The organism is Solidesulfovibrio alcoholivorans DSM 5433 (assembly GCF_000702665.1).
In the GTDB taxonomy this organism is placed as follows: Bacteria; Desulfobacterota; Desulfovibrionia; order Desulfovibrionales; family Desulfovibrionaceae; genus Solidesulfovibrio; species Solidesulfovibrio alcoholivorans.
Window position 1 is genome coordinate 1 of record NZ_JNJA01000017.1, and the last position, 86,050, is coordinate 86,050.

The window sequence follows — 86,050 nt, forward strand, 5'->3', positions numbered from 1 at the left end:
CGTTGCGGTCGCGCTTCCGGTTTCCCGAAGCGGAGGTGCGTTTCTACGCGTCCCCGTCCGGCCCGTCAACACTTTTTTTCAACTTGGTGCGCTTCGCTTTCGCATCGCGCCCCGTGCTTCGGTTTCACGAAGCGGAGGGGCTATCTACCCGACCGCGCTCGGCCCGTCAACACTTTTTTTCAAGCTCCCGGGGAATCGTTCTCCCCCGGACCGCGCTTCCGGCTTTCCGTCGTGCGGAGGAGCGCTTCTACGCTTCCCCACCGACACCGTCAACACGTTTTTTCAACTTTCGCGTGCCGCGCTTTCGCGCCGCCCGCCGTGCCCCGGTTTCCCGAAGCGGAGGGGCTATCTACCCAACCGCGCCCGGCCCGTCAACACCTTTTTTCAAACTCCCGGGGAATCGTTCTCCCCCGGACCGCGCTTCCGGTTTCCCGTCGTGCGGAGGTGAGCTTCTACGCCTCCCCCACGACTCCGTCAACACGTTTTTTCAATCTTTCCAAGAGGCTACGCCTTCTCGCAAAGCCCCGTCGCGGTTTTCCGCAGCGGGGAGAGGCTATCTACGTGGGACGGGCCGGCCCGTCAAGTCAAATATTGCCCTCGTTTTTCGTGTTCTCAAGAACATCATTGATTCCAAATGTTTGAGAATCACATCTCCCAGGGGCCAAGGCATAGCGCGTGATGGTCCAGGCGTCGTTGTCGATGACGTCGGCATGCCCCCCGCCTCCGGGCGGCAGGGCCTCGCACAGGGCCTCCAGAAATGAGCCGGCATCCAGGAAGCGCCCTTCGTACTCGAAGGCGAGCGTCCCGTCCGCGTATTCGACGTCCTCGAAAGGACAGTCCGGAGCCAGCGCGGCCCAGGCCTCCGGTGGCAGGCCCCGCACTTCGCCGTAGACGCGCAGATCCGGCTTCACGCGCCCGCACCGCCTTCGTCGGCGAGAAGCCGCTCGGCCACGTGGATGTCGTACATCTCCAGGGGATCGACCCCGGTCTTGCGCTTCTTGTATTCCTCAGCCGCGGCAACGATGGCGTCATAGGGCACCCAGTCGTGGCCGTCCCAGATTTGTGGGTGCTCGCCGTTCCAGAGCCGGAATTCCACTTGGCCGTAGCGGTGGCGCACATACATGCGCACCCGCTTGTCCGCCGGATTCGGATAATAATACAACCCTAACTGATCTTTCACGTTCTATACTCCTCTTCCCCGTCGAGGGGGCCCGGGGGCATCATGCCCCCCGGCGGGGCGCGGGGCAGAGCCCCGCTCTTATTTCATACTCTTCTCAAATTCCTCGAACGTGCGCCGGGCCGTTTCGTCCCAGGAGAAAAGCGGCGCACGGACCAGGCCCAGGCGCGATTTCTCCGCGCGAAGGGTCGCGTCGTCCGCCACGCGCGCGAGCAGCCTGCCCATGCCCGCCGCATCGGCCGGGTCGTCGAGATAGATGCCGGCCTCGCCCGCCACCTCGGGCAGGCTGGAAAGCTTCGTGGTCACCACCGGGCAGCCGCAGGCCATGGCCTCCAGCACCGGCAGGCCGAAGCCTTCGTAGATGCTCGGGTACACCAGGGCCAGGGCCTTGGTGTAGAGCGCCGCCAGCGTGGCATCGTCGGCGTAGCCGAGCTCGATGGGAGGGTCGCCCTCCATGCGCGCCCGCGACCAGCCCGTCCAGCCGGCGGTGACCAGCGGCACGCCGCAGCCGGACGCGGCCAGGGCCCTCGGGATCACGTGCATGTTCTTGCGCGGGTCGTAGGTGCCGACGAACAGGAAATACCGCTCGGGCACCTGGGGCGGCAGCGGCGCGTCGAGCGGGTGAAACACCTCGGGCTCATGGGCGTTCCAGGTCACGCGGATGCGGCCGGGGGCGAGCCCGAGCATGCGCACCATCTCGTCCTTGGTAAAGCGCGACACGGCCAGAAAGCGCGACACCCGCGCGAGCCGCCGGAAAAAGAACATGCGGAAATAGCGCACCCGCTCGGCCGGATGGTGCTGCGGGAAGGTCAGAAGCGACAGGTCGTGGACGGTGAAGACGGTTTTCACCCCGGACGGCACGCGGAACGGAAAGAAGGCGGCCTCGTGGTAGACGTCGTAACCCCGGGCCGCCCGCCAAAACGCCAGTTCCCGCTGGTAATGACGGGCCAGGCGCACGCCGAGCGCCGCAACCGGGGGCAGCTTCCAGAGCAGGTCCGTCAGCCGCGACCGGGCGGCCAGATTCGCCGGCGGCTGCGGCGGCCTTGGCCCCACCCGCTTGCCGTCGAAATAACCGATCTCCAACCGGTCGCCGAAGCCGCGTTCCAGCGCCGCGTACAAACAGCGCAAGTACCGCCCGATCCCGGTATTCACCGTGGCCAACGGCACGGCATTGACGATGACGCGTAGTTTTCTCATGCGCTACGAGGAGGAATCGGGGGAGGGGACCCTTTTTTGAAAAAAAGGGTCCCCTCCCCCGCCCCCCACCCTCCCAAAAAACTTTTAAGGGGTAGGCCGCTTCAACCTGCCCAAAATCACATCTTCCCATGCGGCGCTTCGCCGCTGGCGCCCGTGGTCGCGGAAAGGGGGGCAACGTGGCTTACCGGCTTTGCGGCCTGCGGGTTGCCCCCCTTTCCGCGACCACATGCCCCGACGCTCCGCGCACCGACCGTCCCCCCGCCCGCTTGCCCTCCCCCCGTCGAGGAGGTCCAGGAGGGGATGATCCCCTCCTGGCCGCCGGAGGCATCTTCACTCTTCTCTCCACCCCTACTCCCGCTTCTCCATCACCGCGTCCACCACTCCCCGCATCTTCTCCACAAATACGCGCGTGTCGAAAAGCGCCGCGCGCGCCCGGCAGGCGGGGGCCATGTCGCGGGCCGTGGCCGCGTCGAGGGCGGCGACGCCACGGGCCACGTCGTCCGGGCCGGGGTCGGGCGGCAGCAGGATGCCTGTTTCGCCGTGCACGACGGTTTCGGTGAGCCCGCCTTCGCGCACGCCAAGGACGGGCTTGCCGGCGGCCATGGATTCCACGGGCGAGATGCCGAAGTCCTCGTCGCGCGGGATGTAGACGGTGGCGAGGCAGGTGCCGATGAGGCGCCTGAGGTCCGCGTCGGCGGTCCAGCCCCGGATGTCGATGTTGGGGCAGCCGGCGGCCAGCGCGCGCACGCGGGCGAGCTCCGAGCCGCCGGACACCACGACGAGGCGTTTGTCCGGCATGTCGCGGAAGGCACGCACGACGACGTCCACGCGTTTGAGCACGTCCACGCGGGCCGTGGAAAGATAGAACGGCTCTTGGCCGAGGTCGGCGAAGGCAGCCGTGTCCACGGGCGGATGCACGACTGTGGCGGGAAGGCCCAGGAAGTGTTCGATGCGCCGGCGCACGGTCTCGGAATTGGCGACGACGGCGTCCATGGCCCGGACCGCGTGCGCGTAGGCCCGGCGGTAGCCGGCCAGGAGCAGGGCGTAGAGCGGCCGGCGCGGCAGGGACTGGCGGCGCATGTAGAACTCGTGGTGGTCGTAGAGGATGCGCGGCGGCGTGTGGCAGTAGAGCACCTGTGGCGCGGCGATGCGGGCGTGGGCGAGCAGGCACAGGGAGCCGCTGTGGATGGCCAGCGGCGCGGCCACGGGCGGCATGCGCGCAAACGCCAGGCGCATGGCCAAAGTTTTGGAGAGCCGCGCGGCGAGCGGGCGGTTTACCGCCGCGGCGAGGTTTCGCGGCGGCGCGTCGAAATAGTCCGGGGGAAACGCGGCGGGGTCGTATTCGCCGGCAAGCAGTAGCGCGCCAAACGCCCGGGCCAGGGTCACGGCCACCTTCTCGCCGCCGCCGGGAAAGGCGAAGGCGTCGTGGAGGACCAGGGGACTTGCGGGAGTGCGATGCGGCATGGCGTATCCTTGGCGGCGACGGCCGGCCGGTCGGGGATAGCGTGGCCGGCGGCGTCTGGCAATGGGGGCCACGGAAATTCCCCCCGCGCCCCTTGTCCTTGCGCCGGGCGGTGTTACAAGAAAACAGACGCGCAAAGCAACGCGACAAGGAGGCGGCCATGGCCTTTAACGAGACGCTCATCCTCGGTGGCGTGGAATGCGACTACGACCCCGAGACCCACATTGCGCTGATCTATTGTTCCAACTGCTCGGAGCGCAACGAGGTGGAAGTCTGGATCGGCGACGACGGGGAGCCGGAATACGCGGGTTTCGTGTGCGAGAAGTGCGGGGCGTTCAACAGCCCCGACGCGGGCTGAGTTGCCGCCCGGCCCGACCTCGGCTACATGGAAACGAACCCTGCGGGGGAAGCGGAGGAGCGTTCCATGGAGGACAACAAAGGGCTCGCCTATTATTTGGAATTGATCCAACAGGCGCCGAGCTACCAGGATCTCGTGTTCATCCGAAACCGCATCTTCGACGCCATCGAGGCGACGCTCGCGGCCGAAGACGTGGATGCGATCAAACGCGCCTGGACCGATCGGGCCAAGGACGAGAGCGTCCCCGTGGTGCCGGCGAGTCAAAAGAAAACCGCCGACGCCTGAGCGCCGCGCGCGGGACGGGTTACGGCCCCGCGCGTCGCTTGAGGTGCAGGGTGAGCGACGGCCCGGTTTTCGGGGAAAAGACGGCCTCGGCCGTGTCCGGGCCGGTGAGCGTGCCCTTGAGAAGATGGCCGCTGCCGTGCTGCGCGGCGAAATCGGCCCCGAGAATGACGCCGGCCACATGGTAGATGTTCTTGCCGCCGCCGATGTCGGGGATTGCCACCACGCCGTTTATCATGTCGCCCTGGCGGGTGAAGTCGGCCGTGATCTCCTGGCCCAGCACCACGGCGGACCAGTTGCCCGCGATGTCCGCAGCCCGCTGCGCCAGGGCCGGCAGCGCGATCATGACCGCCAGCAGGACGCACAGGGCGGCTGCGCGGAAATACCGCCTCACAGCAAACCCTCGCGCCGCATGAGGGTCATGAACTTGGTCCGGATGGCCTTGAGTTCCATGACGACAGTTTCCACCTGGCTGTAGTGGCTGGAGAATTTGACGGCACCGTCAAGTTCCCGCTGCCGCTTGGCCAGCCGCTGGTTGACGAATTCCAAAAAGGCCTGAGGGCCCGAATCCTTGTTTTCCAAACTCTGCTCCGATGCGAAAGAAGCGGAAAGGCCGTGCGCTCCGGCCCTGCGGCCGGCGACGGCGCTGCGACGCGCGTTGCGCCATGGCGTGTTCTTTCAGGCTATATCCAGGAATCGGGTCGGGTTCAAGCGTTTCCGGCGCTCCGCCGCCCCGAAAAGCGGAAGCCGCCCGGACCCAGGGAGTGGTCCAAGCGGCTTCCTAAAAAGGCCGTGGTGGCGTGTTGGGGGAGGAGGCTAGGGGGTGGCCGCCACGGCCAGGTGATTTTGTGCGGTGTGGTTTCGGCTTACGCCCACCGCGCTCACGTCTCTTTATGAGCAAAAGGCGGGCCAACTTCAGCGGGATTGGCAAAATTTAATTTTACGCAGTAAATCAACATAATACAAAAAATAGCGTCGTTTAGGCGGCGGAAACCTCCTGCATGGGGCTTTCTACGCCCTTTCCTTTCGATTAGCTTTATTACAATCTTAATCCGGCGTCGCGGGCCATGGTGGCGGTGACGAGGCAGCCCGGAGGCGGCAGAGCGTGGTCAAGGTCCACATCGACGACGTGGAGCACGGCATGGTGGCCGACAAGGACGTAACCGGCCAGCAGGGCGTGGTTTTGTTGCGGCAAGGCGCCGTCATCTCGCAGGAGAACCTTCGCGCCATGCGCGCCTTCGGCGTGCGCGACGTGGAGGTCGTATCCGAGGCGGAACAGCCCGGAGAATCGGCTCCGGAACTGGAGGCGGTCGACCGGCGTTGCCGGGAACTGCTCGCGCCGCGCTTTGGCGCCCTGGACACCGCCGCGCCTTTCGGCCGGGCGGTGTTCGATCTGGCCGCCGCGCGCGCCGCCGCGCGCGTCCTGGCCGAAGGCCTGGATCTCGCGGCCACGGCCGACGCGCCGTCGCTGCTCGGGTTCGCGCCGGAAGCGCAGCTCTTTGGCCGCCAGCGTATCGACCCGGCGAGCCTCGTCAGTGGCGAAGTGGAACTGGCCACGCTGCCCGAAGTCCACGTACGCCTGCTTTCGGCCCTGCAATCGGAAAAGACCTCGGCCAGGGAACTTGCCGCGCTCATCGGGCGCGACCCGGGATTCGCCGCAAAACTCCTGCGCCTGGTCAACAGCCCCCATTACGCCGCGCGCAGCCCGGTGGACTCCATCACCCGGGCCGTGGACATGGTCGGGCGCAAGGAGCTGACCACGCTGGTCATGAGCCTGGCGGCGCTCAACGCCTTCGACGACATCGAGCCGGGCCTGTGGGACATGCGCGCCTTCTGGCGGCATGCCGCGGCCTGCGCCGTCTACGCTTCGCTGCTCGCGGCCTCCTGCCCGGGGACCTCCCCGGAACGGGTGTTCGTGGGCGGGCTGCTCCACGACCTCGGCCAGCTCGTGATCCTGCGCAAGCTGCCGGCCGCGGCCGGGCGGGCGCTTTTGCTGTCCCGCGTGGAGGGCCTGCCCGACGCGGAAGCGGAAACCGCGGTGCTCGGCATCGACCACGCCGCCGTGGGCCGGGCGCTCTTGGCCGGCTGGCATTTCCCCGAGAGCCTCGCGGCCATCGCCGGCGACCACCACCGCCCCTCCGGCGACGCCAAGGACCGGGAAACGGCGCTGGTCCACGTGGCGGACATTCTGGCCACGGCCTGGGCCTGGCCGCCCTTTGCCGGCTCACCCGTGCCGGCCCTGTCCGAAGCGGCCTGGCATTCCCTGGGCCTGACGGAAAGCATCCTGGCGGAAGTGGCCGAGGCCGGCGACGATCGCATCCGCGACATCGAATCCATCTTCTTCAACCCGGCGGGCAGACCGCCCCAATAACACCATGGCCCACGACGAACGCCCCACCGTTTCCCGCCGCAACCTCGTGCGCGCGCTGCTCGGCCGCGACATTCCCAAGCCCCGGGCCGACGCGTCCGCACCGGACCGGCACGCCGCCGGCGACGCGGCCTACGCCGCCGGGGACTACCCCGCCGCCGTGGCGGCCTACAGGGCTTCGGTGCGCGAAGACCTGTCCAACACGGCCGTGCGCTTCCGCCTGGGCCATGCGCTCTACGCCACGGGCCAGGCCCTCCAGGCGCGGGTGGAATTCGAGCACGTGCTGCGCCTGTCCGGGGGAACGGACGCCGCCGCACGCTTTTTCCTGGCGCTTTCGCTGCTTGCCCTGCACAAGCCGGCAAAGGCCGCCCTGGCCCTGGCGGCCTTTGCCGACCCGGACCGACCGGAACTCGAACGCGCCGCCCACGAGGCCGCCCAAAAACTGGAAAACGATCCCACCGTCGACGCCGCAGGCATGGCGCGGGAGCTGCACGTCCTTGCCGCGGCAACGGCCCTCGTGCCGGAATCGCCGACAAGCGCATAGTTTCCATCGGCAATATTGCCGTGATGCGCCGTGCACGTTATGGTGCACACATGCAGCAGGACCCGCATCCATTCGGCCGCCGCATCCGGGAAAAACGACTGGCCCTCCGGGCCGACGACCCCGCGTTTTCCCTGCGCCGCCTCGCCGCGCGCCTGGGCATCCAGCCGTCCTATCTGAGCCGCCTGGAACGCGGCGCGTCCCCGAGCCTGTCCGAGGCCCACATCCTGACCCTGGCCGAGGCCCTGGACGAATCGCCCGACGTCCTGCTCGCCCTGGCCGGCAAGCTTCCCTCCGACGTGCGCGACGCCCTGCTCGCCCGGCCGGAATCCCTGTGCGGGTTGATCCGGGACATCACCGCCCTGCCCGACCAGGGCGCATCCCCCTGGCACGACCTGCGCACCCTGGCCGCCTCGTTTCGCGAAACCCAGCGTCTGGCCAGGGTCGGCAGCTTCAACCGGGACATGCTCACGGGCCAGGACTTCTGGTCCGAGGAATTCCTACGCATTTTCGGATTGCCTGCGGACAGTCCGATCCCGACCTTCCCGGAATTTCTCGACCTGGTGCATCCCGATGACCGGCCGGCCGTGGAGGCGGTGCGGCACCGTCTCCTCGCCAAGGGCGGTTCCCTGCGTTACGAATACCGCTTCCGCCGCAGCGACGGCCTGTGGCGGTACGCCAGGGCCGTGGCCCGGGCCGAGCGCGACGCCTCGGGCCGCGTGACGCGCATCTACGGCACGGTCCAGGACGTAACCAGCGAGCGGCAGGCCCGCGACAACCTGCGTTCCATGGCCCGCTTCCCCGAGGACAATCCCAATCCCGTGCTGCGCATCGGCCGCGACGGCGCCCTGGCCTACGCAAATCCAAGCTGCGCGGCCCTGCTCGACGCCTGGGGCATGGCCGTCGGCGCGCCCATGCCCGCCCCCTTTGCCGCAGCCGCAAACCGCGCCCTCGAAACCGGTGCGCCGGCGACCATCCACATCCCCGTGGGCGAGACGCTTCTGGAAATAACCGCCTGTCCCCTGCCCGCAAGCCGGGAAGTCAACTGCTACGGCCGCGATGTCACCCTGGAACGGCGGACCGGGGACAACGGGAACGTTTTCGATCCCCGTCTTCGCCAGCTTTTCGACGACGCCGGCCTGGGCCTTTTCCAATCCACGCCGGACGGGCGCATCCTGGCTGTCAGCGATTCCATGGCGCGCCTGTTCGGCTACGGCACGCCCGCGGCCATGCTTGCGGCCATCGGCCACGACGCCGCCCAGGTCTTCCTGGACCCGGGGCAGCGCGCGCGCATCGTGGAGCGGCTGCGCCGCGACGGGGAATTGACGCGGCTGGACGTCGTCAACAAGCGGCGGGACGGTTCGAGCTTCATCGGCCGGCTGCACGTCCGCCTCGTCAACCGCGAGGGAAAGCAGGTCGTGGAAGGCTTCGTGGAGGACGTCAGCGAACGCCGGCGCATGGAGACGGAGTTGCGCGCCCGGGAAGAGCGCCTCAAGGCGCACCTGCGCAATTTTCCCCTGCCGACCCTCACCTTCGTGCTCAAGGACCGCGAACTCGTGCTGGCCGACGCCAACCGCGCGGCCGAAGCGCTTTTCCGGGGGCGCATCGGCACCTGCACGGACGCGCCGGCCGGGGCCATCTTCCACGAGTCCCCGGACGTCTACCTGGCGCTGTGGAGCGCCCTGGAGGCCCGGCGCACCAGCCGCAAGCGCCTCTCCTTCCGGCCACCCGGCGCGCCCGCGCCCGGCATCTTCGACATGACGTTCGTGTGCGCCGCGCCGGATACGGTCATGCTCCACGCCGAGGAGGTCACGGCGCTGGAAAAGGCGCGCGACGACGTGCGGCGCACGCTTACGCAACTGCGCGCCATCCTCGACCACGTGCCCTACGCCGCGAGCCTCGTCGACACGGACGGGCGCACGCTGTTCCTCAACAAGGCGTTTCGGGATCTTGTGGGCTATACGCTGGAAGACATTCCGGACGCGGACGCCTGGATGGCCAAGGCCTATCCGGACCCGAAGATGCGGCAAAAGGTCGTGGCGGATTGGCAGGCGACCCTGGGGAAGCAGGGACGGCGCGTCTACCCGGTCCGCTGCGGCGACGGGGTGACGCGGCTGCTCGATTTCACGGCCGCGCCCCTGCCGGACGGCAAGATGCTGCTCACCATGCGCCCGCCGGACGGCCCGGAAGCCCCGGCAGGCTTTGGCAAACCCGACGCGCCGTAAGGGAATTTCCGCTTCAGGAAAGCGTCGCCAGCACCGCTTCGGTCGCGGCGAAATCGGCCCCGGCCGCGGCCATGGCCGCCAGCGCCCGGGCGCCGTCGCCCGGGGTAAGATCCACGGCGGCGATGGCATCGGTGATGACCGTCACGGCGAATCCCGCGTCGAGGGCGTGCTGCGTCGCCTCCTTGACGCAGTATTCCGTGGCCACGCCGGCGACGTAGAGCCGGCCGGCCCCGAGCGCGCGCAGCACGGACGCGGCCCAGGGCACGTCGAAAAGCGACAGGGCGTCCTTGTGGATGACCACGTCGCCCGGTCCGGCGGCCAGGGCGTCGACGATGCGCGCGCCCGGCGTGCCCATGACGCAATGTACGGGCCAGTGGGCGAATTCCGCGGCATCCTCGGGATGGGCGTCGTTGTCGTAGACCACGGGCGCGCCCGCGGCCCGGAACGCGGCGCGCAGCCGGACGATGGGCGCGACCACGCCCTCGCCGGCCGGAAAATGCAGCCGGCCGCCGGGCACGATGAAGTCGTTGAGCATATCGACGACAAGCAGCAGCTTTCCCATGACGTCGCCTCCCGGAAAATCGTCGCGCGGCCGGTCTCGCGTCGCGACCGTCAGAAACACATCGGCATTTTCAAGAAAAAAGGCACCGTTTTTTTCGAGGACGCGACACTAGGGCATCGCCCGCTGCGGCGCGGCTCCGGCCTGGGGCGCGAGGATGGCCTTTTTGAGCAGGGCGGCCATTTCGGCGTTGAGCGCGACGTTGGCGTGGCTGTCCACGCCGTTGACCACCATGGAGCCGGGGGCGCGGCCGGCGAGCAGCGGCGTCAGGTCCACGGTCTCCACGCCATGCTCCCGGAAATAGGCCGCGACGCGCTGCGTCATGGGCGCGGTGCCGGTCACGTCGGCAAGACTCGGGATGACGAGCGCGACCAGCCGCGCCTTGTGCTCCCTGCACCAGTCCACGATGGAATCGAGCTCGGCGGCGTGCTCGGCCCACACGGCCGGGTCGGCGTAGGCGGCGCGCAGCCTGTCCCAGAAGCCCTTGGCCGCCTCCTCCACGTTGCCCGTGCGCGCCAGCCGCCAGTAGGCGAAGTTGGCCAGGGCGAAGTGGTCCACGAGGTAGCGCGTGAAGGCGGTCTGGGGAAAGCGGATGGTAAACGGCAGCGCGAAATGCGCCTTTTCCGCCGCGCGGTAGATGTCGTTGACGAAGTAGGCCAGGACCACGACGTCCGGGGCGAGGGGATAGGCGCGAAGCGCCTGGTCCTCGTCCACGGTGTCCCAGCCGATCTTGGAGGCGTTGGCCACGCGCCAGCCCTTGCCGAGGTCGCGGGCCAGCACGTCGCCGAAGCGGTCCTCGGCCCGGTCGATGCCGTGTCCGGCGGCAAACGAGTCGCCGACCACGAGCACCAGCTTTTCGCCGGCGGCCTTAGGCAGCGGCTCGACATCGCGATAGCCCAGGCTGTTGACCGGATGCCAGTGCCGGGCGAACCAGTTGCGGCTGGACATGGTGAGGTTGAAGCCGTCGGACTGGGCGAAGAAGAGCGCCATGCCGATTTCCAGGACGAGCAGCACGGCCATGGCGGCGTCCAGGGCCACGAGCGCCCCCATGCCCGCCGTGCGCGCCCGGCCGCGGCGCAGCCGGGAAAGCCCCCACATGGCAATGAGATTGAACGCGACCAGGGCCGCGAAAACGTACAAAATGTGGATCATGGGAATGCGGCCCGGGCCTTATCCCTTCTTGCGCCAGGGCTTTTCCTGGCCGGCACGCAGGCGGGCGATGTTTTCGCGGTGCTTGGCGATCACGAGCGCGGCCACGACCAGGGCGGCCGGCGTCAGCGCGCAGGGCCCCAGAAAATAGACCAGCACCGGCAGCGCCACGGCCAGGGTCAGGGAGCCGGCGGAGACGAAACCCGTGAGCGCGATGACGCATACGCATGCGGCCACGGCGAGCAGGGCCGGCACCGGCGCGACGCCGAGGAACACGCCGATGGTCGTGGCCACGCCCTTGCCGCCCTTGCCGTAGAGGAAGGCGGAAAACATGTGTCCGGCCACGGCGAGGACGACCACGAGCGACACGAAGACGGCGGAATCCGAAAGGGCCCTTGCGACAAGCACGGGAACGAGCCCCTTGGCCACGTCCAGGAGCAAGGTGGCCACGCCGTAGCGCGTGCCGCACAGCCGGGCGACGTTGGTCGCCCCGGTGTTGCGGCTGCCGCCCTGGCGCGGGTCGATGCCGCAACCGGCCATGGCCACGGCCAGGCCGAAGGGAAACGCGGCGACGAGGTACGTCAACACGAGGTACAGCATGCAGGCGAACACGAAACCCAAACCCATAACAACTCCACTTCCCTTTTTCAGGCCGTCCCGGGAATGCTCCCCCTGAGGGGAGATCCAGGAGGAGCTCGCTCCTTCCGGTCGCCGGAGTCGTCCCCCCGGCTACTTCGTCCCGCCGGCAGTCATGAAAAAGGCCTCGGCCCCTTCGGGCAGCCGGGCCGGAATCTCCTCCGCGCCGAAAACCCGCAATTCGTTGGTGAGCGGGTCGATCTTGCCCAGACGTAGCGCATACCTCTGACCGATGTAAACCGCGTCGCCCAGGGTGTCCCGCGTAGCGCGCACGTAGATCTGCATGTCCGGCAGGGACAGCGACACGAAGCCGCCGCCGCCGAGGTCCACCACGATGCCCTCGAAGGTGCGCTCGCGACAGGTGCGCTGGAGATAAAGCAGCTTCCAGTAGCGCGGGCGGAAACGCTGCACCCGGCCCACTGCCTCGATGCGCGAGGACAGTTCCGGCAGCCGCGCCTCGAGCTCGCCCCGGCTCCAGCGCGGCGCGCCCGTGCGCAGCAGGGCCTCGAGCTGGGCCAGGTTCACGAGGTCGGCGTAACGCCGCAGCGGCGAGGTCACGGGCGCGTAGGCCGTCGCTGCGAGCGTGGCGTGCGGCCTCGGATCGGGCTCGGTCAACGTCGGCGGCAGCTCGCGCACCACGCGCTGGATGGAAGGCGGATCGTCGTGCACGCCCCGGATCTCGGGGGGCAGCGTGGCATCCTGGGTACGAAAGAGCATGGCCGCGCCGTGGGATACGGCGTACTGCGCCGCGGCCGTGTTGCCGAGGATCATGAACTCGCTGACCATGAGCTGGGAACGCGGATAGGACGGGCAAAGCCCCATCTCCACGGTCGTGTTCTCGGGATAGCCGGAAAGGATGATGTCGGGCTCGGGCCGCTCGATGATGACAGCCCCGCGCTCCAGGCGCTTTTGCCGCAGCGCCGCGGCCAGCTTGTAGCCCAGGGCGAGGTTCTCCGGGACATCCGGCGCGTCGAGGGCCGCCTCCACCGCGGCGTAGGTGGTGTTTTCCGCCACGCGCACAAAGGACTTGCGCATGGAGAACCCGACCGTCTCGCCGGCCGCGTCGAACTCCCACTCCATGACGAGGGACGGGCGCACCTCGCCGGCGAGCAGGCTATATAGCCCGGTGCCGAGCGCCTCGGGCAGCATGTGGTACGTGCCCTCCGGCAGGTAGAGGCTCGAGGCGCGCGCGGCCACGGCCGCATCGAGGGGGCCGCCGAAATCCCAGTCCAGGGCCGGATCGGCCAGGGCCAGCACGAGCCGGATGCCGCCGTCCTCCCGCGCCTCGGCGAAAAAGGCGTCATCGATGTCGCGTGTGGTCGGGGAATCGACGCTGACGAAGGCGAGGGGCTCGGGGTCGCGCGCCAGGGAGGCCAGGCCCGCCTTGCGCGCCTCGATCTCGGCGGCGAACGGCCGCCACCAGTCGTCGCCCGGGGCGTAGTCGGCCTGGTCGAGCAGATAGTTGTAATGCGGGGGCACGATGCCCCACTGCGTGGCCAGGATGTAGGCCTGGAGGGGATGCTCGGGCAGGCCCTTTCGCAGCATGGCCCACAGCGTGGCCGCCTCGGCGTCCTCGGCGTCGGCCATCAGGCGCCTGAGCAGTTCGGCAAGCCGCCTGCCCGCCTCGGGATCGAGCCTCGCCGCCAGCGCCTGCGCCTTCTTGCGGTCGCCGGAGAGCCAGCCCTGCCACAGCTCCTTGAAAAAGGCCTGGCCGGCCACGACCACCTTTTCGCGCTCCTCGGCCTGGGCCGCCTCGACCATGCGCCGCTCCACGAGCTCGGCCGGAAAGACTTCGAATTTGGGCGGATGGAACTTGAAATGGGTCTTGCACCCGAGCAGCGCCCGGCCCATGGCCGCCACGGCGTCCACGTCGGGATGCTCGCCCACGAGCCCCGCGAACCACTCCGCGCTCTCCTCGCGCACCTCGCCCTGGGAGAGCTCCCACAACTCCAGCGGGTCGATGGCCTTGGCCGCGGCTTCGCGCCTGGCCTGGCAGGCGGTGAGGATTTCCAGGATCTCGCTGCGGTCCCTGGCCCCGTCGTAGCGCGGCCCCATCCAGGGCAACACGCGCGAAAGCGCCATCTTCTCCTCGCGCTTGGTCAACGTGTACAACCGCAGCCGCCCCGAGGCCTCCTCAAGCACCCAGGCCACCTGCGCCTGATTGCCCTGCATGTACTCCACCAGACACCCCGGCCCGGCATACCGCTCCAACGCCATGCGATGTATATCCTTTAGGGAAGGGAAAAGAGGAATCGGGGGGAGGGGACCCTTTTTTAGGAAAAAAGGGTCCCCTCCCCCCGGCCCCCCTCCCTCCCCAAAAACTTTTAAAGGGGGGTTCTATAAATAATGATGATAAAGGGGACCGGGCCTACCGTGTTACGAAATCCCTGTCCAGTCCCCCCCGTCGAGGGGTCCGGGGGGCATCATGCCCCCGGCCGCCGGAGGTGTCTTCTCTTCTCAATCAATGCCGAAACGAACGCTGGCCCGTGAACACCATGGCCACTTGCGGCGAGGCTTCGTTGCAGGCAACGATGACTTCGGGATCGCGGATGGAGCCGCCGGGCTGGGCGATGGCCGTCACGCCCGCGGCGATGCACAGGTCCACGCCGTCGCGGAAGGGGAAGAAGCCGTCGGAGACCAGCACCGAGCCGATGAGCCCGCCGCCGGCCGCTTCGGTCCTGGCCCGGATGTCGGCCAGGAGCTTCGCCGCTTCGGCGTCGGTCTTGGCCTTGAGCGTCAGTTCATAAAGCGAGAGGTTGCACGCGGCGAACGCGAGGCCGTCGGCGTACTTGGTCTTGGCCTTGTGGATGGTCAGTTCCACCACGCCCACGCGGTCCTGCTCGCCCGTGCCGATGCCCACCGTGGCCCCGTTTTTGACGAAGATGACCGAGTTGGACGTGACGCCGGCTTCCACGGCCCAGGCGAAAAGCAGATCCTCGGCTTCCTTGTCCGACGGGGCGCGGGCCGTCACCGTCGTGCCGGCCTTGTCCGTGGCCGTGGCCGGCAGGAAGTCCACGGCGGCAAGAATGCGGTTGCGGAAGGAGAACTGGAGCACGAGCCCGCCGTCGGCCAGGGACTTGAAGTCAAGGAACGGCTGGCCCACCAGCTTGTCGAGGGCCGCAAGGCCCGGCAGGCGGAAGATGCGCAGGTTCTTTTTGGACTTGAGGATCTCGAGCGCCTTGGGCTCGTAGTCCGGCGCGGCCACGACCTCGAAATAGACCGCGTTGATCTTCTCCGCCGTGGCCACGTCCAGGGTGCGGTTGACCACGATGGCCCCGCCGAAGGCGGCGATGCGGTCCGAGGCGAACGCGGCCTCGAACGCGGCGCACAGCCCCGCGTCGGACCAGGCCGCGCCGCAGGGATTGTTGTGCTTGAGGATGACGGCGGCGGGTTTGGCGGTCAGGTACTGCAAAATATTGACGCCGTTATCCACGTCGGTCAGGTTGGTCTTGCCGGGGTGCTTGCCGGACTGGAGCAGATGCTCTTCCGTGGCCGCGCAGACAAGGCCGTCGCCCGGGCCGCGGAACTCCACGCCGCCAAGCGTCAGCCGCCCCGCCTTCGGGGCGTAGAGCGCGGCGGGCTGGTCCGGGTTCTCGCCGTAGCGCAGGCCCTTTTCCTGGCCGTCGATGGTCCACGTCCGCTTGGCGAACGTCAGTTCGGCTTCGCCGAGCCGGATCACGAGTTCGGCCGGAAACGGGTCCTCGACCATGGTGGTGTACATTTTCTTGAGATCGCTCATGGCGTGACGGCTCCTTGCAGTAACGTGCGAGGGATGCCTAGCACAGCCGGCGGCACGGGGCAAATTGCATTTGGAAGCCCGGGGCGTTTCTGCTAACAAGGCCTGTCCGCCGGTGCTCTGGCGGCATCTCGCGTGGTGTAGGGAGTGATCGTGGAACAGGTACTGTTGAAGATGGCCAGGCAGCTTCGCGCCTTCGACGAAGCGTCGCTCATGGCCCTTTGGGACAAATACGCCGAGGCGGTGGGCCGGTTCGAGCCGTCCCAACGCTGGGAGGAATCTGTCCTGGTCCTGGCCATGATCCAGGGGATGCGCTTCAAAAATCAATTGTTCAACCATCATTGGGCCGAAAGCCGCCAGCCGGGACAACCCGCACCGCCCGAGGCGCCCGCCGACGCGAGCGCCCAGGCGACGCCGGAACCAGATGCCGCGCGGCAGCCCGAAACGCAACCGGCGGCGCCCAAGCCGCACCGGGGCAAGGTCCTCGCGTTTCGACCCAAGGATACAGGGGAGTCATAGGCCATGGCCGAATATCGCAACCCGCAGGCCGCCGGCTCGGGCCGGGGCATCGTCATACACGGGGCCCAATGGGGCGACGAAGGCAAGGGCAAGATCGTCGATCTGCTCACCGAATCCGCCAAGGCCGTGGTCCGCTTCCAGGGCGGCAACAACGCCGGACACACCCTGGTCGTCGGCGGCGAGAAAACCATCGTCCACCTCATGCCCTCCGGCATCCTCCACGACGGCAAGACCTGCCTCATCGGCAACGGCGTCGTCCTCGACCCGGAAGTGCTGTGCCGCGAAATGGACACCCTGGCCACGAAAGGCGTGCACGTCACCCCGGAGCGGCTCACCATCTCGCGCAAGACCCACGTCATCATGCCCTACCACCGCCTGCTCGACGGCGCGCGCGAAACCCTGCGCGCCGGCGGCAAGATCGGCACCACCGGCCGCGGCATCGGCCCGTGCTACGAGGACAAGATGGCCCGCATCGGCATCCGGGCCGGCGACTTCGCCGACCCGGAACTGCTGGCCAAAAAGATCGCCCAGGCGCTGATCGAAAAAAATACGCTCTTCACCAAGCTCTACGACATGCCCGCCCTGGACCCCGGGGACGTGGCCGAAACCATCGCTCCCGTGGCAAAGCGCCTGCTGCCCTACCTCGGCGACGTCTCCTCGGTCATCCAGAAAACCCTGGCCGCCGGCGGCGACGTGCTCTTCGAAGGCGCGCAGGGCACCCACCTCGACATCGACCACGGCACCTACCCCTTCGTCACCTCGTCCAATACCGTGGCCGGACAGGCCGCCGCCGGCAGCGGCTGCTCGCCCGACATCCTGAAACGCGTCGTGGCCGTGGTCAAAGCCTACACCACCCGCGTCGGCTCGGGCCCCTTCCCCACCGAACTCTTCGGCACCATCGGCGATTACCTCCAGGAAAAAGGCGGCGAATACGGCGCCACCACCGGACGCAAACGCCGCTGCGGCTGGCTCGACCTCGTGCTGCTGCGCGAATCCGCCCGCCTCTCCGGCCCCACCGATATCGCCCTGACCAAACTCGATGTCCTCAGCGGCCTCTACGAAGTCAAAATCTGCATCGGCTACCGCTACAAAGGCAAAATCCACGAATACCCGCCCCAGGAAGAAGGCGCGCTCGAACACGTCGAGCCGGTCTACGAAACCATGCCCGGCTGGGAAGAAGACCTCTCCGGCATCACCGCCTGGGAAGACCTGCCGCTCGCCGCGCGCGAATACGTGTCGCGCATCGAACAGTCGCTCAAAACCACCTGCTCCATCCTCTCCGTCGGCCCCGACCGAAAACAGACGATTATTAGAGGATAGGGAAGAAAGAAAAAGCTGGAAGTGGAAGATGCCTCCGGCGGCCGGGGGGGATAATCCCCCCCGGCCCCCCCTTGGCGGGGGATTGGCAAGCGGGTGGAGGCGTGGTTGGCGTGCGGCGCTTCGCCGCATTTGAAGAAAAGTTCCTTTAAGGTCTTTGTCTTTACGAGGCTTCCAAAGCAAAATTCCTTCAAACTCGCCCCGAAGGGGCGACGGGCCTGCGATGCCGGAATTTGGCCGGCGAGCCTGGAGCGCAGCGACGGCATCGCCGAAGGACTCCCGCCCACGGCCGAGCTCCCACCCGGCTGCACCGGACAGGGGGTTCGGAGGGGATGATCCCCCCGGGGGGGTTGCAGGGCAGCGCCCTGCTCTTTCACACCCACCCGACCAACCGACTAACCGACTTACCAACCGACCCACGAACCAACGACCCAGCGAAACCCCATGTCTGCCATCTCCCCTTCCCTCTCCCCCGCAGCCGCCATATTCGGCGTATCGCCCAGGCAGGCGCATGTGCTGGCCGGGCTGGACGCGCTGGCCAGGGCCGTGCCGCAGGCGGTGATTCTGGAGGGCGGCTCGGCCGAGGAGCGCGCGGCGGTGGGGTTGTATTTCACGGCGCGGCTCAATTGCAAAAGCGCGGTGCCGCCGTGCGGGACCTGCACGGCGTGTTTGCAGATTCTGGAAAACGTCTTCTTGGATTTTCAGTATTTCGACGGCGGTTCCGAATCGATCAAAGTGGACGCCATGCGCGAGGTGCGCGTGCTGGTGGGCGAACCGCCGCGCGGGTCGGGCAAGCGGGTGATTCTGCTCGCCGAGGCGCAGGGGCTGACCGAGGAGGCGGCCAACGCGCTCTTGAAAGCCATGGAGGAACCCAGGCCCGGCAACGTGTTCGTGCTGCTTGCGCCGCAGCGGGAACGGCTTTTCCCGACGCTGGTTTCGCGTTCGTTCGTGATGACGCTGGCCTGGCCGGACACGGCGGAGCCGGCTGCCGGCGGCGGCGAAGACGATCCCTGGCCGCTTCTGGACGGTTTGCATGCGTTCTGGCGCACGGGCCGGGGCTGGTTCACGGCGGCCAAGGGGCGGCCGACGCGCACGTGTGCGGAGCGGGTGTTGACGGAATTGTCGCGGGAGCTGGCCGGATTCCTGGCCGGCCGCGAGAACACGGAACTCGGGGCGCTGCTCGGGGCGTGTTACGATCCGGACGTGGCGCGACGGCTGGACTTGCTTTTGGCGGAGAGCCAGGAGGCGCTCATTTTGGCGGTCAATCCGGCAGTGGTGCTGGACCGGCTGGCCACGCGCGCCTATCTGTGGCTGCGGCGCTGAGCGCCAGCGCGGATTTTTCCCCAGAAAACGAACGCCCGCCGCCGGCGAACCGGCGACGGGCGTTTTTTTGCGCGGAAGCGGCCGAACTATTCGGCTGCGGCTTCTTCCTTTTTCTTTTTCTTGGGCACGCCCTGGAGGAAGATCGTCTGGTGCTCGGTGGCCACCGGACGGTGCTCCTTGGTCATGGACAGGCAGCTCGTGGGGCAGACGTCCACGCACACGCCGCAGTACACGCAGGCCATGGCGTCGCAGGCCCAGGTGCCGGCCTTGTTGTCCACGGTGATGCACTGGGACGGGCATTTGATCATGCAGGAGCGGCAGAAGATGCACTCGTCCACATTGCAGACGAGCGTCCCCCGAAACCCTTCGAAATGGCCCCGCACGGCAATGGGATAAAGCCGGGTGGAACTTTTCGTCAGCAGGTTCGTGACGACGTTTTTGGTCATGTTGAACATGGAAGGAAGCTCCTTTTTTACCGTTCAGTGCAGCTGATGCAGGGGTCGATGGACAGCACAATGACCGGCACGTCGGCCAGCTCGCACCCCGGCAACATGGCCAGAAGCGGCGGGATATTGGCGAAGGTGGGAGTGCGGATGCGCACGCGCTCCATGTTCTTCGACCCGTTGCCCTTGATGTAGTAAAGGAGTTCGCCGCGGGGCTGTTCCACGCGGGTGACGGCCTCGCCGTCGGGCTTGCCCTTGACCTTGGCGGCCACGTGGCCGGCGGGCAGGTCGAGGTTGGGCGGCGGCGCGGACACGAAGCGGTGGCGCTTGTCGCGGTTGTAGGCCTGCATGATGTCGCGGCGCTCGCCGGCGGAGACGGGCGTGGGGGTGTCGTCCTCCATGGCTCCGGCGACGTTGGCCGCGGTTTCGCCGGCGGGCATGCGGGCGATGGCGAGGCGCACGAGGTCGATGGACTGGAGGGTCTCGCGGAAACGCACGGCGCTGCGGGCGTAGGAGTCGCAGCCGTATTCCACGATGGGCTCGAAACCGATTTCGCCAAAGGCGGCGTAACCGGTCTGGCGCACGTCTTGCGCCCAGCCCGAGCCGCGAAGGGTAGGACCGGCCGCGCCCAGCTGGTAGGCCTGCTCCTTGGTGAGCACGCCGACGCCCACGGTGCGTTTCTTGACGGTGTAGTCGCTGAGGATGGTGTCGGAGAGCTGCTTGAGCTCCTTTTCGGAGATGGCCAGTTGCTGTTCAATCCACTGGCACTGTTCCGGGGACAAGTCACGGCGCACGCCGCCGATCACGTTGACCGAAACCACGACGCGGTTGCCGCAGGTGGCTTCCATGATGTCCATGATGCGCTCACGGATGCGCCAGAACTGCATGAACAGGCTCTCGAAGCCGAAGGCATCGGCGAAAAGCCCGAGCCACAGCAGGTGGGAGTGCATGCGGTGCAGCTCGCCCCAGATGGTGCGCAGGTACTTGGCGCGGCGCGGCACTTCGACGCCCATGATCTGTTCGACGCCCTCGCAGTAACACAGGGCGTGCAGGCAGGAGCAGATGCCGCAGACGCGTTCGACAATCTGGATCATCTGGTTGAAGTCGCGGATCTCACACAGTTTTTCCAGGCCGCGGTGGACATAGCCCAAGGTGGGCAGCGCCTCGATGACGGTCTCGTTTTCGATGGTGAGCTTCAAGTGCAGCGGTTCCGGCAAGACGGGATGCTGCGGTCCGAACGGCAATATGGTACGGGCCATAAGGTTCCCTCGTTAGCTCTGTTTTTGAGCCACGCTGACCTTGCAGAAAGGCATGGCGCGGACTTCTTCTTCAAGGTACAGGGCTCCACCGAAATCGAGCACGATGTCGGAGAAGCAGATGCCGAACTGGTCGCGGATCTCGTTTTCCACGAGCAGCGCGGCGAAGTAGACCGGCGAGATGCTCGGGACCACGGTCTCCTTGGGCACGGTCAGCCGGTAGTGCTTCATGGTCAGGTCTTTGTCGTAGTGGTAGATGACGTCGAAGTTGGCGTCGTCGATCTGGTTGGCGGACATGGTGACCAGCCGCCAACCGTCGTCGAAGCACTCCTTGGCGACGTCGCGCACGGCGTCAAGCGACAGCGGAATGGTTTCGAGCACGTTGGTATCCTTGTGCGGGGCGGCGCCCCGGTTGGGTCGTTTACGCGGCCGGCCGCCTAGGCGGTCATGCCGAGCAGGGTCTTGACCTTTTCCAGGGCGGCCACGACGCCGTCGATGATGGCTTCGGGGCGGGCCGGGCAGCCCGGGACGTAGACGTCCACGGGGATGACCTTGTCCACGCCGCCGACCACGTTGTAGGCCTCGCGGAACACGCCGCCCGTGCAGCCGCACGCGCCGATGGCGATGACGGCCTTGGGTCCGGGCATCTGGTCGTAGATGTTTTTGAGCACGTGTTTGTTGCGCTGGTTGACGGTGCCCGTGACCAGCAGCACGTCGGCGTGCTTGGGGTTGCCGACGTTGATGATGCCGAAGCGTTCGATGTCGTAGATGGGCGTGAGGCAGGCCAGGACCTCGATGTCGCAGCCGTTGCAGCTGCCGCAGTCGAAGTGGACCACCCACGGGGACTTGATGCGTCCTTTATTGATCATGTTGCCGAACATGGTTTCTCCTTGGGCGGACGGCCGTTATTGCGCGTAGAGCCACAGCATGTTGACGATGGTGAGGATGACGCCCACGCCTACGGCGGAACGCAGCATCCAGCGCCAGGTCAGGCGGGCCGTGACGTTGTCCACGATGATTTCGGCCAGGTAGGTCAGGGCCACCAGGACGACCATGCCGACGACGCTCGTGGACCAGAACAGCGCGCACAGCCCGAGGACGAGGATGACCTCGTACCAGTGGGCGATCTCGATCATCGCCAGGTAGGGGCCGGAGTACTCGGTGTACACACCGCGCACGAGTTCCTGGTGCGCGTGGTGGCAGGCCGAGATGTCGAAGGGCGATTTGCGCAGCTTGATCGTCAGGGCGTAGCCCAGGACGATGAACATGAGCGGGATGTCGTAGAGCATCGGGTGCTTGAGCTCGAAGACGGCGCTCACCTTGAAGCTGCCCGTCACCATGGCGATAGCGGCGAAGACAAGGATCAAAAGCGGCTCGTAGGCCAGCATCTGAAGCAGTTCGCGCTGGCCGCCCACCTGGCTGTAGGGCGAAGGCGAGGCGAGCGCGCCCATGACCAGGAACACCGCGCCCACGGTCAGGACGAAGAAGATGAGCAGCAGATCGGAGCCGGTAAACAGCAACACCACGGAAAGCGCCGCGCCGACGACGTAGACGTAGGCGCAAAGGGCCTGCCAGGTGTTGGTGACCATGGGCTCCTTGCCCAGGAGTTTGAACACGTCGTAAAGGGGCTGCAGGATGGGGGGCCCATAGCGGGACTGCAACCAGGCGGTGACCCGGCGATCCACGCCGGAAATCAGCGCCCCCGCGATGGGGGCCAGGACCAGGGCCAGTATGGCGATAATGATTTTGGCGATCACAGGGCGCCTCCGAAAAGCATGATCACGAGTACGGCCATGGCGACGACGTTGATCCACTTCGTCAGCACGGCCTCGCCGAAGAACTGCTCGAGGTAGTAGCTGCCGGAGGCGGCGGCCACATGCTGGCCCAGGGGCCCGAGGAAGCCGGGCTTGCCGTCGACGGTTTCCTGTTCGCCGCACATGTAGGGCGCGGACACCTGGGCGGCGGTGACCTTCCGCGACTGCTTCACGGCATAGTAGAAGCCGAGGCCGAGCAGGATGAACAGCGGGTAGACGATGAACACGCCGCTTGCGGATTCAAGGTTGCCGTAGCTCACGGCGTAGGCCGTGGCCTTGTAGTACATGGCCACCACCGGGGCGACCAGGCCGTTGTAGACGAAGGGCGAAACCAGGCTGACGAGGACGGCCATGGCCGCCAGGATGACGAGCGGCAAACGCACGGAGCAGTCCTGGGTCTCGGGCTGGGGCTTGCCGAACGGGGAGATCAGCAGGATGCCGGCCCAGCGGCACCAGAAGAGCACGGTGAGGCCGGAGCCGAGCGCCAGCATGATCATGACCAGGAACTGTCCCTGGGCGGACTCGATGGCCATCCACTTGGCCATGAGCATGCCGAAGGGGGGCAGCATCATGGTGAGCACGCCGATGATGGTGATGATCGTCGTGCGGGGCATGCGGGCGTAGAGACCGCGCATGTCCTCGATGTCGCGCGAGCCGATCTTCTGCTCGATGGCTCCCACGCACAGGAAGAGCAGGGCCTTGGAGATGGCGTGGAAGATGATGAGCAGGATGGCCGCGGTGATGGCGGCCGGGGTGTTGATGCCGGCGCAGGCGATAATCAGCGCCAGGTTGGAGATGGTGGAGTAGGCGAGCACTTTCTTGCCGTTGGACTGGCCGGCGGCCAGGGCGGCGGTGGCCAGGAACACGAAGGCGCCGAACAGCGCGATGAAGTTGCTCAGGTACGTGCCGGCATAGATCGGAGCCAGGCGCACGATGAGGTACACGCCGGCCTTGACCATGGTGGAGGAGTGCAGCAAGGCCGAGACCGGGGTGGGCGCGACCATGGCGCCCGTGAGCCAGCTCTGGAACGGGGCCTGGGCGGCCTTGGTCATGCCGGCGAAGACCAGCAGGAACATGGGGATGAGGATGGCGCCGCCGGCCACGGCGAATTCCGGCCCGCGGGCCAGGATGTCGGCCAGGGACAGGGTGCCGGCCACCTTCTGCAGGACGATCAGCGCGAACAGGAAGGCCGCGCCGCCGAGCACGTTCATCCACAGGGCGCGTTCGGCGTTCTTGCGGGCGATCTCCGTGTCGTCATGGCCGATGAGCATGAACGAACACAGCGTGGTGCATTCCCAGAAGAAGTACATCCACAGGAGGTTGTTGGCCAAAACCAGGCCGTTCATGGCACCCAGGAACAACACGATGAAGAAGAAGAAACGGGGTTGCTTCGACTTGGCCAGGTGCAGGTGCTCTTCGTGCTCCTTCATGTAGCCGATGCCGTAGACGGCGATCAGCGAACCCACGATGGAGACGATGCAGACCATGATCAGGCTCAGGTCGTCGGCGAAAAAGGCCGGGGTGGTCCCGTGCCCTTCGACCATGAAGAAATCGAGCCAGATGAGACCGAGAATCTGCGCCGCCGTAAGCCAGATGATGATCTGGTTTTTGCGTTTCAAGCCGACGCACAGCACCACGAGCAGTATGACGAAGTCGCCAAGGGTGACGAGCGAGTCATACAGCGGGGCCGGCGACAGGATGAACGCCCCGCCGCGCAGCATTGCCAGCGACGCGAGGATGAGCACTCCCGCCGTGGCCACCAGGATGACCTTGCGCACGTTTTGCTGTCGCAAAACGAGCAACACGGCTGCGACCAGGAATGGCAGCAGCACCGTCGCAAAGACCAACGTGTCGAGCATAGGCACCTCGGAAAAAAGTTAAGGGGACCGCCATGGACACACGCCCTCCCCCCGCCGCGAGGCAGAGCAATCCAAGAGCAATGCGATCGCCTGCTTTGGAAATCTCTAGGCCCCATGGAGGAGAGCGTCAAGTTTAGGCGTCTTATAAGAAAATGCCAGTGCGTGCAATAGCGTGATTCGTTTCACAAGGGCTTCTTTCCAGGGAAAAAGCGCCTCCCCGCCGCACCTCCGTTGGCAAAAACAAGCACTACCACAGTCGGAATTATGAAAAATCACGTGTTTTCAAAAGATTATCCGGCCCGTATTTTTTTGCGCCCAATCCAATTTTTTTTGCGCTTCGCCTCTTGCCTTTCACTGCGATGTGGTTAGATACATTCCCGCCTGCCGCTAGCACTCCCTCATGGCGAGTGCCAGAGCGGGTCAAATTTCGCCAAACACCATTGGAGGTTCCCGTATGAAGCTGAAACCCTTGGGCGATCGCGTGCTTGTCAAACGGCTGGAGCAGGAAGAAGTGACCAAAGGCGGCATCATCATCCCCGATTCCGCCAAGGAAAAGCCCATGAAGGGCGAAGTCATCGCCGTCGGCCCCGGCAAGCTCGCCGAGGACGGCAAGCACATGAAGATGCACGTCGAGAAGGGCGATCTGGTCCTTTTCAACAAGTACGCCGGCACCGAGATCAAGCTCGACGACGAGGACTTCCTCGTCATGCGCGAAGACGACATCCTGGCCGTCATCGAAGCCTAAGGCCCGCGGCATACCTCGTTCCGATCACCTCGATTTTCATCTTAAGGAGAAGCATACATGGCTGCCAAAGAGATCCTGTTCGATTCCAAAGCCCGTGAGAAACTGAAAAGAGGCGTCGACAAGCTGGCCAACGCCGTGAAGGTCACCCTTGGACCCAAGGGCCGCAACGTGGTCATCGAGAAGTCCTTCGGCTCCCCGATCATCACCAAGGACGGCGTGACCGTGGCCAAGGAGATCGAACTCGAGGACAAGTTCGAGAACATGGGCGCCCAGATGGTCAAGGAAGTCGCCTCCAAGACTTCCGACATCGCCGGCGACGGCACCACCACCGCCACCATCCTGGCCCAGGCGATCTTCACCGAGGGCGTCAAGCTCGTGGCCGCCGGCCGCAACCCCATGGCCATCAAGCGCGGCATCGACAAGGCCGTCGAGTCCATCGTGGCCGAGCTCGAAGCCCTGGCCAAGCCCACCCGCGACCAGAAGGAAATCGCCCAGGTCGGCACCATTTCCGCCAACTCCGACGCCACCATCGGCAACATCATCGCCGAGGCCATGAACAAGGTCGGCAAGGAAGGCGTCATCACCGTCGAGGAAGCCAAGGGCATGGAAACCACCCTTGACGTCGTCGAGGGCATGCAGTTCGACCGCGGCTACCTCTCCCCCTACTTCGTCACCGATCCCGAGCGCATGGTCTGCGAGCTCGACGAGCCCCTGATCCTCATCAACGAGAAGAAAGTCTCGGCCATGAAGGATCTGCTGCCCATTCTCGAGCAGGTCGCCAAGATGTCCCGTCCGCTTTTGATCGTGGCCGAGGACATCGAGGGCGAGGCCCTGGCCACGCTCGTCGTCAACAAGCTGCGCGGCACCCTGCAGGTTTGCGCCGTCAAGGCCCCGGGCTTCGGCGACCGCCGCAAGGCCATGCTGGAAGACATCGCCATCCTCACCGGCGGCCAGTCCGTGTCCGAAGACCTGGGCATCAAGCTCGAGAACATCACCCTGGTCGATCTCGGCAAGGCCAAGCGCGTCATCGTCGACAAGGAGAACACCACCATCGTCGACGGCGCCGGCGACGCCGAGAAGATCAAGGCCCGGGTCAAGCAGATCCGCGCCCAGATCGATGAGACCACTTCCAGCTACGACAAGGAAAAGCTCCAGGAGCGCCTGGCCAAGATCGTCGGCGGCGTCGCCGTCATCAATGTCGGCGCGGCCACCGAGACCGAGATGAAGGAGAAGAAGGCCCGCGTCGAGGACGCGCTCAACGCCACCCGCGCGGCCGTGGAGGAAGGCATCGTTCCCGGCGGCGGCGTCGCGCTCGTGCGCTGCGTGAAGAGCCTGCCCACCATCAAGGCCGTGGACGACGACGAACAGGCCGGCATCGAGATCGTGCGCCGCGCCATCGAAGAGCCGCTGCGCCAGATCTCCGGCAACGCCGGCTTCGAAGGCTCCATCGTCGTGGCCAAGGTGCGCGACGGCAAGGACGGCTTCGGCTTCAACGCCGCCACCGGCGACTACGAGGACCTGATCAAGGCCGGCGTCATCGATCCGAAAAAGGTCACGCGCATCGCCCTGCAGAACTCCTCCTCCGTGGCCGGCCTGCTCCTGACCACCGAGGCGGCCATCGCCGAAAAGCCCGAGCCGAAAAAAGACATGCCCCCGATGCCCGGCGGCGGCATGGGCGGCATGGGCGGCATGTACTAGGCCGCACCGCTTCCTGCGAAAGTTACCGCAAGGGGGCCGGACGTTCGCGTCCGGCCCCCTTTTTGCGTCAGGACGCGGGTTGCGCCGCGGCCCCGCGACGGCGCATGCGCACGAGGGTCAGAAGCGCGGCCGCGGCCATGGGGGCCGCGCCTGCGGCGATGAAGACCACGTCCCCGGGCATCCGGGCCCATTCGAGGAGCCGGGGCAGGCCGCCGCCCAGGTATTCGGGGCTCCGGGCGTGCCAGTAGCCGTGTTGCAGCACGTCGTAGACCTGGAGTACGCCGCCGGGGAAAAGACTGCCGGCGGCAATCATGGCCAGGCCGCTATTGAGCCCCCAAAACGAGATCCGTATGAGCTTCTCCGGCCCGGCCCACTGGGCGTCGGGAAGCACCTGGCGAAACGTCAGCACCATAAGCGCCAGCGCTTCCATGCCGAAGACGCCCATGAGCGCCAGATGCCCGTGGTTCGGCGTCAGCACGGTACCCACCTCGAAATAGCTCACGATGGGCAGGTTGATGAGAAATCCGAAGACGCCCGCGCCGACGAAATTCCAGAACCCCACGGCCATCAGAAAATAAAACGCCCACTTGTGGGGGATGTTCACGGCTTGCCCGCACACGTCGCAACGCGAGCGGGTGAGCTTGACGAAATCCCAGGCGTCCAGGGTCAGAAGCGTGAGCGGCACCACTTCCATGGCCGAGAAAAGCGCCGAAAGCGACATGTTGAGGGTGCCTTGCCCGCTGAAATACCAGTGGTGCCCCGTGCCGACGATGCCGCTGCCCAAAAAGAGAATGGCGTCGAGATAGACGACCCGCACGGCGGTCTGGTGCGTGACGAGGCCGAGCCTGAAAAAGGTCACGGCCACCATCACGGTCACGAACAACTCGAAAAACCCTTCCACCCACAGGTGGATGATCCAGAAGCGCCAGTTGTCCACCACCGTGAAATGCGTCGCGGAGCCGAAGAAAAAGGCCGGCAGGTAAAAGACCGGGATGGCCAGCGCGGCCAGCAGGAACAACGCCGTGATCTCCCGGCGCTCGGGGTCGAGCAGGGCCGGCAGCACGCTTCGCAGCAACAGGACCACCCAGCCCGTAAGCCCCACGGCCAGCAGCACCTGCCAGGCCCGCCCCAGGTCGAGGTATTCCCAGCCCTGGTGCCCGAACCAGAACCAGGCGTCGCCCAGCCATTGCCTGATGCCCGCCAGTTCGCCGAGCAGGCTGCCGACCACGACCAGGACCAGCGCCCAGAAAAGGGCGTGGATGGCCGGGACTTGCCCACGCGGCTCTTTTTCGCCCAACGCCTGGGCCAGCAACAACCCACCGGCCACGAACGCGGTTGCGATCCACAAGATGGCCGACTGCAAGTGCCAGGTCCGCAGGATATTGCTCGGCAGGATCGAGCTCAGGTCGAAGCCGTAAAAACTGCCCGGATCGGCGCGGTAATGGGCGGTCGCGCCGCCGAGCAGCACTTGGACCAGAAACAGCAGGGCCGCGGCCACGAAATACTTGACCAGGGCCCGCTGCCCCGGTGTGGCCGTCGCGGGCAGCAATTGCGGATGGACGTGTTCGCCCGTGCCCTTCCACCCGAGATAGTCGAACTTGCCGAAGGCGAACAGCACCAGCGCGGTTCCGGTCAGGAGGGTGATGAGACTGAGGGCGCTCCAAAGCACCGTTTCGCTGGTCGGCGTGTTGCCAAGCTCCGGGGCGTAGGGGAAATTGTTCGTGTAGGATGCGTCCGTGCCCGGACGGTTGGCGATGGAAGCCCAGGCCGTCCAGACGAAAAAGGCCGTCAGTCGGCGCAGTTCCCCGGCGTCCCGGATGTAGCGGCCGGATCGGCGAAATAGTCGGTCCAGAAGGCGATCTGGCTTTTGAAGGACCGGGCCTCGGCCGCCGTGAAGGTCAGGACGCCGCGCGCGGGATCGTAGCGGTTTTCCTTGAGTATCCGTGCGGCCTGGGCGGCCGCCGCCCGGGCCTCGGCCGGCGAAAGGTTTTCCAGGTCGCGGCCGAAGAGACTCCGGGCCGCTTCGCCTTGCACGGCCAGACCCAATTCATGAAGGGCCAAGGCAGAAAAATCCGGGCCGAGATACGCGCCGTGGCCCCAGATCGACCCGTTCTCCATGAGTCCGTATTTCAAAAAAACCTGCTGCCCGGATGTGACTTCCGCGCCCGTGAACACGACCCGCCCTTCCGGATCGAGCACTGTCTCCGGGATGGGGGCAGCGCCCCTGTACGCCTGGAAAGTAATCAGGATTTCCAACGTGAAACCGACCGCCAACGCCAAGACCACGCCTCGTCGCCACCAAGGCGACAAGGCTGTTTCAAAAACGTCGTCCGCATGCATGACTGCCTCCTTGCGGAATTCCTAGAAGGGCCAATCCATTCCCCACTACCGCATCGTGAAGGAAATGCAACCGAGGAGGCGGCGATTGTACGAAAGCCCGTTTCCTGGTCTCGCGGTTTTCCCGGGCCATGGCGCCGATACCGCGCGCGTTGACCCGGGACGCCCCGCCGCGCTATCTGAGGCCAGCCTCAGCCAAAGGAGCCCCCATGCCCGAGACGAAGCCCCAGGACAGCCACTCCTCGCCCTACGACCTGAGCAACCCCCAGGTGCTTTTAGCCTGGCAGCGCAACCACCTCGCCAACGAACGCACGTTTCTCGCCTGGTGCCGTACGGGACTCGCCCTTTTCGGCTTCAGCTTCGTCATCGAGCGCTTCGACTTCTTCATCCGCCAGATCCAGCACGTGCCCATGTTCGAGGGCATGGCGCAAAAACACCTGCACACCGATGCCATCACGCTGTCCACCTTCGCCGTGGGCGTGCTCGTCATGGTTGTGGCCACCTGGCGCTTCTGGTACGTCCGCCGCTGCATCAACACCGGCGCGAAAACCTTTTCCGTGACCCCGGACATCATCTTCACCGTTGCCGTGGTCGGCATCATCCTCGGGCTTTTCACCGTGTTCTGGCATCTGATCGTGCAGTAAACGACCCTCACACGCGGAGCGTCCGCCATGCGTCACACCGCCTTGCCCGCCACCCTCGCGATCCTCGCCTGCCTCGCCCTGGCCGTCCCGTCCCGCGCGGCCGAGCCGGGGCCGCTCGCCCGTTCCGTCATCACCGAGGCCGCTGGCCGCTTCAACGACCAGCTCGCCGCCGTGGCCCAAAGCACAAAGGCCCTGGGTGCGGCCTACGCGGCGCTCTACCGGGAAGCCCAGGCCCTGGCCCCGGGCGAACGCGCCCGGTTCCTGGAGAGCTACGCCGTCAAGGACGGCACGGTGGCCTTTCGTGACCCCGCAAGCGCCTGCGGAGCCGAACCGCAGGGACAGGCCCCCTGCCAGGCGCTCTACTTCTACAACGGCGAAAACTTCACCGACGAGACCTTCCGCGCGCTCTCGGCCATGAAACGGCTGGCCCCGGCCATGGCCGCCGCCCACGACGCCCTGCCCTCTTCCTGGGTCTACCTGACCACGCCGGGGCAGAACTTCTGCATCTACCCCTATCTGCCCCTGTCCGAGGCAGTGAACAATTACCAGCCCACGGACAAGGGCTTCTACACGGCCGCAGACTTCGAAAAGAGGGCCTGCGGCTGGGAATCGCCCTACCTGGACCTCGCCGGCGCGGGCATGATGGTGACGGTCGCCTGCCCGGTCTACGACGGCGACACGCTTCTCGGCGTGGCCTCGCGCGACGTGACCCTGGCCCAACTGTCGCAAGGCGTCCTGGCCGATCTGGCCGCCATCCCCGACGCGAAAGCCGTGCTCATGAACCGGCGCGGCAAGGCCATCGCGGCCAGCGACCCGAAAATCGCGGACTTCATCGTCAAGGAAAATACCAAGACCGGCGACGCCGTGGTCTATTTCCGCGCCGACCGGGGCTTGGCCGCGCTCGGCCAGGAGAAAAACGTCGCTTCCCCGGACGACGCCCTCAACGACGCCGCCGAGATGGTTCTGGAGCGCGCCGAAGCCGAACGCAAATGGCCCATCGCGTTCACACGCGGCAAGGAAACGGTGCTCGCCGCGCGCCTCGGCGAAACGGGCTGGTACCTGATGCTCGTGCTGCCGCAAAAGGCGGCGCGATGAAGCAGTCCTTTCCCCACGGCGGCAACGTCCGCGTTCTGGCCGCGACGGCCGGGCGCGACGCCCGGGACGTGCTCGACGCCTCGGCCAGTATCAACCCGCTCGGCCCGCCGCCCTGGCTGCGCCAGGTCGCAAGCGCCGCCGTCGCGGACCTCGTCCACTACCCGGACCCGGACTGCGCCGCGCTCATCGAGGCGGCATCCGCACGCTACGGCGCGCCGCCCTCCCACTTCACGGCCGGCAACGGCACGAGCCAGCTGCTCTTCGCCCTGCCCCGGGCGACAGGACTGGCCCGGGCCGTCATCCCCACGCCGAGCTACGCCGACTACCCCACGGCCTGCCACAAGGCCGGCATGGACTTGCGCCGCATCGCGGCCGTGGAGTTCGACGACTTCGCCGTGCGCCTGGACCACGTGGACGCCGCCCTGCGCACGCCCTCCCTGGTGATCTTCGCCAGCCCGGGCAACCCCACGGGCAGGGTCGTCCCGGCCGCGGCCATCGCCGCTCTCGCCGCGCGCCATCCGCAAAGCCTGTTCGTGGTTGACGAGGCCTTTGCCGATTTCGTGCCCGGCTTCGCCTCCCTGGCCGGGGCGGACCGGCCGCACAACGTGGCCGTGCTGCTCTCGCTCACCAAAGCCTTCGCCGTGCCGGGCCTGCGCCTGGGGCTCCTCGCCGCCAGCCCCGACCTCACCGGCTGGGTGCGCGCCAACCTGCCGCCCTGGTCCGTCAACGCCCTGGCGCAGGCCGTGGGCGTGCGCGCCCTGGAGGACACGGCATTTCTCGAGCGCACCCGCGCCGTCCTGCCGCCCCTGCGCGAGGCCTTGGCCGCAGGGCTTACCCGCCTGGGATTTGCCGTCATCCCGGACGCGGCCGCCAATTTCCTGCTCGCGCGCCTGCCGGCCGGCGCGCCCCCTTCCGCCGAAGTCTGCCGGCTGGTGCTCGCCGGACACGGCATCGCCCTTCGCGACTGCGCCAATTTCCACGCCCTCTCCGACCGCTACGTCCGCGTGGCCGTGCGGCCCGAGGCCGAAACCGCGCGCATCCTGCACGCGCTCGCCGCCGTGCTCGACCCGCCCGCCGCCCCGGCATACCTCCCCCGGCGCAAAACCCCGGCGCTCATGGTGCAGGCCACCTGCTCCAACGCCGGAAAGTCGGTGCTGTGCGCCGGCCTGTGCCGCGCGCTCGCCCGTGCCGGGCTTCGCGTCGCGCCGTTTAAATCCCAGAACATGTCGCTCAATTCCGGCGTCACCCCGGACGGCCTGGAGATGGGCCGGGCGCAGATCGTCCAGGCGAAAGCCTGCGGTCTGGCCCCGGACGCGCGCATGAACCCGGTGCTCTTGAAACCCACCTCGGACAAGGGCTCCCAGGTCATCGTCATGGGCCAGCCCGTCGGCGTCATGCGCGTCGGCGAATACATCGCCTACAAGCCGCAGGCCTTCGCGGCGGCCAAGGCGGCCTACGATTCCCTGGCGAGCGCATCCGACGCCGTCATCCTCGAAGGGGCCGGCAGCCCGGCCGAGGTCAATCTGCAAGCCCACGACATGGTCAACATGGCCATGGCCGACCACGCCGACGCCCGCGTGCTCCTCGCCGCGGACATCGACCGGGGCGGGGCCTACGCCGCGCTCTGGGGCACCATGGAATGCCTGCCCGAAAACCACCGCGCGCGCGTGGCCGGCTACATCCTCAACCGCTTCCGCGGCGACGCCTCCCTGCTCGCCCCGGCCAACGCCTACCTGCGCGCGGCCACGGGGCGCGACGTGCTGGCCGTCATTCCATATATATGTGCCCTCGGGCTGCCCGACGAGGATTCCGTCAGCTTCAAGGACGGCGACGTGCTCGCGGAAAGGCCCGTGCCCGACCCCAAACGCCTCGACATCGCCGTCATCGACCTGCCGCGCGCCTCCAACCTCACGGACATCGACGCGCTCGCCGCCGAGCCCGACGTCCTGGCCCGGCGCGTGCGAAACGCCGGCGACCTCGGCCGGCCCGACGCCGTCATCCTGCCCGGCAGCAAAAACACCCTGGCCGACTTGCACTGGCTCAAGGAAACCGGCCTCGCCCAGGCCATCGCCGCCCTGGCGCGGGAAAAGACCACGGAAGTCGTCGGCATCTGCGCCGGCTTGCAGATGCTCGGCGAACACGTGGCCGACCCCCTGGGCCTGGAATCGGGCCGCGAACGCGAGGAAGGCCTCGCGCTCCTGCCGCTTTCCACCGCACTCTGTGCCCAAAAAACGCTCACGAGCACCAAAGCCGTGCACGCGCCCACAAACGAGGCGCTCATCGGCTACGAAATCCACCATGGCCGCACCACCACCGCCCCGGGCCTCGCCGTGGCCGTCACCCGCGAAGACGGCGCCGCCATCGGCTTCTCCCGCGCCGACCTGCCCGTCTGGGGAGCCTACCTGCACGGCCTCTTCGACGCCGACGCCTTCCGCCGCCGCTTCCTGAATGATCTGCGCGCACGACGCGGCCTGCCGCCCGTGGCGCGGCCGACGCCCTACGACCTGGACCCCGCCCTCGACCGTCTCGCCGACGTCATCGAAGCGCATCTGCCCCTGGCGACGCTGCGTGGGTTACTCGGCGTGTAGAGAGGGAAGAGGGGAAGAGGAGAATGCCTCCGGCGGCCAGAAGGGGGTGACCCCCTCCTGGACCTCCCCAGCGGGGGGCGGAAAGCGGGTGGAGGCGTAGTTGGCGGGCGGTACGTCGGGGTCTGTGGTCGCGGAAATGGGGCGGCCCCGCAGGCCGCCAAGCCGGCCAGCACGGCCGCCCCATTTCCGAGACCACGGGCGCCAGCGGCGAAGCGCCGCATCTGCTGCCCTTTCCCGGGGGGAACCCGGGCCAGGGAGCACATGCGGCGCCGACGCTTCGTAAAATAGCGGAAACGGCTAGGAAGCGGCGCTGGCGCTGCTCGAGGCGGCGGGAGCGCTGGAGCAGGAGGCGCAGCCGGAGGAGGCCTTGTCGCAGGAAGCGGCGGGCTTGGCGCTGGCCGGGGCATCGGCGGCGGCGTCGGAGGGTTTGTGCGCTTCGGACTTGCCGTTGCAGTTGCCGCCGGAGGCGCTGCAACCGCCGTTGGCCTTATAGTCGGTCACGTACCAGCCCGTGCCTTTGAGCACGAACGAGGTATTGGACATGATGCGGTGTGCCGGCGCGCCGCAGGCTTCGCACGGGGCTTCGTCCACGTCGAATTTTCTCTGCAGGATTTCGGAAACCTTGCCGCACTTGTCGCACTTGTACTCATAGATGGGCATTGTCACTCTCCCCCGCCGATCCGTCTGGCCGGCGATTTCGGCCGCAACAAGTCGGCCTTCGGCCCCGCTTTGTCAAGGGCCGTTTTTTCGGGCCGCCCCAGCGGCAGCACTCGCGCGAGGCGAGCGCCAAAAAAATAAGCGGATTGTCCGTCCAGTCAAGGGGCGGCCGGGGAGAAATGCCCGGCAGGTCGTACCCGACGCGTGGCCTGCTCCCGGAGACATCCTGTGCGGTGCGGGGAAGCGGCATGGCCGAGCATCGCGCCGAGCGCGGCCATGCTCGCTTTGGCGATGCCCGTCAGGCGGCGGGGCGACGCTCCCAGAGCTTCATTTCGCGCATCTTTTTGCGGCGTTCCCGTTGCAGGGCCTTGCACACCAGCGGCATGCCCTTGGGATAGCCCCATTTCATCCGGTATTCTTCCGGCGTCAGCCCGAATTTGGCCAGGTGACGTTTGGTGAGTATCTTGTAGGGCTTGCCCGACTCCATACAGGTAATGGTGCGTTCCTTCACGGCTTTTTTGGGGTCCTTCGCACCGTTGCCGGACACACCGCACGCCCCGCCGCATCCGGCGAGGTCCATGTCGCGGATGCTGCCGGCGAGCCTGCCGACCAAGGCCGTGATTTCCGTTTCGGTCATGTTGCGTACCTTGGCCTGCGCTTTGACGATTTCCAGAGCCAGGGATAAATACGAATCCATGCGCATATTCCTCCAGGCGATTGTGCGTGACGCGGACAAAGACGATGTCGCGTCATGGTGCACAGTCGCCCGGACAGGAAAAAAGGTTGCAGCGGAGCAGGAGAAAAAATATCCCTTGCGGACAACACCCGCAAAGGAAGGCCCATGCATCGCACACTTGCCCGTTTCGTCCTGCCGTGCCTCGCCATGGCGGCCGCGTTCGCCCTTGGCGGCTGCGGCCCGACCTACGTCAATCCGAGCATCGCGGACAAGGCCGACGCCAAGCAGCGCCTCGAGGCGGACACCGCCATCTGCAAACAGGAAGCCGACATGGCCGTGGCCCCGACCTACGGTCTGGAGCGCTTCGAATCCGACCCCACCATCGAGGCGCAGGCCACCCGCTGGGTGGCCAACGTGGCCGAGGACGACGCCAACCTCGACGTCTTCGCCACCTGCATGCGCGATCGCGGCTGGCGCTTCAAGAAATAGCGAAGGCCGCCCCGGACAACCTCCGAAGCGGCCTTCAAAAAACGCCTGACGCCAATGCAGTAACGCATCGCGTCATCTCCATCTTCCAGGCATGCCCCTTTCGGGGTGGTCCAGGCGGGGCTCTCGGCCCCTCCTGGCCGCAGGAGGCATTCTTCCCCTTCCGACCTCTTCCCTTCCCCTTAATGAATCGTTTCGCCGGATGGCGGGGCGGGGTTGCCGCTTCCTTTCAGGGAATCGTTGAAGCGCTGCACGGCAGGGTCCGCGCGCCAGGCGGTGAAGAGGCTTTCCCAGAGGGCGAACGGCATGACCTCGGCGTCGAACTCGGCCTCGTGGCCGGAGAGCCAGACGGAAAACAGCCGCACCAGCCGGGCGAATTCCTTGCTGTCGAAGGTCTTGGCCACGGTGCCGGCGGGAAACGTGCCGCCCTCGAAGGTACGGAACACGAATTCGCCCACGGCCCGTTGCGAGGATTCCATGTCGATGGGCTGACCGTTGAGGCCGGTCACGAAATCCGCCAGCAGGGGGTGGGTTTCGCGCATGGTCGCGAGGACGTCGTCGGGCACGTTCACGTAGACCACGCCGTCCTGTTCCACGGCGTAATAGAATCTGGCCCAGTGCTCGGCCATGAGCACGCGCAGGATTTCCTCGGCGGCTTTTTCGATGGGGTCCATTCGTTCTCCTTCCTTTATGGCAGGCGCATGCAGCGCACGAAATGTCCGGGCGCGGCCTCCGTGAGCGGCGGAACGGATGCGGCGCATTCCGGGGTTGCCACGGGGCAGCGCGTGTGAAAGGCGCAGCCCGGTGGCGGCGCGGCCGGGTCCGGCGTCTCGCCGACAGGGCTTTCCGCAAGGCGCGCACCGGGGTCCACGGTCGGGGCCGCAGCCAGAAGCGCCTTTGTATACGGGTGCAGCGGCCCGTCGTAAAGCGCCCGCGCCGGAGCCGTTTCCACGATGCGCCCCAGGTACATGACCGCGACGCGGTCGCTGACGTGCCCGACCACGGCGAGGTCGTGGGAAATGAAGAGATAGGCCAGTCCCAGGCGATCCCGGAGGTCGGCCAGGAGGTTGATGACCTGCGCCTGGACCGAGACGTCGAGCGCCGAGACCGGCTCGTCGCACACGATCAGGCGCGGCGAAAGCGCCAGCGCCCGGGCGACGGCCACGCGCTGGCGCTGGCCGCCGGAAAACTGGTGGGGAAAGCGCTTGGCGTGCTCGGGCGCAAGACCGACCTGGGCGAGCAGTTCCAGCACCCGCTCCCGGCGTTGCCTCGCCGGGCCCTCGCCCATGGCGCGCAGGCCCTCGGCCACGGTCCAGCCCACGGGCAACCGGGGATTGAGCGAGGCGTACGGGTCCTGGAAGATCATCTGCACCAGGCGCGGCAATTTCCGGCGCGCCGCGGCGTCCCCCGCCCAGGGGTCGAGGCCGTCCACGCGCACCGTGCCGGCGCTCGGCGGTTCGAGCCCCACGGCCATGCGCGCGAGGGTCGATTTGCCGCAGCCCGACTCGCCCACGAGCCCGACCGTCTCGCCGGGCATGACGCGCAGGTCCACGCCGGCCACGGCCGCGACCTCGCGCCGGCTGGTCGTGAAAAACCCCGTGCGCGTGACGTAGCGCCGGCTCACGCCGGAAAGTTCGAGCAGGGGCGCGCCGTCAGCCATAGAGCCAGCACCTCGTGCGCCGCCCGTCCGGCAGGGTGAAAAACGGGGGAGCCTGCCCGGCGCACGGCCCGAACACCCGGGGGCAGCGGGGATGGAAATGGCAGCCGGGCGGCAGGGCGGAAAGGGACGGCACCATGCCGGGGATGGAGGAGAGCCGCCCGCCCCGGCCGGCCAGGCGCGGCAGGGAGGCGAGCAGCCCCTGGCTGTAGGGATGGGCCGGGCCGGCGAAAAAAGTCCCCACCCGCGCGTATTCCACGAGCCGGCCCGCGTACATCACGGCCACGGCGTCGGCGGTCTGCGCCACCACGCCCAGGTTGTGCGTGACGAGGACCACGGCGGTGCCCGTGTCGCGGGCGAGGTGGGTCATGAGGTCGAGGATCTGGCGCTGCACGGTCACGTCCAGGGCCGTGGTCGGCTCGTCGGCGATGAGCAGTTCCGGGGACAGGATCAGGGCCATGGCGATCATGACCCGCTGGCGCTGGCCGCCGGAAAGCTCGTGGGGATAGCCGCGCATGCGCCGGGCGGGATCGGGCAGGCCGACCTTGGCGAGCATCGCCCCGGCCGCTTCCAGGGCCTGGGCGCGCGAAACGCGGCGATGCGTGCGCACGGGTTCGGCCACCTGGTCGCCGATGGTGAGCACGGGATTGAGCGAGGTCATGGGCTCCTGGAAGATCATGGAAGCCCTGGCTCCGCGCACGGCGCGCAATTCCCGCTCGGGCAGGGCGAGCAGGTCGCGGCCGGCGAAAAACACCCTGCCCGCGGCCACGCGCCCCGGCGGCGGCACGAGCCCGAGCACGGACAGGGACAGCACCGTCTTGCCGCAGCCCGATTCGCCGACCACGGCCACGATCTCGCCGCGCCCCACGGAAAGGTCCACGCCGTCCACGGCCGGAAGCGGCCCGGCAGGCGTGTCGAAGACCGTGGTCAGATTCTCCACCGAAAGCAGGGATTCGTGCGTCATCCTGGCGTCCTGCTCCTCCCTACCGGCTTTGCCGCACTGCGGCAAGGCCGGGACGAGCCATGCGGCGCGGCGTGGGCACCCCTTGCCACCCGGCATTGGCCGCGTTATACATCCAAAAAGGACTGTCTGTCTTTTTAAGGAGGACATCTCATGAGCTATCCGTATCGCTCGATGCCGTCGACGCAAGCCCGCGTCGAAGTCGTCAACGCCTTCATGCGCGGCGTGTACGGCTGGATGTGCCTGGGGCTTCTGCTCACGGCCGCGGCATCCGCTTTCACGGTTTCGAGCCCGGCCATGATGCAGGCCATCTTCGGCAATCAGATACTGTTTTTCGGCCTCATCATCGTCGAATTCGGCCTGGTGCTCGGCATTTCCGCCGCCATTAACCGCCTTTCCGCCGGCACGGCCAGCGGCCTGTTCCTGCTTTACAGCGCGCTCAACGGCGTGACGCTAGCCGCGATCTTCGCGGTCTACGCCAAGGCGGTGATCATCAACGCCTTCCTCGTCACGGGCGGCATGTTCGGGGCCATGAGCCTCTACGGCCTGCTCACGCGGCGCGACCTGACCTCGCTCGGCAGCTTCCTGTTCATGGGCCTGATCGGCATCATCATCGCCTCCGTCGTCAACATCTTCACCAAGAGCGCGATGATGGACTTCATCATCTCCTGCGTGGGCGTGCTGGTGTTCCTGGGACTGACCGCCTACGACACCCAGAAGCTCAAGGTCATGGGCGAGACGGCACCGGCAGACGACGCCACCGCCGTGCGCCGGGGGACGATCCTCGGGGCGCTGACGCTCTACCTCGACTTCATCAACCTGTTCCTCATGATGCTGCGCCTTTTCAACGGCTCCAGCCGGGACTAGCGTCGCTTTCGTAAGGAATACGGCTGCGTAAGGCAGTCCGACTGGATACCTATGTTGCCTTCGATCGGTGCGGGCAAGCGCTTTGCGGGCGCGATGCGACGCGACGCCCGGAACGCATTCCCGGAGACCGGGGCATGACTCCGCAACGCCATTCCCCGGAAGCGGACCGCTGACCGTGGCCGGCGCAAGAAGACGACCGGAGGGGCGAAACAAACGCCCCTCCGCTTTTTTTTCACCCCGCGACCGCATCGTCGCCCTGTTGCGGCGGCTGCTGCTCGCGCTCATGGTCCCGGTTTCGCGCCTCTACGCGCTCTGGCTGCGCATCAGGGTCCGGCTGCACACCATGGGCCTTTGCCGCACCTGCCGCCCGGACGCCGTGGTGGTGGGCGTGGGTGGCATGTCGGCCGAAAGCCGGGGCCGGGTGCTGCTGACCTCCTGGCTGCTCGGCTGGGCCGGGGCCCAGGACGTGGGCGCGGCCGTGGTCGCGCCCCTGGCGGAGGCCAAGCCGCCGGTCCTGCCCTACCAGGTCACGCCCGGCGGCGACCCCGACGATTCCGGCATCGAGGCGGCGCTGCTTGCGAGCTACGTGCCCGAGGCGCGCTGCCTCGTGGACAGCGACCCCATCCGCGCCGCGACCGCGGCCATGCAGGCTTTTTCCCCCCACATGCTCATCCTCCAGGACGCCCTCGGCGATCCCCGGCTGCACCGGGACACCGAACTCGCCATCCTCACCGCCGACGACCTCGGCGCGGGCTGGAACCGCGTGTTTCCCGCCGGCAGCTGGCGGTGCGACGCCTCGGCCCTGCAAAACGCCTCGGCCTACTGCGTCTTCGCCGGCCCGAACGGCCTCGACGCCGCCCTGGCCGCCGCCAAAGGCCGCCTTGGGGCCACGGGCAAGCCCATTTTCAGCCTCACCTTCGACATCTGGCGCTGGCGCGGCCAGGGCGGCGTCATCGCGTCGGGCGAACTGGCCGAGTCGCCCTACATCGCCATCCTCGGCGAATCCGACCGCGAACTCCTGCCCGACATGCTGCGCCGCCACATCGGCGCGGCCCCCCGGATGATCTTCTTCGTCCACGACCGCCACCGCTTCACCCGGCAGGATTTCGAGTTCCTGCGCGCCGACGCCGAAAGGCTCAAGGCCCGCAACATCCTGACCTCGCCGCGCTTCGAACTGAAGCTGCGCCAGGGAGGCACGGGCCTTTACGGCCATGCCGTGTGGACCTATGATCCTGAAGTGGTGTTCGGCCCGAGCCTCAACACCGACCAGTCCTTCCTCGCCTGGTGGGAGTCGGCGTTCCTGTCCGCCGCCAAGGGCCGCATCCGGCCGCGGTGACAGGGGAGAGGAAGAGAAGCCTCAGGCGGCCAGGCGGGGCGGCGGCCCCTCCTGGACCTCCCGAAAAGGGATGTCGGCGGCGTTTAGAAACGCCAAATTCCGCAAGGCGATGCGCCGCGTCTTCGAGGAGAAATCTCCCGGCCGTGTCGGAGGAATCCGCTTTTCGGAAACCGTGAAGGAGGTTCCATGCCGCGCCATTCGCGCCTTGCCGTCGTCCTTGCCCTGCTCCTGACGCTGTCCTGGAGCTGCGAGCCGGCGGCCGCGCGGCAGGATACGCCGGAAGTGCGCCTGGGCCTTGTCGCCACGTTCAGCGGCGAGGGCTTCCGCGCCGGTCGCGACGCCCTGGAGGCCGCACGGTTCGCCGTGGACGCCGCCACCGCCGCCGGCATCCCGGCCATCGACGGCACGCCCTGCCGGGTGACGCTCATCCCCTTCGACGACAAGGATTCGCCTCAGCAGGCCGCCAAGGGCGTGCGTGAGCTTGCGGCCCACAAGCACGTGACCGCGATCATCGGCCCCTACCCGAGCGGCCTGGCCAATGCCGCCGCCCTGGCCGCCGACGCCGTCGGCGTGCCGCTGATCGCCCCGGCGGCCACCGTGGCCGTGGTCACGACCGGCCGGCCCCACATCTTCCGCATCCCCTTCACCGACGCTTTCCAGGGGCTGGTGCTCGGCAGGCTTGCCCGGCAACAACTCGATCTTGCCCGCGTGGCCGTCATCGCCAACCGCGACAGCCTCTCGAGCGCCTCCCTGGCCGATGCCTTCGTCAAGGCGTTCATCCGCTGCGGCGGCAAGGCCGCGCTTTTCACCTACGCCGACCGGGACCGCGATTTCGCCAAGCTCATGGACAAGGCCCTGGCGGACGCGCCGCAGGCGCTTTTCCTGCCCAACGCCACCAAGGAAACGATCCTGCTCGCCCTGGCCGCGCGCAAGGCCGGCTTCACGGGCACGCTTATCGGCGGCGACGCCTGGGACGGCCGGGAAGTGTCCGGGCTCGACGCGTTCAAGGGAGCCTATTTCGTGGACCACTGGCGCGAAAGCGCTCCCGGCGCGCGCTCGCAAGCCTATGTCGCGGCGTTTAAAAAGGCGCGCAAGCGCAGCCCCACGGAGATCGGCGCGCTCACCCAGGACGCCGTGGACGTGGTGCTCGCCGCCGTGGCCCGGGCCGGGTCCACGGACCGCGAAGCCGTGACCAGGGCGCTCATGGACCTGCCGCCCCACGACGGCGTCACCGGCACCTTCGACTTCGTCGATGACGGCAACCCGGTCAAATCCCTGTACATCACCAAGGTCACCGACGGCGGCACGCGCCTGGAAAGCACCGTCCTCCCGCCGCCGGAACCTTGCGGGAAGTAAGAGGAAAGACGGGGAGGATGCCTCCGGAGTCCAGAAGGGGCCGTGGGCCCCTCCTGGACCACCCCAAAAGGGGAAAGATCAGGCGTCGACGGGGATGCGGCCGTCCTCGAGCAGGGCGCGCAGCAGGGCCATGCCGCCGCATTGCCTGCTCACGAGCGCATCCGACCATTTGCCGTCACTGGCGTACTTGCCGGAAACGTAGGCCGTGGTGAAGCTCCACAGGTAGGGACTCGGCGTGCCCGGATGGTAGAGCCGGTAGCCGAAGCCGTTGTAGCGCTCCAGCACGTAGGCGACGCCGGGTACGGACCAGTCCGTCCAGCGATCAAGTTTTTTGAGGCGCAACGCGTCCGCGGCGCTTTGCTCCCAGGAAAACGGCGGCTCGCCGTCCCTGGGCCGGCCGGCCGGCACGCGCACGGTGCGCGCGCCGAGGGGATCGCCGTTGTGCAGGTGCTTGCGGAAATCGAGCGCGCATTCCAGGCAATGCACGAGGCCGACCACATGGGCCGGCACGCCCGTGGCCTCGGCGACGGCCACATAGCGGGCCATGGCCGCAGCGGCGCAGATCCTTTGCGCCGTGCGCCGGACCTCGGCCAGCCGCTCGGGGCGGATGACGGCGCTGGTGAAAGTCTCGTGATATTCCCGTGACAGCTCCTCGGTAAACGGCACGACAGGCATTGCTCGCGGCTCCTGTTGCAGGTTCGGGACACCTGCAAGCCTACGAGTACATGCCGCGCCCCTTCCGTCAAGGACCGCCAAGAAGCCCCTCCCACCAGCGGAGCGGACAACACATCAGAAATTTTTACGTAAATCCCCTTTCGAGGAGGTCCAGGAGGGGGTCACCCCCTCCTGGCCGCCGGAGGCATCTTCATCTTCTCTCCCCCCTTCCCTCACACCGCCCAGGCGGCGCTGGCGCGGCGGGGGCCGGCGGAAAAGCGCATGGCCATTTCGTAGGCCACGTTGACGTCCTTCATGGCTTCCTCGTCGCCGCCGAGGTCGGGGTGGTAGAGACGGGCCATGTGGCGGTAGGCGATTTTGATCTCGTCCACGGAGCAGGGGTAGTCCAGGCAGAGGATTTCGTAGGCGCATTTGAGATTCATGCCGCCCCGGCGGGCCGCGACCCGGGCGCGGGACTGGCGGTCCTCGTCCATGCGGAACCCCGCGCCGGAAGGTCTGGCTCCGGCGCGCGACGCGCCCGTTGCGCCCGCCTGGCCCGAGGCAGTCGAGGCTCCGGCGGAAAAACGCCGGGAGGAATCGCTTTGCGAGCCTGTCGCGCCGGCTCCGGTCGTGCCGCGAAACGTGCTTTCGGTCCTCGGGCGTTCGCGATGCGTCTGGCCCGTGGCGCGCTCGCGCTGCGCCTGGCCTGTCGCGCCGCCGGCATACGAAGCCCCGGCGCGCGAGGACCGGCTGTCGTTCGTGTGCGTCTTTTCACCGGCTGTCGCGCCCTGGCGCGCGCGGAAATCCTCGGTCGTGCGTTCGGCCCCGGCGGAGGCGCGGAAGGAGGCTCCTGCGCCGGCGCGGGCGCTTTCGCCGGACCGGTTCCAGAAGCGCGTGCGCTCCGCACCGGTCGCGCCGGCCGTGTGGGCCTTGCCGTTGCCGCCCGCGGCCGCGCCGTGGGAAAAAGTCCGGCCCGCACCCGAGCCCTGGCTCCCGGCCTGGGACGCGCCTGCGCCCTGGTGGCTGCGGGACGCGAAGGGCCGCGGGCCGGAGGCGGTGCGACGCCAGGCATCATGCCCGCCGTTTCGCCCGGCCTCGGCCCCGGCGGCGGTGCGCCCGCCGGTTCTGGCCATTTTGAGATTGTGCAGGACTTCCTGGAGATGGACGAGGATTTCCTGGAGAATGGAGCGGGTGCGGTTGAGCTGGACTTCCAGGGCCTGCCAGTCCGTCGCGCCGTATGCGGATCCGGCCCCGAAGCCGCTTTGTCCTTGCGTTTGCCTGTGCATGGTCTGTCGCCCGCGCTCCCTCAGGTCTTTGCCCACGCGCCCCGACCATCCGCATCAGGAACACGCAACGACGTGATATTTCGCACTTAATCCAAGAAAACCAACCGGACTCTATCATTTTTACTGGATAGCACCGGCCAAGGCAAGGCGTAATTCCCGCCGCCCCGCACCCCCGGCGACGCTAGTGACAGGGGGAGTCTTTCTGATGTAAGGCTGTTGGCGATAGGACATAAGACGCCTCGCCGGCCAAAGCGCCCCGCGAGCGATCCGAGGGAGCCCATGAAACCGACCGACGCCGAAGTCGCCAAGCCATTCGTCGACGCCACCAAACACGTGCTCACCATGATGGCGCAGCTCGATCCCAAGCCGGGCAAGCCCTATGTGAAAAAAGCCGATGCCGCCGCCGGCGACGTTTCGGCCGTGGTCGGGCTCACCGGAGACCGCAACGGCAGCATATCCATCAGCTTCTCGAAAAAATGCGCCATCGCCGTGGTGAAGAACATGCTCGGCGACGACATCGCGGACATCATCCAGGATGCCAAGGACGCCGTGGGCGAGATCACCAACATGATCTCCGGCCAGGCCAGGGCGGGGCTGAGCCAGCTCGGGCTCAACCTGTCCTCCTCCACCCCCACCGTCATCTTCGGCGACAACCACACCATCAGCCACATCACGTCCGGGCCGGTGGTGGCCATCCCCTTCACCACGGAACACGGCGACTTCACGTTGGAGTTCTGCTTCGAGTAACACCAAGCGCCCTCCGGGACATCCCGCGGGGAGGTCGCCGTCCGACGGGGCCGCACGCAAGCGACGCCATGTCCAACGAGCCATCAGACCTTCCTCCCCGGCGCGGGCCACGACGACGCCGGGCTTTTTTTGCCGCACCCATGGTATCTAGCAATAATCGAGCCCTCCGGGGTTTTTTTGTCCTGGCCTTCTGCCTGCTGCTGTCGCTTCCGGCGGCAAAGGGCGTGTTCGCGGCCGCGGACGCCGCACCGCAGGCCGCTCCCGGGGCCGCCGCGGACGCCGAGGAGGTCCTGCCGGCCAAGCTCGAAACCGCGCTCTACAGGTTGCCCATGGGCGACCCTTCGGGGCGCGTGCTGGCGGTATTGACCCTGGTCTCCGCGCCCGGCTGGCATGCCTATGCCGTGGGTCCGGCCGAATCCGGGCAGTCCGCCCAGGCCGCCCTTGCCGCCGGCAACGCCCAGGCCCTGGTCTTTTTCCCGCCCGGCGTGCCCACGCCCGACGCGTTGGAGCCGGACAAAACCGTGCTCGTCTACGAAGGCCGCACCCCGATCTTCGTGCCTCTGACCGACGCCATGCTCGCCGCCCCGGCGCTGACCGGCCGGGTCAAGGTGTTTTCCTGTTCCGCCACGAGTTGCTGGCCGTCGACCCTCGAAGTCAACGTACCCCTGGACAAGGCCGCGGATACGGCCGCCCTGCCGCCGGCCGAGTCCGCGCCCTGGTGGCCGGTGTTTTCCGCCCTGCGCAGCGCCGCCCTGGCCATGCCCGCCGCGGTCTGCCCCGAGCCGGCCCATCCCGGCCTGCCCCGGGCCGCGTCCCAGGCCGGCGCGCCAAGCCCCGAGGCCGCCGCGCCGGCCGTGTCCGGACAGGGCTTTCCGGACAATCTCACGCCCCGCTCCTTCACCCCGGCCCTCGAAGTCTCGAGTCTGCTCAAGGCGGCCTCCCTGGCCTTCCTTGCCGGGTTCATCCTCAACTTCATGCCCTGCGTGCTGCCCGTGGTCAGCCTCAAGCTGTCCGGGCTGCTGGCGATTTGCGGCGAGGAAGGCAGGGCCGAGCGCCGGCGCATCCTGCGCGAGCACAACTTCTTCTTCGCCCTGGGCATCCTGATCTATTTCGTGGGGCTAAGCCTCCTGCTCGGCGGGCTCGGCATGGCCTGGGGCGAGATGTTCCAGTCGCCGCAGCTGGCCATCGTGGTGACAGCGGTGCTTTTTGCCCTGTCTCTCAGCCTCTTCGGCGTATTCCACCTGCCCGTGGTGGACCTCAAAATTTCCTCGGGGGGACGGGGGCACACGCGGCGCGGCGCGTTTTTGACGGGCATGCTGACCACGCTTCTGGCCACGCCCTGCAGCGGCCCGTTCCTCGGCGGCGTGCTGGCCTGGACGCTGCTGCAACCCCTGCATGTGGTGACGACGGTCTTTTGCGCCATAGGCCTCGGCATGGCCGCGCCCTACGGCGCGCTGGCCATCTGGCCGCGCCTGGTGCGCTTTCTGCCGCGTCCCGGGGCCTGGATGCACGGCCTGGAAAAGGCCATGGCCTTCATCCTGGCCGCCACCTGCCTCTATTTCCTGGCGCTTTTGCCGCCGCAGCGCCTGCTCCCGGCCCTGGCCGCCCTGTGGGCCACGGCGCTCGGGGCCTACGTGTTCGGCCACGGCGCGAACCTCTCCCACGGCCCCCTGCGCCGCGCCGGCGCGGCCGTGGCCGCCCTGGTCGTGGCCGGCGGCGGTCTGGCCTTCGCCCTGACCTACGCCCCGCCGTCCGAAACCGGCTGGGTGGCCTACACGCCCGAGGCCCTGGAGCGGCACATGGGCAAGGAAAACGTGGTGCTCGACTTCACGGCGGACTGGTGCCCGACGTGCAAGCTCCTGGAGCGCACGGTGCTGACGCCGCCCCGGGTGGCGCAGTGGGCGTTGCGGCACAAGACCGTGTTCATGCGCGTGGACCTCACCCGCCAGACGCCGCCGGCCATGGCCTTGCTGCGCGCCCTGGGCAGCCAGTCCATTCCCGTGGTCGCCTTTTTTCCTGCCGGAGAGAAGGCCGGCTCGCCGCTGGTGCTGCGCGACCTGTTCACGGCCGGCCAGTTCGAGCAGGCCATGGATCAGGCCTTCGCCGTGCCGGCGGATGCGGCGAAGAAGACGCCCTGACGCCGGCCTCAAAGCTTTTTCTTGAACCCCCAGGATTCGAAATAGCCGAGCGCGGTATAGAACGCGCGGGCTTCCTCGCGCCCGGGACCGGCGACGAGCATCGCATACAGGCAATCGCGCGCCCGGGCCCGCTCTTCCAAGGCGGCGAAAAGACGCCGGCCCACGCCCAGGCGACGGTAGGGGGCGGCGACCACCACGTTTTCCACGACCATGAACGGACGGCACGGGCCGACCACGTCCAGGCACACGATCCCGAGCGCCGTGCCGGCAAGCGCGCCGTCCGCGTCCGCGCCGAGAAGATGATAGTCGGGAAGCGCGGCCATGGCGCGAAAGGCGGCCTCAAGCCGCGTCATGTCCGTATCCAGGCCGGAGAGGGAGCGCATGAGGGCCGCCAATTGCGGCAGTTGCGCCTCGGTGATGTCCGCCACGTCCATGGGCAAGCCTCCGAATGTTTCTCCGAGGCTTGCACAGGACGCGCGCAAAGGGAATGGCCGGGGCGATTGCGCCCGGAATCGTAACCGGATGGCTTATTGTTGCGTCTGTACGGCAGGCTGGGTCGCGCCGGCAAGGACCGGCGGCTTGCCGCCGGCTTTCTCGGCGGCCACGATCTTGAAGCCCTTGTCCAGGAGCTTGGCCGTCTCGCGTTCGCGCACACGCGGATTGCGCGACCCGAGCACCACCGCGATCAGGCGCGTGTCGCCGCGCTTGGCCGTAGCCACGATGTTGTAGCCCGAGGAGCAGACGAAACCGGTCTTGAGGCCGTCCACGCCCTCGTAGCGGCCGAGCAGGGAGTTGGCGTTGTGGCGCTGACGGTTGTTGTGGGTGAAATATTGCATGGAATGGATGGTCAGCGCCTTGGGGAACTGCTCCAGGTAGGCGGCGGCCAGACGCAGCATATCGCGGGCCGTGACCAGCTGGCCGTCGGCGGGCAGGCCGTTGGGGTTCATGAAATGCGAATTGGACATGCCCAGGCGCTTGGCCGTGTCGTTCATGAGGGAAATGAAGGCGTCGACGTTGCCGTTTTCCAGATGGTCGGCCATGGTCCAGCAGGCGTCGTTGGCCGAGGCCACGGCGATGCCCTTGATGAGCTCCGTGACCTTGATCTGCTCGCCCCGGCGCAGGCGCATGTTGGAGCCGCCCTGGGTCGCGGCGCGCTCCGGGACCTCGACCACGTCCCAGGGCCGCAGCTTGCCCTGGCGAATGGCGTCGAAGATGATGTAGAGCGTAAGGATCTTGGTCAGCGAGGCCGGCGCGATCTGGACGTCGGGGTTCTGCTCGTAGAGCAGCTCGCCCGTGGTCATGTTCCAGAGCATGGCCGATTTGACGGTCAGGGTCGGCACCGTGCAGACGCCGATGTCGCCCTCTTCGTTCTCCTCGACAGGAGCGGGCGCAACGGCCTTTTTCCTGCCCTTGCGGGCCTTCTTGGCCGGCGCGGGCGCGGCGGCCTTTTTCGCGGCGACCTTCTTGGCGGCGGGCTTGGCCTTGGCCGAGTCCTTGGCGGTGTGCTCGGCCTTCTTGGCCAAGGCCGCACCGTCGCCGGCCAGGGGCGCGAGCACCAGGGCGATAACGGCCACGATGGCCGCGAACAGGGCGCGGGAGGTCTTTTGCATGCGGCAGGGTTCCCCTTGCAAGGCGAAAACGCCCGGCCGGCCGCGAAGCGTCGGCCGGGACGCCTGCGCTTGTACAAAGGCCGGTCGGGAATGTCAAAAGCCCGAACGACCGGCCGCCGTGGGCGTTGCGCCCGGGGCGCGCTTGCCGTAGGATGGGGAAATGGCGAGGGCGAGGTTCTTGCCGCGTTTCGCGCCACCCCCTGGAGCCGGACCATGCGTCGTATCTGTTTCCTTGTTTTTCTGGCAGCCCTGCCGCTCCTGGCCGGATGCGCGACCCCGCGGGAAACCGCCAACATCGAAGTCCGCACCACCGGCGACGCCATGGCCTACGGCGTGTATTACAGGAATCCCGCGGCCTCGGGACGGCGCTAGTGTCCTTGGCCAAACGCCCCCCCGCGACCCGAAGGACCAAGCGCGTGGATATTTCCTTTTTCTTGAAAGATACGGCCGTATTTTTTGAGCGAAGCAGCACCCGCGACCGCACATGACCGACAATTTCGATTTTCCGGATATCCAGGAACGCCTGGTCAAGCTCGAAGAGGCGTTCGCCGACCACAACGCCTACCAGTTCAAGAAGACCATGGCCGAACTGCGCCGCGCGGCCAAGATGCGCGCCAATGCCGCCGCGCTGTCGCGGGCGGAGCTGCTCGACTGCCGCAAGGAGTCCGAGCGCACCCGCAAACAGTGCATGGACCTGCAAGCCAAGCTCAAGACCGTGGTGGACCGCTTCGAAGGGAGTTTCACGGCCTTCGAGAAGTTCCGCAAGGCCATCCGCGTGGTGGAAATGATGCGCGGCCACGAGGACCTGCCGGTCATCCTCGAACGCATCCAGGATCTCTTCGGCCTCCACGCCGTGAGCCTCCTGCTCGATGCCGCGGAGTTCGGCCCGTTCGATCCGCCCGGGGCCAGGCTCGTGCCGCTTAACGCCATGCGCGACGCCCTGGCCGCGCTCTCGCCCGAAGCGGCCAAGGGCCGGCCCTGCATGTGCCCCGTAAGCGCCGTGCCCGATCCCGCTTTTTTCTTCGGCCCGGATTTCTGCGCCGGGCGCAAGGTGCTGCTGCTCGGCTCGTGCTTCATCTCGCCCCTGCGCGACAAGTTCGGCGCGCAGCGCCTCATCGGCATCCTGAGCTTTTTCGATTCCAACCCCGACCGCTACACCAGCGAAAAAGGGTCGGAGTTCGCCTCCCATTTCGCCGACATCCTGGGCTACACCATCGTCGACATCACGGACCGCAAAAAGGCCGAACGCCTGCGCGAGGACGTGGAGCGCATGACCCGCCACGACCTCAAGTCGCCGCTGACGGCCGTGCTCACCCTGCCGCAACTGCTGCGCCGCGACGGCAACCTGACCGAGCGCCAGACGGACATGCTGGGGCTCATGCAGCACGCCGGCTACCGCATGCTCAACATGATCAACCAGTCCCTGGACCTCTACCGCATGGAGCGCGGGGTCTACGAGCTTTCGCCCGACAAGGTGGACATGCTGTCCATCGTGGACAACATCGCGGGCGAGCTGCACGGCATGCTGGAGGCCAGCCGGCTGTCGCTTTCCGTCCTCGTGCGCGGCGCGCCGCGGGCTCCCGGCGATGCCTTCGTCGTGCGCGGCGAGGAAATGCTGCTCTACACCATGCTCTCGAACCTGGTGAAAAACGCCATGGAAGCCTCTCCCGAGGGCGCGCGCGTGACCGTGGACATGCGCGAGGGCGCGACCCTCGACGTGGCCATTTCCAATGAAGGCGCGGTCCCGGCCCGCATCCGCGACTGTTTTTTCGAAAAATACGCCACCGCCGGCAAAAAAGACGGCACGGGCCTTGGCACCTACGGCGCGCGGCTCATTGCCGAGACCCACGGCGCGAAGATCGCCATGGCCACCTCCGAGGAAGCCGGCACCACGGTGACGGTGTCCTTTCCCCGGCCCCGGCAGCCCCGAAAAGCGGCCGCCCCCGACGCCCTTTCCGCATAAGGCCCGGGACGCGTCCCGGGCAACAGCGACAGGGCATCCCCGCAACGGCAGCGTCCCGCCGGCCCCGCAAACGTGCGCCAGGCGGCATCCGACCGAATGGGAACCTTGGGGAAGAAAGGAATCACGCCTGGGCGGAGAGCATGGCGCCGCTTCGCGCGGCGCTCGTCGTACCGGCGCGGCCGTAGGCCCGAAGCGCCCGGCCCGAAGTCGCCTGGGGGGCGTCGCCCGAAGCACCCGTCGTCGATGCGCCGCCCGTTTGCGCAGCACCCGCCCGTGCCGTGCCGGCAAGGCCCGCGGCCACGGCCGCCTGGCGCGCGCCGGCTTCGCCTTCGCCGCCGTAGCTGCGTCCCTGGGACTGCGAACCGCCCTCGCCGGCCCCGGCCTCCCGCACGGGTCCGCTGCCCACATCGGCCGCCTCGGATACGGCCGGGATGGCGGCGGCCGGCGCATCGGCCGGAGCCGTGGCCCGGGGGGCGGTCGGCGGATCGGCCGCGACCGGAGCCTGGGCCCCGTAGAGCCCGAGCCATCCGTAGCCGCCGCTGTCCACCGCATCGATCATGACCATGTCCTCGTTACAACGGTTTTCACCTTGTCCACGATGCTTATCGGCAGCAACGACAAGACTCTTTAGGCCCGAGGCGAAAAAGTCTATGCTGCCCTCCCATGCCGCAGCATCCTCCGGCCGTGTACGCCGTCACCGCCAAAGGCCTCGCCCTGGGCCGCCGCCTGGCCGATCACCTCGGCGCGACGCTTTTCGCCCCGGCGCGGTTGGCCGGCGCGCACGGCGCTACGCCCTTCGATTCTCTGGCGGGCCTCGTGGCCGCGACCTTCGACGCCCGGCCGGCACACGTGTTCGTGTGCGCCTGCGGCATCGCCGTGCGCGCCATCGCCCCGCACCTGCGCGACAAGGCGCACGATCCGGCCGTGGTCTGCCTGGACGACGCCGGCCGTTTCGCCGTAAGCCTCCTTTCCGGCCATCTCGGCGGGGCCAACGACCTGGCCCGCGAACTGGCCGCGCTGACGGGCGCGGTCCCGGTGGTGACCACGGCCACGGACGCGGCCGGCGCGCCGGCCATCGAGATGCTCGCCCGCGACAACGGCCTGACGCTCGGCAATGCGCCGGCCGTGCGCCGGGTCAACGCCGCCCTGGCCGCCGGAAAGCGCGTCGCCGTGTTCGACCCGCTGGGGCTTTTTTCCGTGGCCGACGCGCAGGCGGCGGCGTTTTTCGAATGGGTGGCCGCGCCGGTCGCGCCGGACGCGGACACGCCGCTCGTCGTCGTGGACTGGCGGCTCGGGCCCGAGGCCCCGGACCGGCTGTACCTGCGGCCCAAAGTCCTCGTCGCCGGCGTGGGCTGCCGGCGCGGCGCGCCCGCCGCGGACATCCTGGGACTGCTCGAACGCGTCTGCCGGGAGCGGGGGCTCAGCCGCGACAGCATCGGCGTCGTGGCCAGCATCGCAGCCAAGCGCGACGAACCGGGGCTGCTCGAGGCGGCCGCGCAGCTCGGGGCGGCCCTGGCTTTTTTTTCACCCGAACAACTTGCCGCCGTGCCCGCGCCCCATCCGTCGGACACGGTCAAACGCCACATGGGAGTGGGCAGCGTATGCGAAGCCGCGGCGATGCTGGCCTCGGGGGGCGGGAAGCTCCTTGCGCCGAAAACCGTGACCAAATGCTCCACGGCGGCACTGTGCCTGGCCGTCTGACCGTCGTCGGGCTCGGCCCCGGCGACCCGGCGCTGCTTGCGCCCATGGCCGCCGACGCCCTGGCCGGGGCGCAGGTCGTCGTGGGCTACACCGCCTACGTGGACCTCGTGCCGCCGGACCTGCTCGCCGGCAAGACGGTCCTGGCCACGGGCATGACCGGGGAGGTGGAACGCTGCCGGGGCGCGCTCGAGGCCGCTGCCGCCGGAGAGCGCGTGGCGCTCGTCTCGAGCGGCGACGCCGGCGTCTACGGCATGGCCGGGCTGGCCCTGGAGATGCTCGAGGCCATGGGGCTTGCCGGGACCCTGGAATTCCAGGTCGCGCCGGGCATCCCGGCCGTGTGCGCCGCCGCCGCCCTGCTCGGCGCGCCGCTCACCCACGATTTCGCCGTGGTCAGCCTGTCCGACCTGCTCACGCCGCTGGACGTCATCCGCCGCCGCGTGGACGCGGCCCTTGGCGCGGATTTCGTGCTGGCGCTGTACAATCCCCGCTCCCGGCGCAGAAGCGGCCATCTTGCCGAGACCCTGGCCACGGCGGCGCGCCACCGCGCCCCGGACACCCCGGTCGGCATGGTCAAGAACGCTTTCCGCCCGGGCCAGGACATCCGCGTCACGCCCCTTGCCGCCGCCGATCCGGAGTTCGCGGACATGCTTACCCTGGTCGTTGTCGGCAACAGCGCCACGCGCATGGCCGCCGGACGCATGCTGACCCCGCGCGGCTATGCCGGCAAATACGCCTTGGGGCAGTGATTTCCGATCGTTTTGGGCTGCAATCCTTCCCCTTTTTCGGCTACGCCTCCTTGACAGCCTGTCCGGGCTGGCCGTACAAACCGTATGCGATAAATTATTCTTGGAAGGAGGTGTGAGGGATGAAAAAGGCGTTGTTTACGGTACTTGCATGTGCGGCGTTGGTGGGCTTCGTGGGTCTGCCCGTGCTGCAGGCCGTGGAAGCTCCGGCTGACCTGACCATCAAGGCTCCGGAGGGCATGGCCACCACCCAGTCTCCTGTGGCGTTCTCCCACAAGGGACATGCCAAGATCGACTGCAAGGTCTGCCACCACAAGGGTGAGGCCAACCAGAAATGCGCTTCGGCCGGCTGCCATGACAGCACCGACCCCAAGGACAAGACCAGCGAAAAGTCGTTCTACAAGGCCTACCACGACATGAAGAGCGAAAAGAGCTGCATCGGCTGCCACAAGAAGGAAGCCAAGGGCCCGACCAAGTGCCCCGAGTGCCATCCCAAGAAGAGCTAAAGCAACTGTGCGAGGCCGGGAGCCTATCCCCCGGCCTCGCCCTCCTTTTTTCCTGACGCCGCGAGCGGCCGAGGTATCCCATGGCGACCGACAAGCCCCTTCCCGACGCTGACGACGACATCATCGACCTGACCGACCTCGTGGAAGAGGGGCCGGGCGAGGGCAAGGCCGCGGCCGACGACGGTCCCGTGGACATGAGCTTCGAACAGGAGCTCGAAGACCTCTTCGGCGACGCCGACCCCGGCATGCCCAAGGATGCCGCGCCCAAGCCGGCCGCCGCTGCCGCCGCTTCCGCCGCTTCCACAGACGCCGCCGATGCCGACGACGGCGTCATCGATCTGGCCGGGCTGGGCCTGGATGACGAAGCGCCCGCCCAATCCGCCGCCGCATCCGCCACGTCTCATGACGACGACATCATGGACCTTTCCGGGCTCGGCCTCGATGAGGACGTCCCGGCGACGCCTCCCCTCAAAGCCAAGGGCGAGGTGGACGAAGCCGACGACGATCTCGATTTCGCGGGCCTCGGCTTTGACGAGGATACGGACAAGAAAGCTGCGCCCCTTTCCGAGGACGCCGCCATGGCCGACCTGTTCGCCGACGCCGACAAGGACATTGCGACGCCCGAAGCCGAACCCGAAGCGGAAGTCGCGCTCGAACCCGGGAGCGCAACCGCGCCCGAGTCCGTGCTGGCGGAAGACGCCATGGACCTCGGCGACATGGACCTCGAGGCCCTGGCCCCGGAGCCCAAGGAGGCGACGGAGGCCGACGACGCGGCCATGGCCGACCTGCTCGGCGAACTGCCTGACGCCGCGCTCCCCGAAGACATCGACGTGGCCGATCTTTCTTCCCTGTCCGCCCTGGAAGAGCCTGCCCCCGCACCCGGGCCCGCAGCCGCGGCTCCTGCCGCCGCAGCGGCCGTTGGCGCGGCGACGCTCGGCGCGGTGGCCGTGGCCGCAACCGCCGCCGCGACGCCGGCCGCCCAGGCGGGCGTCATCGACCTCGGCGCCCTGGACAACCTCATCGATGCGGCCAAGGGCCCCGCGCCCGAACCCGAGCCCGGGGCGCCCGAGGACCGGGAGCGCCTGGAGGCCCAGGGCAAGCGCCTGGAAGCCGTGGAAACGGCCATCGCCTCCCTGCTCGACCGCATCGAATCGCTTTCCGCCACGGACGGCGACGCCCTGGCCGACGCCTTGTCGGCCAGGCTCGAGGACGCCTTGTCCGAACGCCTGGAGGCGGTCCTGGCCGGGCTGCCCCAGCCGGATACGGAAGGGCTGCACGCCCGGATCATGGCCGAACTGGACACGCGCGCCGTCAAGGACCGCACCAAGATGCTGGCCGATCTGGCCAGCACCCTGGACCAGCGTTTCGAAACCCTCGTGGCGGGCCTGCCCAAGCCCGAGGCGCCGGAGGACCTGAGCGGCGCACTGGAGACGCTCGGGCAGTCCCTGGAGCGCCTGGAAGCGCAGGCCGGGGAACGCGAGACAGCATTCAAGGATTTCGCCAGCAGCGTGGAGACGCATCTGGCCGAGCTGCGCCGCGAACTGCCCGAGCCCGGGGAATTCGTCACCCAGGCGGGCCTGCACGAAAGCCTGGAGACCCTGCGCGAAACCCTGGCGCGGGATATCGCCGGCAACCTCGACGAGCGCCTCGGCGAACTGCGCCGCGAGTTGCGCGAGTCCCTGGCCGGCGACATCGCCGCCGGGCTCGACGAGCGCCTGGGAGCCGTGCGCGGCGAATTGCGCGAAGCCCTGGCCGAAGAGATCGCCGCCGCCCTCGACGAACGCCTCGGCGGCGTTGCCGAGGGCGCGCAAAAGGCCGCCCGCGAAGAGGCGCAGGCCCTGGGCGAGGTGCTCTCCGGCCGCATCGAGGCCCTGGAAACCGACCGCATCGATCCCGACGCCCTGACGCAGAAAATCCGCGACGCCCTGCTCGCCGACCTGCCCGACGCCGCCGCCATGGAGCGGCTTGCGGCCAAGCCCGACCGCAAGGACCTCGACGACGCCGTGGAGGCCCTGCGCAAGGAACTGGCCGCATCCCTGGAAAAAAGCGTGCCCCAGGTCGCGGCCACGGTCATCCGCGAGGAAATCGCCGCCCTGCTCAAGGACTTTTCCTAGGCAAAAACGCACGCCCCACGGGGCGTTGCGGCAAGAAAAGGGATTTTTCGCTGCGCGCGCGGTGACGGCTCAAGGCCCGTCCGTGGGCGCGCAGGGGAAAATCCCTTTCCGCATTACGGGGGTGGGCTCGCCCGTGCCGCTGCAGACATCCGCTCGCGGCTGCCCCTGTGGCCGCAGGGCGTGGCGGGGATCAATCCGGAAGGATGATGACGTGCACGCCCGGGTGGGCGCACAACCGTTCCAGGTCGAGGCCGTGGCTCAGGGAAGCCGGGATGAAGATCGTGCCGACGAAACCGCCCTCCACGGCCTGCCACAGCTCGGACTCGTGGCGCAGGGCCGCGGTTTCCTCGGGGCACATGTAGAAGCGTCGCGCGGGCGAACGGATCCCGTCGCGCGAATACAGCAGGCAGGGCCGCACCGGGGCGGCCTGATGCCCCTCGAGAAGGCCGCGCACCGTCCCGAGCAGCGCTTCCTGCTCCACGGGCTTGACCACGGCGGCGTCCGCCCCGGACGCCTCACCCTCGCTTTGGGACGCCACGGACACCACGAGCACCGGGATGTGCCGGGTGGCCGGGTCGGCGCGCAGCCTGCGGATGGCCTCGCAGCCGTCCATGCCCGGCATGCGCAGGTCCATGGTGATGCAGTCGGGCCGCCAGGTCGCGGCCAGGGACAGGGCCTCGACCCCGTTTCTGGCCGTGGCCGCGACATAACCGGCGTCGGTCAGGAGCGTTTCCAGGAGCCGCCGCACGCCGGCGTCGTCATCGACCACGAGAACCCGCCATTTCCTGTCGGTTCCGCTGCCGGCGTCCGCTTCGGGCATGTCCACGGGCGCGGGCAGCGGACAGGCGGGCGCGTCCTGCGCGACGGCGACGCATGGCAGGGTGAACGTGAACACGCTGCCCTCGCCCGGAACGCTCTCGACCCGGATGCGCCCGCCGTGGCGCTCGACGATCTGGCGGCAGATCGGGAGGCCAAGCCCGGTGCCCTTGGGCTTTTCGGTCAGCGTGTCCCCGGCCTGCTTGAACTTCTCGAAGATGCACCCCAGGTCTTCGGCGGCGATGCCGCAGCCCGTATCGCGCACCGCGACGAGAATTTCGTCTCCCGCAACACGGGCCTCGACGCGGATCGTACCCGAATCCGTGAACTTCACGGCATTGCCGAGAAGGTTGACGAATACTTGTACCAGCCGGTCGCGGTCGCCGAGGACCATGGGCAGGGTCGCCGGCACGGCGCACAGGATCTCGAGGCCCTTGGCCCGCGCCAGGGGCAGCACCGCCCTGACCGCATGCTCCGCGGCATCGGCCAGGGACAACGGGGCCATCTTCCATTCGTAGCGCCCGGATTCCATCTTGGCGATGTCGAGGACATCGTCCACGAGTTCGGTCAGGCGCTGGCCCTCGGCCACGATGATGTCGAGGTTTTCGCGAATCTGCTGCGCGGCGCGCCAGGTCCTGGGCTCGGCCTCGGCAAGGGCCGGGGCCACGACCTCGCCGAACTTGCGTCGGATGATCTTGGCGAACCCGAGCACCGACGTCAGGGGCGTGCGCAACTCGTGGGACACGGTGGAGATGAACTCCGTTTTCATCCGGTCCACTTCCTTTTCCACGGTGACGTCGCGCACGAGGATGATGGTGACGTCGCGTGCCTCCCCGGCCAGACGTACGGCCGTGGCCACGGCCTTGCCCGTGCCGCCTCCGGCCAGGCGTACCTCGATTGCGGCCAGGGGACCGTCCTTGCGGGCCTTCTCGGCCAGCGCGGCCAGATCCTCCGGAAAATTTTCCGTGGCGGGCCGTCCGTCCACGTCGCCGCCGCAGCGGTCGAACATGGCAAGCAGGGCCGGGTTGTGCAGCGTGACCACGTCGTCGGCGTCGAGCACCAGCAGCCCGTCGGCGAGGTTGTCGATGATGGCCCGGGTGTGGGCCAGGGAGTTTTGCAGTTCACGCGTGGTGTCGGCCACGGCCTTGGTCAGATCCGAGACGAGCAGGGAGAGTTGGGAGGCCATGGACTGCATGGCCCGGGCCAGCACGCCCACCTCGTCGTCGCCGGTCCTCGGCGGCCTGGCGGAAAAGTCGTGGTCGCGGATCTTCACGGCGTAGCCGGCCAGTTCCACCAGGGGGCGGGTGATGCCGCCGACCAGTGCGTAGAAGACCACCACGGCCACGAGCAGCATGCCGAGCATGAGCGCCTCCTGGCCCATGACCGCGCCGCGCATCACCTGCCAGATACCGGCCCTGTCCATGCCGACCGTGACGAACCCGGCTTCTCCGGCCAGGATCGGGGCCGTCACCTGGATGAAGTCGCCGCGCCCCGGCAGCGAGAGCCGGACCACACCCCGCTCGGGCCGCACCCCGGACAAAGAGACGGGCATGGCCGGCACGAAGGTATGGGCCACCACGCGGCCCTGGGCATTCGTCACGAAGACGTAACCCACGCCATCGATGTGCAGGAATTCGTCAAGCATCGCCTGGACCGTGGCCGCGTCCCGGGCGGCCAGCGCATCGGGACTGCCGGCGGCGATGGCCATGGCGATGGCCCGGCCGGTGGTGACGTATTCGCTCGTGAGATGCCGGTGCAGCAGCCACGCCGAAAGCAGGGCCGTACCGTTGGCCGCCACGCCGAAGACGAGGATCACGGCGACAAGGGTCTTGCGGAAAATCCTGGACACGGGGTCAGTCTCCGGCCGCCGCGGCGACGGCTTCCAGGGGGACGAGGGCGCCGTTGGCCGCCGTGAACAGGTAGATCGTGTGCAGCGCCTGATGGTGCCGGCCGTCGAGGGACAGGGGCTGGTCAAGGCCGATGTCGGCCGGCCCGGCGGCGCGCGACGCCGCGTCGAGCTGCCGGCGGTCGGTGGGATCTGGCATGGCCGCAAGCACCGCAAGCAGCAGACGGGCGTTCAAGTAGCCCTCGAATCCCGTGGCGCTGCCTTCGGGCATCGCCTTGGGCCAGCCGTTCGGCGGCGGCGCGGCTTCCGTGGCTCCCAGGGCGGCCAGGTCGCGCCGATAGTCCCGCGCCGCCGGCAGGTCGGCATCGCGCCAGGACGGCGTGACCTGGGAAAAGATCAGCCCGTCGTCCAGGGTCAGTCCCAAGGGCGCGCCCTGGGCGGCCAGCACACGCAGCAGGATTTCGCCGCCGGCAAAGGAAACGAGGCCGATGGGCATGTGCAGGCCCTGGCGGCGCATGTCGCGGATCACCGCCGCGCAGGCCGGGGATGCGCCGATGACCAGCACGGCATCGGGGCGGCACGCGGCCAGGATGCGCGCCTGCGGCGTCATGTCGTCCCCTGCCGCTGCGGAGCGGGAGAAGGTGGCCTCGCCGCACAAGTCGCGCCCGCGCCTGGCCAGGGCGCGACCGGCGCCGTCCCAGCCGCTGCGGCCGAAGGCGTCGGCCTGGTGGCAGATGGCGATGCGATTGAGCCCCCGGCGGAAGAAGGCCTCGACGAGGGCCTCGATCTCCTGGAAATACGACGCGCGCAGGTTGTAGACGTAGCCGACGTAGGGCGGCTGCCGCGCGGCCTCGAGCCCGGTGACCGGGAAGAAAAGGCGCGCGTGTTCCCCGGCCCGGACGCGCAGCACCGGCAGTTCGCGGCTGACGGTGGGCGAACCCAGGGCGGAGAAAAGCGCCAGCACGCCCTGGTCGAGGAAGCGCACGGAGTTCCGGATGGCGGGATCGGGTTCGTAATGGTCGTCGGCAACGAGCAGTTCGATCCTGCGCCCGTCGATGCCGCCGTCACGGTTGCGGCGGGCGAAGGCGGCCTGGGCGCCGCGGTAGAGCTCCACGGCCATGGCCTGGGTCGGACCGGTGAAGCCGGCCGTGAGCCCCAGGCGGATCGGTTCGGGCTCCGCGGCCCGGCATGGCGGCGCGGTCGCGCAAAGGGCCAAACCCCACAGCGCGAAGCATACGAACACGCGTAACCTGCCCGCCATCGTCTCCGGCCTCCCGGGTCTACTTTTAAACGCTTGCCATTTTCCTAGGCCCTTTGACACGACGCGTCAAACGCCCCACTCCTGTTACGGCGCGCCCTTGCTGGATCGCACAAAGAGTGTCACACAATCGTCACGAGCCATTCACCCCCGCGTCAAGCCGCCGTGTTCTTTCGAGCGACGAAACATCCGAGGTGGTCGCATGTCCAAGGATTCCATCCTGATAGTCGAAGACGACGACGACATCGTCGAACTGCTCGCCTTCAACCTGCAAAGCGCCGGTTTCGCCACCGAAACGGCAAAAGACGGTTACGACGCCCTGACCAAGGCCCGCCGCTCGCCGCCGGCCGGCATCATCCTGGATCTCATGCTCCCGGGTCTCGACGGCTTCGAGGTCTGCAAGGAGCTCAAGCGCGATCCCAAGACCGCCGCCGCCCCCATCATCATGCTCACCGCGCGGGGCGAGGAAGTGGACCGCATCGTGGGCCTGGAACTCGGGGCGGACGACTACGTGGTCAAGCCGTTCTCCCCCCGGGAGCTCATCCTGCGCCTGCGCGCCGTGCTCAAGCGCCACGCCCCGGAACAGGAAAAACGCCAGGTGCTCACCCGCGACGGCCTGTCCGTGGACCTCGGCGCGCACCGCGTCACCCTTGACGGCGAGGAAGTGGCGCTGACCGCCACGGAATTCAGGCTGCTCGCGGAACTGTTCCAGAGCACCGGGCGCGTGCTCACCCGCGACCGGCTGCTCAATTCCGTCTGGGGCTACGAGTTCGAAGGCTACGCCCGCACCGTGGACACCCACATCCGCCGCCTGCGCCAGAAACTCGGCGCCTGCGCCCGCATGATCGAAACCGTCCGGGGCGTGGGCTACCGGTTCAAGGAGTGAGCCCTTGCGTGCCGCCGCCACCCTGGGGCTGCGGGCCACGGCCGTATGCCTGGCCGTGACGGCCGCAAGCCTCGCCATCCCGGAGCTCATGCCTTCCCCGGCCACCCGGCCCGAGCGCCTGGCCGTCCTCGCCCTGGCGCTGGTCGTCGCCGGCGCGGCCTTCTGGCTCATCGGGCGCAGCCTGTCCCGCTCCCTGGCCGAGGTCATCGCCGTGGCCCGGGCCATCGGCGACGGCGACTACCGCCGCAGGCTGCATCTGTCCCCGGGCGGGGAGTTCAGCGCCCTGGCCGAGGCCATCAACCACATGGCCCGGCGCATCGAGTCCCACATCGCCACCATCACCGACCAGAAGACACAACTCGAAGCCATCCTCGACGGCATGCGCGAGGGCGTCATGGTCCTCGACGCGGCAGGCAAGATCCGCGTGGCCAATCCGGCGCTCAAGCGCATCGTCCCGGTCAGCGGCGACATTACCGGCCGCCGGCCCATCGAGGCGGCCCCGAGCCCGGAGTTGCAGATGGCCTGCGACCGCCTGCTCGGCGACCGCGCCGAGGACGCTCCGGCCGCCGCCAGCCTGGAGATGGAGCTCGGCCCTGGGCGGTTCTACGAAGTTTCCCTGGTGCGCCTGGGGCCCGACCCGGCCGACGCCCGCCGCGACCACGGCGCGGTGCTCGTCTTTCACGACGTCTCCGAAACCCGCCGCCTCTCCCGGGTGCGGCGCGATTTCGCGGCCAACGTCACCCACGAAATGCGCACCCCGCTCACGTCCATCAAGGGCTACGCCGAGACCCTGCTTGCCGCCGCGCCGGAACTGGCCCCGGAAAAGCGCCGCTTTCTCGACGTGATCCTGAAAAACGCCAATCACATGTCCAAGATGGTGGACGACATCCTCACTCTGGCCCGGCTCGAAGAGCAGCCCCGCACGCAGGACGGGGCGGACGGGGCAGGGCGTCCCGCGCCGGACGCCGACCCGGCCTCGGCCCTGGCCGACGCCGTGCGCGAGTGCGAGCCCCTGGCCCAGGCCAAACGGCTCGCCCTGGATAACCAGTTGCCCGCCGACCTGCCGCGCGTGCGCTGCGACGGTGGCCAGCTCACACAGGTCTGGCGCAACCTGCTCGAAAACGCCGCGCGCTTCGCCCCCGAGGGCACGCGCATCGTCATGCAGGCCGTGCCCGACGCCGACGGCGCGACCGTCACCTGCGGCGTCCTGGACCAGGGCCCGGGCATCCCGCCCGAGGAACGCCAGAGGGTGTTCGAACGTTTCTACCGCGTGGAGCGCCACCGCTCCAAGACGCCGGGCAGCACCGGGCTCGGCCTGGCCATCGTCAAGCACATCGTGGAACGCCACAGCGGCCGCGTCTGGGCCGACCGCGCCCGGGGCGAGATGACCGGCGCGGCGGTCTTTTTCACCCTGGCCGTCGCGCCGCGCACCCAGGCGGACGCAGAGTACGCCGATGCGGGCCGTTGTCTTGGACCATCGACCCAATCGTCATGAAACTTCCACACCCGGTCGGCAAGATGCCCCCGAAACACTTCCCGCCCGACCGGCTGCGAACGAAAAGGAACCGCCCATGCCAGACATCATCAAGATGGTCGCCAAAAACCTCAATTTCTACTACGGCCGCTTCAAAGCCTTGCAGGACATCAACCTGACCATCAACGAGCGGCAGGTCACGGCGCTGATCGGCCCCTCCGGCTGCGGCAAATCCACGTTCCTGCGCTGCTTAAACCGCATGAACGACCTTATCCCGGGCACCCGGGTCGAGGGCGAGCTGACGCTCGACGGCGAGAACGTCTACGCCCAGAGCCTGGACGTGGTCGAACTGCGCCGCCGGGTGGGCATGGTCTTCCAGAAGCCCAACCCCTTTCCCAAGACCATTTTCGAAAACGTGGCCTACGGGCTTCGCGTCGGCGGCATGCGCGATAACACCTACATCTCGCAGCAGGTGGAAAAAAGCCTCAAGGGCGCGGCGCTTTTCGACGAGGTCAAGGACCGCATCCACGACTCGGCCCTGGGCCTGTCCGGCGGCCAGCAGCAGCGCCTGTGCATCGCCCGGGCCCTGGCCATCGAGCCCGAGGTGCTGCTCATGGACGAGCCCGCCTCGGCGCTCGACCCCATCGCCACCCAGAAGATCGAGGAACTCATCCACGAGCTCAAACGCAATTTCACGATCATCATCGTCACCCACAGCATGCAGCAGGCCGCCCGCGTCTCGGACCGCACGGCCTTTTTCTACATGGGCAAGCTGATCGAAGTGGACGCCACGGAGACCATCTTCACCCGGCCGTCCCAGAAGCAGACCGAGGACTACATCACCGGCCGTTTCGGCTGATGCCGCGCCAGGAGCCGGCCGCGACCACCGCACCGGCTCCGCGCTCCCCCGCCGCTTCCCGGCGATTCCCGGGCCGGGCGCGCCCGTCGCGGGACACAAAGGGGCCCGCCGACCCCCTTTGATTTCCCGGCGATACCCGCTATGCATGGAACCTCTTGCCCGGGAGCCCGGTTAGCCGTATCCCGTCGCCCCCGTGCCGCATTCCAACCAAAGGACGCATCGGCATGAGGTTTCCGCTTTTTCCCGCAAAAATCGCCGCCGCCGTGATCCTGCCCGCCGTGGCCGCGCTGCTGCTCGGCACCTTCGCCGTTTCCCGCCTGGACGCCCTGGCCGACCGCTCGCGCGCCCTGGAGACCGCCCGCCTGCCCCGCGCCGACCTGGCCGTTGCCGTGGAGCGCCAGCTCCTGCTCGCGGCCCAGGCCATCCGCGGCTACGCCCTGACCGCCGACCGCGACGCCTTGGAACGGGCCAAGAAAGACCTGGCCAAGGCCGCCGACGCCCTGCACGACGCCAGCGAGGCCGCCACGCGGCCGGGCATGGAATCCCTGGCCGCCGAGGCCGAGAAGATCAGCTATTTCCTGGATGCCTACAAAAAGGCCGCCGAGGCGTCGGTCGCCGGCAACGAGCGCCTGGACGCCGCGCGCGCGGCCCTGGACCGGGCCGCGACCGGCTACGCAGGGGCCGTTTCCGGCTACATCGAGCAGAAGACCGCCCAGTGGGACAAGGAACTCGCCGCCAAATACCCGCAGCCCGATCCCCTGCGCCAGCACGCGAAGCGTCTCAAGGTCGCCCAGGCGGCCCTGGCCGCGGGCGGCGACGTGCGCGAAGCCGCCGCCACCGCCCGCGCCCTGCGCGACCCCGCGCGGCTGTCCGAGGCGACCGAACGCCTGGACGCCGCCGAAGCCGCCCTGCGAGACGCCCGCGCCGGCTCCGACGACGACGCCAGGCGGCTCGCCCCGGCCTTCGCCGCCCTGGCCGAGTACCGCCAGGCCGTGGCCGGCGTGCTGGCCGACTGGGAAGCCCTGCGCGCCACGGGCCGCCAGATCCTCGAAGCCGAGCGCGCCGCCCTGTCCGCGGCCACGGCCCTTGGCGGCGCGTCCCTGGCCGAGGCCGCCGGTGACGCCGGGGCCGTGGCCTCCGCCCTTCGCGGCTCGCGCCTGACGCTGCGCGTCGCCGCCTGGGGCATCCTGTTCCTCGGCGCGGTCTTCGCCGTGGCTGTGGCCCTGCTCCTCGGCGTTCCGGTGCGGCGCTGCGCCTTTTTCGCCAAAGACCTCGCCGACGGCCGCGTGACCGGAACGCTCGCCGTCTCCTGCCGCGACGAAGTGGGGCAACTCGCCGAGAGCCTGCGGGAAATGGCCCGGCGGCTCGGCAAGCGCCTGGCCCGCTAGGGCGCGCACCACCATGGCGCACGGCACCGCTTTTCCCCCGCGCCGCCTGCTGGCGGCAATCCTGCGCGGCCTCGTCCTCCCCGTCGCCTGCCTGCTCCTTGCGCCCTGCGTCCCCGCTTTTGCCGCCGCGCCCCAGGCACAACCGGAATTTCGCGGCATCCCCTTCGGCGCGCCGCCCGCCGCCGTCTCCGGGCTCACGCGCATCGCCACTTTCGGCGAAACCGACTTCTACCGCCGCGAAGGCGACAAACCCCTGGCCGAGGACTGCCCCACGGATATCCGCTACGGCTTCTCGCGCGGCATGCTCTTCTTCGTGCGCATGACCCTGACCGACTGCCAGGGGCTTGGCCCCCTGATCGCCGCGTTCACGTCCAAATACGGCCGCCCCGCGCGCGAGGGCGCGCCGGGCTGGCTGCGCCTGGTCTGGAACCTGCCTGCGCTGCGCGTCTCCCTGTCCCACGGCGCGCGGGACGGCGTCACGGTCATCGACTACGTCTATCTCCCGGACTTAAGCCCCGACGAACGCGAGGTCTGGCAGTCGGCCGAGGACATCCGCAAGCGTGGCCCCATCGGCTTTCGCGGCCTGCGCTTCGGCCGCGAGCGCACCTCCGTGCCCGGACTCGAACCGGCCTACCGTGAAGGTGCGGCGACCTACTACCGCCGCAAGGGCGACCGCCTGGAGCTGGGCGAGATGCGCCTGACCGACATCCTCTACGGTTTTTTCGAGGACCACTTCTTCACCGTGGTCATGCGCGTGGAAAACGCCGACGATTTCGAGGCCCTGCGCCGCGCCTACCAGACCAAGTACGGCCCGCCGCGCGCCATCCCCGCGACGCTCGAGGAGGAGCTCGTCTGGAGCTGGCCCGAGGCGCAGATCGCGCTCACCCGCGATGTCGAGGCCGGCGGCGTGGCCGTGCGCTACGCCGACGCCAAGCTCCTGGCCGAGGCGAAAGCCGCCGAAAACGCGCACGGTGCGCCGCCGTCGCTCTCCGGGGGCCTGCGCATCTTCTCCCAGGGCGACCCGCCCCGCTCCTTTCGCGGCGCGGCCTTCGGCTCGCCCCCTGGAAACCTGCCCACGGGCGAATACCTCTACACGCATCGCGGCCGGCGCTATTTCCGCCGCGCCGACGAACGCCTGCGCCTTGGCGACATTCCTCTCACAAGCGTGCTCTACGCCTACGACGACGACCGCCTCGCCGGCGTCACCCTGGTCATCGCGCCTTCGGGCGAAACGCCGCAGCAGGACTGCGACCGGGTGCTCGCGGCCTACGCCGCCAAGTACGGCCCGCCCACGCAGCGGCCAAGCGAGGACGGCGGCAGCATCCGCCTATGGACCTGGCCGGGGCTTTCCATCGCCCTGGTTACGCCCAAGGTCGGGCCCATGGAGGTGCATTACGTGGATTCCTCGCTGCTGCGCCGCCGCGAGGCCCGCATCGCGGACAAAGCCCTCGACGCCCTGGACAACAAACTTTTCGCACCGCCCGAAGCCGCAGGCTCCCGCATCGAACGCCCAAACGGACAGGAGTAGCCCCGCATGGACCGCGCCCTTTGCATCCACGGCCATTTCTACCAACCCCCCCGCGAAGACCCCTGGCTGGGGCACATCCTGCCCGAGGGCAGCGCCGCGCCCAGCCGCCACTGGAACGAGCGGATCAGCCGCGAATCCTACACGCCCATGGCCCGGGCCAGGCGCATGGACGGCGCGGGCCGCATCAGCGAACTGCTCAACTGCTACGAATGGATGAGCTTCAACGTCGGGCCGACGCTTTTGTCCTGGATGGCCCGCTCCGCCCCGGAAACCTACGCCCGCATCCTCGAGGCCGACGCGGCCAGCCGCAAGCGCCTGGGCCACGGCAACGCCCTGGCCCAGGTCTACCACCACGTCATCATGCCGTTGGCCTCGCCGCTCGACAAGGAACTGGAAGTCGCCTGGGCCGTGGCCGACTTCACGGCCCGCTTCGGCCGCGCGCCGGAAGGCATGTGGCTGGCCGAGACCGCCGTGGACACGCAAACGCTCGAAACGCTCGCTGCGGCCGGCATCCGCTTCACCATCCTGGCCCCATCCCAGGCCGAGGCGGTCAGCGACGACGGCGGGCGCTGGCAGGGGGTGGACGCCGGGAGCATCGACATCCGCCGGCCCTACAAGGTGGCGCTGCCGTCCGGGAAGCCCATGGCCGTTTTTTTCTACCACGGCCCCCTGTCCCAGGCCGTGGCCTTCGAGCGCCTGCTCGCCGATGGCGAACAGTTCTTCCGCCGCCTCTCCGGCGCGGCGGGCGAAGGCCTGCTGTCGCTGGCCACGGACGGCGAGACCTACGGCCACCACTTCAAGTTCGGTGAAATGGCCCTGGCCTACGTGCTGGACCAGGCGCGCAGCGGCCGCGACGGACTTACGCTCACCAACTACGCCGCCTTTCTCGAGGCCGATCCGCCCAAGCGCTTCGTGCGCATCCGCGAGGCCTCGGCCTGGAGTTGCGCCCACGGCGTGGAGCGCTGGCGCTCGGACTGCGGCTGCACCACGGGCGGGCATCCGGGCTACAACCAGAAATGGCGCGCACCGCTGCGAAACGCCCTGAACCTGCTCAAATCCCGCCTGGATGCCCACTTCTTCGCCACAGGCGAACCGCTTTTCGCCAACCCCCGCCAGGCGCTGGTCGCCTACGGCGAGGTCATGGCCGGCAGCCTCACGCCCGAGGCCTACGCCGTGGCCCATTTCGCGCCGGGAATCACCGCCGCCGGCAAGGGCACGGCCTGGAAGCTGCTGTCCATGCAGGCCTGGGGACTTTCCTCCTTTGCCAGCTGTGCCTGGTTCTTCGACGAGATTTCGCGCCTGGAGCCGGTCAACGGCCTGACCTTCGCCTGCCGCGCCATGGAGCTCGCCCGGGCCACGGGCATGGCCGATCCCGAACCCGAGGTCACGGCCGTGTTGGCCGAGGCGCGCTCCAACGATCCCGAGATGGGCACCGGCCGCGACATCTGGGACAACCTCGTGCGCCCGCGCCGCGAAACCCCGAAATCCCTCGTCTCCCAGGCCCTGCTCCAACTGACGCTCGAGCGGCGCTTGCCCGCCGCAGGCGAAGCCGCGTCCGCCGTCTGGCCCGGGGTGACGGTTTCCGTGCGCCTGGACGATCCCGAGGACGACGCCCGCCCCGGCACGGCGCGCATCCGCTACAGCCTGGAAACCGCCGTGGAGGAGCTGGCCATCCGCTACCGCCCGTCGCCGAGCGCCGATCCCTTCGACGGCTGCGTGTCCCTGACCCCGGCAAGCGGCGCGGAGGAAGGGTTCTGCCTGCGCGACGTGGGCCTGCCCGTCAACAAGCGCCAGTCCCTGGCCGACGCCTTCGCCCGCCACGCCGAGGAGACGGCGTTCGCCGCCATGCTCGCCCAGGCGGCCACGGCGCGAAAGCTGGTCACGGAGTTGCAGGAGGCGCAACACACGATCAATCTCGCGCCCCTGTGGCTGCCCCTGTGGGCGGGGCTTGTCTGGCACGACGTGTTCGACCTGCCGCTTGCTCCCAAGCGTGCGGCGTTGCTGCGACTTTTCCTGCTCGAAGCCGGCAAGGACTCGCCGGTCAAGGCGGCGCTGGAGGCGCGCCTTGCCGCCGAGGCCGCGCGCCGCGTGGCCGAGCCGGACCCGGACTGGCAGCAGCTTGCGCGCCTTGTACAGCGTGCCGTGGACCTGGAGCTGCACCCCGACTGGTGGGCGGCGCAAAACGCCCTGTGGGAGCGCCGCCCCTTCGCCGGCGGCACGGCCACCCTGGCCAAGGCGCTCGGGTTTGCGGTGTAGGGAGAAAAGAAGGAAAGACGCCTCCGGCGGCCGGGGGGCATGATGCCCCCCGGACCCCCTCGCTGGTGGGGCCGATTCGGGGCGGTGAAGACGCCGCCCCGAAACGGCCCCACGGCCAATTTTGGAGTGATGATTTGGAGTGATGATGCGCAAGGTTGACGGATGGATCGAGTTGACGGGGCTCAATTCCTATGGCGTGGAAGCCTATGCGGCCTGTTGCCTGTTCCCGCGCAATGTGCAGGAATTGCGGGAGGCGCTGCGGCCGCAGCCGGGGCAGGCCGTGCACCTGCTCGGGCACGGCTGCAACGTGATCCTGGCGCGCAAGTTCTACGACGCGTCGCACCGGTTCGTGTGCACGCGGGAGCTGGAGACGGGCATCGCGGTCGAGGGGAACGTTGTGCGCGCCGGTGCCGGGGCGCGGCTGCGCGACCTCTGCCGCGTCGCGGCCAGGGCCGGGCTTTCGGGGCTCGAACGGCTGTGGGACATCCCGGGCAGTGTCGGCGGCGCGGCGTACATGAACGCCGGAGCCTACGGCGCGTCGTTTTACGACACGGTCGCGGACGTGACGGTCTACGAACCCGGCACGGACACGGTGCGCACGCTCTCGCGCGAAGCCTGCCAGCCGGCCTACCGCCTCACGGCGTTCCAGGGCGGGGACGCGGTGATCGTCGCCGTGCGGCTGCGCCTGAGTCCTGCCGCTCCGATGGAGATACTTGCGGAGATGGGCCGCATCGGCAAGCTGCGCCGCTCGAAACTCCCATACGACAAGCCGAGCGCCGGCAGCGTCTTCCGCCGCCCCGCGGGCGCGCCCCCGGTCGGCGTCATCATGGAAGAGGCGGGCCTCAAGGGATTGCGCATCGGCGGCGCGCAAATCTCCCCCCGCCACGCCGGCATCATCGTCAACGCCGGCGGCGCGACAGGCGAGGATATCCTGGCGGTCGTCGCGGTCATGCAGAAGGCGGCGCGGGAGCGGTATGGGGTGGATTTGCGGCTTGAGCAGGTCGCCATTTGATTTAGTTTCCGATACATGTCATGCTAAAAAACCACTTTAAAAGATCATTTATCGCCTCTTTACTAGGGCAGACCTGGAGAACCTATGCACAACAATGAAATAATTGGAAAACTTCAAACTCTTAACAAGTATTTATCGCCTGAACGGCCAATTCGAAATTTCGAATACCTTCGGGGGAGAGGCAAAGAATACTCCACTCTCTCCGATGAGATTTCATATTTCAGTTCTATCCCTTTTATATATGGCAATAGAGGAGTAGGAAAAACAAGCCTTGCTAGAACAGTTGCACAAATGACTTCTAGTGCAGACCGAGAACATATCTATGCCGCGTGCTCACCGAATTCACCGATGTTGACAATATTTCATGGCATAGCACAAGACTTACTCAACCAAGCAATACAACTGCACCTAATCAAAACAACAGAGACAAAAGCAGAATATACGATATCACTCAAACCAAGCATTCGCTTCTCCATAGAACAAAAACACCCTCAAATTAAACCTTTCTCGGACATTAACGAGGCCGTCAGAACACTAAGAGACATAGACTCTTACTACAATGATTCAAAAACTACAATTGTTATTATCGACGAACTTGAAGAAATGAAAAATGACGACAAAACATTATTGGCACACCTAATAAAACAAATTGGAGACCAAGAATTCAATATCAGATTCATACTTGTCGGGATAGCGGACAGCGTCCATGAGCTAATAGGAACTCACGCATCTGTTCCACGATATATCTGCGAAATAAGCCTAGACCCCTTAAGTGCACAGGATCTCATCAATATAGTTAACGAAGCAGCTTCTGCTGTAGAGATTACAATTGACAAAAACATTCTTTACAGAATAGCTATCATTGGAAATGGATATCCGCATTTTGCACACCTAATTGGAAAATCCCTACTTTACGAAGCCGTCATTAATTATGCAAAAGATATAACAGACGATATATACAAAAGGGCAATCACCAGGGCGGTTGAAGGTAGCATTGAAGAATTAGCAAATGTTTACAACACAGCAACACAACGCAGAGATGATATCTATCGTTATTTAATTTGGTCACTAGCAGACTGCGACTGTATCGACATACGGACGGACGATTTATTCGACCATTGCAAAGAACTGGGGAAAAGACACAACTGGGATATCCCACAGCAAGACATCCTCCCCAAAATACTTCAGAGACTTGGCACAGATAGCTATGGGAAAATCATTAAAAACACTCCTAAACAAGGAGGCTCCAACGAAAGCAGATATCGGTACAAAAGATTTGGAAACAATCTTATGAGAGGACATGTCCGGTTAATGGCTGAATTGGGTGGCTACCAGTTAGGCAATGCCACCACTTTATAGATAATTCATCACATCACACCACTCCCCCCACGCCTTCCGCGCCCGCTCCGGATAGGCCATCTTCCGGTTCGCCTTCTTCATGCGCTCCTCAAGGGGAGGCGTCAGGCCGAAGTTGACGTTGCTCGGCTGGAATTTCTTGGCCGGCGTGCGCAAGTGATTGAGTAGCGCGCCGAGCGCCGTCACCTGCGGCGGCGGCGCAAGCTCCATGCCCTTGGCGATGCGCGCGCCGAGCTGCGTGCCCAGCCACAGGCCGCAGGCCGCGGACTCCACATAGCCCTCCACGCCCGTGATCTGGCCGGCAAGGTACGTCCCCGGCCGGGCCACGAGCTCCAGGCGCTCATTCAACACCTTGGGCGCGTTGACGAACGTGTTGCGGTGGATGCTGCCCAGGCGCGTAAATTCCGCCGCGTGCAGCGCCGGGATCAGGCGGAACACCCGCTCCTGCTCGCCATACGCCAGCTTGGTCTGGAACCCGACGAGGTTCATGGTCGAGCGCGCCGCGTTTTCCGGCCGCAACTGCACGACCGCATACGGCCGCCGACCCGTTTTCGGATCGGTCAGACCCACGGGCTTCATGGGGCCGAAGGTCAGCGTGCGCTCGCCGCGCTCGGCCATGGCCTCGATGGGCAGGCAGCCCTCGAAATGCAACTCCTTTTCGAACTCGCGGCTCGGGACCTTGCGCGCCGCGAGCAGCGCCGCCAGAAACGCCTTGTACTCCGCCTCGTCCAGGGGGCAGTTGAGGTAATCCCCTTCCCCCTCCTGCCAGCGCGAAGCCCAGAAGGCGCGCGCCATGTCCACGGACTCCGTGGTCACGATGGGCGCGATGGCGTCGTAGAAATACAGGCTCTCGTCGCCGATGGCCTCGCGCAGGCTCGCCGCCAGCCGGTCGCTCGCCAGGGGGCCGGCGGCAACGACCACGGCCTCGAACCCGGCCAGCGCCGGATCGGACAGGCTCATGATTTCGCGGCGCACGAGCGCAACCAGCGGCTCGGCCTCGATGCGCGCCGTCATGGCCGCGGAAAAAAGCTCGCGGTCCACGGCCAGCGCCTTGCCCGCGGGCACGGCCGTCTCCCGCGCAGCGGCGATGACCGCGCTGCCGAGCGCCGCCATTTCGACCTTGAGCAGGCCCACGGCCGTGACCGGCTCGTCGGAGCGCAGCGAATTGGAGCAGACCAGCTCGGCCAGCCCCGGGCTCACATGGGCCGGAGAATAGAGCGCCGGCTTGCACTCGAAAACGGTGGACGCAACGCCCGCCCGGGCCAACGCCAGCGCGCACTCGCACCCGGCCAATCCGCCGCCGATGATCGCTATGGACATGATGGAGACTCCGAAGATGCGGGGAGGGACCCTCTTTGAAAAGAGGGTCCCTCCCCGCACCCCTCCCCCCAGAAACTTTCAAAGGGGGGTCAGGTTAATTTATGCGTTGTCGCCGGCGCGTGCAGGACGTGCCGGTTCTGGCTGTTCCAGAGGTCGCGGTAGACCGCGCAGCGCGCAAGCAGCTCGCCGTGGGTTCCATAATCGGCCACGCGGCCCGCGTCGAGCACAAGGATGGCGTCCGCGCCGGCCAGCATGGACAGGCGGTGGCTGATGACGATGGTCGTGCGCTCCCGGCCGATGCGCGCCATGTTGTCCTGCACGATGGCTTCCGACTCCGCGTCCAGGGCGCTGGTGGCCTCGTCCAGGATCAGGACGCGCGGGTTGGTTAAAAGCGCCCGGGCGATGGCCAGCCGCTGGCGCTGGCCGCCGGAGAGATTGGAGCCGTTTTCCTCGAGTTCGGTGTCGTAGCCGCGCGGCAGGCGGCGGATGAACTCCTCGGCCCCGGACAGCCGCGCCGCCCAGACCACCTCGTCCATGGACGCGCCCGGCCGGGCCATGGCGATGTTGTCGCGCACCGTGCCGGTGAAAAGGAAGCTGTCCTGGAGCACCACCCCGATCTGCCGGCGCACGTGGGCCATGTCGCACTCGCGCATGTCGTGGCCGTCCAGACGCAGGCTGCCCTCGGTCGGGACGTAGAGCCCCTGGATGAGCCGGGCGAGCGTGGATTTGCCTGAGCCGCTGCGCCCGGCCACGCCGACCATCCTCCCGGCCGGAAAGCGCACCGTCACCCCGGACAGCGCGGCCGGGGCGTCGCCGCCCGGCGCGTAGCGGAAGGTGACGGCGTCGAAAACGATTTCTCCGGCCAGTTTCGGCCGCACGCCCTCGCCCGATCCGGCGCGCTCGGGCGGCTCGTTCATGATCGCGGCCAGCATTTTCACGGCCAGCCCCTTTTCCTGGTACTCCTGCACCAGGGAGACGATCTGCACGAGCGGCTGGGTGACGCGCCCGGCCAGCATCTGGAAGGCGATGAGCGCGCCGACCGTCAGCCCGCCGTCGAAGACGAGGTAGACGCCGATCCAGGGGATGCACAGCGTCATGACCTTTTCCAAAAATCCCACCGCCGCCGTGGCCGCGTTGCCGATGCGCCCGACGGTAAAGCGCAGGGACACGGCCCGGGCCGCCGTGTCCTCGAAGCCGCGCCGGCGCGAAGGTTCGAGCGAGAGCGCCTTGACCGTCTCCATGCCCCGGATGGTTTCGACGAGGAAGGACTGGCGCTCGCCCTCGGCCTTGTACAGGCTGAGGAGCTTGCCACGAAGCAGCGGCACGATGACGGCGAGAAACACGCCGAGCGCGAGGCTCAGGCCCAGGACCAGACAGGTCAGCGGCACGCTGTAGAAAAAAAGGACCGGGATGAAGACGATAAGCGCCATGCCGTCGAGCAACGTGAAAAAGAGCTTGCCGCTTAAAAATTCCCGGATCTTGTCCGCCTGCTGCATGTGCTGGATGAGCACGCCCACGCGGCTTTGGCCGAAAAACCTGAGCGGCAGGGAAGTGAGCTTGGCGAACGTGCGCCCGGCCACGCGCATGTCGATGCGCGCCGCGGCGTGCAGCACCAAAATGCCGCGCAGGTACGTGAACCCGGCCTCGAAGGCCAGGGCCACGAGCATGCCGCAGCTTAAGACCTGCAAGGTGGAAAACCCCTTGTGGGTGAGCACCTTGTCGATGACGATCTGGAAATAGACCGGCATGGCCAGCGCCAGCACGTAGAGCATGACCGCGGCCACGGCCGCGTCGGTGAATTCCTTGCGGTGGCGCAGGATTTCCGGGACGAACCAGCGCATGCCGAAGGGCTGGTTGGCGTCGGTCAGCTTGTAGGCGCGGCGCAGCAGGATGGCCCGGCCGTCCCAGTCACGGGAAAACGCGGCCAGGGGCATGGTCTCCCGCACCGGCGGCAGGCGCACGGGATCGACCACGTCCATCATGAGCCCGGCTGCGTCCCGGCGGCAGCCGGCCAGGATCACGACCTCGCCGTCAGCGCGCACGGCAAGCACCGGATACGCGCCGCCAAGGGCGGGCAGGTCGTCCGGGGAGAGGACGCGCGCCTCGGCCGTGAGCCCTTCCTTGGCGGCCATGGCCACGAGTTCGTCCGGCGTCGGCTCGGCGGCGTCGAAGCCGTGCGCATGGGCCAGGGATTCGTGGGAAAGGGGCAGGCCGTGGTGGCGGCCGACCATGGCCAGGGCGCGCAGGCCCGAGCGGGAAAGGCGCGGCACGGCGAGCAGCACCTCGCCGGCATGGCTGCGGGCGAAGCCCTCCTCGTCCACCTCGAAGGAGCCGGGCGTCGCGGCCAGGGGATCGGCCACGCGCACGCGAAAGCCGTCCGCGTCCTCGCGCACGCCGAGCACCACCACGCTGTTGCCGTTGGCCAGGCGGGCGATGAGCGGGAAGCGGCCGCGTGCGGCCATCTGCCGCACGTCCAGTACGGCGGGCTCGGCGCGCAGGCCGATGGAGGCGGCCATGGCCAGGAGGGTGTCGGCATCGGGCTCGCCGCCGGAGGACAGGCCGAAACGGTCGGCGAGCGAAGCCGGGTCGCAGGGCAGGCCGTAGGCGTCGGCCACGGCCTTTATGCAGGTTACGGCCGTGGACATGGCGCGCGCCCTGGTGCGAACCGGCCCCGGCAGTCGGGGGAAATGTTCCGCGATCCCTTTGTGTTGTCCCGCAAGGCACGCTCCTCCCACAGGTTGGCTTAGGGCAAATCCCCCGACCGGGCAAGGCGGATGCCCTTGCCCTTTGCCCACGGTGCGCGTAGAAAATGAAGTGTCGCCAACTTCTACCGGAGCACGGGCTTATGAATGTGCTGATCGTCTATTATTCGCTCTACGGACACGTGGCCGCCATGGCCCAGGCCGTTGCCGAAGGCGTGCATCAGGTGCCGGGCGTGACCGCGACGCTGCGCCGCGTCCCGGAAACGCTCACGGACGATATCCTTGAAAAAATGCAAGCGACCGAAGCGCAAAAGACCCTGTCCACGGTGCCGGTATGCACTCTGGAGGAGCTCGAGCACGCCGACGCGATCATCTTCGGCACACCGACCCGTTTCGGCAACATGTGCGGGCAGATGCGCCAGTTCCTGGACGCCACCGGCCAGATCTGGATGCGCGGGGGCCTCGTCGGCAAGCCCGGCGGCGTGTTCTGTTCCACGGCCACCCAGCACGGCGGCCAGGAAACCACGCTCATGTCCTTCATCCAGACCCTGCTGCACCAGGGCATGATCGTGATCGGCCTGCCGTATGCCTACGCCCCGCAGATGCGCATCGACGAGATCGTGGGCGGCAGCCCCTACGGCGCAACCACCATCGCCGGCGGCGACGGGTCGCGCATGCCGACCGAGTCCGAGCTGGACGGCGCGCGCTATCAAGGCCGCCACATCGCCGAGATCACCAAAAAACTGGGCGGCTAGCGCCCCCTTTCGCGACACCCGGCGCATCCCCCCACGGGGAGGGCCAGGAGGGGATCATCCCCTCCTGGCCGCCGGAGGCGTTTCCCTTCCAATGTTCACTGCACGCCAGACGCCGTGATGCGCTCGTCGAGTTCGATTTTCAGCGGCGAATGGGCCCTGATCCAGGCGGCGGCGAGGTCCGCCGTGGGATCGCCGTCTCCTTCCACGTCCCTGGCCTTTTTCCCGAACATCGCATAGCCGTCCCCGCCCCGGAACATGAAGTCCGTGAGTGCCAGGCGGTAGTCGGCCTTGGGGTCGAGCAGCGCGAACCGGCCGTCAGCGTCGGCCACTTCCACGGCCGTGACGCGCTTGCCCACGGGCCGCGTCAGATCGTAGGCGAAGCGGATGCCCGCCACCTGCGGGAAACGGCCGCTGCCCTCGTGGAGCCCCACGGCCGAGACGCCGTGCTCGAGCACGGCGAGCAGGTCCTCGCCGGAAAGCGTCGCCACCACCAGCGTATTGGGGAAGGGAAAGGCCGTGAGCACGTCGCCGAGCGTGATCTCGCCCGGGGCGATGCCCGCGCGCACGCCGCCGCCGTTGTAGATCCCGGCCACGGCCCCGCGCGTGCGGCCGCCGGCGAGCAGGGCCTCGGCCATGAGATCGCCGCCGGCGCATTCCTCCTGGCGGCACATGGACGCGCCCACCGGCGTTTCGGCGCGTCCGATCGCCGTCTTGCGATACGCCGCCAGCGGCGCGGCAAACCGCTCCACCTCGGCCAGGGTGGCCCGGTCCTCGGGCACGGCCGCGTCCAGGGGCACGGGATTGCCAAAGGCCCTGGCCACACGGCCGGCCGCGTCGAAATCCACATGCAGCACGCCGAGGTAGCGGCCCCAGTAGCCGGCGGTGACGATGTACGCCTTGCCGCCGTCCGGGCCGTTTACCGCCAGCGGGCACGGCCCCACGGCCTCGGAGAAGCCGTTGCCGAGGAGCACGTGGCTGTGGCCGCCGACGATGACGTCGATGCCGGGCACGGACGCGGCCAGCTTCTTGTCGCCGGAAAGGCCTGCGTGACTGAGCGCGATGATGACGTCCACGCCCTGGGCCGTAAGCGCCTCCACGGCCTTTTGCATGGACGGCAGAAACGCCGGGAAGGAGACGTTGGGTCCGGGGCTCGAGATGCGGTCGGCCTTGGGCTGGGTCGCGCCGATGATCCCGACCTTGTGCCCGGCCACTTCCCGAACGACGTACGGCGCGACAAGTCCTTTGAGTTCCGGGGAATGTTCCACATCGACATTGGCGGCGAGCAAAGGGAACTTGAGGGACCGAATAAAATTCGCCAAAGTGCCCGGGCCGTCGTCGAACTCGTGGTTGCCGAGCGCCATGGCGTCGTAGCCCAGGCGGTTCATGAAAAAGGCGCAGACCTGGCCCTTGTATTTGGTGAAAAAGAGCGTGCCCTGGAACTGGTCCCCGGCGTCGAGCAGCAGGAAGTTGCCGCCCTTGGCGCGCTCCCGGGCCACGGCCGTGGCCAGCCGGGCCGCGCCGCCCAGGCATTTGCCGGCCGCGTCTTTTTCCTTGGAGCAAAACGCCCCGTACGCGTCGAAGGAGGCCAGATGTGCGTGGATGTCGTTGGTGTGCAGGATGGTGAGGGAAAACTCCCCGCCTGCCAGGGCCGTCCCCGCCGCGAACAACAGCAACAGGAACGCCGCCGCAACCTGTCGGAACCGGGCCATGTTTCCGCCTTTCATGTTTTTGCGCCCGCAACCGGGCAAAACCGAAGAAACCCCTTGACAACCACAGCCAAATCGAATTTTTAACTCGACATTAGGAGATTTCAAGAATGATCGACGAAATCGACCGTCGGATTCTGATGATCCTTCAGGCAAACGCCCGCACCTCCAACGCCGACATCGCACGGGCCGTATCCATGGCGCCCTCGGCCGTGCTCGAGCGCGTGCGCAAACTCGAGCGCAAGGGTGTCATCACGGGCTACGAGGCCCGCATCGACCCCTCGGCCGTGGAACTTGACCTCACGGCCTTCACCTTCGTCAAGACCGAGGAACCCGTGGGCGCCATCGACACCGGGGAGCAGCTGGCTTCGGTGCCGGGCGTCCAGGAAGTGCACTACGTGGCCGGCTCGGCCGCCTACCTGATCAAGGTGCGCGTGCCCGACACCCGGTCCCTGGCCGAACTGCTCAAGGTCATCGGCCGCCTTTCCACCGTGCGCGACACCAATACCACGGTGGTGCTGCAAACCGTCAAGGAAACAGGGGCCCTGCCCCTCGGCGTCACCCCAGAACCCGGAGAGGAACAATGAATTCCCAGCTCGACGAGGCCATTCGCCAGCGCGGCAAGGCCTTTTTCGCCAGCATCCGCGGCGAATCCCCTTCCATTTTCAACAAGGGCTTCTGGACCGGCAAGGTCATGGACTGGGCCATGCAAAACGAGGCCTTCAAGGTCCAGCTGTTCCGGTTCGTGGACGTTTTGCCCTACCTGACCACCTCGGACAACCTCTCGCGCCACATCGAGGAATACTTCACGGGCGGCGACGCCGGCGACATTCCGGCCGTGCTCAAGTGGGGCGCGGAGAAGTCCGGCATGTTCGGGGGCGTGGCCGCCAAGCTCATGGGCAAGGCCATCCGCTCCAACATCGAGGGCATGGCGCGGCAGTTCATCGTGGGCGAGCAGACCAAGGAAGCTGTCAAAAATTTAAGCAAGATCCGCAAGGACGGCTTCGCCTTCACCGTGGACCTGCTCGGCGAGGCCACGGTGTCCGAGATCGAGTCCGACGCCTACCGCGACGGCTACCTGGAGGTCCTCGACGCCATCGCAGCCGAACAGAAGTCATGGAAGCCCTTCGGCACGGGCGAGGGCGGCCTTGACTGGGGCAGCGCGCCCAAGGTCAACGCCTCCATCAAGCCCTCGGCCCTTTTCTCCCAGGCCAGACCCATGGATTTCGAGGGGTCCGTGGAGGGCATCCTCGCGCGCATGCGCCCGGTCTACCGCAAGATCATGGCCATGGGCGGCGCGCTTTGCATCGACATGGAGCAGCTCAAATACAAGGACATCACCATCGAGCTGTTCAAGCGCCTGCGCAGCGAAGCGGAATTCCGCGACTACCCCTATCTTTCCATCGTGCTCCAGGCCTACATGCGCGAGACCGAACACGACGTGGCCGAGCTCATCAAGTGGGGCCGCGCCGAGGGTCTGCCGTTCGGCATGCGCCTGGTCAAGGGCGCGTACTGGGACTACGAAACGGTCATCGCCAAGCAGATGGGTTGGGCCGTGCCGGTCTGGACGCGCAAGCCCGAATCGGACATCGCCCACGAAAAGATCGCCCGGCTGATCCTCGAAAACAGCGACCTCGTCTACTTCCAGTGCGCCAGCCACAACATCCGCACCATCTCCAACGTGATGGAGACCGCGGCGGAACTGGGCGTTCCCGAGAACCGCTACGAATTCCAGGCGCTTTACGGCATGGCCGAGCCCGTGCGCAAGGGCTTGCTCAAGGTCGCCGGCCGCGTGCGCCTCTACTGCCCCTACGGCGAACTGCTCCCCGGCATGGCCTACCTCGTGCGCCGGCTGCTGGAAAATACGGCCAACGAATCATTTCTGCGCTTGAGCTTCGCCGACGGCGAGGCCGAGGACATCCTGCTCGAAAATCCCGAGAAGACCCTGGCCCGGGAGATCGGGAAGAATCCGCCCAAGGCCCCGGCCGCGCCGGCCGTGATCGACGGCCTGACCGCGTTTCGCGACGAGCCCCTGGCCGATTTCACCGTGGCCGAACTGCGCAGGGCCTTCCCCGAGGCCATCGCCGCCGTGCGCGCCAAGGCCGGGCGCGTGCTGCCGCTTGTCATCGGCGGCAAGGCGGTCGAGACCGCGGACCGCATCCCCACGCGCAACCCGGCCGATCCGTCCGAGACCCTGGCCGTGGTCTGCCAGGCGGGCGTCGCCGAGGTGGACGCGGCCATCGACGCGGCCGAGGCGGCCTTCGCCGCCTGGCGCGACAAGACGCCCCGCGAGCGCGCCGACGTGCTGCTTAGGGCCGCGGCCATCGCCCGGCGCGACATCGTGGCCCTTGCCGCGACGCAGGTGCTCGAGGTCGGCAAGCAGTGGGACCAGGCCTACAACGACGTGGGCGAGGCCATCGACTTTCTGGAGTTCTACGCCCGCGAGGCCGTGCGCCTGGGCGCGCCGCGCCGCATGGGCCGCGAACCCGGCGAGAAGAACCACCTCTTCTACGAGCCCAAGGGCGTGTGCGCGGTCATCGCGCCCTGGAACTTCCCGCTGGCCATTTCCGTGGGCATGACGTCCGCGGCCATCGTCACGGGCAACACGGTCGTGTACAAGCCCTCGGGCCTGTCCTCGCTTACCGGCTACGGCATGGCGGACATCTTCAAGGAAGCGGGCCTGCCGGACGGCGTGTTCAACTACTGCCCGGGCCGCGGCTCGGTCATGGGCGACCATCTCGTCGCACACCCGAAAGTGAGCACCATCGCCTTCACCGGCTCCATGGAGACGGGCCTGCGCATCCAGGAAAAGGCGGCCAAGGTGCATCCCGGCCAGGCCTACTGCAAGAAGGTCATCGCCGAGATGGGCGGCAAGAACGCCATTATCGTGGACGACGACGCGGACCTCGACGAGGCGATCCTCGGCGTCGTGTACTCGGCCTTCGGCTTCCAGGGCCAGAAGTGCTCGGCCTGCTCGCGCGTCATCGTGGTCGATTCCATCTACGACAAGTTCATCGCGCGCCTCACCGAAGCCTGCCAGTCCCTCAAGATCGGTCCGGCCGAGGAACCGGAAAACGCCATGGGCCCGGTGGTCGACCCCTCGCAGCAGGCCAAGGTGAAGGATTACCTCGAGATAGCCCGCCAGGAAGGCCAGGTGCTCGTGGAGCGCCAGGCCACGGGCCAGGGCTGCTACGCGCCGCTCGTGGTCGTTGCCGGCATCCGGCCCGAACACCGGCTCGCCCAGGAAGAGGTCTTCGGCCCGATCCTTGCCGTCATGAAGGCCGCGAACTTCGACGAGGCCCTCGCCTGGGCCATGAGCACGCGCTTCGCGCTGACGGGCGGCGTCTACTCGCGCAGCCCGCGCCACCTGGAAAAGGCGCGCAGGGAATTCCGCGTGGGCAACCTCTACCTCAACCGCAACTGCGTCGGGGCCATGGTCGGCCGCCAGCCCTTCGGCGGCTCCAAGATGTCGGGCGTGGGCTCGAAATCCGGCGGCCCGGACTACCTGCTCCAGTTCCTCGACCCGCGCGTGGTCACGGAAAACACGATCCGCAGGGGATTTACGCCGATAGACGAGGACGACGAATGGTTTGACTAGGGGAGGCGAAGAAAAGACGCCTCCGGCGGCCAGGAGGGGCGACGGCCCCTCCTGGACCTCCCGAAAGGGGAGGCCGCCGTTTTGCGGTTCCGCCGCCTGTCCCGCCCACCCTCGGCGCATGCCGCGCCCGACCTCCCTTTCCGGTTTGTCATTGACTTTTCCGCGCCGCCTGCCCCAATAGTCGAAAAGCGGGGCCTCTCGCCAGATGGAGCGGATCATGAAAAAATTCGGCGCATTGTTGTTGTTCGCATGCATGTTGGCCGTGGCCGGCTGTTCCCGGGGACCGAGCGAGGCGCAGGTGGAGACGGCGTACCGCGAGGCCCTGGCCCGCAACGACGTCATGGGACTGCTGCGCAACGCGGTGCAGATCGAGAAGTTCCAGCTGGACAAGATCGAGAAGCGCGAAAACGGCGTCTACGAGGCCACGGTGACCATCGTCTCCGCCGCCCACGTCGGCCCGCTCTCGGTCGGCGGGGCCAAACAGACCACGCTGCGCCTCAAGAAGGTCGGGGAGCAGTGGGTGGTGTTGCAGTAGGCTCATTTGCCCATCCGCTGCACGCCAAGCCCCGCCAAGATGAACACCAGCCCGACCACGGTCGCGGGCAGGATCGCCTCGCCCACCAGGAAGTGGATCAGCACCAGCGAGAGAAACGGCGAAAGAAAGATGAGGTTCGCCACGCGGGCGGCGTTGGCCGCGCATTTGAGCGCCGTCAGCCACGTGACGAAGGCGAGCCCCATCTCGAAGACGCCGACGTAGGCCGCGCCGGCAAGGCCCGCCAGCGAACCCGGCCAGGGGTCGGAAAAGCACAGCACGGCGAGAAGCGTCAGCGGCAGGCTGCACAGGAAATTTGCCAAGAGCCCGACGACGGGGTCGCGGTCGTCCCTGGCGCCGCAAATCCAGTACAGCGCCCAGACCACCGTGGAGACGAGCGCCAGCGCGACGCCGGACGGGCTCGCGAATCGCATGCCAAGCACGTTGCCGTGCGTGGCGATGACCACCACGCCGCAGTAGCTCACCACCAGCGCGGCAAGGTCGCGCGCCCGCAGCTTCTGGCCGAGCAGCGGCACGGCCAAAAGCGACAGCGTGATCGCCCAGGTATAGTTGAGGGGCTGCGCCTCCTGGGCCGGCAGCAGGTCGTAGGCCGCGAACAGGATCGTGTAATAGAGGAAGGGGTTGAGCGCGCCGAGCAAAATCGAGCGCTTCCACTGCGCGCGGGAAAGCGCCGCCACCTCGCCGAGCCGCCCCTTGACGGCGAGCACGAGCCCCAGCACGACGCACGACATGAGGCTGGCGTAGAAAAGCAGCTGCAACGGCGTCAGGTGCGCCAGCGACAGCTTGAAGGCCGAGGCCACCGTGGACCACATGGCCACGGTGGCCAGCCCGTAGCGCGTGGCCCTTTTCTGGTCGGTCATGGAAAATCCTCTGGTTTGCGCCTCCTACCGTGCCCGGTCGGAAAAACCAAGGGTGTTTCCGACCAGCCCTGTTGACAATATCCGGAAAGCCCGTATTCTTTCTTTTTGGCACTACCCGGCCCAGTGGTGATGTCTTTGGCGATGCGAACACGCTGCAACCCCATCGCCCTCCTCACGGACGCTCCTCCCGGCCGCCTGCCGTTGGCCCCGATCTTCCGATCCTGACGCGGCCCGCAGCCCCCGTTTCTCGATTCCATGATCGCCGCCGCGCGACATATTTGGCGCGGCTACACGCTATTGCCAAAGGATATCCTTTTGAGCTTCGATTCTTTTTGCCTGCATCCGACGATTTGCGCCAACATCGCGCGCATCGGCTACGAAACCCCCACGCCCATCCAGGCCGAAGCCATCCCCCACGTGGCCGAAGGGCACGACATCATGGGCCTGGCCCAGACCGGCACCGGCAAGACCGCCGCGTTCCTTTTGCCCATCATCCATCGCCTGATGACCACCAAGCCCGAAAAACGCGGCGTGCGCGCGCTCATCCTCGCCCCCACCCGCGAACTGGCCGAACAGATCTACCAGGCCGGCGTGGACCTCGGCCGGGGCACGCGCCTGCGCGCCACGGTCATCTACGGCGGCGTCGGCATGTTCCCGCAGGTGCGCGCCCTGCGCCAGGGCGTGGACATCGTCGTGGCCTGCCCCGGACGCCTGCTTGACCACATGAACCAGGGCAACGTCCGCTTCGACGCCCTGGAGACGCTGGTTCTCGACGAGGCCGACCACATGTTCGACATGGGCTTCCTGCCCGACCTCAAGCGCATCCTCTCGGCCCTGCCCGAGAAGCGCCAGACGCTCCTTTTCTCGGCCACCATGCCCCCGGCCATCGCCGGGCTCGCCCGCGAGACCCTGACCGACCCGATCACGGTGCGCATCGGCCACCTGGCTCCGCCCTCCACGGTCGAACACGCCATCTACCCCGTGTCCGCCCACCAGAAAGCCCCGCTGCTGCTGCACCTGCTCGGCGAGGCCGGCAAGGACTCGGTCATCGTCTTCACCCGTACCAAGCACCGGGCGAAAAACCTCGCCCAGCAGCTCTGCCGCGCCGGGCACAAGGCCACCTGCCTGCAGGGCAACCTGTCCCAGCGCCAGCGCCAGATCGCCATGGACGGATTCCGGCGCGGGGCCTTCCAGGTGCTCGTGGCCACGGACATCGCCGCGCGCGGCATCGACGTGTCCCAGGTGGCCCACGTGATCAACTTCGACATCCCGGACACGGCCGAGGCCTACACCCACCGCATCGGCCGCACCGGCCGCGCCGAGCGCGACGGTCAGGCCCACACCTTCGTCACCGGCGAGGACATGAGCATGGTGCGCGCCATCGAGGCGCACATGAAAAAGCCCCTGCCGCGCCGCGAGCTGGAAGGCTTCGAGCCCGATCCCGACGAGTTCCGCCGTACGTACGCCCCGGCCCGCCGGCCCATGCGCGGCCGCCCCGGCGGCTACAGCGACCGGCCCCGCCAGGGTGGCTTCCGCGCCCGTGACGCCCAGCCGCGCGGCGACAGGCCCCAGGGCGACCGCGCCCCCGCCCCGCGCGCCGACCGGCCGCGCGACGAGCGCCCCCGCACCGAGCGGCCGCGCAGCGACCGGCCCATGGCCGCCCGCCCCCGCGACGGCGAACGCCGCTCCACCTTCGGCCTGTCCCACGACGCTGCCGAACGCCAGGGCGACCGCCGCCCCCGCCGCACCTTCCAGGAAGGGGTCAGCGCCGCGTAGGCGCGGATGCGGAAGGAAAGGGGAAGGGGAAAATGCCTCCGGCGGCCAGGAGGGGATAATCCCCTCCTGGACCACCCCGAAAGGGGAAACCACCCCCTTCGCAAGTCAAGAAGCAAGACAGACGAGACGTGAAAAGCCGCTCCGGAGACGCTCCGGAGCGGCTTTTTTGATATGGTCTTCCCGTGGACAACGCCGCGAAAGTCCGGCACATCCGCGTAACCGGTCCGCGCCGCCGGGATCGGCGCATCAGGAAAGGAACCCGGCATGAAGGCCCGCAAGCTCTACCGCCTCGAACTCGACCGCATCGAAGCGTCGCTGCGCGATGTGCAGGAGCATTTCGAGGAAATAAACGCCAAGCTGCTCATGCGCCGCGAGCCGCTCACCGACCAGATCATCGGCAACCTGCTCGAAGGCTACGCCTACGTGGACGACCTGCTCGAGGCCGGGATAGAACTCTTCTCGCCGCAAGGGCTCGACAACATCCTCGAACTCAACCACATTGTACTGTGCGGCAGCGACGAAAGCGTGCGCATGGAATACGGGCCGCACCTGCTCGAAACCCGCCGCCGCTTCGCCGAAGGCATCGACGAGATCTCGGAATGGTACGAGCGCAAGCGCCACAAGTCCGCCTATCGCAGGGCGGCCGGCGTCTACGTGCTCTCCGTGAGCCAGCCCCAGCTGTTCCTGGAAGGAAACCACCGCACCGGCGCGCTCGTGGCCAGCTACATCCTGGTCCAGGAGGGGTTGCCGCCCTTCGTGCTCACGCGCAAAAACGCCAGCGAATACTTCAACCCCTCGACGCTCATCAAATACCGCCACAAGGAAAAATTCCTGGACCGGCAGTATTATCTCAAGAAATACCGCCGGGGCCTGCAGGAATTCTTCGAGGAGACGCTCGACAAGCGCTTCCGCCGCTCCATCCGTCTGGACAAAGAGGAATCGGAGGAAAACACGTAGCCGGCGGTCACGCCGCCGGGCCGGTCTTCTCGGCCGCAATCCCGGCGGCGGGCGTCGTCTGGACGGGCGCGGGCTTTTCCGCCGCGACTTCGGGCGTCACGTCCCGGGCTTCCATGGCCGCCTTGAACTCCCGGATGGATTTGCCGAGGTCGTGCCCCACGTTGGCCAGCTTGCCCGGCCCGAAAACGATCAGCACCACGCCCAGGATCAACAGCAGATGCATGGGTTGCAGCAAACCTGAAAACATGTTCGCACTCCTTGTTTGCCGGGCAGTGTAGCATAAAACGCTCATCGCGACCTTTCCCCGGCATGACAAAGCGGCAAGGCCTCGGCGTTCCCGACGGGTTCTTTTGACACGCTCCCGCCCTGCCGTCTCCCGTCAATGCGACCCGACATGCCGCGCAACGGACATCCCCGGCGTAGGCCTCCCGCCTCTGGCCGCGTCCCCCATGTTGCGTTATCATCGGGTATGGACACCGTTTCCGACATCCCGATCCTCGACGTCGCCGCGGCGCGCAAGGACTACGGCGCGTTTACGGCCGTCGCCGATGTGAGCTTCGCCGTGCGCCAGGGCGAATGCTTCGGCCTGCTCGGCCCCAACGGCGCGGGCAAGACCACCACCATCCGCATGATCTACGGCTTCTCGCCCCGCACCGCCGGGACCATCCGCGTCTTCGGCCTGGACATCGCCACCGCCCCCCGCCGCATCCGCGCGCGCCTCGGCGTGTGCCAACAGGGCAACACCCTCGACCCGGACCTGTCCGTGCTCGAAAACCTCCTCGTCTTCGCCAGCTACTTCCGCATCCCGCATGACAAAGCCCGGGCCCGAGCCGAGGAGCTGCTCGCATTCTTCGCCCTGGAAGCCAAGAAACGCCTGAGCTACGAGGAACTCTCCGGCGGCATGGCCCGCCGCCTCATGCTCGCCCGGGCGCTGGTCAACGAACCCGACCTGCTCATTCTCGACGAACCCACCACCGGCCTCGACCCCCAGTCGCGAAACACCCTCTGGGACCGGCTGCTCGACCTCAAACGCCAGGGACTGACCATCCTGCTCACCACCCACGCCATGGAAGAAGCCGAACGCTTCTGCGACCGCCTGTGCGTCGTGGACCACGGCCGGGTCACCGCTGCGGGCACGCCGCGCGGCCTCATCGAATCCCATGTCGGCCGCCACGTGCTGGAAGTGGAAACGCCCGAACCGGAGTTCCTGGAGGCCGTACGCCTGGGCGGCTGGCAAAACGAACGCTCGGGCCGGCGCTTCATCGTCTACGGCAGGGAACGCGAGGCACTCGTCGCCCTGCGGGAACGCTTCTGCCCGGAATACGGCCTGCTGCGCCCCGCCACCCTGGAAGACGTCTTTTTACGCTTAACCGGCAGGGAGCTTCGCGAATGACCGCCGACCCGCGCTTCACCACACTCTTCTGGACGGTCTGGCGTCGCAACCTGCGCGTCTACCGCCGCATCTGGGCCATCAACTTCCTGCCGCCCATCCTGGAACCGCTGTTCTACATCGTGGCCTTCGGCCTCGGTTTCTCCGGACTCGTCGGCGACGTCTCCTGGCGCGGCCAGGCCATGACGTTCATCCAGTTCTTCGCCCCGGCCATGATCGCGGTTTCCATCATGTGGCAGGCGTTCATGGAGACCACCTACAGCTCCTTCGTGCGCATGTTCTACCAGAAAACCTACGACGCCCTGCTCGCCACGCCCCTGTCGATCGAGGAAATCATCGTGGCCGAAATCGTCTGGGGAGCCACCCGCGCCTGCATCGCCGCCGCGCTCATGCTCGCCGTGGTCGCCCTGCTCGGCTACGCCCCAAGCCCGCAGGCGCTTCTCGTGCTGCCCATCGCCGTTCTCGGCGGCATGGCCTTCGGCGCCATGGGCATGGCCACCACAAGCATCACCCCCTCCATCGACATGTTCAATATCCCCTTCTTCCTCGTCATCACACCCATGTTCCTCTTCTCCGGCACCTTCTTCCCCGTCGACGCCCTGCCCCCCTACGCCGCGCCCATCGCCGCCGCCATGCCGCTGTACCACCTCGCCGAACTGTGCCGCGCCGCCTGCCTCGGCCGCCTCGACGCCACCTCCCTCGGCCACGCCGCCGTACTGCTCGGATTCTTCGCGGTGTCCCTGCCCCTGGCCCTGGCAGGCATGCGGCGACGCCTCGTGCGCTAATGGGGAGGAGACAAAGAGGGAAGATGCCTCCGGCGGCCAGGAGGGGATGATCCCCTCCTGGACCTCCCCGACGGGGGATGGGTAAGCGGGTGGAGGCATGGTCGGCGGGCGGTGCGTCGGGGTCTGTGGTCTCGGAAACGGGGCGGCCGTGCTGGCCGCAAGGCCGGCCAGCACGGCCGCCCC

At 67.5% G+C, this 86,050-nt stretch carries 76 protein-coding genes and 1 pseudogene; 41 read left to right on the forward strand and 36 right to left on the reverse strand.

All coding sequences use genetic code 11. The annotated features are described in order from the left end of the window. Positions 1 to 584: 584 nt before the first annotated feature. From Q368_RS0119390 to Q368_RS0119405, 4 genes are all read right to left on the reverse strand, one after another. A complete protein-coding gene (locus tag Q368_RS0119390) occupies positions 585 to 911 on the reverse strand; it encodes a hypothetical protein (protein ID WP_029460700.1) in 327 nt (108 codons plus the stop codon). Beyond that, positions 908 to 1,180, reverse strand: a complete 273-nt coding sequence (locus Q368_RS0119395; RefSeq protein ID WP_029460701.1) for a hypothetical protein — start codon at positions 1,178 to 1,180, stop codon at positions 908 to 910. The genes Q368_RS0119390 and Q368_RS0119395 overlap by 4 nt, the downstream gene beginning before the upstream one ends. Before the next feature lie 78 nt (positions 1,181 to 1,258). Further along, a complete protein-coding gene (locus tag Q368_RS0119400; protein ID WP_029460702.1) occupies positions 1,259 to 2,374 on the reverse strand; it encodes a glycosyltransferase family 4 protein in 1,116 nt (371 codons plus the stop codon). A gap of 348 nt (positions 2,375 to 2,722) precedes the next feature. Next, a complete protein-coding gene (locus Q368_RS0119405; protein ID WP_029460703.1) occupies positions 2,723 to 3,838 on the reverse strand; it encodes a glycosyltransferase in 1,116 nt (371 codons plus the stop codon). A gap of 158 nt (positions 3,839 to 3,996) precedes the next feature. Here Q368_RS0119405 and Q368_RS0119410 point away from each other — a divergent pair, with 158 nt between their 5' ends. Together Q368_RS0119410 and Q368_RS0119415 are read left to right on the forward strand one after the other, a co-directional pair. After that, positions 3,997 to 4,194 (forward strand): hypothetical protein, encoded by a 198-nt coding sequence (locus Q368_RS0119410; protein ID WP_029460704.1) that lies wholly within the window; start codon positions 3,997 to 3,999, stop codon positions 4,192 to 4,194. A gap of 66 nt (positions 4,195 to 4,260) precedes the next feature. Continuing rightward, positions 4,261 to 4,479, forward strand: a complete 219-nt coding sequence (locus Q368_RS0119415) for a hypothetical protein (protein ID WP_029460705.1) — start codon at positions 4,261 to 4,263, stop codon at positions 4,477 to 4,479. Between the two features lie 19 nt (positions 4,480 to 4,498). Here Q368_RS0119415 and Q368_RS0119420 read toward each other — a convergent pair whose 3' ends face one another. After that, positions 4,499 to 4,870: a hypothetical protein gene (locus tag Q368_RS0119420; RefSeq protein ID WP_029460706.1), complete on the reverse strand. Its 372-nt coding sequence runs from the start codon at positions 4,868 to 4,870 to the stop codon at positions 4,499 to 4,501. Then, entirely contained in the window at positions 4,867 to 5,058 is a 192-nt protein-coding gene (locus tag Q368_RS0119425) for a hypothetical protein (protein ID WP_029460707.1), read from the reverse strand. The genes Q368_RS0119420 and Q368_RS0119425 overlap by 4 nt, the downstream gene beginning before the upstream one ends. Positions 5,059 to 5,581: 523 nt before the next feature. Between Q368_RS0119425 and Q368_RS0119430 the strand changes: the two genes are divergently transcribed. Genes Q368_RS0119430 through Q368_RS23455 form a run of 3 tightly spaced genes read left to right on the forward strand, consistent with a single transcriptional unit; the run spans position 5,582 to position 9,610 of the window. Then, the gene (locus Q368_RS0119430) at positions 5,582 to 6,847 is read left to right on the forward strand and encodes an HDOD domain-containing protein (protein WP_029460708.1); all 1,266 of its coding nucleotides are present in this window, start codon (positions 5,582 to 5,584) and stop codon (positions 6,845 to 6,847) included. A 4-nt stretch (positions 6,848 to 6,851) separates the two neighbouring features. Then, entirely contained in the window at positions 6,852 to 7,388 is a 537-nt protein-coding gene (locus Q368_RS0119435) for a tetratricopeptide repeat protein (protein WP_029460709.1), read from the forward strand. Between the two features lie 50 nt (positions 7,389 to 7,438). After that, positions 7,439 to 9,610, forward strand: a complete 2,172-nt coding sequence (locus Q368_RS23455; RefSeq protein WP_169740609.1) for a PAS domain S-box protein — start codon at positions 7,439 to 7,441, stop codon at positions 9,608 to 9,610. 13 nt (positions 9,611 to 9,623) lie between these two features. Here Q368_RS23455 and Q368_RS0119445 read toward each other — a convergent pair whose 3' ends face one another. The 5 genes from Q368_RS0119445 to Q368_RS0119465 all read right to left on the reverse strand — a co-directional run bounded on the left by Q368_RS0119445 (position 9,624) and on the right by Q368_RS0119465 (position 15,693). Further along, positions 9,624 to 10,172, reverse strand: coding sequence for a cysteine hydrolase family protein (locus Q368_RS0119445; RefSeq protein WP_029460711.1), 549 nt, complete (start codon positions 10,170 to 10,172; stop codon positions 9,624 to 9,626). Between the two features lie 108 nt (positions 10,173 to 10,280). Next, a complete protein-coding gene (locus Q368_RS0119450) occupies positions 10,281 to 11,321 on the reverse strand; it encodes an SGNH/GDSL hydrolase family protein (protein WP_029460712.1) in 1,041 nt (346 codons plus the stop codon). Between the two features lie 18 nt (positions 11,322 to 11,339). Continuing rightward, on the reverse strand, positions 11,340 to 11,945 hold the full coding sequence (gene plsY, locus Q368_RS0119455; RefSeq protein WP_029460713.1) for a glycerol-3-phosphate 1-O-acyltransferase PlsY: 606 nt from the start codon (positions 11,943 to 11,945) through the stop codon (positions 11,340 to 11,342). Positions 11,946 to 12,047: 102 nt separating this feature from the next. Then, positions 12,048 to 14,171: a ribonuclease catalytic domain-containing protein gene (locus Q368_RS0119460; RefSeq protein ID WP_029460714.1), complete on the reverse strand. Its 2,124-nt coding sequence runs from the start codon at positions 14,169 to 14,171 to the stop codon at positions 12,048 to 12,050. Between the two features lie 244 nt (positions 14,172 to 14,415). Next, positions 14,416 to 15,693, reverse strand: coding sequence for an IMP cyclohydrolase (locus tag Q368_RS0119465; protein WP_029460715.1), 1,278 nt, complete (start codon positions 15,691 to 15,693; stop codon positions 14,416 to 14,418). A 150-nt stretch (positions 15,694 to 15,843) separates the two neighbouring features. Here Q368_RS0119465 and Q368_RS0119470 point away from each other — a divergent pair, with 150 nt between their 5' ends. The 3 genes from Q368_RS0119470 (at position 15,844) to Q368_RS0119480 (ending at position 18,849) form a co-directional block, all read left to right on the forward strand. Further along, entirely contained in the window at positions 15,844 to 16,209 is a 366-nt protein-coding gene (locus Q368_RS0119470) for a hypothetical protein (protein WP_029460716.1), read from the forward strand. A gap of 3 nt (positions 16,210 to 16,212) precedes the next feature. Then, entirely contained in the window at positions 16,213 to 17,529 is a 1,317-nt protein-coding gene (locus Q368_RS0119475; RefSeq protein WP_029460717.1) for an adenylosuccinate synthase, read from the forward strand. Between the two features lie 441 nt (positions 17,530 to 17,970). Beyond that, entirely contained in the window at positions 17,971 to 18,849 is an 879-nt protein-coding gene (locus Q368_RS0119480; protein WP_029460718.1) for a DNA polymerase III subunit delta', read from the forward strand. An 86-nt stretch (positions 18,850 to 18,935) separates the two neighbouring features. Here the strand turns inward: Q368_RS0119480 and Q368_RS0119485 are convergent, their stop codons facing one another. The 6 genes from Q368_RS0119485 to Q368_RS0119510 are packed head-to-tail and all read right to left on the reverse strand — an operon-like array spanning position 18,936 to position 24,221. Further along, a complete protein-coding gene (locus tag Q368_RS0119485; RefSeq protein WP_029460719.1) occupies positions 18,936 to 19,304 on the reverse strand; it encodes a 4Fe-4S binding protein in 369 nt (122 codons plus the stop codon). Between the two features lie 17 nt (positions 19,305 to 19,321). Then, positions 19,322 to 20,551 (reverse strand): hydrogenase large subunit, encoded by a 1,230-nt coding sequence (locus Q368_RS0119490; protein WP_029460720.1) that lies wholly within the window; start codon positions 20,549 to 20,551, stop codon positions 19,322 to 19,324. A 12-nt stretch (positions 20,552 to 20,563) separates the two neighbouring features. Further along, positions 20,564 to 20,929, reverse strand: a complete 366-nt coding sequence (locus Q368_RS0119495; protein ID WP_029460721.1) for an NADH-quinone oxidoreductase subunit C — start codon at positions 20,927 to 20,929, stop codon at positions 20,564 to 20,566. A 56-nt stretch (positions 20,930 to 20,985) separates the two neighbouring features. After that, complete coding sequence (locus Q368_RS0119500) at positions 20,986 to 21,429, reverse strand: NADH-quinone oxidoreductase subunit B family protein (RefSeq protein WP_029460722.1); 444 nt, start codon at positions 21,427 to 21,429, stop codon at positions 20,986 to 20,988. A gap of 24 nt (positions 21,430 to 21,453) precedes the next feature. Next, positions 21,454 to 22,305: a respiratory chain complex I subunit 1 family protein gene (locus tag Q368_RS0119505; RefSeq protein ID WP_029460723.1), complete on the reverse strand. Its 852-nt coding sequence runs from the start codon at positions 22,303 to 22,305 to the stop codon at positions 21,454 to 21,456. Beyond that, on the reverse strand, positions 22,302 to 24,221 hold the full coding sequence (locus Q368_RS0119510; protein ID WP_029460724.1) for an NADH-quinone oxidoreductase subunit 5 family protein: 1,920 nt from the start codon (positions 24,219 to 24,221) through the stop codon (positions 22,302 to 22,304). Before Q368_RS0119510 ends, Q368_RS0119505 begins: the two co-directional genes overlap by 4 nt. A gap of 454 nt (positions 24,222 to 24,675) precedes the next feature. Here Q368_RS0119510 and groES point away from each other — a divergent pair, with 454 nt between their 5' ends. Next, positions 24,676 to 24,966, forward strand: a complete 291-nt coding sequence (gene groES / locus Q368_RS0119515) for a co-chaperone GroES (RefSeq protein ID WP_029460725.1) — start codon at positions 24,676 to 24,678, stop codon at positions 24,964 to 24,966. A 57-nt stretch (positions 24,967 to 25,023) separates the two neighbouring features. Next, complete coding sequence (gene groL, locus Q368_RS0119520) at positions 25,024 to 26,664, forward strand: chaperonin GroEL (protein WP_029460726.1); 1,641 nt, start codon at positions 25,024 to 25,026, stop codon at positions 26,662 to 26,664. Between the two features lie 67 nt (positions 26,665 to 26,731). Here groL and Q368_RS23460 read toward each other — a convergent pair whose 3' ends face one another. Beyond that, positions 26,732 to 28,333, reverse strand: coding sequence for a cbb3-type cytochrome c oxidase subunit I (locus Q368_RS23460; protein WP_245611408.1), 1,602 nt, complete (start codon positions 28,331 to 28,333; stop codon positions 26,732 to 26,734). Positions 28,334 to 28,429: 96 nt separating this feature from the next. Then, positions 28,430 to 29,004 (reverse strand): annotated as a pseudogene (locus Q368_RS27135) (nitric-oxide reductase large subunit); the annotation flags it as partial. 206 nt (positions 29,005 to 29,210) lie between these two features. Between Q368_RS27135 and Q368_RS0119530 the strand changes: the two are divergent. Genes Q368_RS0119530 through Q368_RS0119540 form a run of 3 tightly spaced genes read left to right on the forward strand, consistent with a single transcriptional unit; the run spans position 29,211 to position 33,328 of the window. After that, the gene (locus tag Q368_RS0119530) at positions 29,211 to 29,645 is read left to right on the forward strand and encodes a YidH family protein (protein WP_029460727.1); all 435 of its coding nucleotides are present in this window, start codon (positions 29,211 to 29,213) and stop codon (positions 29,643 to 29,645) included. Between the two features lie 27 nt (positions 29,646 to 29,672). Further along, complete coding sequence (locus tag Q368_RS0119535; protein WP_029460728.1) at positions 29,673 to 30,740, forward strand: PDC sensor domain-containing protein; 1,068 nt, start codon at positions 29,673 to 29,675, stop codon at positions 30,738 to 30,740. Continuing rightward, positions 30,737 to 33,328 (forward strand): cobyric acid synthase, encoded by a 2,592-nt coding sequence (locus tag Q368_RS0119540; protein ID WP_029460729.1) that lies wholly within the window; start codon positions 30,737 to 30,739, stop codon positions 33,326 to 33,328. The genes Q368_RS0119535 and Q368_RS0119540 overlap by 4 nt, the downstream gene beginning before the upstream one ends. A gap of 297 nt (positions 33,329 to 33,625) precedes the next feature. Here the strand turns inward: Q368_RS0119540 and Q368_RS0119545 are convergent, their stop codons facing one another. Next, positions 33,626 to 33,988, reverse strand: coding sequence for an FmdB family zinc ribbon protein (locus tag Q368_RS0119545; RefSeq protein WP_029460730.1), 363 nt, complete (start codon positions 33,986 to 33,988; stop codon positions 33,626 to 33,628). Positions 33,989 to 34,283: 295 nt separating this feature from the next. Next, positions 34,284 to 34,682: a Ros/MucR family transcriptional regulator gene (locus tag Q368_RS0119550; RefSeq protein WP_029460731.1), complete on the reverse strand. Its 399-nt coding sequence runs from the start codon at positions 34,680 to 34,682 to the stop codon at positions 34,284 to 34,286. 144 nt (positions 34,683 to 34,826) lie between these two features. Between Q368_RS0119550 and Q368_RS0119555 the strand changes: the two genes are divergently transcribed. Beyond that, the gene (locus Q368_RS0119555) at positions 34,827 to 35,150 is read left to right on the forward strand and encodes a hypothetical protein (RefSeq protein WP_029460732.1); all 324 of its coding nucleotides are present in this window, start codon (positions 34,827 to 34,829) and stop codon (positions 35,148 to 35,150) included. 179 nt (positions 35,151 to 35,329) lie between these two features. Here Q368_RS0119555 and Q368_RS0119560 read toward each other — a convergent pair whose 3' ends face one another. Genes Q368_RS0119560 through Q368_RS0119570 form a run of 3 tightly spaced genes read right to left on the reverse strand, consistent with a single transcriptional unit; the run spans position 35,330 to position 37,768 of the window. Further along, on the reverse strand, positions 35,330 to 35,821 hold the full coding sequence (locus tag Q368_RS0119560; RefSeq protein ID WP_029460733.1) for a hypothetical protein: 492 nt from the start codon (positions 35,819 to 35,821) through the stop codon (positions 35,330 to 35,332). Positions 35,822 to 35,835: 14 nt separating this feature from the next. Further along, a complete protein-coding gene (locus tag Q368_RS0119565) occupies positions 35,836 to 36,807 on the reverse strand; it encodes an ABC transporter ATP-binding protein (protein ID WP_029460734.1) in 972 nt (323 codons plus the stop codon). Continuing rightward, complete coding sequence (locus Q368_RS0119570; RefSeq protein ID WP_029460735.1) at positions 36,800 to 37,768, reverse strand: ABC transporter ATP-binding protein; 969 nt, start codon at positions 37,766 to 37,768, stop codon at positions 36,800 to 36,802. The genes Q368_RS0119565 and Q368_RS0119570 overlap by 8 nt, the downstream gene beginning before the upstream one ends. 150 nt (positions 37,769 to 37,918) lie before the next feature. Between Q368_RS0119570 and Q368_RS0119575 the strand changes: the two genes are divergently transcribed. The 3 genes from Q368_RS0119575 to Q368_RS0119585 all read left to right on the forward strand — a co-directional run bounded on the left by Q368_RS0119575 (position 37,919) and on the right by Q368_RS0119585 (position 41,324). Beyond that, positions 37,919 to 38,632, forward strand: coding sequence for a Bax inhibitor-1/YccA family protein (locus Q368_RS0119575; RefSeq protein WP_029460736.1), 714 nt, complete (start codon positions 37,919 to 37,921; stop codon positions 38,630 to 38,632). Between the two features lie 175 nt (positions 38,633 to 38,807). After that, a complete protein-coding gene (locus Q368_RS0119580; protein ID WP_029460737.1) occupies positions 38,808 to 39,968 on the forward strand; it encodes a tetraacyldisaccharide 4'-kinase in 1,161 nt (386 codons plus the stop codon). 186 nt (positions 39,969 to 40,154) lie between these two features. Further along, complete coding sequence (locus Q368_RS0119585; protein WP_029460738.1) at positions 40,155 to 41,324, forward strand: ABC transporter substrate-binding protein; 1,170 nt, start codon at positions 40,155 to 40,157, stop codon at positions 41,322 to 41,324. A gap of 78 nt (positions 41,325 to 41,402) precedes the next feature. Here the strand turns inward: Q368_RS0119585 and Q368_RS0119590 are convergent, their stop codons facing one another. Both Q368_RS0119590 and Q368_RS0119595 read right to left on the reverse strand, forming a co-directional pair. Beyond that, positions 41,403 to 41,999 (reverse strand): peptidoglycan-binding protein, encoded by a 597-nt coding sequence (locus Q368_RS0119590; RefSeq protein ID WP_029460739.1) that lies wholly within the window; start codon positions 41,997 to 41,999, stop codon positions 41,403 to 41,405. A 212-nt stretch (positions 42,000 to 42,211) separates the two neighbouring features. Beyond that, positions 42,212 to 43,264, reverse strand: a complete 1,053-nt coding sequence (locus Q368_RS0119595; RefSeq protein WP_029460740.1) for a DnaJ domain-containing protein — start codon at positions 43,262 to 43,264, stop codon at positions 42,212 to 42,214. Between the two features lie 279 nt (positions 43,265 to 43,543). On the opposite strand from Q368_RS0119595, the gene Q368_RS0119600 reads away from it, so the two are divergent. Together Q368_RS0119600 and Q368_RS0119605 are read left to right on the forward strand one after the other, a co-directional pair. Continuing rightward, complete coding sequence (locus Q368_RS0119600) at positions 43,544 to 44,011, forward strand: chemotaxis protein CheX (RefSeq protein WP_029460741.1); 468 nt, start codon at positions 43,544 to 43,546, stop codon at positions 44,009 to 44,011. Between the two features lie 140 nt (positions 44,012 to 44,151). Then, positions 44,152 to 46,149 carry a protein-disulfide reductase DsbD family protein gene (locus tag Q368_RS0119605; RefSeq protein WP_029460742.1) on the forward strand — a complete coding sequence of 666 codons (1,998 nt, stop codon included), beginning with the start codon at positions 44,152 to 44,154 and terminating at the stop codon, positions 46,147 to 46,149. Positions 46,150 to 46,157: 8 nt separating this feature from the next. Here Q368_RS0119605 and Q368_RS0119610 read toward each other — a convergent pair whose 3' ends face one another. Both Q368_RS0119610 and Q368_RS0119615 read right to left on the reverse strand, forming a co-directional pair. Next, positions 46,158 to 46,583 carry a GNAT family N-acetyltransferase gene (locus Q368_RS0119610; RefSeq protein WP_029460743.1) on the reverse strand — a complete coding sequence of 142 codons (426 nt, stop codon included), beginning with the start codon at positions 46,581 to 46,583 and terminating at the stop codon, positions 46,158 to 46,160. 93 nt (positions 46,584 to 46,676) lie between these two features. Next, positions 46,677 to 47,759, reverse strand: a complete 1,083-nt coding sequence (locus Q368_RS0119615) for a D-alanyl-D-alanine carboxypeptidase family protein (RefSeq protein WP_029460744.1) — start codon at positions 47,757 to 47,759, stop codon at positions 46,677 to 46,679. A 213-nt stretch (positions 47,760 to 47,972) separates the two neighbouring features. Between Q368_RS0119615 and Q368_RS26700 the strand changes: the two genes are divergently transcribed. Together Q368_RS26700 and Q368_RS0119625 are read left to right on the forward strand one after the other, a co-directional pair. Continuing rightward, complete coding sequence (locus Q368_RS26700; protein WP_169740610.1) at positions 47,973 to 48,131, forward strand: hypothetical protein; 159 nt, start codon at positions 47,973 to 47,975, stop codon at positions 48,129 to 48,131. A 112-nt stretch (positions 48,132 to 48,243) separates the two neighbouring features. Then, positions 48,244 to 49,722 carry a GAF domain-containing sensor histidine kinase gene (locus Q368_RS0119625; protein WP_043786484.1) on the forward strand — a complete coding sequence of 493 codons (1,479 nt, stop codon included), beginning with the start codon at positions 48,244 to 48,246 and terminating at the stop codon, positions 49,720 to 49,722. Positions 49,723 to 49,843: 121 nt separating this feature from the next. Here the strand turns inward: Q368_RS0119625 and Q368_RS0119630 are convergent, their stop codons facing one another. Then, on the reverse strand, positions 49,844 to 50,287 hold the full coding sequence (locus Q368_RS0119630; RefSeq protein WP_245611413.1) for a hypothetical protein: 444 nt from the start codon (positions 50,285 to 50,287) through the stop codon (positions 49,844 to 49,846). A gap of 98 nt (positions 50,288 to 50,385) precedes the next feature. Between Q368_RS0119630 and Q368_RS0119635 the strand changes: the two genes are divergently transcribed. The 4 genes from Q368_RS0119635 (at position 50,386) to Q368_RS0119650 (ending at position 54,786) form a co-directional block, all read left to right on the forward strand. Beyond that, positions 50,386 to 51,423, forward strand: coding sequence for a cobalt-precorrin 5A hydrolase (locus tag Q368_RS0119635; protein ID WP_029460747.1), 1,038 nt, complete (start codon positions 50,386 to 50,388; stop codon positions 51,421 to 51,423). Continuing rightward, entirely contained in the window at positions 51,324 to 52,169 is an 846-nt protein-coding gene (gene cobJ / locus Q368_RS0119640) for a precorrin-3B C(17)-methyltransferase (protein WP_029460772.1), read from the forward strand. Before Q368_RS0119635 ends, cobJ begins: the two co-directional genes overlap by 100 nt. Before the next feature lie 119 nt (positions 52,170 to 52,288). Continuing rightward, the gene (locus tag Q368_RS0119645; RefSeq protein WP_029460748.1) at positions 52,289 to 52,672 is read left to right on the forward strand and encodes a cytochrome c3 family protein; all 384 of its coding nucleotides are present in this window, start codon (positions 52,289 to 52,291) and stop codon (positions 52,670 to 52,672) included. A gap of 80 nt (positions 52,673 to 52,752) precedes the next feature. Next, positions 52,753 to 54,786 carry a coiled-coil domain-containing protein gene (locus tag Q368_RS0119650; RefSeq protein WP_029460749.1) on the forward strand — a complete coding sequence of 678 codons (2,034 nt, stop codon included), beginning with the start codon at positions 52,753 to 52,755 and terminating at the stop codon, positions 54,784 to 54,786. A gap of 190 nt (positions 54,787 to 54,976) precedes the next feature. Here the strand turns inward: Q368_RS0119650 and Q368_RS0119655 are convergent, their stop codons facing one another. Both Q368_RS0119655 and Q368_RS0119660 read right to left on the reverse strand, forming a co-directional pair. After that, on the reverse strand, positions 54,977 to 57,451 hold the full coding sequence (locus Q368_RS0119655; protein WP_029460750.1) for an ATP-binding protein: 2,475 nt from the start codon (positions 57,449 to 57,451) through the stop codon (positions 54,977 to 54,979). Between the two features lie 4 nt (positions 57,452 to 57,455). Next, positions 57,456 to 58,709 carry an ABC transporter substrate-binding protein gene (locus Q368_RS0119660; protein WP_029460751.1) on the reverse strand — a complete coding sequence of 418 codons (1,254 nt, stop codon included), beginning with the start codon at positions 58,707 to 58,709 and terminating at the stop codon, positions 57,456 to 57,458. Between the two features lie 199 nt (positions 58,710 to 58,908). Between Q368_RS0119660 and Q368_RS0119665 the strand changes: the two genes are divergently transcribed. The 8 genes from Q368_RS0119665 to Q368_RS24970 all read left to right on the forward strand — a co-directional run bounded on the left by Q368_RS0119665 (position 58,909) and on the right by Q368_RS24970 (position 69,468). Then, complete coding sequence (locus tag Q368_RS0119665; protein ID WP_029460752.1) at positions 58,909 to 59,592, forward strand: winged helix-turn-helix domain-containing protein; 684 nt, start codon at positions 58,909 to 58,911, stop codon at positions 59,590 to 59,592. A gap of 4 nt (positions 59,593 to 59,596) precedes the next feature. Beyond that, positions 59,597 to 61,087 (forward strand): HAMP domain-containing sensor histidine kinase, encoded by a 1,491-nt coding sequence (locus tag Q368_RS0119670; protein WP_029460753.1) that lies wholly within the window; start codon positions 59,597 to 59,599, stop codon positions 61,085 to 61,087. A gap of 76 nt (positions 61,088 to 61,163) precedes the next feature. Continuing rightward, a complete protein-coding gene (gene pstB / locus Q368_RS0119675) occupies positions 61,164 to 61,925 on the forward strand; it encodes a phosphate ABC transporter ATP-binding protein PstB (protein ID WP_029460754.1) in 762 nt (253 codons plus the stop codon). Between the two features lie 224 nt (positions 61,926 to 62,149). Then, positions 62,150 to 63,313 (forward strand): HAMP domain-containing protein, encoded by a 1,164-nt coding sequence (locus tag Q368_RS0119680; protein ID WP_029460755.1) that lies wholly within the window; start codon positions 62,150 to 62,152, stop codon positions 63,311 to 63,313. Positions 63,314 to 63,326: 13 nt separating this feature from the next. After that, entirely contained in the window at positions 63,327 to 64,841 is a 1,515-nt protein-coding gene (locus Q368_RS0119685; protein WP_052360299.1) for a hypothetical protein, read from the forward strand. Positions 64,842 to 64,847: 6 nt separating this feature from the next. After that, a complete protein-coding gene (locus tag Q368_RS0119690) occupies positions 64,848 to 67,097 on the forward strand; it encodes a DUF3536 domain-containing protein (RefSeq protein ID WP_029460757.1) in 2,250 nt (749 codons plus the stop codon). A gap of 145 nt (positions 67,098 to 67,242) precedes the next feature. Further along, entirely contained in the window at positions 67,243 to 68,109 is an 867-nt protein-coding gene (gene murB, locus Q368_RS0119695) for a UDP-N-acetylmuramate dehydrogenase (RefSeq protein ID WP_029460758.1), read from the forward strand. Positions 68,110 to 68,193: 84 nt separating this feature from the next. Next, a complete protein-coding gene (locus Q368_RS24970; protein WP_084158912.1) occupies positions 68,194 to 69,468 on the forward strand; it encodes an ATP-binding protein in 1,275 nt (424 codons plus the stop codon). Here the strand turns inward: Q368_RS24970 and trmFO are convergent. Together trmFO and Q368_RS0119705 are read right to left on the reverse strand one after the other, a co-directional pair. After that, entirely contained in the window at positions 69,463 to 70,785 is a 1,323-nt protein-coding gene (gene trmFO / locus Q368_RS0119700; RefSeq protein WP_029460759.1) for a methylenetetrahydrofolate--tRNA-(uracil(54)-C(5))-methyltransferase (FADH(2)-oxidizing) TrmFO, read from the reverse strand. The two genes, Q368_RS24970 and trmFO, sit on opposite strands and share 6 nt — an antisense overlap. Positions 70,786 to 70,874: 89 nt before the next feature. Then, complete coding sequence (locus Q368_RS0119705) at positions 70,875 to 73,430, reverse strand: ABC transporter transmembrane domain-containing protein (RefSeq protein ID WP_084158913.1); 2,556 nt, start codon at positions 73,428 to 73,430, stop codon at positions 70,875 to 70,877. Between the two features lie 200 nt (positions 73,431 to 73,630). Between Q368_RS0119705 and wrbA the strand changes: the two genes are divergently transcribed. Beyond that, complete coding sequence (wrbA, locus tag Q368_RS0119710) at positions 73,631 to 74,242, forward strand: NAD(P)H:quinone oxidoreductase (RefSeq protein ID WP_029460761.1); 612 nt, start codon at positions 73,631 to 73,633, stop codon at positions 74,240 to 74,242. 95 nt (positions 74,243 to 74,337) lie between these two features. Here the strand turns inward: wrbA and Q368_RS0119715 are convergent, their stop codons facing one another. After that, positions 74,338 to 75,951, reverse strand: a complete 1,614-nt coding sequence (locus Q368_RS0119715) for a bifunctional metallophosphatase/5'-nucleotidase (protein ID WP_029460762.1) — start codon at positions 75,949 to 75,951, stop codon at positions 74,338 to 74,340. Between the two features lie 107 nt (positions 75,952 to 76,058). Here Q368_RS0119715 and Q368_RS0119720 point away from each other — a divergent pair, with 107 nt between their 5' ends. From Q368_RS0119720 to Q368_RS0119730, 3 genes are all read left to right on the forward strand, one after another. Next, a complete protein-coding gene (locus Q368_RS0119720; RefSeq protein WP_029460763.1) occupies positions 76,059 to 76,535 on the forward strand; it encodes an Lrp/AsnC family transcriptional regulator in 477 nt (158 codons plus the stop codon). Further along, positions 76,532 to 79,546 (forward strand): proline dehydrogenase family protein, encoded by a 3,015-nt coding sequence (locus Q368_RS0119725; RefSeq protein ID WP_029460764.1) that lies wholly within the window; start codon positions 76,532 to 76,534, stop codon positions 79,544 to 79,546. The genes Q368_RS0119720 and Q368_RS0119725 overlap by 4 nt, the downstream gene beginning before the upstream one ends. Positions 79,547 to 79,763: 217 nt before the next feature. Then, on the forward strand, positions 79,764 to 80,081 hold the full coding sequence (locus Q368_RS0119730) for a hypothetical protein (protein WP_029460765.1): 318 nt from the start codon (positions 79,764 to 79,766) through the stop codon (positions 80,079 to 80,081). Positions 80,082 to 80,083: 2 nt separating this feature from the next. Here Q368_RS0119730 and Q368_RS0119735 read toward each other — a convergent pair whose 3' ends face one another. Further along, a complete protein-coding gene (locus Q368_RS0119735) occupies positions 80,084 to 80,959 on the reverse strand; it encodes a DMT family transporter (RefSeq protein WP_029460766.1) in 876 nt (291 codons plus the stop codon). A 315-nt stretch (positions 80,960 to 81,274) separates the two neighbouring features. Between Q368_RS0119735 and Q368_RS0119740 the strand changes: the two genes are divergently transcribed. Together Q368_RS0119740 and Q368_RS0119745 are read left to right on the forward strand one after the other, a co-directional pair. Next, positions 81,275 to 82,735 (forward strand): DEAD/DEAH box helicase, encoded by a 1,461-nt coding sequence (locus Q368_RS0119740; protein WP_029460767.1) that lies wholly within the window; start codon positions 81,275 to 81,277, stop codon positions 82,733 to 82,735. A 264-nt stretch (positions 82,736 to 82,999) separates the two neighbouring features. Then, positions 83,000 to 83,692: a hypothetical protein gene (locus tag Q368_RS0119745; protein ID WP_029460768.1), complete on the forward strand. Its 693-nt coding sequence runs from the start codon at positions 83,000 to 83,002 to the stop codon at positions 83,690 to 83,692. A 7-nt stretch (positions 83,693 to 83,699) separates the two neighbouring features. Here Q368_RS0119745 and tatA read toward each other — a convergent pair whose 3' ends face one another. Then, positions 83,700 to 83,939, reverse strand: coding sequence for a twin-arginine translocase TatA/TatE family subunit (gene tatA, locus Q368_RS0119750; RefSeq protein WP_029460769.1), 240 nt, complete (start codon positions 83,937 to 83,939; stop codon positions 83,700 to 83,702). Between the two features lie 222 nt (positions 83,940 to 84,161). On the opposite strand from tatA, the gene Q368_RS0119755 reads away from it, so the two are divergent. Continuing rightward, positions 84,162 to 85,085: an ATP-binding cassette domain-containing protein gene (locus Q368_RS0119755; RefSeq protein WP_029460770.1), complete on the forward strand. Its 924-nt coding sequence runs from the start codon at positions 84,162 to 84,164 to the stop codon at positions 85,083 to 85,085. Beyond that, complete coding sequence (locus Q368_RS0119760; RefSeq protein WP_029460771.1) at positions 85,082 to 85,867, forward strand: ABC transporter permease; 786 nt, start codon at positions 85,082 to 85,084, stop codon at positions 85,865 to 85,867. The genes Q368_RS0119755 and Q368_RS0119760 overlap by 4 nt, the downstream gene beginning before the upstream one ends. Positions 85,868 to 86,050: the final 183 nt, after the last annotated feature.

Excerpts from the sequence above, each read along its gene's own strand:
- Q368_RS0119400 (WP_029460702.1), bottom strand. The coding sequence starts at position 2,374 with ATGAGAAAACTACGCGTCATCGTCAATGCCGTGCCGTTGGCCACGGTG.
- Q368_RS0119405 (WP_029460703.1), bottom strand. The coding sequence starts at position 3,838 with ATGCCGCATCGCACTCCCGCAAGTCCCCTGGTCCTCCACGACGCCTTC.
- Q368_RS0119410 (WP_029460704.1), top strand. The coding sequence starts at position 3,997 with ATGGCCTTTAACGAGACGCTCATCCTCGGTGGCGTGGAATGCGACTAC.
- Q368_RS0119415 (WP_029460705.1), top strand. The coding sequence starts at position 4,261 with ATGGAGGACAACAAAGGGCTCGCCTATTATTTGGAATTGATCCAACAG.
- Q368_RS0119435 (WP_029460709.1), top strand. The coding sequence starts at position 6,852 with ATGGCCCACGACGAACGCCCCACCGTTTCCCGCCGCAACCTCGTGCGC.
- Q368_RS23455 (WP_169740609.1), top strand. The coding sequence starts at position 7,439 with ATGCAGCAGGACCCGCATCCATTCGGCCGCCGCATCCGGGAAAAACGA.
- Q368_RS0119445 (WP_029460711.1), bottom strand. The coding sequence starts at position 10,172 with ATGGGAAAGCTGCTGCTTGTCGTCGATATGCTCAACGACTTCATCGTG.
- Q368_RS0119450 (WP_029460712.1), bottom strand. The coding sequence starts at position 11,321 with ATGATCCACATTTTGTACGTTTTCGCGGCCCTGGTCGCGTTCAATCTC.
- plsY (WP_029460713.1), bottom strand. The coding sequence starts at position 11,945 with ATGGGTTTGGGTTTCGTGTTCGCCTGCATGCTGTACCTCGTGTTGACG.
- Q368_RS0119460 (WP_029460714.1), bottom strand. The coding sequence starts at position 14,171 with ATGGCGTTGGAGCGGTATGCCGGGCCGGGGTGTCTGGTGGAGTACATG.
- Q368_RS0119465 (WP_029460715.1), bottom strand. The coding sequence starts at position 15,693 with ATGAGCGATCTCAAGAAAATGTACACCACCATGGTCGAGGACCCGTTT.
- Q368_RS0119475 (WP_029460717.1), top strand. The coding sequence starts at position 16,213 with ATGGCCGAATATCGCAACCCGCAGGCCGCCGGCTCGGGCCGGGGCATC.
- Q368_RS0119480 (WP_029460718.1), top strand. The coding sequence starts at position 17,971 with ATGTCTGCCATCTCCCCTTCCCTCTCCCCCGCAGCCGCCATATTCGGC.
- Q368_RS0119485 (WP_029460719.1), bottom strand. The coding sequence starts at position 19,304 with ATGTTCAACATGACCAAAAACGTCGTCACGAACCTGCTGACGAAAAGT.
- Q368_RS0119490 (WP_029460720.1), bottom strand. The coding sequence starts at position 20,551 with ATGGCCCGTACCATATTGCCGTTCGGACCGCAGCATCCCGTCTTGCCG.
- Q368_RS0119500 (WP_029460722.1), bottom strand. The coding sequence starts at position 21,429 with ATGTTCGGCAACATGATCAATAAAGGACGCATCAAGTCCCCGTGGGTG.
- Q368_RS0119510 (WP_029460724.1), bottom strand. The coding sequence starts at position 24,221 with ATGCTCGACACGTTGGTCTTTGCGACGGTGCTGCTGCCATTCCTGGTC.
- groES (WP_029460725.1), top strand. The coding sequence starts at position 24,676 with ATGAAGCTGAAACCCTTGGGCGATCGCGTGCTTGTCAAACGGCTGGAG.
- groL (WP_029460726.1), top strand. The coding sequence starts at position 25,024 with ATGGCTGCCAAAGAGATCCTGTTCGATTCCAAAGCCCGTGAGAAACTG.
- Q368_RS0119530 (WP_029460727.1), top strand. The coding sequence starts at position 29,211 with ATGCCCGAGACGAAGCCCCAGGACAGCCACTCCTCGCCCTACGACCTG.
- Q368_RS0119535 (WP_029460728.1), top strand. The coding sequence starts at position 29,673 with ATGCGTCACACCGCCTTGCCCGCCACCCTCGCGATCCTCGCCTGCCTC.
- Q368_RS0119540 (WP_029460729.1), top strand. The coding sequence starts at position 30,737 with ATGAAGCAGTCCTTTCCCCACGGCGGCAACGTCCGCGTTCTGGCCGCG.
- Q368_RS0119545 (WP_029460730.1), bottom strand. The coding sequence starts at position 33,988 with ATGCCCATCTATGAGTACAAGTGCGACAAGTGCGGCAAGGTTTCCGAA.
- Q368_RS0119550 (WP_029460731.1), bottom strand. The coding sequence starts at position 34,682 with ATGGATTCGTATTTATCCCTGGCTCTGGAAATCGTCAAAGCGCAGGCC.
- Q368_RS0119555 (WP_029460732.1), top strand. The coding sequence starts at position 34,827 with ATGCATCGCACACTTGCCCGTTTCGTCCTGCCGTGCCTCGCCATGGCG.
- Q368_RS0119560 (WP_029460733.1), bottom strand. The coding sequence starts at position 35,821 with ATGGACCCCATCGAAAAAGCCGCCGAGGAAATCCTGCGCGTGCTCATG.
- Q368_RS0119565 (WP_029460734.1), bottom strand. The coding sequence starts at position 36,807 with ATGGCTGACGGCGCGCCCCTGCTCGAACTTTCCGGCGTGAGCCGGCGC.
- Q368_RS0119570 (WP_029460735.1), bottom strand. The coding sequence starts at position 37,768 with ATGACGCACGAATCCCTGCTTTCGGTGGAGAATCTGACCACGGTCTTC.
- Q368_RS0119575 (WP_029460736.1), top strand. The coding sequence starts at position 37,919 with ATGAGCTATCCGTATCGCTCGATGCCGTCGACGCAAGCCCGCGTCGAA.
- Q368_RS0119585 (WP_029460738.1), top strand. The coding sequence starts at position 40,155 with ATGCCGCGCCATTCGCGCCTTGCCGTCGTCCTTGCCCTGCTCCTGACG.
- Q368_RS0119590 (WP_029460739.1), bottom strand. The coding sequence starts at position 41,999 with ATGCCTGTCGTGCCGTTTACCGAGGAGCTGTCACGGGAATATCACGAG.
- Q368_RS0119595 (WP_029460740.1), bottom strand. The coding sequence starts at position 43,264 with ATGCACAGGCAAACGCAAGGACAAAGCGGCTTCGGGGCCGGATCCGCA.
- Q368_RS0119600 (WP_029460741.1), top strand. The coding sequence starts at position 43,544 with ATGAAACCGACCGACGCCGAAGTCGCCAAGCCATTCGTCGACGCCACC.
- Q368_RS0119605 (WP_029460742.1), top strand. The coding sequence starts at position 44,152 with ATGGTATCTAGCAATAATCGAGCCCTCCGGGGTTTTTTTGTCCTGGCC.
- Q368_RS0119610 (WP_029460743.1), bottom strand. The coding sequence starts at position 46,583 with ATGGACGTGGCGGACATCACCGAGGCGCAACTGCCGCAATTGGCGGCC.
- Q368_RS0119615 (WP_029460744.1), bottom strand. The coding sequence starts at position 47,759 with ATGCAAAAGACCTCCCGCGCCCTGTTCGCGGCCATCGTGGCCGTTATC.
- Q368_RS26700 (WP_169740610.1), top strand. The coding sequence starts at position 47,973 with ATGCGTCGTATCTGTTTCCTTGTTTTTCTGGCAGCCCTGCCGCTCCTG.
- Q368_RS0119625 (WP_043786484.1), top strand. The coding sequence starts at position 48,244 with ATGACCGACAATTTCGATTTTCCGGATATCCAGGAACGCCTGGTCAAG.
- Q368_RS0119630 (WP_245611413.1), bottom strand. The coding sequence starts at position 50,287 with ATGGTCATGATCGATGCGGTGGACAGCGGCGGCTACGGATGGCTCGGG.
- Q368_RS0119635 (WP_029460747.1), top strand. The coding sequence starts at position 50,386 with ATGCCGCAGCATCCTCCGGCCGTGTACGCCGTCACCGCCAAAGGCCTC.
- cobJ (WP_029460772.1), top strand. The coding sequence starts at position 51,324 with ATGCGAAGCCGCGGCGATGCTGGCCTCGGGGGGCGGGAAGCTCCTTGC.
- Q368_RS0119645 (WP_029460748.1), top strand. The coding sequence starts at position 52,289 with ATGAAAAAGGCGTTGTTTACGGTACTTGCATGTGCGGCGTTGGTGGGC.
- Q368_RS0119650 (WP_029460749.1), top strand. The coding sequence starts at position 52,753 with ATGGCGACCGACAAGCCCCTTCCCGACGCTGACGACGACATCATCGAC.
- Q368_RS0119660 (WP_029460751.1), bottom strand. The coding sequence starts at position 58,709 with ATGGCGGGCAGGTTACGCGTGTTCGTATGCTTCGCGCTGTGGGGTTTG.
- Q368_RS0119665 (WP_029460752.1), top strand. The coding sequence starts at position 58,909 with ATGTCCAAGGATTCCATCCTGATAGTCGAAGACGACGACGACATCGTC.
- pstB (WP_029460754.1), top strand. The coding sequence starts at position 61,164 with ATGCCAGACATCATCAAGATGGTCGCCAAAAACCTCAATTTCTACTAC.
- Q368_RS0119680 (WP_029460755.1), top strand. The coding sequence starts at position 62,150 with ATGAGGTTTCCGCTTTTTCCCGCAAAAATCGCCGCCGCCGTGATCCTG.
- Q368_RS0119685 (WP_052360299.1), top strand. The coding sequence starts at position 63,327 with ATGGCGCACGGCACCGCTTTTCCCCCGCGCCGCCTGCTGGCGGCAATC.
- Q368_RS0119690 (WP_029460757.1), top strand. The coding sequence starts at position 64,848 with ATGGACCGCGCCCTTTGCATCCACGGCCATTTCTACCAACCCCCCCGC.
- murB (WP_029460758.1), top strand. The coding sequence starts at position 67,243 with ATGCGCAAGGTTGACGGATGGATCGAGTTGACGGGGCTCAATTCCTAT.
- Q368_RS24970 (WP_084158912.1), top strand. The coding sequence starts at position 68,194 with ATGCACAACAATGAAATAATTGGAAAACTTCAAACTCTTAACAAGTAT.
- trmFO (WP_029460759.1), bottom strand. The coding sequence starts at position 70,785 with ATGTCCATAGCGATCATCGGCGGCGGATTGGCCGGGTGCGAGTGCGCG.
- Q368_RS0119705 (WP_084158913.1), bottom strand. The coding sequence starts at position 73,430 with ATGTCCACGGCCGTAACCTGCATAAAGGCCGTGGCCGACGCCTACGGC.
- wrbA (WP_029460761.1), top strand. The coding sequence starts at position 73,631 with ATGAATGTGCTGATCGTCTATTATTCGCTCTACGGACACGTGGCCGCC.
- Q368_RS0119715 (WP_029460762.1), bottom strand. The coding sequence starts at position 75,951 with ATGGCCCGGTTCCGACAGGTTGCGGCGGCGTTCCTGTTGCTGTTGTTC.
- Q368_RS0119720 (WP_029460763.1), top strand. The coding sequence starts at position 76,059 with ATGATCGACGAAATCGACCGTCGGATTCTGATGATCCTTCAGGCAAAC.
- Q368_RS0119725 (WP_029460764.1), top strand. The coding sequence starts at position 76,532 with ATGAATTCCCAGCTCGACGAGGCCATTCGCCAGCGCGGCAAGGCCTTT.
- Q368_RS0119730 (WP_029460765.1), top strand. The coding sequence starts at position 79,764 with ATGAAAAAATTCGGCGCATTGTTGTTGTTCGCATGCATGTTGGCCGTG.
- Q368_RS0119735 (WP_029460766.1), bottom strand. The coding sequence starts at position 80,959 with ATGACCGACCAGAAAAGGGCCACGCGCTACGGGCTGGCCACCGTGGCC.
- Q368_RS0119745 (WP_029460768.1), top strand. The coding sequence starts at position 83,000 with ATGAAGGCCCGCAAGCTCTACCGCCTCGAACTCGACCGCATCGAAGCG.
- tatA (WP_029460769.1), bottom strand. The coding sequence starts at position 83,939 with ATGTTTTCAGGTTTGCTGCAACCCATGCATCTGCTGTTGATCCTGGGC.
- Q368_RS0119755 (WP_029460770.1), top strand. The coding sequence starts at position 84,162 with ATGGACACCGTTTCCGACATCCCGATCCTCGACGTCGCCGCGGCGCGC.
- Q368_RS0119760 (WP_029460771.1), top strand. The coding sequence starts at position 85,082 with ATGACCGCCGACCCGCGCTTCACCACACTCTTCTGGACGGTCTGGCGT.